Source organism: Virgibacillus sediminis (genome assembly GCF_042643265.1).
GTDB classification, from domain to species: domain Bacteria; phylum Bacillota; class Bacilli; order Bacillales; family Amphibacillaceae; genus Virgibacillus_O; species Virgibacillus_O sediminis.
The window spans coordinates 57672-156290 of sequence record NZ_JBHRRZ010000016.1; the positions used below are offsets into that span (position 1 = coordinate 57672).

Annotated in this window: 100 protein-coding genes, 3 tRNA genes, 1 other RNA gene and 1 other annotated feature (1 of these 105 cut by a window edge); of the genes, 81 read left to right on the top strand and 23 right to left on the bottom strand. The window is 44.7% G+C overall.

Annotated elements, in window-relative coordinates; translation table 11 throughout:
• The 13 genes from ACFODW_RS10450 to rpmH form a co-directional block, all read right to left on the bottom strand.
• Window positions 1-429, bottom strand: the 5' portion of a protein-coding gene (locus ACFODW_RS10450) for a DUF554 domain-containing protein (protein ID WP_390306100.1). The gene continues 282 nt to the left of window position 1, outside the view; 429 of the gene's 711 nt are visible here — the first part of the coding sequence; the start codon lies at window positions 427-429; the stop codon falls past the left edge of the window.
• A gap of 195 nt (window positions 430-624) precedes the next feature.
• Window positions 625-1461, bottom strand: a complete 837-nt coding sequence (locus ACFODW_RS10455; RefSeq protein WP_390306103.1) for a ParB/RepB/Spo0J family partition protein — start codon at window positions 1459-1461, stop codon at window positions 625-627.
• Window positions 1442-2215: a ParA family protein gene (locus ACFODW_RS10460; RefSeq protein ID WP_390306105.1), complete on the bottom strand. Its 774-nt coding sequence runs from the start codon at window positions 2213-2215 to the stop codon at window positions 1442-1444. Before ACFODW_RS10460 ends, ACFODW_RS10455 begins: the two co-directional genes overlap by 20 nt.
• Window positions 2216-2599: 384 nt before the next feature.
• Entirely contained in the window at window positions 2600-3457 is an 858-nt protein-coding gene (gene noc / locus ACFODW_RS10465; RefSeq protein ID WP_390306107.1) for a nucleoid occlusion protein, read from the bottom strand.
• A 240-nt stretch (window positions 3458-3697) separates the two neighbouring features.
• Window positions 3698-4414, bottom strand: coding sequence for a 16S rRNA (guanine(527)-N(7))-methyltransferase RsmG (gene rsmG / locus ACFODW_RS10470; protein WP_390306109.1), 717 nt, complete (start codon window positions 4412-4414; stop codon window positions 3698-3700).
• 95 nt (window positions 4415-4509) lie between these two features.
• A complete protein-coding gene (gene mnmG / locus ACFODW_RS10475; protein ID WP_390306111.1) occupies window positions 4510-6396 on the bottom strand; it encodes a tRNA uridine-5-carboxymethylaminomethyl(34) synthesis enzyme MnmG in 1887 nt (628 codons plus the stop codon).
• Between the two features lie 36 nt (window positions 6397-6432).
• The gene (gene mnmE, locus ACFODW_RS10480) at window positions 6433-7809 is read right to left on the bottom strand and encodes a tRNA uridine-5-carboxymethylaminomethyl(34) synthesis GTPase MnmE (protein ID WP_390306114.1); all 1377 of its coding nucleotides are present in this window, start codon (window positions 7807-7809) and stop codon (window positions 6433-6435) included.
• Between the two features lie 198 nt (window positions 7810-8007).
• Entirely contained in the window at window positions 8008-8244 is a 237-nt protein-coding gene (locus ACFODW_RS10485; RefSeq protein ID WP_390306116.1) for a YozQ family protein, read from the bottom strand.
• Window positions 8245-8302: 58 nt separating this feature from the next.
• Window positions 8303-8560, bottom strand: coding sequence for a hypothetical protein (locus tag ACFODW_RS10490; RefSeq protein WP_390306118.1), 258 nt, complete (start codon window positions 8558-8560; stop codon window positions 8303-8305).
• Between the two features lie 230 nt (window positions 8561-8790).
• Window positions 8791-9402, bottom strand: coding sequence for an RNA-binding cell elongation regulator Jag/EloR (jag, locus tag ACFODW_RS10495; RefSeq protein ID WP_390306120.1), 612 nt, complete (start codon window positions 9400-9402; stop codon window positions 8791-8793).
• Entirely contained in the window at window positions 9402-10163 is a 762-nt protein-coding gene (gene spoIIIJ / locus ACFODW_RS10500) for a YidC family membrane integrase SpoIIIJ (protein WP_390306304.1), read from the bottom strand. The genes jag and spoIIIJ overlap by 1 nt, the downstream gene beginning before the upstream one ends.
• 196 nt (window positions 10164-10359) lie before the next feature.
• On the bottom strand, window positions 10360-10716 hold the full coding sequence (rnpA, locus tag ACFODW_RS10505) for a ribonuclease P protein component (protein ID WP_390306122.1): 357 nt from the start codon (window positions 10714-10716) through the stop codon (window positions 10360-10362).
• 115 nt (window positions 10717-10831) lie between these two features.
• Complete coding sequence (gene rpmH, locus ACFODW_RS10510; RefSeq protein ID WP_205091424.1) at window positions 10832-10966, bottom strand: 50S ribosomal protein L34; 135 nt, start codon at window positions 10964-10966, stop codon at window positions 10832-10834.
• Between the two features lie 680 nt (window positions 10967-11646).
• Here rpmH and dnaA point away from each other — a divergent pair.
• From dnaA to ACFODW_RS10555, 9 genes are all read left to right on the top strand, one after another.
• The gene (gene dnaA, locus ACFODW_RS10515) at window positions 11647-12993 is read left to right on the top strand and encodes a chromosomal replication initiator protein DnaA (protein ID WP_390306124.1); all 1347 of its coding nucleotides are present in this window, start codon (window positions 11647-11649) and stop codon (window positions 12991-12993) included.
• A 198-nt stretch (window positions 12994-13191) separates the two neighbouring features.
• Window positions 13192-14328: a DNA polymerase III subunit beta gene (gene dnaN / locus ACFODW_RS10520; RefSeq protein WP_390306127.1), complete on the top strand. Its 1137-nt coding sequence runs from the start codon at window positions 13192-13194 to the stop codon at window positions 14326-14328.
• A gap of 249 nt (window positions 14329-14577) precedes the next feature.
• Complete coding sequence (gene yaaA, locus ACFODW_RS10525) at window positions 14578-14799, top strand: S4 domain-containing protein YaaA (RefSeq protein ID WP_390306129.1); 222 nt, start codon at window positions 14578-14580, stop codon at window positions 14797-14799.
• 3 nt (window positions 14800-14802) lie between these two features.
• Window positions 14803-15915 (top strand): DNA replication/repair protein RecF, encoded by a 1113-nt coding sequence (recF, locus tag ACFODW_RS10530; RefSeq protein WP_390306131.1) that lies wholly within the window; start codon window positions 14803-14805, stop codon window positions 15913-15915.
• Window positions 15916-15934: 19 nt separating this feature from the next.
• Window positions 15935-16234, top strand: a complete 300-nt coding sequence (gene remB / locus ACFODW_RS10535; RefSeq protein WP_390306133.1) for an extracellular matrix regulator RemB — start codon at window positions 15935-15937, stop codon at window positions 16232-16234.
• A 59-nt stretch (window positions 16235-16293) separates the two neighbouring features.
• Window positions 16294-18219 (top strand): DNA topoisomerase (ATP-hydrolyzing) subunit B, encoded by a 1926-nt coding sequence (gyrB, locus tag ACFODW_RS10540; protein ID WP_390306135.1) that lies wholly within the window; start codon window positions 16294-16296, stop codon window positions 18217-18219.
• 88 nt (window positions 18220-18307) lie between these two features.
• Window positions 18308-20815, top strand: a complete 2508-nt coding sequence (gene gyrA, locus ACFODW_RS10545; protein WP_390306138.1) for a DNA gyrase subunit A — start codon at window positions 18308-18310, stop codon at window positions 20813-20815.
• 151 nt (window positions 20816-20966) lie between these two features.
• Window positions 20967-22016 carry an HD-GYP domain-containing protein gene (locus ACFODW_RS10550; RefSeq protein ID WP_390306140.1) on the top strand — a complete coding sequence of 350 codons (1050 nt, stop codon included), beginning with the start codon at window positions 20967-20969 and terminating at the stop codon, window positions 22014-22016.
• An 83-nt stretch (window positions 22017-22099) separates the two neighbouring features.
• A complete protein-coding gene (locus ACFODW_RS10555) occupies window positions 22100-23314 on the top strand; it encodes a carboxylate--amine ligase (protein WP_390306142.1) in 1215 nt (404 codons plus the stop codon).
• A 110-nt stretch (window positions 23315-23424) separates the two neighbouring features.
• Here ACFODW_RS10555 and ACFODW_RS10560 read toward each other — a convergent pair whose 3' ends face one another.
• Window positions 23425-24408 (bottom strand): YaaC family protein, encoded by a 984-nt coding sequence (locus ACFODW_RS10560; RefSeq protein ID WP_390306144.1) that lies wholly within the window; start codon window positions 24406-24408, stop codon window positions 23425-23427.
• A gap of 160 nt (window positions 24409-24568) precedes the next feature.
• Between ACFODW_RS10560 and guaB the strand changes: the two genes are divergently transcribed.
• The 8 genes from guaB to ACFODW_RS10600 all read left to right on the top strand — a co-directional run bounded on the left by guaB (window position 24569) and on the right by ACFODW_RS10600 (window position 32579).
• A complete protein-coding gene (gene guaB / locus ACFODW_RS10565; protein WP_390306147.1) occupies window positions 24569-26041 on the top strand; it encodes an IMP dehydrogenase in 1473 nt (490 codons plus the stop codon).
• 211 nt (window positions 26042-26252) lie between these two features.
• Window positions 26253-27539: a serine hydrolase gene (locus ACFODW_RS10570; RefSeq protein WP_390306306.1), complete on the top strand. Its 1287-nt coding sequence runs from the start codon at window positions 26253-26255 to the stop codon at window positions 27537-27539.
• 60 nt (window positions 27540-27599) lie between these two features.
• Window positions 27600-28484: a pyridoxal 5'-phosphate synthase lyase subunit PdxS gene (gene pdxS / locus ACFODW_RS10575; RefSeq protein WP_390306149.1), complete on the top strand. Its 885-nt coding sequence runs from the start codon at window positions 27600-27602 to the stop codon at window positions 28482-28484.
• A gap of 15 nt (window positions 28485-28499) precedes the next feature.
• Complete coding sequence (pdxT, locus tag ACFODW_RS10580) at window positions 28500-29093, top strand: pyridoxal 5'-phosphate synthase glutaminase subunit PdxT (RefSeq protein WP_390306152.1); 594 nt, start codon at window positions 28500-28502, stop codon at window positions 29091-29093.
• Window positions 29094-29127: 34 nt separating this feature from the next.
• Window positions 29128-29356 (top strand) — a binding site (T-box leader).
• Between the two features lie 60 nt (window positions 29357-29416).
• A complete protein-coding gene (gene serS / locus ACFODW_RS10585; protein WP_390306154.1) occupies window positions 29417-30694 on the top strand; it encodes a serine--tRNA ligase in 1278 nt (425 codons plus the stop codon).
• Window positions 30695-30822: 128 nt separating this feature from the next.
• Window positions 30823-30915, top strand: a tRNA-Ser gene (locus ACFODW_RS10590).
• Window positions 30916-31454: 539 nt separating this feature from the next.
• Window positions 31455-32270, top strand: a complete 816-nt coding sequence (proC, locus tag ACFODW_RS10595) for a pyrroline-5-carboxylate reductase (protein ID WP_390306157.1) — start codon at window positions 31455-31457, stop codon at window positions 32268-32270.
• A 12-nt stretch (window positions 32271-32282) separates the two neighbouring features.
• Window positions 32283-32579, top strand: a complete 297-nt coding sequence (locus tag ACFODW_RS10600; protein WP_390306160.1) for a TIGR04104 family putative zinc finger protein — start codon at window positions 32283-32285, stop codon at window positions 32577-32579.
• A gap of 151 nt (window positions 32580-32730) precedes the next feature.
• Here ACFODW_RS10600 and ACFODW_RS10605 read toward each other — a convergent pair whose 3' ends face one another.
• Both ACFODW_RS10605 and ACFODW_RS10610 read right to left on the bottom strand, forming a co-directional pair.
• On the bottom strand, window positions 32731-33414 hold the full coding sequence (locus ACFODW_RS10605) for a deoxynucleoside kinase (RefSeq protein ID WP_390306162.1): 684 nt from the start codon (window positions 33412-33414) through the stop codon (window positions 32731-32733).
• Window positions 33411-34070 carry a deoxynucleoside kinase gene (locus tag ACFODW_RS10610; RefSeq protein ID WP_390306164.1) on the bottom strand — a complete coding sequence of 220 codons (660 nt, stop codon included), beginning with the start codon at window positions 34068-34070 and terminating at the stop codon, window positions 33411-33413. The genes ACFODW_RS10605 and ACFODW_RS10610 overlap by 4 nt, the downstream gene beginning before the upstream one ends.
• Window positions 34071-34200: 130 nt before the next feature.
• Here ACFODW_RS10610 and ACFODW_RS10615 point away from each other — a divergent pair.
• The 5 genes from ACFODW_RS10615 (at window position 34201) to ACFODW_RS10635 (ending at window position 37593) form a co-directional block, all read left to right on the top strand.
• Window positions 34201-34273: transfer RNA gene (locus ACFODW_RS10615), tRNA-Arg, on the top strand.
• Between the two features lie 290 nt (window positions 34274-34563).
• Window positions 34564-34827: a holin gene (locus tag ACFODW_RS10620; protein ID WP_390306167.1), complete on the top strand. Its 264-nt coding sequence runs from the start codon at window positions 34564-34566 to the stop codon at window positions 34825-34827.
• Window positions 34811-34966: a hypothetical protein gene (locus ACFODW_RS10625; RefSeq protein ID WP_390306169.1), complete on the top strand. Its 156-nt coding sequence runs from the start codon at window positions 34811-34813 to the stop codon at window positions 34964-34966. Before ACFODW_RS10620 ends, ACFODW_RS10625 begins: the two co-directional genes overlap by 17 nt.
• 292 nt (window positions 34967-35258) lie before the next feature.
• Window positions 35259-36974: an acetate--CoA ligase gene (acsA, locus tag ACFODW_RS10630; RefSeq protein WP_390306171.1), complete on the top strand. Its 1716-nt coding sequence runs from the start codon at window positions 35259-35261 to the stop codon at window positions 36972-36974.
• Window positions 36975-37071: 97 nt separating this feature from the next.
• The gene (locus ACFODW_RS10635) at window positions 37072-37593 is read left to right on the top strand and encodes a hypothetical protein (RefSeq protein WP_390306174.1); all 522 of its coding nucleotides are present in this window, start codon (window positions 37072-37074) and stop codon (window positions 37591-37593) included.
• Window positions 37594-37749: 156 nt separating this feature from the next.
• Here the strand turns inward: ACFODW_RS10635 and hmpA are convergent, their stop codons facing one another.
• A complete protein-coding gene (gene hmpA / locus ACFODW_RS10640; RefSeq protein ID WP_390306176.1) occupies window positions 37750-38979 on the bottom strand; it encodes an NO-inducible flavohemoprotein in 1230 nt (409 codons plus the stop codon).
• Window positions 38980-39114: 135 nt separating this feature from the next.
• Here hmpA and ACFODW_RS10645 point away from each other — a divergent pair, with 135 nt between their 5' ends.
• A complete protein-coding gene (locus ACFODW_RS10645; RefSeq protein WP_390306179.1) occupies window positions 39115-39552 on the top strand; it encodes an Rrf2 family transcriptional regulator in 438 nt (145 codons plus the stop codon).
• Between the two features lie 68 nt (window positions 39553-39620).
• Window positions 39621-40136 carry a type 1 glutamine amidotransferase domain-containing protein gene (locus tag ACFODW_RS10650; protein ID WP_390306181.1) on the top strand — a complete coding sequence of 172 codons (516 nt, stop codon included), beginning with the start codon at window positions 39621-39623 and terminating at the stop codon, window positions 40134-40136.
• 226 nt (window positions 40137-40362) lie between these two features.
• On the opposite strand, the gene ACFODW_RS10655 is transcribed toward ACFODW_RS10650, so the two are convergent.
• Together ACFODW_RS10655 and ACFODW_RS10660 are read right to left on the bottom strand one after the other, a co-directional pair.
• Window positions 40363-41652 (bottom strand): LysM peptidoglycan-binding domain-containing protein, encoded by a 1290-nt coding sequence (locus tag ACFODW_RS10655; RefSeq protein WP_390306184.1) that lies wholly within the window; start codon window positions 41650-41652, stop codon window positions 40363-40365.
• A gap of 61 nt (window positions 41653-41713) precedes the next feature.
• Window positions 41714-42247 (bottom strand): isochorismatase family cysteine hydrolase, encoded by a 534-nt coding sequence (locus ACFODW_RS10660; RefSeq protein ID WP_390306187.1) that lies wholly within the window; start codon window positions 42245-42247, stop codon window positions 41714-41716.
• A gap of 91 nt (window positions 42248-42338) precedes the next feature.
• On the opposite strand from ACFODW_RS10660, the gene tadA reads away from it, so the two are divergent.
• The 18 genes from tadA to rsmI all read left to right on the top strand — a co-directional run bounded on the left by tadA (window position 42339) and on the right by rsmI (window position 54448).
• Window positions 42339-42809, top strand: a complete 471-nt coding sequence (gene tadA / locus ACFODW_RS10665) for a tRNA adenosine(34) deaminase TadA (RefSeq protein WP_390306190.1) — start codon at window positions 42339-42341, stop codon at window positions 42807-42809.
• A 67-nt stretch (window positions 42810-42876) separates the two neighbouring features.
• An RNA gene (ffs, locus tag ACFODW_RS10670) (signal recognition particle sRNA large type) lies at window positions 42877-43142 on the top strand.
• 219 nt (window positions 43143-43361) lie between these two features.
• On the top strand, window positions 43362-45047 hold the full coding sequence (gene dnaX, locus ACFODW_RS10675; protein ID WP_390306192.1) for a DNA polymerase III subunit gamma/tau: 1686 nt from the start codon (window positions 43362-43364) through the stop codon (window positions 45045-45047).
• A 72-nt stretch (window positions 45048-45119) separates the two neighbouring features.
• Entirely contained in the window at window positions 45120-45434 is a 315-nt protein-coding gene (locus ACFODW_RS10680) for a YbaB/EbfC family nucleoid-associated protein (RefSeq protein WP_390306194.1), read from the top strand.
• Window positions 45435-45452: 18 nt separating this feature from the next.
• The gene (gene recR / locus ACFODW_RS10685; RefSeq protein ID WP_390306196.1) at window positions 45453-46049 is read left to right on the top strand and encodes a recombination mediator RecR; all 597 of its coding nucleotides are present in this window, start codon (window positions 45453-45455) and stop codon (window positions 46047-46049) included.
• A gap of 16 nt (window positions 46050-46065) precedes the next feature.
• Window positions 46066-46278, top strand: a complete 213-nt coding sequence (locus ACFODW_RS10690; RefSeq protein ID WP_390306198.1) for a YaaL family protein — start codon at window positions 46066-46068, stop codon at window positions 46276-46278.
• A 301-nt stretch (window positions 46279-46579) separates the two neighbouring features.
• Entirely contained in the window at window positions 46580-46846 is a 267-nt protein-coding gene (locus ACFODW_RS10695; RefSeq protein WP_390306200.1) for a pro-sigmaK processing inhibitor BofA family protein, read from the top strand.
• A 263-nt stretch (window positions 46847-47109) separates the two neighbouring features.
• Entirely contained in the window at window positions 47110-47301 is a 192-nt protein-coding gene (locus tag ACFODW_RS10700; protein ID WP_390306202.1) for a sigma factor G inhibitor Gin, read from the top strand.
• A 70-nt stretch (window positions 47302-47371) separates the two neighbouring features.
• Complete coding sequence (locus ACFODW_RS10705; RefSeq protein WP_390306204.1) at window positions 47372-48796, top strand: aminotransferase class I/II-fold pyridoxal phosphate-dependent enzyme; 1425 nt, start codon at window positions 47372-47374, stop codon at window positions 48794-48796.
• 14 nt (window positions 48797-48810) lie between these two features.
• Window positions 48811-49440, top strand: a complete 630-nt coding sequence (gene tmk, locus ACFODW_RS10710; RefSeq protein ID WP_390306308.1) for a dTMP kinase — start codon at window positions 48811-48813, stop codon at window positions 49438-49440.
• 17 nt (window positions 49441-49457) lie between these two features.
• A complete protein-coding gene (locus ACFODW_RS10715) occupies window positions 49458-49787 on the top strand; it encodes a cyclic-di-AMP receptor (protein ID WP_390306206.1) in 330 nt (109 codons plus the stop codon).
• A gap of 24 nt (window positions 49788-49811) precedes the next feature.
• A complete protein-coding gene (locus tag ACFODW_RS10720; RefSeq protein WP_390306208.1) occupies window positions 49812-50249 on the top strand; it encodes a YaaR family protein in 438 nt (145 codons plus the stop codon).
• Window positions 50250-50266: 17 nt separating this feature from the next.
• Window positions 50267-51256, top strand: a complete 990-nt coding sequence (holB, locus tag ACFODW_RS10725; protein WP_390306210.1) for a DNA polymerase III subunit delta' — start codon at window positions 50267-50269, stop codon at window positions 51254-51256.
• 5 nt (window positions 51257-51261) lie between these two features.
• Complete coding sequence (locus ACFODW_RS10730; RefSeq protein ID WP_390306212.1) at window positions 51262-52086, top strand: PSP1 domain-containing protein; 825 nt, start codon at window positions 51262-51264, stop codon at window positions 52084-52086.
• Between the two features lie 14 nt (window positions 52087-52100).
• Entirely contained in the window at window positions 52101-52451 is a 351-nt protein-coding gene (yabA, locus tag ACFODW_RS10735) for a DNA replication initiation control protein YabA (protein WP_390306214.1), read from the top strand.
• Window positions 52452-52565: 114 nt separating this feature from the next.
• Window positions 52566-53312, top strand: a complete 747-nt coding sequence (locus ACFODW_RS10740) for a tRNA1(Val) (adenine(37)-N6)-methyltransferase (RefSeq protein WP_390306216.1) — start codon at window positions 52566-52568, stop codon at window positions 53310-53312.
• Window positions 53299-53595: a GIY-YIG nuclease family protein gene (locus tag ACFODW_RS10745; protein ID WP_390306218.1), complete on the top strand. Its 297-nt coding sequence runs from the start codon at window positions 53299-53301 to the stop codon at window positions 53593-53595. The genes ACFODW_RS10740 and ACFODW_RS10745 overlap by 14 nt, the downstream gene beginning before the upstream one ends.
• A complete protein-coding gene (gene rsmI / locus ACFODW_RS10750; RefSeq protein WP_390306220.1) occupies window positions 53570-54448 on the top strand; it encodes a 16S rRNA (cytidine(1402)-2'-O)-methyltransferase in 879 nt (292 codons plus the stop codon). The genes ACFODW_RS10745 and rsmI overlap by 26 nt, the downstream gene beginning before the upstream one ends.
• Window positions 54449-54885: 437 nt before the next feature.
• Here rsmI and ACFODW_RS10755 read toward each other — a convergent pair whose 3' ends face one another.
• Entirely contained in the window at window positions 54886-55167 is a 282-nt protein-coding gene (locus ACFODW_RS10755) for an AbrB/MazE/SpoVT family DNA-binding domain-containing protein (protein WP_390306222.1), read from the bottom strand.
• A 292-nt stretch (window positions 55168-55459) separates the two neighbouring features.
• On the opposite strand from ACFODW_RS10755, the gene metG reads away from it, so the two are divergent.
• From metG to ACFODW_RS10880, 25 genes are all read left to right on the top strand, one after another.
• Window positions 55460-57421 carry a methionine--tRNA ligase gene (gene metG, locus ACFODW_RS10760; protein ID WP_390306224.1) on the top strand — a complete coding sequence of 654 codons (1962 nt, stop codon included), beginning with the start codon at window positions 55460-55462 and terminating at the stop codon, window positions 57419-57421.
• Window positions 57422-57708: 287 nt separating this feature from the next.
• Window positions 57709-58479: a TatD family hydrolase gene (locus ACFODW_RS10765; RefSeq protein ID WP_390306226.1), complete on the top strand. Its 771-nt coding sequence runs from the start codon at window positions 57709-57711 to the stop codon at window positions 58477-58479.
• Between the two features lie 248 nt (window positions 58480-58727).
• Window positions 58728-60023 carry a ubiquitin-like domain-containing protein gene (locus ACFODW_RS10770; protein ID WP_390306228.1) on the top strand — a complete coding sequence of 432 codons (1296 nt, stop codon included), beginning with the start codon at window positions 58728-58730 and terminating at the stop codon, window positions 60021-60023.
• Window positions 60024-60108: 85 nt separating this feature from the next.
• The gene (rnmV, locus tag ACFODW_RS10775) at window positions 60109-60678 is read left to right on the top strand and encodes a ribonuclease M5 (protein WP_390306310.1); all 570 of its coding nucleotides are present in this window, start codon (window positions 60109-60111) and stop codon (window positions 60676-60678) included.
• Entirely contained in the window at window positions 60668-61546 is an 879-nt protein-coding gene (rsmA, locus tag ACFODW_RS10780; RefSeq protein ID WP_390306230.1) for a 16S rRNA (adenine(1518)-N(6)/adenine(1519)-N(6))-dimethyltransferase RsmA, read from the top strand. Before rnmV ends, rsmA begins: the two co-directional genes overlap by 11 nt.
• 112 nt (window positions 61547-61658) lie before the next feature.
• The gene (gene yabG, locus ACFODW_RS10785; protein ID WP_390306232.1) at window positions 61659-62528 is read left to right on the top strand and encodes a sporulation peptidase YabG; all 870 of its coding nucleotides are present in this window, start codon (window positions 61659-61661) and stop codon (window positions 62526-62528) included.
• A gap of 343 nt (window positions 62529-62871) precedes the next feature.
• Complete coding sequence (gene veg, locus ACFODW_RS10790; RefSeq protein ID WP_390306234.1) at window positions 62872-63117, top strand: biofilm formation stimulator Veg; 246 nt, start codon at window positions 62872-62874, stop codon at window positions 63115-63117.
• Between the two features lie 321 nt (window positions 63118-63438).
• Complete coding sequence (locus ACFODW_RS10795) at window positions 63439-63621, top strand: small, acid-soluble spore protein, alpha/beta type (RefSeq protein WP_390306236.1); 183 nt, start codon at window positions 63439-63441, stop codon at window positions 63619-63621.
• A gap of 180 nt (window positions 63622-63801) precedes the next feature.
• Window positions 63802-64653, top strand: a complete 852-nt coding sequence (gene ispE / locus ACFODW_RS10800; RefSeq protein WP_390306312.1) for a 4-(cytidine 5'-diphospho)-2-C-methyl-D-erythritol kinase — start codon at window positions 63802-63804, stop codon at window positions 64651-64653.
• Between the two features lie 65 nt (window positions 64654-64718).
• The gene (gene purR / locus ACFODW_RS10805; protein WP_390306238.1) at window positions 64719-65537 is read left to right on the top strand and encodes a pur operon repressor; all 819 of its coding nucleotides are present in this window, start codon (window positions 64719-64721) and stop codon (window positions 65535-65537) included.
• Window positions 65538-65711: 174 nt separating this feature from the next.
• Window positions 65712-65999: a septation regulator SpoVG gene (gene spoVG / locus ACFODW_RS10810; RefSeq protein ID WP_390272851.1), complete on the top strand. Its 288-nt coding sequence runs from the start codon at window positions 65712-65714 to the stop codon at window positions 65997-65999.
• 207 nt (window positions 66000-66206) lie between these two features.
• Entirely contained in the window at window positions 66207-67586 is a 1380-nt protein-coding gene (gene glmU / locus ACFODW_RS10815; protein WP_390306240.1) for a bifunctional UDP-N-acetylglucosamine diphosphorylase/glucosamine-1-phosphate N-acetyltransferase GlmU, read from the top strand.
• Window positions 67587-67601: 15 nt separating this feature from the next.
• Complete coding sequence (locus ACFODW_RS10820; RefSeq protein WP_390306242.1) at window positions 67602-68555, top strand: ribose-phosphate diphosphokinase; 954 nt, start codon at window positions 67602-67604, stop codon at window positions 68553-68555.
• A gap of 126 nt (window positions 68556-68681) precedes the next feature.
• Complete coding sequence (locus tag ACFODW_RS10825) at window positions 68682-69341, top strand: 50S ribosomal protein L25/general stress protein Ctc (protein WP_390306244.1); 660 nt, start codon at window positions 68682-68684, stop codon at window positions 69339-69341.
• A 189-nt stretch (window positions 69342-69530) separates the two neighbouring features.
• Window positions 69531-70091, top strand: a complete 561-nt coding sequence (gene pth / locus ACFODW_RS10830; RefSeq protein ID WP_390306246.1) for an aminoacyl-tRNA hydrolase — start codon at window positions 69531-69533, stop codon at window positions 70089-70091.
• Between the two features lie 77 nt (window positions 70092-70168).
• Window positions 70169-70399 (top strand): anti-sigma-F factor Fin, encoded by a 231-nt coding sequence (locus ACFODW_RS10835; protein ID WP_390306248.1) that lies wholly within the window; start codon window positions 70169-70171, stop codon window positions 70397-70399.
• Window positions 70400-70474: 75 nt separating this feature from the next.
• The gene (mfd, locus tag ACFODW_RS10840) at window positions 70475-74005 is read left to right on the top strand and encodes a transcription-repair coupling factor (protein ID WP_390306250.1); all 3531 of its coding nucleotides are present in this window, start codon (window positions 70475-70477) and stop codon (window positions 74003-74005) included.
• A 130-nt stretch (window positions 74006-74135) separates the two neighbouring features.
• Complete coding sequence (gene spoVT / locus ACFODW_RS10845) at window positions 74136-74672, top strand: stage V sporulation protein T (RefSeq protein WP_390306252.1); 537 nt, start codon at window positions 74136-74138, stop codon at window positions 74670-74672.
• A 286-nt stretch (window positions 74673-74958) separates the two neighbouring features.
• Complete coding sequence (locus tag ACFODW_RS10850; RefSeq protein WP_390306254.1) at window positions 74959-76557, top strand: putative polysaccharide biosynthesis protein; 1599 nt, start codon at window positions 74959-74961, stop codon at window positions 76555-76557.
• On the top strand, window positions 76541-77989 hold the full coding sequence (locus ACFODW_RS10855; protein WP_390306256.1) for a bifunctional methyltransferase/pyrophosphohydrolase YabN: 1449 nt from the start codon (window positions 76541-76543) through the stop codon (window positions 77987-77989). The genes ACFODW_RS10850 and ACFODW_RS10855 overlap by 17 nt, the downstream gene beginning before the upstream one ends.
• Before the next feature lie 4 nt (window positions 77990-77993).
• Entirely contained in the window at window positions 77994-78251 is a 258-nt protein-coding gene (locus ACFODW_RS10860; RefSeq protein ID WP_390306258.1) for an RNA-binding S4 domain-containing protein, read from the top strand.
• Window positions 78252-78307: 56 nt separating this feature from the next.
• Window positions 78308-78610 (top strand): sporulation protein YabP, encoded by a 303-nt coding sequence (gene yabP / locus ACFODW_RS10865; RefSeq protein WP_390306260.1) that lies wholly within the window; start codon window positions 78308-78310, stop codon window positions 78608-78610.
• On the top strand, window positions 78607-79206 hold the full coding sequence (yabQ, locus tag ACFODW_RS10870) for a spore cortex biosynthesis protein YabQ (RefSeq protein WP_390306262.1): 600 nt from the start codon (window positions 78607-78609) through the stop codon (window positions 79204-79206). The genes yabP and yabQ overlap by 4 nt, the downstream gene beginning before the upstream one ends.
• Before the next feature lie 5 nt (window positions 79207-79211).
• Window positions 79212-79592, top strand: coding sequence for an FtsB family cell division protein (locus ACFODW_RS10875; protein WP_390306264.1), 381 nt, complete (start codon window positions 79212-79214; stop codon window positions 79590-79592).
• Between the two features lie 78 nt (window positions 79593-79670).
• Window positions 79671-80057 carry a S1 domain-containing RNA-binding protein gene (locus tag ACFODW_RS10880; RefSeq protein WP_390272816.1) on the top strand — a complete coding sequence of 129 codons (387 nt, stop codon included), beginning with the start codon at window positions 79671-79673 and terminating at the stop codon, window positions 80055-80057.
• A 143-nt stretch (window positions 80058-80200) separates the two neighbouring features.
• Here the strand turns inward: ACFODW_RS10880 and ACFODW_RS10885 are convergent.
• From ACFODW_RS10885 to ACFODW_RS10895, 3 genes are all read right to left on the bottom strand, one after another.
• A tRNA-Met gene (locus tag ACFODW_RS10885) sits at window positions 80201-80274 on the bottom strand.
• Between the two features lie 86 nt (window positions 80275-80360).
• Window positions 80361-81899, bottom strand: coding sequence for a DHA2 family efflux MFS transporter permease subunit (locus ACFODW_RS10890; protein ID WP_390306267.1), 1539 nt, complete (start codon window positions 81897-81899; stop codon window positions 80361-80363).
• Window positions 81896-82342: a MarR family winged helix-turn-helix transcriptional regulator gene (locus ACFODW_RS10895; RefSeq protein ID WP_390306269.1), complete on the bottom strand. Its 447-nt coding sequence runs from the start codon at window positions 82340-82342 to the stop codon at window positions 81896-81898. Before ACFODW_RS10895 ends, ACFODW_RS10890 begins: the two co-directional genes overlap by 4 nt.
• A gap of 343 nt (window positions 82343-82685) precedes the next feature.
• On the opposite strand from ACFODW_RS10895, the gene spoIIE reads away from it, so the two are divergent.
• The 14 genes from spoIIE to lysS all read left to right on the top strand — a co-directional run bounded on the left by spoIIE (window position 82686) and on the right by lysS (window position 97980).
• Window positions 82686-85139, top strand: a complete 2454-nt coding sequence (gene spoIIE / locus ACFODW_RS10900; protein WP_390306271.1) for a stage II sporulation protein E — start codon at window positions 82686-82688, stop codon at window positions 85137-85139.
• 236 nt (window positions 85140-85375) lie between these two features.
• Window positions 85376-86107 (top strand): VWA domain-containing protein, encoded by a 732-nt coding sequence (locus ACFODW_RS10905; protein WP_390306273.1) that lies wholly within the window; start codon window positions 85376-85378, stop codon window positions 86105-86107.
• Window positions 86076-86993, top strand: coding sequence for a protein kinase domain-containing protein (locus tag ACFODW_RS10910; RefSeq protein ID WP_390306275.1), 918 nt, complete (start codon window positions 86076-86078; stop codon window positions 86991-86993). Before ACFODW_RS10905 ends, ACFODW_RS10910 begins: the two co-directional genes overlap by 32 nt.
• Before the next feature lie 62 nt (window positions 86994-87055).
• A complete protein-coding gene (tilS, locus tag ACFODW_RS10915) occupies window positions 87056-88444 on the top strand; it encodes a tRNA lysidine(34) synthetase TilS (protein WP_390306277.1) in 1389 nt (462 codons plus the stop codon).
• 10 nt (window positions 88445-88454) lie between these two features.
• Window positions 88455-89003, top strand: a complete 549-nt coding sequence (gene hpt, locus ACFODW_RS10920) for a hypoxanthine phosphoribosyltransferase (RefSeq protein ID WP_390306279.1) — start codon at window positions 88455-88457, stop codon at window positions 89001-89003.
• A 154-nt stretch (window positions 89004-89157) separates the two neighbouring features.
• A complete protein-coding gene (ftsH, locus tag ACFODW_RS10925; RefSeq protein WP_390306281.1) occupies window positions 89158-91161 on the top strand; it encodes an ATP-dependent zinc metalloprotease FtsH in 2004 nt (667 codons plus the stop codon).
• 156 nt (window positions 91162-91317) lie between these two features.
• Window positions 91318-92085: a type III pantothenate kinase gene (locus ACFODW_RS10930; RefSeq protein WP_390306283.1), complete on the top strand. Its 768-nt coding sequence runs from the start codon at window positions 91318-91320 to the stop codon at window positions 92083-92085.
• A gap of 32 nt (window positions 92086-92117) precedes the next feature.
• Entirely contained in the window at window positions 92118-92987 is an 870-nt protein-coding gene (gene hslO, locus ACFODW_RS10935) for an Hsp33 family molecular chaperone HslO (protein ID WP_390306285.1), read from the top strand.
• A gap of 190 nt (window positions 92988-93177) precedes the next feature.
• Window positions 93178-94107, top strand: a complete 930-nt coding sequence (gene cysK / locus ACFODW_RS10940) for a cysteine synthase A (RefSeq protein ID WP_390306287.1) — start codon at window positions 93178-93180, stop codon at window positions 94105-94107.
• Window positions 94108-94295: 188 nt separating this feature from the next.
• A complete protein-coding gene (gene folP / locus ACFODW_RS10945; protein WP_390306289.1) occupies window positions 94296-95129 on the top strand; it encodes a dihydropteroate synthase in 834 nt (277 codons plus the stop codon).
• Window positions 95122-95484 carry a dihydroneopterin aldolase gene (gene folB, locus ACFODW_RS10950; protein WP_390306292.1) on the top strand — a complete coding sequence of 121 codons (363 nt, stop codon included), beginning with the start codon at window positions 95122-95124 and terminating at the stop codon, window positions 95482-95484. The genes folP and folB overlap by 8 nt, the downstream gene beginning before the upstream one ends.
• The gene (gene folK / locus ACFODW_RS10955) at window positions 95484-95996 is read left to right on the top strand and encodes a 2-amino-4-hydroxy-6-hydroxymethyldihydropteridine diphosphokinase (protein ID WP_390306294.1); all 513 of its coding nucleotides are present in this window, start codon (window positions 95484-95486) and stop codon (window positions 95994-95996) included. Before folB ends, folK begins: the two co-directional genes overlap by 1 nt.
• Window positions 95966-96190, top strand: coding sequence for a helix-turn-helix domain-containing protein (locus tag ACFODW_RS10960; RefSeq protein WP_390306296.1), 225 nt, complete (start codon window positions 95966-95968; stop codon window positions 96188-96190). The genes folK and ACFODW_RS10960 overlap by 31 nt, the downstream gene beginning before the upstream one ends.
• Window positions 96191-96492: 302 nt before the next feature.
• A complete protein-coding gene (lysS, locus tag ACFODW_RS10965) occupies window positions 96493-97980 on the top strand; it encodes a lysine--tRNA ligase (protein WP_390306298.1) in 1488 nt (495 codons plus the stop codon).
• Window positions 97981-98619 lie beyond the last annotated feature (639 nt).

The window sequence follows — 98619 nt, forward strand, 5'->3', positions numbered from 1 at the left end:
AAACCCATCAAGAATTCCCTTAGTAATCAACACTTCATGATCTCCGCGTATACCACTATCCAATGCTCCGATAATTGCCATGGCTCCAATAACAAAGATCAACGAAGCGGTGACGAAGCCTTGAGAAACACTGAACCCTTCCTTTTCTTTACTGACGGTGAATTTACTGCCAATCCAATCTCCCAAGCGGTTGAGCCCTTCTTCCAAATGAAGCAGTTCCCCAATCACCGCCCCCGTAAGCAGACTTAAGAGCACCACAATAATGACTTCTGTAGAGAGGGCCATCTGGAGTCCTATTAACAGAACAGCCAAACCAATTCCATGCATAACTGTCTCTTTGTATCGTTCAGGTATCTTCGTAAAAAACAATCCAAGTGTACTTCCTATAAGTATTAATAGTCCATTTATAATGGTTCCATATAAAGCCATTTTTTCAACCCCATATCCATGAATGATCTTCTTTCAAATAAATATGTATAAATTCATACCCTTTGTTCCACGTGGAACATTTTGGCGTTTCGTTTCAATCCATCTACGACCGGGCAGCCTTTCAATTATAGTTTTTTCCTCTACATGAAAAGAAAAACTGACGTCATTATCAACGTCAGTCTCATTCCCCTCGAACTACTTTTCCAATACCTCAATAATCCTTTCCAAATCATCGTCAGAGTGAAATTCGATTTCGATTTTTCCCTTTCGCTTACCTTTGCGTATGTTGACGGAAGTGCCGAGACGTTCTCTAAGGAGAGACTCCCGTTCCTGAATAAATATATCTTTTTTCGCTTTTTCTTTCTTGGGGGAAGGATGTTCATTCAACTGATTGATCAGTTTCTCTACTTGTCTGACATTAAGCTTTTCCTGTAGTATCTTATTAACAAGTGGGGTCATCTGGTTTTTATCTTTCAGCCCCAGCAGTGCACGCCCCTGTCCCATGGAGAGCTCCCCATTATTGATATGGTTTATCACCTGTTCGGGCAGTGAAAGCAAGCGTACAATGTTGGCAATATGGGATCTGCTTTTCCCTAACCGTTTAGATAACTCTTCTTGGGTGATTTTTAATTCATTCATCAGATTAGCATATGCATGAGCTTCTTCAATTGGAGTTAGATCCTCCCTTTGCAGGTTTTCCAAAAGGGCCAACTCCATCATATTGGCGTCTGATAAATCCTTCACTACTACTGGTACTGTCTGAAGCCCCGCCTCTTTAGCAGCACGGAAACGCCTTTCCCCCACCACAATCTCGAAACCCCGGATACTTTTACGGACAATAAGGGGCTGGATAATGCCATATTCCAGAATGGACTCCTTCAATTCCTCTATCGCATCAGCCTGAAAGGTTTTTCTAGGCTGATACGGGTTGGGACGGCATTGTTTAATGGAGACTTCTTGAATGGAATCCTCCTCCTTATAATCGATCCCGTGAAAGACAGCATCTAACCCCTTACCTAACCCTTTCGCCATTAGCCATCACTTCCTTCGCCAATTCAAGATATACTTCTGCACCCCTCGACTTAGGATCATATGTAATGATCGGCTGCCCATGACTTGGAGCCTCTCCCAGCCGTATGTTACGAGGAATAATTGATTGATAGACTTTATCCTGAAAATACTTCTTCACTTCTTCGATCACTTGGATCCCTAGATTAGTCCGCGCATCAAGCATGGTAAGTAGTACACCCTCGATCATTAGATCTTTGTTCAAATGCTTCTGTACTAGACGAATGGAATTAAGCAACTGGCTCAACCCCTCCAAGGCATAGTATTCGCACTGTACCGGTATCATTACCGTGTCAGAAGCAGTCAAAGCATTAATCGTGAGCAATCCAAGGGAAGGAGGGCAATCTATAATGATAAAATCATAATCATCTTTCAGACTTTCCAAAGCTTTCTTCAACCGGATTTCCCTGGAGATCGTCGGGACCAGCTCTATTTCCGCCCCAGCAAGCTGTATCGTAGCTGGTATAATATCCAAGTTATTAACGCTGGATGACACACAAACTTCTTCCGCCGGCAAGTCCTCTACCAGGACATTATAAATACATTGGTCCATATCGGCCTTGTTGACACCAACTCCGCTGGTAGCATTACCCTGAGGGTCCGTATCAACCAGGAGCACCTTTTTCCCCAATTGGGCTAGGCAAGCACTTAAGTTAACCGATGAAGTTGTTTTTCCAACGCCGCCTTTTTGATTCGCGATGGACAATATTTTTCCCATGTTGACACCTACCTATTTTAGTAAAAACTTGCAAACCGCCTAGAAATGCTATTATTTTCTTATTTCTCTATTCTATCATTATTCCAATAGAAACTACTAGGCTTTTCTCCGAATCCCACACCATTTCACAGTTTTTCTTATAAAGGAAATAAAGGACCCTTCCACCCTTACATTTAGCCAGCCCAACGGATTTACGCGGCCAGCTGGAGGCATACACGCTGTGACCTCTCTTCTCCACAGACAGGACTCCTGCAATAGCTGCTGAATTATCAGCATCCCTATTTATGAAATGATTTCTATAACCCCAGTGATTATGAGCGATCAACAGGAAATACCCATTCTTATAGCAAGAATGGGTATTTGCGGAATTATTTATAATTAAAATTATTTCTTCTTGGGTATCTTAATGGTGATCTGATAATAATCATCTAATTCTTTCTCATCAGATTCCACATCTACACCCGTATCAGAGACCATGCTTAAAGATTGGCGAATCGTATTCATCGCTATTCGTATATCTTTATTAAAACCTTTGAGCTTGGATTTTTTTTGCTTTTTCTCTTCTCTTGGCTGATTCATTTTTGTAATTCTATCTTCCGTCTGCTTTACGTTCAAATCCTGATCGACGATTTCCTGGAGAAGCAGCTGCTGCTCCTGATCCCCCAGTTTAATCAACGCACGGGCATGCCTTTCCGTAATTGCCTTATTCATCAAAGCCTGTTGGACCTCTTCAGGCAATTTTAACAACCTGAGCTTATTGGCAACAGTAGACTGATTTTTACCGAGCCTTTGTGCTAAGGCTTCCTGTGTCAGCGAATGAAGTTCCAGCAGTTTGGCATAAGCCATTGCTTCTTCAATAACGGTTAGTTCTTCCCGCTGCAAGTTCTCAATTAAAGCAACAGAGGCAGTCTCTGCGTCGGTCATATCACGGATAATGGCAGAGATATTCTCCCATTCCAAAGTCTGAACCGCACGCCAGCGGCGCTCCCCGGCAATTAATTCATACCTGTCTTCCTCGCCCTCCATTTTACGGACAACAATGGGCTGAATCATCCCATGTGTATTTATGGTCTGAGCAAGTTCCTTTATCTTTTCTTCACTAAAAATAGAGCGGGGCTGAAATCTATTAGGTTCTATTTTACTTATCGGAAGTTGAATCACTTCGTCTGGATTGTAGCTTTCCTGCGGTTCAGAATCTGATTTGTCTCCCAAACCAAAGATTCGATTAAAAGGACTGACCACACAGACACCACCTTTTGTCAAAACTACTAGTCATTTCTTTTCTGGATCTATATTAAACTGTTCCACGTGGAACAATTATATGTTGAAAGCTTTATCATAAGAAAAAACGCTGCAGTTGCGAACTGCTGCGTGCGATAGCGTATGCCGTCTCAGTTTCTGATTCTATTTTACCATAGGTATGGAGAAAAAGAATATATTAGCTTGTAATTATTATATAGCAAAGGAGCCGCTCACGCCAAACTATTCAATAGGATCCTTGTTTGGTGTACCAGCTTTTCTTGGATATTTTTTTGGTGTTTTTCTTTGCTTATCAATAAGGACGATAGACCGTTCACTTTCCTCCTCTGGCAAGGAAAATGTATACGTCTCATTCAGTTCGCCGCCAAGGATCTCAATGGCGGATCGGGCAGCATTTAATTCCTCGTCTGCACGGGCGCCCTTCATGGCAATAAAGACTCCATTTTTTCGAACTAGCGGCAAGCATAATTCACTGAGTACAGACATTCGGGCAACCGCCCTGGCAGTCACGACATCAAAGGATTCTCTGAATGCTCCATTTTTTCCGAAGTTTTCCGCACGGTCATGATAGAAAGCAACATCTTTGAGATCTAGGTCTGAAGCCAGCTGATTGAGAAAACCGATTCGTTTTTTTAAAGAGTCTACAATAGTAACTTTTAATTCCGGGAAACAGATTTTCAGCGGGATGCTTGGAAATCCTGCACCAGCCCCTACATCACAGATGGAAAGTTCCCGGTTAAAATCATAATGGAAGGCAGCGGTGATGGAATCATAAAAATGCTTCAGATATACATCTTCCCTTTCAGTCAAGCCTGTCAGATTGATCTTCTCATTCCATTCAATCAATACACGAAAATAAATGGAAAACTGTTTCTGCTGCCATTCACTCAATTCTATCCCTTTCTCTTCTAACACTTTCACAAACTGTTCTGGATTCATTGGTGGATTGCTCCTTATGTAAGACAGCCCTTCCCCCTCTGAACGGGAGGGGCTGTTCTTTATTAAATGTTTTCAGCCTTGTTCCTTATCCCTGATTAATTTGCAACTCGGGCTATGTTCCCCTGTTCAATATAAACCAGCAGAATGGAGACATCGGCAGGATTCACCCCGGAGATGCGGGAAGCTTGTCCTACAGAAAGCGGGCGGACTTTTTTCAGTTTTTCTATCGCTTCTGTAGCAAGCCCATTGATATCATCATAATCAATGTCTTCCGGTATTTTCTTATCTTCCATTTTAAGCATACGCGCTACCTGTTCATGTGCCTTCTGAATATAACCCTCATACTTGATTTGAATTCCCACCTGTTCTTTCACTTCCTCTGGAAGCTCAGGGCTAGAATCAATCATCCGGGTTACCAGATCATAAGAAAGTTCAGGGCGTTTGATCAGGTCATAGGCACGGACGGCCTCCTTCAGTGGAGTGCCACCGGCCTCTTTCATAATTGTTTGCACTTCATCGGTCGGCTTAATAATGATTTTATCCAATCTTTTCTTCTCCGCTTCCACCAACTCTTTCTTTTCCGTGAACCGGTTATAGCGCTCCTCTGAAATCAATCCAAGGTTGTATCCAAGTTCTGTCAACCTTAGGTCTGCATTGTCATGGCGAAGGAGCAGGCGGTATTCTGCACGGGAAGTAAGCAGACGGTACGGCTCATTAGTCCCTTTCGTTACCAGGTCATCAATCAATACACCGATATAAGCTTGGGAACGGTCCAGGATAACTGGTTCCTTGCCTAGCGTTTTTGCGGCTGCGTTGATTCCTGCCATGATACCTTGTGCTGCAGCTTCTTCATAACCGGATGTACCGTTGATTTGTCCGGCTGTATAAAGCCCGGAAATTTTCTTTGTCTCCAGCGTTGGCCACAGTTGTGTAGGAACAATGGCATCATACTCGATCGCATATCCTGCACGCATAATTTCTGCATTTTCAAGACCTTCTACACTGCGGACCATTTCATGTTGTACCGATTCCGGCAGGGAAGTGGACAATCCTTGTACATACACCTCTTCCGTATCTCTTCCTTCGGGTTCGAGGAAGATTTGATGACGAGGCTTATCATTGAAGCGGACAATCTTATCTTCAATAGAAGGACAGTAACGCGGCCCTGTTCCCCGCTTCATGCCGGAATACATAGCTGACAGGCTTAGGTTTTCATTGATCACTTCATGGGTGAATTCATTCGTATACGTCAGCCAGCATGGAATCTGGTCAGTAATGAATTCCGTTGTTTCATAGGAGAATCCCTGTGGTTTGTCGTCCCCCGGTTGGATTTCCGTCTTGGAGTAGTCGATAGTATGGCTGTTGACACGTGGCGGTGTTCCAGTTTTGAACCTTGTCAGTTCAAATCCAAGCTCTTCCAGATGCTCTGAAAGCTTGACAGATACACGTTGATTATTCGGACCGCTTTCGTATTCCAGGTCTCCCATCAAAACTTTGCCACGGTTGAATGTACCTGTAGTGATAATGACGGTTTCCGCTGAATAGGCTGCCTTTGTTTCCGTGATGACACCTTTGCAGACACCATCTTCCACAATCAGTTCATTTACCATACCTTGCCTCAAGGTGAGGTTCTTCTCATTTTCAATGAGGTTCTTCATCTCTTTGATATATTCCGGTTTATCTGCTTGGGCACGCAATGCCTGTACGGCCGGCCCTTTCCCGGTATTAAGCATTCTCATTTGGATATACGTTTTATCTATCACTTTTGCCATCAAGCCGCCGAGAGCATCCACTTCACGTACGACGATCCCTTTTGCAGGTCCGCCGACCGAAGGGTTGCACGGCATAAAGGCGACCATATCAAGATTCAAGGTCAACATCAATGTTTTTGCGCCCATCCGCGCCGCAGCATAACCAGCTTCAACTCCGGCATGCCCCGCGCCAATGACGATTACATCATAATGGCCTGCATTATATGTCATTGCTCTTCATCCTTTCTATTATCATAAAATTACTGTCTATTTTCCAAGGCAAAATTGCGAGAACAGTTGGTCAATCAGGCTATCACTAGCCGTATCGCCAATAATTTCACCTAAAAATTCCCACGTTCTTGTTACATCTATCTGAACGATATCCATCGGCATGCCGAGTTCGATGCCTTCCATCGCTTCCTCAAGTGCCGCTTTGGCTTGTTTCAACAATTGAATATGCCTTACATTGGAGACATACGTTAAGTCACCTGTATCTATTTCACCGGAGAAGAAAGTTTTAGCAATAGCTGTCTCCAGTTCATCCACCCCTTCTTCTTTCAGAAGGGAAGTCGTCACCAATGGATTCCCTTCCGTCAGCCTGTTTACTTCATCCAAATCAAGCTTCCGTTCCAAATCCGTTTTATTGATGATGACAATATATTCAAGGCCTTTAACTGCCTCAAAAAGCTTTTTATCTTCCTCTGTCAATTCCTCATTATTATTCAGCACAAAAAGAATCAAATCTGACTCCTTCAGAACCTGACGGGATCTTTCCACCCCGATCTTCTCTACAATATCCTCTGTTTCCCTGATACCAGCTGTGTCGACTAACCTCAAAGGAACTCCGCGTACATTGACATATTCCTCTATCACATCTCTCGTGGTTCCAGGAACTTCTGTAACGATTGCCTTATTTTCCTGTACGAGCGTGTTCATCAAGGATGACTTCCCGACATTCGGCCGTCCGATAATGGCCGTCGCCAGCCCTTCCCTGAGGATTTTCCCTTGTTTGGCCACTTGCAGCAGCTCTTCAATTTCTGCATGAACCTCTTTGGTCTTTTCACGCATCATTTCATGGGACATTTCTTCCACATCATCATACTCTGGATAGTCGATATTCACTTCGACATGGGCTACAGTTTCCAGCAATGTTTGCCGGTATTTCTGAATTAGCCCTGAAAGCCTTCCGTCCATCTGTTTCAATGCAACAGACATGGCTTTGTCTGTTTTCGCCCGGATCAAATCCATGACTGCTTCAGCCTGTGACAGGTCGATCCGCCCATTCAGAAAAGCTCTTTTGGTGAACTCACCCGGCTCGGCGAGTCTAGCCCCTTTGGAGAGGAGGATTTCCAATACACGATTGACAGCGACCATCCCACCGTGGCAATTAATCTCGACGACATCTTCCCGGGTGAATGTTTTCGGCGCATGCATGACGGAAACCATTACTTCCTCGGCAACTTCACCAGTCTCCGGTTCGATAATTTTCCCGTAATGGATCGTGTGGGAATCCACCTTTTTCAGCTCTTTGCCCTTAAACACTTCTGATGCAACAGAAATTGCCTCCGGACCACTTAATCTGACAATCGCAATCGCCCCTTCTCCAGTGGGCGTAGATATTGCAGTAATTGTATCTGTTTCCATCATTTCACCTCCAACATTCCTATTTATATATTTAAACGTTAATTATAAGTGTCTTTTTAGCAACAACCAATTTCAGTCGTCACTAACTTAATAGAATATCACAAATGAAAGCAAAAATAAAGTTATCCACAAATTATTTTTAACTGCCTAGAAAGGGCCGATTATCCACATGTGGATAATCGGCCCTTTGCATACTTTTTATTTATATCCTTTTCTCTCTATGTCCCTGCCATGCTTACTGGTAAGTTCACCTTGCTCATCAACCTGGTCTATCTTTCCGTCAATGGTGCCTTCCATATAATCGTCCGATACCTGCTCATGTGTGATAGCCATCCCTTTGGACAATTCTCCACCGCTTTGGTAATCTTCCGGATCATACATTTTCTCTGCGACTTTTTCAGCATCTTCCCTGCTGATTTTTCCCTTCTTATCCATATGATCTGCCTCCTTTTCCACTTTAGGTTCTGCAGAAATCCAGTCAATATGAAGAAAATCAATGTAAACTTTTTAAAATGCTGTCCAAATCATCCTGCAGTTGCTCCACTTCTTCCTTCTTAAGTAGCACGGGCAGCTGATCATTGACAGTAATAGTACATGAGTCGCTCTGTTTTTCCAGGTAACTCGACAGCTGGAGAAGCTGCTTTCCACTTAGGGTGGACTGGGTGGAAAGGGTTTTTACCTGGGTCAGATAAAAGACCTCTCCTGGTACATCGAACTCTCCACTAAAGACCGTTCCGCTAAAATGATTCATCTCAATACTCCTTTTACCCTAGTATCTCCCCAAACAGCACCGTTTATTAAAAAAATATCCCGAACAAAGGCATAAAGCTGCTCTCCCTCAACGGTGGGTATGCAATAAGAATAACGTGCAGAGCTACGTCGCCGCAGGAGCTGGATGGGTTGCGCCTGTTAACCATCCGTCATTTATGGGGTTTCCTGCAATAAAAAAAGCCTCGGAACATCCGAGACTTTTTTCTTGTATCAATCTGGTTTTATGACGATATGGCGATGTGGTTCCGCCCCATCTGAATAAGTGGAGACTCCCCTATTTTGTAGGGTATTATGGACAATTTTCCGTTCAAAAGAAGGCATAGGGTCAAGAGCGACTTTTTTATCAAGCCGCTTCGCCTTTTCCGCCATCTTGATCGCCAATGCCTCCAATGATTCTTTTCGCCTCTCCCGATAACCTTCTGCATCAATCATAACAGTGTAGTAACGGTCGTTTTCTCTATTAATGGCGAGCTGCGCCAAATACTGAAGTGCATTGAGCGTCTGGCCACGCCTGCCGATTAAGCTGGCTAAATGTTCACCGATTAACTCATAGGTGATGTGCTTTCCGCCAATCTTTGTATGGACCTGTACATCTACTCCCATGTTTTCAGTTACTTTTTTTAAGTAGTCCGCCGTTTCCTCTGCCGGGTTCCTATGAAGGGTTACTTTTACAACTGCACGCTTCGCACCGAAGCCAAATATCCCCTTTTTCCCCTGATCAATTACTTCAACGTCCACTTGGTCCTTCGTGGTGTTTAATTGCTCTAAAGCTGAATGAACCGCCTCATCAACCGTTTGACCGCTGGCAGTTAATTCCTTCACTATTTTTCTCCTCCATTATTGCTCATCATTGGCTTATTGATAAGTAGAACCTGTATTACCATGAAGATATTACCGGTCACCCAGTATAATGCCAATGCCGCCGGGAAAAATACCGCAAATATCCCAATCATCAATGGCATAACATAAAGCATGATCTGCATTTGGACAGCCATCTGCGGGTTCGTCTTCGCTGTAGCATTCGTTGACATCATCAACTTTTGCTGCAGATATGTGAAACCTGCTGTCAGTATCGGCAGGATGAAGTACGGATCCGGTGAGCCGAGTTCAAACCACAGGAACGAATGCGTACTGACTTCACCTGTCCGCATAATTGCATGATACATGGCAATCAGTATCGGCATCTGAACTAATATCGGAAGACATCCAGCAAGTGGGTTTACACCATGCTTCTGGAACAGAGCCATCGTCTCCTGCTGCAGTTTCTGCTGTGTCTGCTGATCCTTGGAACTATATTTTTTCTGCAATTCCTGCAGTTCCGGCTGTATCGCCTGCATTGCTTTTGTACTTTTGAGCTGCTTTACGTTCAGTGGAAGTAATACCAGCCTGATAATGACGGTAAGAATGATAATGGAAATACCATAACTTTCATTGAATACTTCAGCTATATTAATGATAGCCCAGGACAGCGGATAGACGAAGAAGCTGTTCCAGATCCCCTCGCTCTCCGAAGTGATCGGCTGGTCAACTTCCATACAGCCTGTCAATAGTGCCGTTGCCCCAATGAGCATTAGCAGCAGCATATATTTTTTCTGCACTTTCTTTTTCCTCCTAACTTCTTCAAAACCCGGCATGTCCCACACGACACCCCAGGCTGACAAGGGCAAATTTCTACTTGCTATTCTAACGTAATTCTGCGGGTGATTCTATGGAAATGTCATCCCCCAGACGCCCAGAAAAGCAGGAGATGTTCGCCCCCTTTTCATGCTGGATGTTCCTTCAGCCATTATTTCTGTCATTTTTGAGTAAGCGTTCCTTATATAATAAATGATTCAAACTTTTTTTAATTTGACCAAATTCCATGTCCTTTGTCGGCTTTCTAGCAATAATGACAATATCATATTCATCAGGAAGATGTTCCTCCATTTCCTGAAACGCCTGGCGGAGGTACCTTTTGATCCTGTTTCTGGTCACAGCGTTTCCAATTTTCTTCCCCACCGAAAGACCGATGCGGAAATGCTTCTGCCCAGGCTTCCTTACATAGTATATAACAAGCTGGCGATTGGCAAAAGACTTTCCACGCTTAAAAGCAAATTGAAACTCTTCATTCTTTTTGATTCTGAACTCTTTTTTCATCACTGATCACCTTTACTGCAGCAAACCACCCGAGCGGTTACGAGCTATTATGTAAAAGAACGATATTCCTTAATTGTATTCAAATGAAGAAAAAGACCACTGAAATTTCAGTGGCCTATGCAGATAATACTTTTCTTCCTTTACGGCGACGACGAGCGAGAACTTTACGTCCATTTTTAGAGCTCATACGTGTACGGAAGCCGTGAACTTTTTTACGCTTACGGTTATTTGGTTGGAATGTTCTTTTCATAATTTCTGCACCTCCCTAAAGGGGTTCTACTACCCTGTATATCAAATTTTCTTTTCATCCATCCATAGACAGTCTTTGTAATTATAAATTCTAATATGTTCCCTTGTCAACTCTCTTTTTAAATATTAGAAGGCTGCCTGATCTCCTGGATTCATTCTGTACTAATACACCTGTTCTAATACAGAATGCCGCCCCCTCTATTTATCCACACCCCTTGTCAGTTGTTTTACTATGCTAGTCTGACTATCCACATCACATATCGACAAGAAACTCACAAAATATAGGGTTGTGGAAGAAAAATATATACAGGTGTTGGGATTTGTGGATAAGTGTCGGAAATGCATTGCACTGCTTGTATTTATTTGGTATTATATTTGTGTTTAACTCTTGTGGATGGATTTCCTCCACCAAAACTTACCCACAATTTGTGGATAGCCTGTGGATAATTATACACACCCTCGTTGATATACTTATCAACAGAAATGTGGATAGCGTTCATAAACTTTTTAATTCCCCTTCTGTAAAACCTTTCTCTATCCACAAGGGGATGAGAAAAAATCTATGATTTCAATCTGCATTTGCATTAACTGAAGTTCGGTTTATCATATAGAGCCTTATCCTTTCCCCAGCGGAGAGATAGGCTTTTTCTGTCATTTATCCGTGAAAGGAGTGAAATCAGGTTGGAAAACATCGATGATCTGTGGGTTGCAACCCTGGAGAAAATTGAAGAAAAAATTAGTAAGCCTAGCTTCGATACCTGGCTAAAGAATACCAATGCCGAGAAAATCGAAGAAAATACCCTGGTTATATCTGCACCAAATGAGTTCGCTAGGGATTGGCTGGAAAATCAATATACCAATCTAATTTCTAACATTTTAGAAGAAATTACAGGGACCAGGCTGACAACGAAATTTATCATCCCTGAATCCGTTTCGCATGACGAAGAACCGGAAGCAGAGCCCAAACCAACGACTGATGCCGCAAATAATGGTGATGTGCCCAAATCGATGCTCAATTCCAAATATACGTTTGACACCTTTGTGATCGGAGCTGGAAACCGTTTTGCCCATGCTGCATCCTTGGCAGTGGCAGAGGCACCTGCTAAAGCATACAACCCCCTCTTCATCTATGGAGGGGTCGGCCTCGGCAAAACTCACCTGATGAATGCAATTGGACATTATGTTCGTGAGCATGACCCAAATGCCAAAGTCGTCTATTTATCGTCAGAAAAATTCACGAACGAATTCATCAACGCCATTATGGACAACAAAACCATCAATTTCCGGAATAAGTACCGGAATGTCGATGTGCTCTTGATTGATGATATACAATTCATCGCTGGCAAAGAATCGACACAGGAAGAATTTTTCCATACTTTCAATACGCTGCATGAAGAAAGCAAGCAAATCATCATTTCCAGTGACCGGCCACCTAAGGAGATTCCTACACTGGAGGATCGTTTGCGTTCCCGCTTCGAATGGGGGTTAATCACGGATATAACGCCGCCGGACCTTGAAACAAGGATTGCTATCTTGACCAAGAAGGCAAAGGCCGAGGGGTTGGATATACCTAACGAAGTGATGCTGTATATTGCCAATCAGATCGACACAAATATACGTGAACTGGAAGGGGCCCTTATTCGAGTTGTTGCATATTCCTCTTTAGTCAACCAGGATATTGATGCCTCACTTGCTGCTGATGCATTAAAGGACATCATTCCCAGCAGCAAACCGAAAGTCATCACCATTAACAGCATCATGGAAGCTGTCGGAGAAAAGTACAACGTGCGGTTGGAAGATTTCATCGCTAAGAAGCGTACTAAATCCATCGCATTCCCTAGGCAGATAGCTATGTACTTGTCCCGGGAAATGACCGATTACTCCCTGCCTAAAATCGGCGAAGAATTTGGCGGACGGGATCATACCACGGTTATCCATGCCCATGAAAAGATCGCAAAGATGCTGGAAAACGATACATCTTTGAATCGTGAACTGGAAGAGTTGAAAGAGCAGCTGAAGACATTTTAATATCTTGCTGTAGAATATCCCCATGTGGATACTGTGGAGGCGAGTGCAGAATTATAAACAAGTTGTCCACAGTGGATAACTCTGAAGAAATGACGAAAAAATTGACTTATCCACATAAACACAGCCCTTATTACTATTATTACGGTATTTTATAAATAAAAATATATATAAAGAACTTCCATTAGGAGGATTTATTTCATGAAATTCATTATTCAACGTGATCAATTGATAGCAAGTGTCCAGGATGTAATGAAAGCAATCTCGTCCAGAACAGTAATACCGATTTTGACGGGGATGAAGGTTGAAGCAAAACATCATGGAATAACGCTTACCGGAAGTGACTCTGATATTTCCATCGAATCGTACATTCCTGCTGAGGAAGACGGAAATGTCAATGTAGAGCAGATCGAAGAAGGAAGCATTGTCCTCCAGGCGAAATACTTCCCGGATATTGTCAAAAAGCTGCCAGAGAAAACGGTAGAGATCACCGCTGATGAAAATTTGAAAGTTACGATACGATCAGGCAATGCGGAATTCAATTTAAACGGCCAGGATGCAGAAGAATATCCACAACTTCCAAAACTGCAAACTGACGACAGTTTTGAAATCCCGACAGATCTATTGAAAAGCATGATCAAACAGACAGTATTCGCTGTTTCCACGATGGAAACCCGGCCGATTCTCACCGGCGTAAATATGAAGCTGGCGGACCATAAACTTTCCTTTACCGCCACAGACAGCCACCGACTGGCTTCCAGGGAAATTCCTGTCCCTAATGCAAACACGGAGTTCCCGAATATTGTCGTTCCCGGAAAAAGCCTGAACGAATTGAATAAAATTTTGGCCGACTCGGAAGAAAAGGTGGAAATCAGTGTGACCAATAACCAAATTCTCTTCCGTACCAGACATCTTAATTTCCTGTCGCGCCTTCTTGACGGGAACTATCCGGAAACCTCCAGGCTGATTCCTGACCAAAGCAAAACGGTCATCTATGCGAAAACAAAGGAACTGCTCGGATCCATTGACCGTGCTTCACTACTAGCCAAGGAAGAGCGGAACAATGTCGTACGTCTGTCGGCACAAGGGGAATCGCTTGTCGAAATCACCAGTAATTCTCCAGAAGTGGGAACGGTCGCAGAAGATCTCACTGTGTCCTCCATCGAAGGAGAAGAATTGAAGATTTCTTTCAGTTCAAAATACATGATGGAGGCGCTGCGGGCCATCGATTATGAAGAAGTGAAAATTGAATTCACCGGAGCCATGCGCCCGTTCATCATCCGCCCGGCAAATGAAGATCCAATCCTGCAACTGATCCTGCCAGTACGGACATATTGAGTGAAAACCAGATAAATACTCTGATTGCATAAAATGGCTGTTCAGAGGACATAATAGTAGAAAAATAAAGCTCTTATCGTTATTCGATGAGAGCTTTTCATTTCCCTGAAGCAAAATAAAGGCTATATAAGCGTTTTTTTTACAAATCGAGGGGCTGACCTTTCTTTATTGCAAAAACTTTAGTAAAATAGGTTATAGAACGTTTTAGAGTATAATCGTTAATTATCCAATGAAATTTGGTGAGTAAAATTGCAGGAACAGATTGAAATAAATACAGAGTATATCCAGCTAGGGCAATTCATTAAGCTTGCAAATATTCTGGAATCAGGCGGAATGGTCAAGGCTTTTCTGCAGGATGAAGGGGTATTGGTGAACGGGGAGCGCGAGCATCGCCGCGGAAGGAAATTATATCCTGACGATGTGATCGAAGTGGAAGGCTTTGGAACCTACCTCGTAACAAAAGAGGATTAATGCATGCACATTGAGCAGCTGCAGCTGAAAAATTACCGTAATTATGAGAAGCTGGATATCGCTTTTGATGACAAAGTGAATCTCATCATCGGTGAGAATGCACAAGGCAAAACGAATTTGATGGAAGCCATCTATGTATTGGCGCTAACCAAGTCGCACCGGACTTCCAAAGAGAAAGAACTGATCCAGTGGGAGAAGGATTTTGCCAGAATTGAAGGGCGGGTCACAAAACGCAGCCAATCCTTCCCGCTTGAAATCATCTTATCGACAAAAGGTAAAAAGGCTAAACTGAACAGGATAGAGCAACAGCGCCTGAGTGATTATATCGGAGCGATGAACATTGTCATGTTTGCACCTGAGGACCTGGCATTGGTAAAAGGCCCTCCCCATACACGCAGGCGTTTTATTGATATGGAGCTTGGGCAGATACAACCCCGTTATATCTATCACTTGGGGCAATATCAAAAAATACTAAAACAGCGAAACCATTTATTGAAGCAGCTGCAGCGGAGGGAAATGAACGATCCGACCATGCTGCGGGTAATGACAGATCAATTAGCAGATCATGCCGCGTCACTATTGGAGAGGCGGTTTGTTTTTTTGGAATTGCTGAGAAAGTGGGCCGGGCCGATCCATCACGGAATCAGCAGGAGCCTGGAACAGCTGGAAATTCAATATAATTCCACAATAGAAGTATCAGAAGAGGAAAATAAGGAAAAAATAGAAACTATCTATCTCCGAAGATTCCAGGAAATCGAAGAAAAAGAAATAGACCGCGGCACGACGCTTCTCGGTCCACACAGGGATGATCTGATATTCAAGGTTAACGGGAAGGACGTACAGGTCTATGGATCTCAGGGGCAGCAGCGTACTGCTGCTTTATCTGTGAAGTTAGCAGAAATAGAACTGATCTATAATGAGATAGGCGAATATCCAATCCTTCTCTTGGACGATGTACTTAGTGAACTGGATGACTATCGTCAATCCCATTTGCTGCACACCATCCAAGGCAGGGTTCAAACCTTTGTATCTACTACAAGCGTGGATGGGATTAATCACGAGACATTACGAAAAGCCGAACAGTTCCACGTAGACGGCGGAACTGTCGATACCTAATCCAAGGGGAGCCATGCTTATGTTTATTCATATAGGAAATGATCATGTCATCCAGTCTAAGGATGTAATCGCCATCCTTGATTACAACCTGATTTCCTCCTCTTCTATCATGGAAGAGATGATAACGGAATGGGCTGTAAAGAAAAAAGTGCTGGGGCCCATGGCGGAGGCCAAATCAGTGATGATCACCAAGGAAATCATCTACTACAGCCAACTGTCAGTCAGTACGCTGAAGAAAAGGGCTAGTATGATTTCCACCATCAGCAAACTGGATGACTATTCAGATGAAATTAAAGATGAAGAATTAGATGAAGAGTAAAGAAAACCTCTGGCAGCAGATGTACCTGCAGCCGACTATGAAGAAATGAAGGTGGAATGATGGCAATGGAAGATAAGAATATGAACGAACAGGCTTATGGAGCAGATCAAATACAGGTGCTGGAAGGCTTGGAAGCTGTCCGTAAAAGGCCTGGTATGTACATTGGCTCTACTAGTGGGAAAGGGCTCCACCATCTCGTCTGGGAAATTGTCGATAACAGTATTGACGAAGCACTGGCTGGCTATTGCGATCATATTCAAGTAATCATTGAAGAGGACAACAGTATAACTGTGAAGGACAATGGCCGGGGTATACCTGTCGATATCCAGAAAAAAACCGGCCGTCCTGCCTTGGAAGTAATTATGACCGTTCTTCATGCCGGTGGTAAATTCGGCGGGGGCGGATATAAGGTTTCCGGGGGACTTCATGGAGTGGGTGCTTCCGTGGTCAACGCACTTTCCAGCAGTCTGGAGGTATATGTGCACCGGGATAACAACATCTATTTCCTCGAATTTAAGAAAGGCGTCCCACAAGGCGAAATTGAAGTGATCGGTGAGACGGAAATCACCGGGACCGTCATCCATTTTACACCGGATAAGGAGATTTTCACGGAGACAACCGAATACGAGTATGAGGTACTGTCCCAACGGCTGCGTGAACTTGCTTTCCTAAATAAGGGACTGACCATCACGGTAGAGGATAAGCGGACAGGTGAAGAGCCGGTAAGCTATTTTTATGAAGGCGGCATTAATTCTTATGTAGAATATTTGAACAGAACAAGAGATACCCTGCATGAACCTTTTTATGCAGAAGGAGAAGAACAGGGCATTGCGGTGGAAATTTCCATCCAATACAATGATGGCTTTTCCAGCAATTTGTATTCCTATGCCAATAATATCCATACGTACGAGGGAGGCACCCACGAATCGGGTTTTCGTACCGGTCTGACACGAGTGGTCAATGATTATGCGCGCAAAAATAATTTATTTAAAGAGAATGACCCGAACCTTTCCGGTGATGATGTACGGGAAGGGATGACGGCTATCGTATCCGTTAAGCACCCTGATCCTCAATTTGAGGGGCAGACGAAGACAAAATTGGGCAACAGTGAAGTTCGAACTGTTGTGGATGGGATATTCAGTGAAGAATTTTCCAAATTTCTATTTGAAAATCCGTCCATAGGAAAAATTATTGTAGAAAAAGGGCTAATGGCTTCTCGTGCTCGGATGGCCGCCAAAAAGGCGAGAGAACTGACCAGGAGAAAGAGTGCCCTGGAAGTATCCAATCTGCCGGGAAAACTTGCCGACTGCTCGTCCAGAAATGCAGAAATCAGTGAGCTTTATATCGTAGAGGGTGATTCCGCCGGTGGTTCAGCAAAAGCCGGACGGGATAGACATTTTCAGGCCATCCTTCCATTGCGGGGAAAGATATTGAATGTCGAAAAGGCCCGTCTGGACAGAATTCTCTCTAACAATGAAGTACGCTCGATGATTACTGCACTTGGAACAGGCATCGGGGAAGAATTTGATATTTCAAAAGCACGTTATCATAAGATTGTCATCATGACAGATGCCGATGTCGATGGGGCTCACATCCGCACCTTATTATTAACGTTTTTCTACCGGTATATGCGCCCGTTGATTGAAAATGGTTATATATATATTGCCCAGCCTCCTCTCTTTAAGGTGCAGCAGGGGAAGAATGCCTATTATGCATATAATGATGCAGAATTGGACCAAATTCTGGCAAAGATTCCAAAGACACCGAAACCCGGTCTGCAGCGGTATAAGGGCCTAGGGGAAATGAATGCGACCCAGCTGTGGGAGACCACAATGGATCCAGAAAACCGTACGCTGCTGCAAGTGGATCTATCGGATGCTATGGATGCTGATCAGGTATTTGACATGCTGATGGGAGACAGGGTGGAGCCACGCAGGAACTTTATTGAAGAAAATGCACAATACGTACAAAATCTGGATGTTTAAGTTAATGGCAGTTAGTTAAACTGCTTCAAATAGATTGCAACTTTGGAAGAGATCACTATTGAAATAAATAGTGGTGGGAGGTAATGAAATGGCAGAGGAACAACGTCCGAACGTTCAGGAAATCAATATCAGCAAGGAAATGCGCACATCTTTTCTCGACTATGCAATGAGTGTCATTGTAGCACGGGCCCTCCCCGATGTACGGGATGGCATGAAGCCGGTTCACCGCCGTATTCTATATGCTATGAATGACCTTGGGATGCATTCAGACAAGGCTTATAAAAAATCGGCCCGGATTGTCGGGGAAGTTATTGGTAAGTATCACCCACATGGGGATTCTGCCGTTTATGAAACGATGGTGCGGATGGCGCAGGACTTCAGTTATCGGTACATGCTTGTCGATGGCCACGGGAATTTCGGGTCCGTCGACGGGGATTCCGCAGCTGCGATGCGTTATACCGAAGCCAGAATGTCTAAAATCTCCATGGAACTCATGCGTGACATCAACAAAGACACGATTGATTATCAGGATAACTATGATGGCACAGAAAGAGAGCCGATGGTGCTTCCAGCAAGGTTCCCTAACCTATTAGTGAATGGTGCTGCCGGAATTGCAGTCGGGATGGCTACCAACATACCTCCCCATAATCTTGGGGAAACGATCGATGCCGTTCTAGCAGTCAGCAAGGATCCGGATATCACTATTAATGAACTGATGGAAAACCACCTGCCTGGACCTGACTTTCCTACTTTCGGGCAGATACTTGGAAGAAGTGGTATTCGAAAGGCCTATGAGACAGGAAAAGGCTCCCTTACTCTAAGAGCCAAGGTGGAGATCGAGGAACAGCCAAATGGGAAGGAAAGAATCCTGGTAACGGAATTGCCTTATCAGGTCAATAAGGCGAGGCTTGTAGAAAAAATTGCCGAACATGTCCGTGAAAAAAGGATTGAAGGAATAACAGACCTGCGGGATGAATCCGACCGCAATGGCATGCGGGTGGTTATCGAACTGCGTAAGGACGCTAATGCTAACGTAGTATTGAATAATCTGTACAAGCATACCGCCCTGCAGACAACCTTCGGCATAAATATGCTGTCCTTAGTGAATGGCCAACCTAAGGTCTTGAATATTAAACAATGCCTGGAATATTATTTGGATCATCAAAAAGTGATTATCAAACGCCGTACTGCATTCGAACTGCGCAAAGCAGAAGCCAGAGCACATATCCTTGAAGGACTCCGTATAGCTCTGGACCACTTGGATGAGGTAATCGCTCTAATCCGCAATTCAAAAACCACTGATATTGCCAGAGAAGGTCTGGTGGACAGATTTAATCTCTCTGAAAAGCAAGCTCAAGCCATTCTCGATATGCGTCTGCAGCGTTTGACAGGTTTGGAAAGAGAAAAGATTGAAGATGAATATAAGGAACTTCAAAAATTGATTGCTGAACTGAAAGCCATCTTGGCGGATGAAGAAAAAGTACTCGAAATCATCCGGGAAGAGCTTTTGGAAATAAAAGAACGATTCAATGATGACCGCCGAACTGAAATTGTAGCTGGAGGGGCAGGTTTCCTGGAGGATGAAGATCTGATTCCTCAGGAAAACGTGGTAATCACCTTGACACATCAAGGGTATATCAAACGTCTCCCTGCATCTACCTATAGGACCCAAAAACGCGGCGGTAGAGGGATCCAAGGAATGGGAACCAATGAAGATGACTTTGTCGAACATCTGGTATCCACTTCCACCCATGATACTCTGTTGTTCTTTACCAATAAGGGTAAAGTGTATAAGACCAAAGGGTATGAAGTGCCGGAATTCAGTAGGACGGCAAAAGGGATACCAATCATCAACCTGCTGCAGGTAGAAAAAGGTGAATGGGTAAACGCCGTTATTACTGTCAGTGAATACGCGGAGGATAAATATTTATTCTTCACTACCAAACACGGAATTTCCAAGCGGACCTCTCTTGCCCAGTTTGCCAATATCCGCAAGGGCGGTTTGATTGCTGTAGGGCTCCGGGAGGAAGATGAACTTATTTCCGTACGATTGACGGATGGAACAAAGGATATAATGATCGCTACTAAACATGGCTATCTTATCCGCTTTGAAGAATCGCAAATTCGTACAATGGGCCGCACAGCTGCAGGTGTAAAAGGAATCTCCCTAAGGGAAGACGATGAAGTTGTTTCCATGGAAATACTCGAAGAAGGGTCTAATATCCTCCATGTCACCAATAAAGGCTTTGGAAAACAGACACCTGAAGAGGAGTATCGCCGGACAAACCGTGGCGGAAAAGGAATTTTCACCTGTAAACTGGCTGATAAGACTGGGGATGTAGCTGCTGTGAAAGCTGTATCTGGAAATGAAGACCTTATGCTTATCACCGTTGCTGGTGTATTGATCCGTATACCGGTTGCAGAAATTTCCCAAACAGGCAGAAACACCGTGGGAGTACGGCTGATCCGCCTGCAGGATGAGGAAGAGGTTGCAACCGTTACAAGGGTAGGCAGTGAGGAAGAGGAAGAAAAGATAGAAGAGGCTGCAGAACAGACTGAAGAGACTGCAGATCTCACAGAAACAGAGGAAGAATAATGATGGGACAGCTCCTTTTTTAAAGAGCTGTCCTTTTTTGCTTCAATAATCAAAGATTTAATACGATAGTAGAAGTAGAAGGAAAAAAGAATGGTGGAATAGACGGTTGACACAATAGAATTTCTGGACAGCTAGAACGGAGGAAGAGAAGATGAGAGTAGCGGTTGAACAGCTGGTTTCGGGATGTGTAGTGAAAGAAGATGTGGAGGGAAAGTCAGGCAAGCCAATTATACCAAGAAACACCGTTTTAAATGATGAACTCATTGAGGTCCTCAGATCGTTCTTGATAGATATGGTAGAGGTCGGCTCCCTGCTTGCCGATGGAGGGAATTTCCACCCTCAAACTCAAGTGGGAGAAATGGTAAGTGAGGAGAAACTCCCTGTTGGAGAGGATTCTCTTTCCTTTCAAGATCATTATCGCCTGGTAGCAGCAGGATGGCAAAAATTATTGGCAGAGTGGAAAAGCGGGGTGCCGATTGACATAGATTACATAGGGAAACTGGTATCTCCCCTGCTGCGAAGAACAGAAGGCATGAAGGGGCAAAGCGCCCTTTCTCACTTGGAATTGTGGGAAAATAAAAATCTTTCCTACTTCCATAGCGTATCACTCGCTGTATTGGCCTCCCTAGTTGCAAAGAATGCTGGCTTCCCTCAACAACATTGGATGCAGATCGGACTGGCTGGTTTCCTTGCAGAGTGTGGAAAGGCAAAGCTGCCAGCCGGCCATGACTTATCAAAAGCGCAGGAACTTCCGGTAATCTCCTATCGGATGCTGAGGGAAGATGATGCTATTGGCACAGACGTAAAACTGGCAGTCCTTCAATATCAGGAAAGAAATGATGGAACCGGTTATCCACTTGGTCTAACTGCGGAGAAAATCCATAAATATGCCAAAGTATTAGCTGTCTGTGATATGTTTATATCCATGGTGCAGGAGAGAACGCCCATCTATCATGCAATGGAGTATATCGATCAGCATAAATACAGCCTTTTTGACTATCAGGCGGCAGAAGCTTTTATAGAAACAGTGCTTCCCTACTCAATAGGTTCACAGGTCCAACTGTCCGACGGCCGGAAAGGGACTATTGTATTCATAGACACGAACTCTTCTCTTAGGCCGGTGGTGCAGCTTTCTCCGGATAATATAATTAATCTGCAGGTATATACCTCGCTGCATATCGCAAAGACGTTGGACCTATAACCTTCCGCTTCCAGTTAACAGGCCATAAATGATATAGTATATGGGTATACATTCATTTTTATAAGCAGTACAGGAGGAGCCAGATGGAGAATTCACCCTTTATACCAGTAATTGTAGGAACAGATATCAACGCATATAATATGGCTGTTTCTTTTCACGAGAAGTATAGCATTAAACCTGTTTTAGTCGGAAGGCAGCAGATGGCTTTCACAGATTTAAGTTCCATTATGGATAGAATAGAAATTCATCCGGACTTGGCGGAGGATGGAAGGTTTGCCGATGTGTTAAACCAGCTCGCCAGTAAGTTGGAAAAAGGAGAAAAAAAGCTCTTGCTGGTCGGCACAAATGATGTGTATGTACGCCTGATCATTGAAAATGAACAGGCATTGCGAGCAAATTATGAGTTCAGCTATATCTCTGAGCAGCTGTTGAACCAGCTGCAGAATAAATCGAATTTCTATAAGCTTTGTGACGAGCATGGTATTGATACACCTACCACTCATTTTTATGATTGTGCCCATGACGGAGAATTTGACAAGGATATGATGTATCCGGTAATCATCAAGCCCAGCAATGGTATTGAGTATTACAATAACAGCTTTGCAGGGCAGAAAAAGGTGTATAGGGTAGACAGCCGTGCTGAGGTACAGCAAGTGATCGATAAAATTAAGAATAGCGGCTATCGGGATGAATTGATTATCCAAGATTATATACCGGGGGATGACACCTATATGTGGGATTCGGTAGTATATCTCAATTCACAAGGAAAAACACAGCTGGTTTCCTTTGGACAGGTGGTACTTCAGGAGCATACACCAACCGCTATTGGGAATTACACAGCAGTCATTTCCCGATATAATAAAGAAATGATGGAGAAATTGCGCAAATTCCTCGAAGATGTAGGCTATGTCGGGTTTGCCAATTTCGATATGAAGTACGATGAAAGAGACGGCAAATTCAAAGTGTTCGAAGTGAACATCCGACAAGGGAGATCCAGCTACTATGTAAATGCGCTGGGTCATAATATGGCTGAGTATATCGTTGATGATGTACTCCACGACAAAGAAAAACCGCTGATTTTCCTCAATAAAGAGGTCTTGTTTACGGTCGTACCCAAAGCAGTGCTGCGGAAATTCGTCGATAACAAGGATGTCAAAGCCGATGTCAGCCGCCTGTTAAAGCAAGGGCAATGGGTGAATCCGCTGTTCTATAAAAATGATAAAAATATGAAGCGGAAATTGTATTTGCTTGTCCGGCAGTTCAATTATTATCGTAAATACAAGAATAATCAGTGGTAAGCAGCAGGAACTTTAAAAGTAAAAGCTGCACTTCTTAACTGGGGAGTGCAGCTTATATTAGGTTTTTGGACACTATAAATATAACAAAATCATGCTCAGCCCCACTTCTTCTAATGAGACTCCCTCCGTGCAATCAGTTTCTCTTCAGGCTTCAGCATTAAGTAATCTCCACAGAGATGGAGCACTTTTCTAGAGGCGAAAGAGAGATAATGGCTGATAATGGAATAGTCCTCCCCATACTTTGTAGTAAACAATTCCCCCCAGTATTCGGTTTCGTATCTGCTGACCATGCTAAGGTTATAGAGCAACAAGTAATGTATCAGTATTTCTGGCACTTTTATGAAATCATCCCTGTTGCATGGGAAGTATATTTTTTCCTTTTCCAAGTGAAAATAAAAAGGCCCAATCGAATGCAAAATAGGCATTTTCAATTTTACTGTCAAATGCTTCTTCGTCCTGCCGGTTGTGTGGAGAGGCAGGCCGGTTGCTTCCAGGCGGTGAACGAAGGACTTTTCTGTCAAGTGGTAGGCATCCAGCAGTTCTTGGGAGAAGTGCAGGGATTTAGAATAGAGATCACCGATTTCTACACATTTCCGAGATTCATCCCAGTCCAGGAAATCATTCATCTCCGGAATGAGTCCAAAAAGTGTTTTCATTTTCATCTTCTCAAAAGGAAGCCGGTTAAGCTGGAACAAGTGATCAAATGCATAACTGAATAAACCATTCTGTTGTATTTTCACCTCATCGTCATAAAAGGTGTACTGTTTCTTTTTCCGTTTCCTAGAAGTCACTCCATGGGCGAGGATGGAGGTCGATTCCGGATAGTCCGGACGAGTGGTCAGGAGACAGGCCTTCATCAAATGGGTCAGTCCGTAGAAGCAAAGAAGCGGCTTGATACGATCATCAACCCTTTCAGCTTCCTCCAGGAAGAGTTGGCCCTGGTCCAAGTAGTAGAGAAAACCTGCACTGTTCTCATAGCTTTTCCCCTCCCCTCTAGGATCGGGAAGGCTGCTGTAGCATTCCTTTAAATAAAGCTGGCTTGTCTGGAGGTTTTTCAGCCAGGTTAAATAGGATTTTATCCTTGTGGTATCCATGGTTGCCTCCCAATGAAACGTTGTAAAATTTAGAATCTATTTATTTTTACCATGTGGTTGAAAAAGAAAAATTGATGGCGTAAAGTATATAAAAATAAGTAGTATTCATGTAGCATTTCCACATTGGTGGAATCCATACATATTCTGAAGGAGGATGAACATGCGTGAGGATAAATTTGCAAAAGAAGGTTTGACGTTTGATGATGTATTGCTGATGCCGGCAGAATCGGACATATTGCCAAAGGATGTCGAGTTGAGTACGGATTTATCGGAGAACCTGAAGCTCAAGTCCCCATTCATCAGTGCAGGAATGGACACTGTCACCGAAGCAGAGTTGGCGATAGCGATAGCGCGCCAGGGCGGACTGGGGATTATTCACAAAAATATGTCGATTGAAGAACAGGCAGATCAGGTGGATAAGGTAAAGCGCTCAGAAAGCGGAGTTATTACTGATCCATTTTTCCTCACACCGGAACACCAGGTTTATGATGCAGAGCATCTAATGGGCAAATTCCGCATTTCCGGTGTTCCTATTGTCAACTCCATTGAAGAGCAGCAGCTTGTCGGCATATTAACCAACCGCGACCTCCGGTTTATTCAGGATTATTCTATCCGAATCTCAGAGGTCATGACAAGCACGAACCTTGTTACAGCACCGGTCGGAACTACATTGGAAGAAGCAGAAAAGCTGCTGCATCAACATAAGATTGAAAAGCTGCCACTGATTGACGAAGACGGCACCTTAAAGGGATTAATCACCATCAAGGATATTGAAAAAGTCATAGAATTCCCGAATGCTGCGAAAGATGCTCAAGGAAGGCTCGTTGCCGGAGCGGCTGTCGGTGTTACAGGAGATGCGATGACAAGGATTGACAAGCTGGTACAAGCTGGTGTTGATGTGATTGTCATTGACACAGCACATGGGCATTCCAAGGGAGTTATTGAACAGGTAAAGGAAGTCCGCAAGGCTTATCCCGACCTGGACATCATTGCTGGGAACGTAGCTACAGCAGAAGGGACGAGAGCATTGATCGAGGCAGGAGCAACCATTGTCAAAGTGGGCATTGGGCCTGGATCGATTTGTACGACACGTGTAGTCGCAGGTGTAGGTGTTCCCCAGATTACCGCCGTATATGATTGTGCTGCGGAAGCATCGAAGTATGATGTACCTGTCATAGCTGACGGGGGGATCAAGTACTCTGGGGATATTGTAAAGGCCCTTGCAGCTGGCGCACATGCCGTGATGCTTGGAAGCATGTTTGCCGGAGTTGCTGAGAGCCCTGGAGAAACAGAGATTTATCAAGGGCGGCAATTTAAAGTTTATCGTGGAATGGGATCTGTAGGGGCCATGAAGTCAGGGTCCAAGGACCGTTACTTCCAGGCAGATTCGGACAATAAAAAGTTGGTCCCAGAGGGGATTGAAGGAAGGGTCGCTTATAAAGGGCCGCTTGCTGACACCGTTCATCAGCTAATGGGCGGCTTGCGATCCGGAATGGGATATTGCGGAACAGCAACTATCACAGAGTTGCGCAGAGATGCACGGTTTATCCGCATCACCAATGCCGGCCTTCGTGAGAGCCATCCACATGATGTGCAGATCACTAAAGAAGCACCGAATTATTCTTTGAACTAGTCTAAGGTTAGAGCCGGGGAACAGAGGAATAGGATTCTTCTGTTCCCCGGATTTGTAATTCAGCACAACCTGCTGTTAACCACGTTTTCTAATCTTTTTTTCTATGATAGAATAAGAGAGGGCATACATATGCCTTTAAACTACAGTGGAGGTACAGAAGTTGAGGTATAAAGGTAAAAGAAGTCTTATGGTTTTAATGGCTGCACTAGTAATGGCCCTAGCTGCCGTTGGACAGCCACTTGCGGCTCAAGCGCAGGACGAGCTGGATCTTGACGCCGAGTCGGCAATACTGGTCGACGCTGACACGGGTAAAGTGCTATATGCGAAGGAGCCTGATCAGGCCCTGCCGCCTGCTAGCATGACCAAAATGATGACAGAATATTTGGTTTTGGAAGCTATTGAGGAAGGTCAAATCAGTTGGGATACCACCACACAGATCAGTGATTATCCATACAGCATATCTGCAAATACTCTATTCTCCGGAGTAGGGCTTACTCAGGGGAAGGATTACACGGTCCGTGAATTGTATGAAGCGATGGCTGTCAACTCGGACAATGCTACAACCATTGCCTTGGCTGAGCTCATTGCCGGCTCCGAAACAGAGTTTGTAGAAATGATGAACGCGAAAGCAGAGGAAATGGGCCTCTCGGAATATAAATTCGTCAATTCCACTGGATTGGATAATGAATCACTAGGGGAGAACCGGCCGGAAGGTACAGACCCCAATGGCACGAATCTTCTCTCCGCACGGTCTTCAGCCTACTTGGCTTATCATCTGATCAATGACTATCCGGTGGCTTTGGAGTTCTCCAGTATGCCTCAAATAGAATTTGAGGGCTACACCATTGATAACTGGAATTGGATGCTCGATCACGAGGGAGTCTCCCTTCAGCAATTCTATTATGAAGGAGTCGATGGACTAAAAACTGGCAATACAGAGCTTGCCGGCTACACATTTACCGGTACAGCTGAACAAAATGGCCAAAGGCTCATATCAGTTGTCATGAAGACGAACAGCAGAGAAGAAAGATTTGAAGAAACAGCAGTGCTGCTTGATTATGGGTTTAATCAATTTGAGCAGCAGGAATTGGCACCAGCTGGTTATCAAAAGGAAGGACAATCCACCCTTCCAGTCGATAAAGGAAAAGAAAATGAAGTAAATATCTCTACCGCTGAAGCGGTAAATATCCCTATGAAAGAGGGAGAAGAAGACCTTTATCAAATCACCTATCATCTGGATGAAGAGAAGTTGAATGAGAATGGTGAATTGGTTGCACCAGTGGAAGAAGGGGAAGTAATCGGGACAGCTGAAGTAGTTTATGAAGGGGAAGATGATTATGGCTATATTTTCCCTGATCATGCAGGCACTGTGAACCTCGTTACCAATGAAGCCGTCGAGAAAGACAACTGGTTTATGCTGACACTTGGAGCAGTCGGCGACTTCTTCGGCAGCCTCTTTGGATCTGCTGTTGATTGGATCAAAGGATTTTTCCAGTAGTTTTATATAGATAGATTATAAGTTTGTAAGTAATAACAAAAAAATACAGGGGGAACTATCATGACTAATACAGGTACAGATCGAGTAAAACGTGGAATGGCTGAAATGCAGAAAGGCGGCGTCATCATGGACGTGGTCAATGCCGAACAGGCAAAAATTGCTGAGGAAGCTGGGGCAGTTGCCGTAATGGCATTGGAAAGGGTACCTTCTGATATCCGTGCTGCTGGCGGGGTCGCAAGAATGGCAGACCCAACCGTAACGGAAGAAGTCTTAAATGCGGTGTCCATTCCGGTTATGGCAAAAGCCAGAATCGGTCATGTCGTAGAGGCGAGAGTCCTTGAAGCAATGGGCGTAGACTATATTGATGAAAGTGAAGTACTCACTCCTGCAGATGATGTCTATCATTTGGATAAATCCAATTACACCGTGCCATTTGTCTGTGGCTGCAGGAATTTAGGAGAAGCTACACGCCGAATTGGTGAAGGTGCTTCCATGCTCCGAACCAAAGGCGAGCCTGGAACAGGAAATATCGTAGAAGCTGTTCGCCATATGCGTCAAGTCCAGTCGGAAATCCGTAAACTGTCCTCCATGTCCAAGGATGAAGTGATGACTTATGCGAAGGAAATTGGGGCACCATTTGAACTGCTGTTGCAAATTCGGGAAGAAGGACGCCTTCCTGTTGTCAACTTTGCTGCCGGAGGTGTCGCCACCCCAGCAGATGCGGCCTTGATGATGGAATTAGGAGCAGACGGAGTGTTTGTAGGTTCAGGGATCTTCAAATCAGCCAACCCTGCAAAATTTGCAAAGGCTATTGTGGAAGCAACTACCCATTACCAGGATTATTCACTGATTGCCGAGCTGTCCAAGGACCTTGGCACAGCTATGAAAGGCCTGGAAATGAGTACGATTGCCGCTAGTGACCGCATGCAGGACCGCAGTGAATAGAAAGAAGGTGTCAAGATGACTGCTACAATTGGTGTACTGGCTCTCCAAGGAGCTGTCAGAGAACATATACGCGCGGTAGAAGAATCGGGAGCCCGGGCTGTCGAAGTGAAGCGGAAAGAACAATTGGCCGAAATTGACGGTTTGATTCTCCCGGGTGGTGAAAGTACCACAATGCGTCGTCTGATAGACAGTTATGGATTTTTTGAAGCCATCAAGGAATTTGGCCAACAGGGTAAACCTGTATTTGGTACATGTGCCGGGCTTATTCTTATGGCCTCTGGTATTGAAGGGCAGGAAAATGCCCATCTCGGCCTTATCGATATGAAAGTTGCCAGGAATGCATTCGGCCGTCAGGTTGCAAGCTTTGAAGCCGGGCTGGATATCGAGCATGTAGGAGAGAATTTTAACGCCGTCTTTATCCGTGCACCATATATTACGGAAGCAGGACCTCAAGTAGAGGTGCTGGCAACTTACAAGGATCGGATTGTAGCTGCAAAGCAGGGGCAATATATATGTACAGCCTTCCATCCGGAATTGACGGATGATAACAGGGTGATTGCCTATTTTGTTTCTATGGTGGAAGAGTCCCTGCAAACAGTTGCATCCTAAAAAAAAATCAGCTATGATATAAAATAATTGAATGCAAACAGTAATGATAGGAATCAGTAATAGCAGTTCCATCCATAAGAGAGTCGATGGCTGGTGGGAATCGACGGTTGGCTGCTGTGAATCCATCCTTGAACTGGTTTACTGAAAGGCACCTGAAAGTAGGTAAACCCGGTTACGCACCGTTAATAGCCGTAAGCCGGAAGAGTAGTTTAAACTCTCTTCAACAAGGGTGGCAACGCGGGAAACAGCCTCTCGTCCCTATTTCAGGGACGGGAGTTTTTTCTTGTCAAATTGGCATAGTAAATTAATAAGGAGGAATATGTATGCTGGATATGAAGTATCTGCGCAATAACTTTGAAGAAATCAAAGGAAAACTGGCCCATCGCGGGGAAGACTTATCCGATCTTGACAAATTTGAAGAGCTGGACGAAAAACGCAGGAACTTGATTAGTGAAACGGAGAAGCTAAAGGCGAAAAGGAATGAAGCATCCAAGCAGATTTCTGTACTTAAGAAAGAGAAAAAAGATGCTGAGCAGGCAATCAAGGAAATGCGGGAAGTAGGCCAAAAAATCTCTGCATTGGATAAAGAGCTCAAGGAAGCAGAAGAAACATTGGACCATATTATGCTTTCCATTCCGAATATTCCCCACGAAAGTGTACCTGTCGGAGAAGATGAAGAGGATAATATTGAAGCCCGGAAATGGGGGAAACTGCCGGAGTTTGGCTTTGAGGCACAGGCCCATTGGGACCTTGCCACCAACTTGGACATCTTGGATTTCGAAAGAGCAGCTAAAGTAACCGGCAGCCGTTTTGTCTTCTACAAAGGGATGGGCGCCCGCTTGGAACGCGCCTTATTGAACTTCATGATGGACCTTCATGCTGATGAACACGGTTATCAGGAGATGCTTCCACCGCAGATGGTGAACCGGACAAGCATGACTGGTACCGGGCAGCTTCCGAAATTCGAAGAGGATGCTTTTAAGGTGGAGGATTGGGATTACTTTATGATTCCAACGGCTGAAGTTCCGGTAACCAACTATCACCGGGATGAGATTCTTTCGGTAGATCAACTCCCTAAAAAATATGTTGCTTACAGTGCGAACTTCCGATCTGAGGCTGGATCGGCCGGACGGGATACAAGAGGGCTGATTCGACAGCACCAATTCAACAAAGTAGAACTGGTTCATTTAGCAAAGCCGGAGGATTCTTATGAAACATTAGAAACACTGACCGGCCATGCAGAAAGAGTTTTACAGCTTCTCAAGCTGCCTTACCGGGTGATGAGCATGTGTACAGGAGACTTGGGATTCACTGCCGCCAAAAAGTATGATATTGAAGTCTGGATTCCAAGCCAGGATACGTATCGGGAAATCTCCTCTTGTTCCAACTTCGAAGATTTCCAAGCTAGACGTGCTGGCATCCGTTTCCGCAGGGAGGCGAATGGCAAGCCGGAGTTCGTCCATACTCTGAACGGCTCAGGACTGGCGATCGGGCGTACCGTAGCAGCCATACTGGAGAATTATCAGTTGGAAGAAGGATTGGTGGAGATCCCTGAAGTCCTGCGACCTTATATGGGTGGAAAAGAAGTACTGGATAAGTAATGAAACAGAAGGGGGATCCCCTTCTGTTTCTGCCTATCTTTAGCTTTTCCAACAGAGATTGAAAAAAAATTACTGATACGGTTTGACAAGATTCTGCCAGCATGGTATAGTAATTCTTGTCTTATCACGGAGGTATACCCAAGTCTGGCTGAAGGGATCGGTCTTGAAAACCGACAGGCGGGTCAAACCGCGCGGGGGTTCGAATCCCTCTACCTCCTCCATTAATAAAATCAGCGCATAAAAATTGGAGATATGGAAACCGTTGCGAACAATTGCAGCGGTTTTTTTAATGATGAAGGAAACTGTAAAATCCTGACGGTGCATAACAGTAACCAGGGATAATCATGCAAGTTCCAAATCCTTATATCCTATGGAGATAGTCCATCGATTAGCCAACGCAGGCCAGTCAAATTAGTCTATTTCTGACTTTTTGTGATAAAAGGCGCAATCTTGACATATAATAACAAACCACATATAGTACAAACATAAATAAGTATAAGATACAGACAATGATCAGGTCATTAGTACATGGAACCATCCGAAAGAGATTGGAATTCGCCGGCTGAAAGATTCCATCGGAAAGGTATGTATGAACCTGCCTGTGAGTCGTTAGAACATACTAGCCACAGGCAACTGTGTTATCAATAGAGTTGGGCGTCTTGTATAAGGGGCGTCAATAAAAGGTGGTACCGCGGAAACCCATTCCGTCCTTTTACCAAGGACGTGATGGGCTTTTTTTCATTTAAAAGGAGGACAGTACATGAATAAGAAAATTGGATTCATCGGTGCAGGTTCTATGGCAGAATCAGTAATAGCGGGGATAGTGAACGCAGAAATACTCCCGACAACGAATATTATGGTGACCAACAAGAGCAATAAAAAGAGACTGGAGAAAATGGAGGAGGATTACAATATTCGGGCCATTTCTGATACGAAACGAATGGTGGATGCTTGTGATATCCTCATTCTTGCAACCAAGCCGCATGATGTTCAAGCTACTATTTCTTCCATAAAAGAACATATCAGAAGCGAACAATTGGTAATCTCTGTAAGTGCAGGGATATCCACGGATTATATCTCCTCTTTGATCGGACAGGATGTTTCTGTAATCAGAGCGATGCCCAATACTTCGGCCGCAGTCAGGCAGTCTGCTACTGCTATTGCAGCAGGAAAGTATGCAGATGAAACGCATATCAAAGAGGCTGAAGAACTGTTCAGCACCATTGGGCCTACCACGGTCGTAAAGGAAGAAGACATGCATACAGTGACCGGGATCTCCGGAAGCGGACCGGCATATATATATTACCTTGTCGAAGCCATGGAGAAGGCTGCCGTGGAAAGCGGGCTTGCAGAAGAGACAGCCCGGAAATTAATTACCCAGACAGTGATTGGAGCGGGTAATATGCTTAAAAATTCGGAGGAGTCGGCCGGAGAGCTGCGAAAAAAAATCATGAGCCCGAACGGAACCACTCAGGCTGGAATCGACACATTAAAAAGACATGATTTTGAAAAAATTATCATAGAATGTGTAAGAAGCGCCCGACAAAGATCAATGGAGCTGGGCGAACGGGAATGAGGTGGTAGTTGCATGCCGGAATGTGCGCACTGCGGCTCGGTATGGGAGTATTTGGAGGCTGTTAAACATTCCTTCCGCACCAAGATGGTCTGCCCCTCTTGTGGAGCGGATAATTATCATACCATCAGCGGATGCAAAAAAGCGGCTATTTTCCCAGTATTCATGATACCATTCAGTTATTTTATCTATATGAATATAGACGTTTCACTTCCAAAAGTGATGGTTAGTACAGCGGGGATTGGAGCGGCTTGTTTATTCCTGCTCCCCTTCACCGTGGAATTGAGTAAAGAAAAGAGCCATCTCTGGTAAAGGATTCTGGTTCATTTCCAAAATTACGAGTGCTTGCTAGCAGCAGAAAGTGGATGTGGCTGTTCCCACTGCCGATAGAAGAAAGATTGGTATTTTAAACTTTCTTATGCAGTAAAAAAGGGTGCTCCTTTTTATCGGAACACCCTGTACCTTACTTCGCTAATTCACCTGTTTTTCTTTTCCTTGCGTGCTGGATGAATTGCCCGACTTTCTCCAGAATCGGTTCAATGGAGGCGCCTTCTGTCATTAAATCATAATCAGCTATATTAATTCTCAAAATTGGACAGGCATTAAAGTTATTGATCCACTGTTCATAACGCTGGTACATTTCCTCCCAATAAGAAACTGGTGTGCTTTTTTCCATTTCCCTTCCGCGCTGTTGAATCCGGCCAACCACTTCATCAAATGATCCTTCCAGATAGATAAGCAGATCAGGGTGCGGGAAATAAGGAGTCATAACCATGGCATCAAATAAATTGGAATAGGTTTCATAATCCGTTTTAGACATTGTTCCATTATCATAGTGCATTTTGGCAAATATCCCGGTATCTTCATAAATGGAACGGTCCTGGACAAATCCGCCACCATATTCAAAAATCTTCTTCTGTTCTTTAAAGCGTTCAGCCAAAAAGTAAATCTGTAGATGAAAACTCCACCGCTCGAAATCGGCATAGAAATTCTCCAGGTAAGGATTGGCGTCAACTTTCTCCAGGGACGTCTTAAAATTAAGGGCATTTGCTAAGGCTTTCGTCATGGTGGATTTCCCGACACCTACTGTTCCTGCCACCGTAATGATACTGTCATGCGGGATATTGTATTTCTCTCTTGCATTCATGTTTTGCTCTCCTTTAAATTAATGCTCCTACTCTGTTCCAATTGCTGTTCCACTTCATTCATAATCCATTCGAGGTCATTCTGATGGCGGATGAAGTCTAATTTATCTCCGTTGATCCGGATAACCGGAATATCGGGATGAACGGATTCGAAATGGTCCATGTACCGTTCATAATCCTCTGCAAGCTGGGACAAGTAAGAAAGTTGGATATTCTGTTCGATATCTCTCCCCCGTTTGCGTATCCGATCGACTATGGTGTCTAGGCTTCCATATAGATAAATCAACATATTTGGTACAGGCATATCCTTTGTAAGTATATGATAAATTTGTTCATACTTCTCCAGTTTATCTTCCGGTAGTGTACGTCTAGCAAAAATCATGTTTTTGGATATATGGTAATCAGCAATGACTGATTTTTGTTCGCTCAAGTATTTCTTTTCAATATCTTCTAATTGCTTGAACCGATTGCATAAAAAAAACATTTCTGTCTGGAAACTCCACTCTTCGATATTCTCATAGAATTTGCCGAGAAAAGGGTTTTCTTCGACAATTTCCTTCAGCAAGTGAAAGTCGAAATGTGCAGCGAGTTTTTTCGCCAGGGATGTTTTCCCGATGCCAATTGGCCCCTCAATCGCAATGAACGGGGCGTCTGTCATAATTCCTCCTCCTATCTCTAAGACAGATGTACTATATTTTATCATAGAACAGGGTCTTATTCTATGTCGAAAAATATCACTTTTCAAGATGGCTTTTTTTTTGTATAATATGATTTGTAGCTAAAAAAATGGCCCCGTAGCTCAGGGGATAGAGCAATGGTTTCCTAAACCATGTGCCGCAGGTTCGAATCCTGCCGGGGCCGTATATACTATTCTCGAACCTCTTACTCTAAGTAAGGGGTTTTTTAATTGTCTTTAAATAGGATACGGTGTAAAAAACTTCCTTTGCTGCTGCCTCTGTACGCAGCAACGGGCACGTTCAACTTCCACACAGGCATCCCTTTCCGGCAGCCGAATACGTACGTTGCTGGAACGCCATCCTGCATAGTCTGTTCCATCAACCGGGCAGGAGTGTCTGTTTATTCTACGATGGGAGTTTACCCCTTCCCTTCCTCAACTTACATTCATACATTGTTTGTAAGGAGGTGTCAGCATGGAGGAAATACTCACAATCGCCACGGTAATCACACCTGTCACAAGTGGAGTGATACAAGCACTGAAAAAGGCAACTGGGTTGAATAAGCGTTATATTCCAGTAACGGCAATCATAGTGGGTGCTGCACTGGGAGCTGCTGCACTTTTTACCGATGTCGGGCTGGGAGAGAGGCTGTGGGCCGGAGGAATATCCGGTTTGGCATCAGTCGGATTATTTGAGTTGGGTAAAATAAGAAGACAGACAGATGATGAAGAGGATTGAAGCTTCCCCTCTAGATGAATATTTATCTGTCCTGCTCATTCCTCCAGCCTCCTATGAAGAACGGAGAAGAGAAATGATTTTATGTCTGGCAATCAGAAGCCAGCCATCCTCTCTGTTCTTCTTTAGTATGTACATGTAAACTCCCTTACATATTTAAGTGACGGAGACCATAGCATTACATCTAGATATGGAATTAGCTTGCTATGAAAACCGAATGGATAAGTGCTGACAATGCAGATATAACAACAATAGAAAGAAAAAATCGTAGGGCAAATCGCTATGTCGGATCAAGAAAATTTGGTTGGTTTTATCGAAATGCTTTAAAAAGTTCATAAAATGTTCTAAAATATAAGTAGTTAGCAAAATCTTTGGATAATTTTATGTAATTAAAATTGTAATCGGTTGCAAAAAATTAAAAATGAGGTGATGAAATGGCAGTAGAGAATATTCCGGTACGCGAAGGGAAACCAAATTTGAAGGACTATGAGAAAGCTAGAGAGTCCTTTACATGGGATGAGGTCAAGAAAAACTTCAGCTGGTCGGAAACAGGCAAAGTCAACATGGCTTATGAAGCTGTGGACCGCCATGCGGAAGACCCTAAGAAGAAGAATAAGACGGCTTTGCTTTATTCCTCTCCGGATCGTGAAGAGAAAGTTACTTTCTCCGATTTAAGCCAATCAAGTAACCAGTTTGCCAACGTACTTAAAAAGTATGGTGTGAGCAAAGGGGATCGTGTCTTTTTGTTTATGCCGAGAAGCCCTGAATTCTATACAAGCTTCTTTGGAATTCTGAAAGTAGGAGCCATAGCAGGCCCATTATTCGAGGCATTTATGGAGCAGGCGGTGCGTGATCGCCTTCAGGACAGTGGAGCAAGTGTACTGATTACAACGCCGGATCTGTTAGGGCGTGTGCCTCAAGATGACCTGCCCGATTTGAAAAAGATTGTTCTGGTAGGAGAGCATGATCAGTCAGGGGATAAATACATCGATTATGAGACAGAGATGAATGCAGCTTCAACTGATTTTGACATGGAGTGGGTGGACCTGGAGGATGGAATGCTCCTGCATTATACGTCTGGTTCTACGGGTAAACCGAAAGGGGTTTATCATGTGCATAATGCCATGATCCAGCATTATGCGACTGCTGAATGGGTGCTTGACCTGAAAGAGGATGATGTCTACTGGTGTACTGCTGACCCGGGCTGGGTGACCGGTACCAGCTACGGAATCTTTGCACCATGGTTGCATGGTGTCACCAATGTTGTACGCGGCGGCCGATTCACACCGGAAGACTGGTATGGCACGTTGGAAAAATATGAGGTAACTGTATGGTATACCGCTCCTACCGCTTTGAGGAAACTCATGAGTGCAGGGGAAGAGGCGGTAAAGAAACACGCTTTGTCACCTTTACGTCATATTTTAAGTGTGGGAGAGCCGCTGAATCCAGAAGTCATCTCCTGGGGGCTTGATGCATTCGATCTGCGCATCCATGATACATGGTGGATGACAGAGACAGGGGCACAGCTTATCGTTAATTTCCCTTCTATGGAGATCCGGCCAGGTTCCATGGGTAAGCCGATACCAGGAGTAGAGGCTTCGATCGTCGATAATGAAGGGAATGAACTTCCACCGAACCAGATGGGGAATCTGGCCATTAAAGAAGGATGGCCTTCTATGATGCGTGCCATTTGGAATAGGCCGGAAAAATATGAAAGCTATTTTATCAATGGATGGTATGTATCCGGCGACAGTGCCTATAAGGATGAAGATGGATATTTCTGGTTCCAGGGTCGTCTGGATGATGTCATCAATACTTCAGGAGAAAGAGTCGGTCCGTTTGAGGTGGAAAGCAAACTAATTGAGCATCCTGCCGTATCGGAAGCGGGTGTGATCGGAAAGCCTGATCCTGAACGTGGAGAAATCATCAAAGCTTTCATCACGTTAAATGACGGCTACGAAGATTCCGATGAACTAAGGGAAGATATACGCAAGTTTGTCAAGACAGGTTTAAGTGCCCATGCCGCTCCAAGGGAATTGGAAGTGAAAGACTCGATTCCAAAAACAAGAAGCGGAAAGATTATGAGAAGGCTGTTGAAGTCATGGGAGCTCGGCCTTCCTACGGGAGACACTTCTACCTTGGAAGAATAATCCAAAGAAGCTTCGGTATGCCAAGGCTGGCATTTGCCGAAGCTTTTTATTATCCTTGGGACAGAAGGATATATGGCAAAAGAAAGGATAGAATGAAATGAAAGGCCCCTCTCACCCTTCCGAAAACACGGCAAATCCAAGGTTTTACCCAGGGACATCCTATCCTATGCTGCCAGGAGATGTACTCTATTCCCACAAATCAGCATTCTCTTCCTTGCTAGTAGGGCATGAAGGGATTGTCGGGGAAGATTATCGAATCTACCATGTGAATGCAAGAGGTAAAAACGGCCATGCAGACTCCCTGCCTGCTTATTTAAGCAGACACCGCAAAGGAGAAAGGCTCTCTATTTTGAGGTTGAGGGATAAAGAAGCAGCATTAGCTGCAGCACAATGGGCAGCCGGGAATATTGAAAGGGTAAAGATGTACCGTTATACCCCTTCCCTGGCAGATATAAGCAAGAACTACTGCTCCAAGTTCATTTGGCAATCCTTTTACTATGGGACGGGTGAAAGACTCGACCTTACCGGGCGAGGGCTGGGGGAACAACGGAAAACGATCCTTACTCCTGCTCGCATCTACCGGTCTTTGGAGATAATCGGCCATTTTTTTAACAAGTGATGTAAAAGAGTTTGGGAGTAAATTGTTCACCAAAGAGAAAAGCTGAACATTTTGGTTAGTAGAAATGACCGCTGCGGAAATCTACTTCGCTGATATAGTGCTTCGTTCATCCCTTGAGCCAAACGAGAATTTAGTTAAGTCCCAACCTCTTGCTTTTTAAGCGGTAATATCTTCAGATGGACCGAAAACTTCGTAATGGATATCGCCTGCTGCTACGCCCAGACTTTTAAGATGTTGATAGCAAGCGCGCATGAACCCTTTCGGACCGCAGAAATAGAAGGCCGCATTGTTGGTCGGCAGTATTTCCTTCAGCCATTCCCGCTCAATATGGCCGACTTTATCACATGCTGACTCATCAGATGGCTGGTCATATACGGTATATGCAGTTACATTTGTGTACATTTCTGTAATATCTTCTACCCTTTCTTTCATCGCATGAACATGCTCGTTCCGGGCCGCATGGATAAAGGTGACGTCTCGTTGGTGCTGTCTTGCTATTACAGTTTCCAACATGCTCATCATTGGTGTCAGTCCTACTCCCCCGCTGATCAAAATAAGCGGGCGTGAATCCGCTTGGTCCAGCACAAAGTCTCCGGCTGGTGCGCTAATGGGCAGGATGCTCCCTTCCTCTACCTCTTCGTGCAGATAGGTCGAAACTTTACCGGCAGGATATCCATTTATCGGATCCTCTCTTTTTACGCTGATACGATACATTTCATTGCCTGGTGCCCACGATAAACTATACTGCCGCAGCTGATTGTAAGGCTCCCCTTCCATCTGTGCTTTCACCGTAATATATTGCCCAGGCTGATAGGATGCCAATGCTCCCCCATCTGCAGGGCGGAGATAGAAAGATGTGATTACATCGCTTTCTTTTTCCTTCTTCACTACTTCAAAATCGCGGAAATCCACCCATCCACCGGGTCTGTTCCCAATTTCTTCGTACATTTCCTCTTCGACAGAAATAAATACGTCAGCAATTACACCATATGCCCGTTCCCAGGCTTGGATAATCTCATCGGTTGCTGCATCTCCGAGAACTTCTTTCATCGCCAGGAGAAGGTTTTCCCCCACAATAGGATAGTGTTCTGCTTTGATATTCAGACTGCGATGTTTCTCCGCAACTTGTTTGACGACCGGCAGGATCTCCTCAAGCTGATCGATGTGCAGCGCTGCAGCATAGACCGTGTTTGCCAGTGCTTTCGGCTGGTCCCCTTTCCTTTGGTTAGTTTGGTTAAAGATATTTTTAAGTTCTGGATGAGTTTCAAAAAGCCGTTGATAGAATCGTGTGGTTATGGCATTTCCATGCTCTTTAAGGACTGGTACAGTTGCCTTAATGATATCCTTCGTTTCCTGATCAAGAACTGTTTTTGTTTCCGTTGCCAATTTGCAACACCCCTTAAAATTTTAAAGATGTATTTTGTGTACATCTTTAATTGTAATCCTTTTCACAGACATGCTTCAAGAGTTGTCAGAAAAATTATGTTACAATATTTTGAAGAAATGATAAGGAGAATTAGAATGCAGCTAAAGAAGTATACAGATTATGCGCTTCGTGTCCTGATTTTTACTGGTTTAAAATCAGAGCGTGAACTAGCCAATATAAAGGAAATAGGGACAGTATTCGACATTTCACAACACCACTTGGGAAAAGTGGTGCATGAATTAACCAAATTGGGGTTATTGGAGACGATAAGAGGGCGGAATGGCGGCATTCGTCTGGCCAAACCTCCTGAGGAGATAAACGTAGGATTGGTAGTCAGGCAGATGGAGAATGATTTTCATCTTCTGGAGTGTTTTGAAAATGGGACCGACCATTGTGTCATCTCTCCTGCTTGCACGCTGAAGTATACAGTGAACAAAGCATTACATGCATTTTTCAAGGTCTTGGAGGAGTATACAATCAAAGACTTAATTAAGAATGAGGAAGAGCTCCGTCAGCTGATGAACCAGAAATAGCCATGTTTTGAATTCGCATCCTTTGGGAACATCAATTACGTAATACTCTTTAAAGGAGTGGATGGAAAATGGGTAAAAAAATAGCAACTGTCATCACGGATATGTTTGAAGACGTAGAGTATACCGATCCAGCTAATGCATTCAAGGAAGCTGGCCATGAAATAGTTACCATTGAGAAGGAAAAAGGCAAGGAAGTTACCGGTAAAAATAAAGAAGAAACTGTTACCATCGATCAAGGCATTGATGACGCAGACCCAAGTGAGTTTGACGCATTATTCATCCCAGGAGGGTTTTCACCGGACCAGCTCCGCGCAGATGAACGTTTCGTCAAGTTTGCCAAGCATTTCATGGATGAAGACAAACCTGTATTAGCCATTTGCCATGGCCCGCAGCTGCTGATCACAGCTAAGGAACTCGAAGGACGTAAGGCAACTGGATTCAAGTCGATCCAAGTGGATATGGAATATGCAGGAGCCAACCTGGTGGATGAAGAGGTGGCCGTATGCAAGGACCAGCTGGTTACCAGCCGCCAGCCTGATGATATCCCGGCATTCAACCGTGAGTCACTGAAAGTCTTGAGTTAAGTGGCATTCAAGAAAAAAGAGCCTCTCTGCCGATCATCAACGGTGAGAGGCTCTTTTCTTATTGTCCAGGAAACGATAAGTGCGGAGGCTATTAGTACATGAACCAAGAAGGCATGGGGAGGTGTTGGAAACCTGGCTAAAAACAGGTTATACATCATCACCACTACCGTCCATGCGCTAAAAAACAAAGCCTCTACCGCCTTGTGCCATGGAGAGGCAGAGGAATCTATTCGAGTTTCGTAATAGTAAAATTGTCTTCAAGCAGCAGCCAGTTCTGTGGAAAAGCCAGCCCCAATTTCCAGTAGGCAATTCCAAGCAGGTTCAATTCTTTTATCAGGTCAAACTTAGCCTGTATCGACCTGGCATCCTCAAACCATACCTCATGCCTATTGCCTTCATCGTCCGTATAGAAAAAGAATGGTGCCTGTGCCGTGTCATCATATTGAATGGCGGCCTGGCGCTCCCTGGCCCGTGCAATCGCCTGCTGTGGACTGAGGGCTTCTGCGGCTTCTCCCCCTTCGACAAAGGGCAGAGTCCAGTCGTAGCCGTACAGGTTCTGGCCAAGCAGAATCTTTTCAGCCGGCATTTCTGTCAGGGCATATTCTACCACTCTTCTAACTTCGTTAATTGGCGAGACGGCCATAGCAGGTCCGTAGCTGTACCCCCATTCATACGTCATCAGCACTACAAAGTCGGCAATTTGCCCATGGGCGGCATAATCATGTGCTTCATATGGCGCACCTTCTTGCTCGGCACTGATTTTCGGAGCGAGGGCTGTAGACATTAGAAGGCCAGCTTGAGAAAAACGCTGTTTAGCAGTTCGAAGGAAACTGTTATATGCTTCTCTGTCCTCTGGAGGCAGAAATTCCAAGTCGAAATGGATATCAGCATATCCTTCCGCAACAGCTATATTTACAATTTCATCCAGTAAGGTATTCTGGACTGCCTGAACCGTCAGAATGATATGCCCGAGCTCCGGGCTGAAAGCACCTTCCTCCAGATTGGAAATGACCATAGTCAATGCCGTGTTATTCTCTGCAGCGATCTGTGGAAGGTTCCCTGCAGGGGGTGGAGAAAGGGTGCCGTCCCTGTTCACTTGGAAACTGAAATGAGCTAAGTAAGTCAGGTAAGGGGAATTCTTCCTCGCTGCATTCTCCAGTGTCTCGGAAACTTCTTCCCCCCTCGGTTCAATATACGCCATGGATGATATATCCCGTTGCGGCCTTGACGGGATATATAATCGGAAACCGACCGGCAGTATATTGTCCGGTGAAATATTGTTATACTGGGCAAGTTCTTGGTAGGAAATGCCGAACCGTTGGGAAATAGAATATAGGCTGTCCCCTGGTTGAACGGTATAAAAGCCTCCAGAAATAGGGACGACTAAAGCCTGGCCGACAACCAGCTGTTCAGGGGCTTCCAGTTCATTTGCATCAATAAGGGCTTGGGGAGATGTGTTGTATGTATTGGCGATCCGATATATTGAATCACCTGGCTGTACTACGTGAATTTGCAAAGAAACTCCCTCCTTTACGTATACTCTTACACGTTATGAAGGGAGTGTTTTAAATATGCCCTTAAAAAGGGGTGATATCGGTTTTCATTACTGTCCGCATCAGGTAGAGTGCGTAGTCGTTGCCCTCTTTCTTCTCGGAGGCCATACAATTCTGGGGCACCCTCATGTCGAATCCATACATATACGCATCCTTAGCGGTAAATAAAATACATATATCCCCGGCGAAACCGGAAACAATAAGGTGCTGGCATTCCAATTCATTGAGCAGTGACTGCAATGGTGTCTGAAAGAATGCCGAATGTTGCGGCTTGATCATAAAATAGTCATTATCATCGGGTTTGAGGGTGTCAATAATATGTTTATTCCCCTCATGTTTACAGTAATCAATGATTTTGTTGAAATCAGCTTGCCAGAGTCCATAATGGTCATTAACATAGATGGTAGGAAGATCATTCTTCTTGGCAAAATCACGCAGGTCTTTCATATGCTGCAGGATTTCATTGGTGTTAGCGAGCAGGTCCTCCCCACCGTCAAAATCAAAATTGTTGATGACGTCTACAAATAGTACTGCTGTATTGGAAAAGGATTGGTCCATTGGCTAAGGCTCCTTTATAATATAATAGACTATAGAAGAATTATATCCTGTTTGATATATTTAAAACCTTTTAGAAATGTAGGGATTCCGAATGTATGACGAGAAGTATATGGAATATGCGGTAGCTGAGGCTAAAAAAGCTGCCGCAATAGAGGAAGTGCCGATTGGTGCAGTAGTCATCTATCAGGGAGAAGTGGTCGGCCGGGGATATAATGTGAGAGAGACCTCGCAGCAGACCCTTTCACACGCTGAATTGATCGCAATTCAGGAGGCGAATAAGCAGATTGGCAGCTGGCGGCTGGAGGACTGCACCCTTTATGTTACATTGGAACCTTGTCCGATGTGCGCAGGGGCTATTGTCCAATCAAGAATCAAGCGGGTAGTCTATGGTGCCCCAGATCCAAAGGCTGGCTGTGCGGGGACTTTGATGAACCTTCTGCAGGAAGAAAGATTCAATCATCAAACAGAAGTAACATACGGAATAATGGAGGAAACTTGCGGGAACTTGCTGCGTGACTTCTTCCGGGAATTGAGAGTAAAAAAGAAAGGGTCACAGACGTGATTTTTACATATACTTTCCAGTTAGGAAGTATTGCATTTAATGACTTAAATATGTATAATAAGTAATACCGTGCTAAGCGGGGAGGTAGCGGTGCCCTGTACTCGCAATCCGCTATAGCGAGGCCGAATTCCCATCCGAGGTGCGCCGGCTTTATGGCCTGCCTTAAGGGATTGGTGCTGACGTTCAGGTCCTGCGCAACGGGAACCCATGAACCCTGTCAGGTCCGGAAGGAAGCAGCAGTAAGTGGTCATTCCCGTGTGCCGCGGGGAAGCCTGGGCCGAGCCATGAACTTAAGTAACGCATAGGGCCGGTGCATCAACGATGGGTGCACGGTGTACATATAAGGAACCCCCTGCCAATCTCTTGGCAGGGGGTTTTGTCTGTAATAGAAGCATTTGAAGGAAGGAAATCCCTGAAAGCTGACGGTGCTCCCTTTTAAGCAGGCTGGGTTTTGCCCCCTGAAACTTTCCTTAGTGTTTCACTCGCCAAGGTTCACATCAGGGCATTAAATCGGGTATAATTAGAAGGAGATCATAGAGGGGAAATCAAATTATGAGCTATCAGGCACTATACCGTGTATGGCGTCCGAGAAATTTCCAGGACGTCGTCGGCCAAACCCATATAACACGTACTCTCCAGAATGCTATTGTGCAAGAGAAGTTTTCGCATGCTTATCTATTCTCCGGCCCGCGGGGGACAGGGAAGACGAGTGCAGCGAAAATCTTTGCTAAAACCATCAACTGTGAGCGGGGGCCCGCAAAAGAGCCGTGTAATGAATGTTCTGCCTGCCGGGGCATTCAAGATGGTTCGATATCCGATGTCATTGAAATTGACGCGGCTTCCAATACTAGTGTGGATGATATTCGTGAAATCCGCGACAAAGTCAAGTATGCCTCCAGTTCCGTTCCTTATAAAGTGTATATCATCGATGAGGTGCACATGATCTCGGTGAATGCCTTCAATGCGCTTCTGAAGACGTTGGAGGAACCCCCGAAACATGTGGTGTTCATCCTGGCAACAACCGAGCCGCATAAGATTCCGCTTACTATCCTTTCCAGATGTCAGCGCTTTGATTTTAAACCAATTTCCAATCAGTCGATCGTCGAGAGAATGAAAACTATTCTGAGCGCGGAAGATATCAATGTATCCGATGAGGCACTCGAAACAGTTGCTCTAGCGGCAGAGGGCGGAATGCGGGATGCGCTGAGCATACTCGATCAGGCGATATCCTATAGTGAGGATGCAGTAGAGTTGGAGGATGTGCTGGCAGTCACCGGAGGCGTTTCCCAGGCAATCCTCACTGAAATAGTCCAGGCAATGCAAGCGAAGGATGTTCAGAAGGCCCTTACATTGCTGGACGACTTGATACAAGGCGGGAAGGATCCGGCCAGGTTTGTATATGATCTGATATATTTCATGAGGGATTTGCTGCTGTACAAAAGTGCTCCGGCCCTGGGAGATTTAATGGAACGTGCCAGGATTGACGAAAGCTTCCAATCCCTTTCGGCCGCTGTCGAAGCTCCGTGGGTTCAAGAGGCGATCATGCAGTTGAACCAATGCCAGCAGGAAATAAGATGGACCAGCAGTCCCAAGGTCTTCATCGAAATCGCCATCCTGACAATTACCAACCGGTATCAAGGAGAACAATCCACTGCGCCCGAAGAATCAGAGGCAGTCGACAGGCTGACGAATAAGATGGCACAACTCGAAAAAGAATTAAATATGCTGAAAGAGAATCCGGTAGTAAATGCACAGCCAGCTCCCCAACGAGAACAACGCAGACAACCGTCCAGGTCGATGAAAACCACTTATAAAATTCCGTATGAACGCATAAGGGATGTGTTGAAAGATGCGCAGAAACAGGAGCTGAAGAATGTGCAGGGCCAGTGGGCCAACTTCTTGAACAGGTTAAAGACAACCAATGCTCCCGCACATGCAACCATACAGGACAGCAAACCTGCCGCTGCTTCTGAAAAAGCAGTTGTGGTTGCTTTCAAATATGAAATCCATTGTTCCTTGTTCCTTGATAACAGGGAGACTATTGAATCCGTACTTGCCACAGTGATGAATAAGGAACTCACGATTATACCGATTCCTGAAAATGACTGGAAAGAAGTGCGTACGGAATATATCAATCAGCAGGAGAAAGCAGAACCGAAGCAGGAGGAACAACCTGATCCTATCGTAGAGGAGGCCAGGAAGCTGTTCGGTGATGACTTGCTGGAAATTCACGATTGAGAATAATTCTTCGGCGGACCGAGCCGGCGAAATTCATATAAACTTTTAACACAAATTGAAGGAGGTATTTCCATGAAGGGAAATATGAATAACATGATGAAACAGATGCAGAAAATGCAAAAGAAAATGATGAAAGCACAGGACGAGCTGCATGAAATGAGCTTTGAAGCAAGTGCCGGCGGCGGAATGGTTACAGTCGTCGCTAATGGGAAAAAGGAAATTACCGATGTTCAAATCAAAGAAGAAGTAGTAGATCCAGACGATATTGAAATGCTGCAGGATCTTATCCTTGCCGCTACGAATGATGTCATCCATCAAATTGATGAGAAGACGAATGAAACCATGGGGCAATTCACTAAAGGAATGAACATGCCTGGAATGTTCTAATATGCGGGAGGCATGCATATGTATTATCCAGAACCAATATCGAAATTGATTGACAGCTTTACAAAATTGCCGGGGATAGGGCCGAAAACCGCGGTCCGGCTGGCTTTTTTTGTTTTGAATATGAAAGAAGATGAAGTGATGGACTTTGCGAATGCTTTGGTGAATGCCAAGCGTGAGCTTACGCATTGCTCGATCTGCGGCCATATTACAGATCAGGATCCCTGTGCCATTTGTTCCGATACTTCCAGGGACAATTCCATCATCTGTGTAGTCCAGGATCCAAAAGATGTCATTGCTATGGAGAAAATGAAAGAGTTTCATGGCAAATACCATGTTCTTCATGGAGCGATTTCTCCGATGGATGGGATAGGACCAGAGGATATCAATGTGCCTGATTTAATTAACCGATTGAAAGAAGAAGAAGTAGAAGAAATCATCCTGGCTACCAATCCCAATATAGAAGGCGAGGCAACAGCCATGTATATTTCCCGGTTGGTTAAGCCATCAGGCATAAAGACTTCCAGAATTGCGCATGGTCTGCCTGTAGGCGGGGATTTGGAATATGCCGATGAAGTGACATTGTCAAAGGCCTTAGAAGGCAGAAGAGATTTATAGAAACCGGGTGAAGCATATGGGGAAGAAGATAAGGAAAAGGGATGTCGATAGTCAGTTGCTGGAGGCTATTTTCTCTGTAGAGAAGGAATGGAAAGACGTAGAGTCCATGGTGGAAAGAAGCATTGAACCTTCCTATAACAGCCGGCAGCTGACTGCTCTTGCCCGGGCAAGATATATGTTTCTGCTTCGTGAGGCAAGGCATCGAAAGCTGAGTGCCATGAAAGTCTAGTATGACCGGAATCATAAAAATATCTGATAGACAAGGGCCACCTGTGGATTCCTTGTCTTTTTCAATAGAGAAGAAAGTATATTCCCTCCAAACGTTGTTTTGAGGAATAACCCCGTCTATATCCAGCATCTGGGAGTGCTTAAGCCCGTCACTCCCTGCCAGCAACGCCGTTTTAGCTTGGGTGCTAAAGAGAATAGTGTGTACGTCGCTAACCCGACTTGTGATCTTCCAGTATATGAGTTCTATTTATTTCTTCCCTTTCATATGTAATACAAAGGGGTTGAAGAAGGGACTGATTGGTTTGAGTTCTACTATGGTGATTACCATTATGGTTGTGTTGATTGTTCTTCTTCTGGTTATAGGTGCACCGGCAAAGCCTATGCGGTTTATTGGACAAGCAACAGTAAAAATTGGCATTGGCATTTTGTTGCTATTTTTCTTTAATGTCTTCGGGGGAGCGATTGGGCTGCATATTCCTATAAACCTCTTCACCGTGGCAATCTCAGGTATCCTAGGGGTGTTCGGCGTAGCTTCCCTTGCTGCCATGCAGATCTTCTTATTCCCATAGGAGGAAGAAGAGGCTGTGGAAAGAGTGTTTCATGGACTTAGAAAATCAACGGTTTAACTTAAGAGTTACCGACTGCTTGGCTAGATAAGTTCGCTCGTTACAGTCCGTCATGCGCCTATATGTCAATCACTCTATTTCCGACCTCTGTATTTGTCTAGTTATTCTCCAATCTTGACACCGGATGGGCAAATAAAAAGTTTCAAAGATTCCTTGTATAAATATTGAGAGATTTGGAGAGGATAATGATACTGGAGGTGGGGGAAATGGAACAGCCTAAAAGTCATGAACGATGTGGAATTTGTGAGGAAGAAAAGGCACTAGGCATTCACTTATACACCATGTTTATCTGCAGCGAGTGTGAAAAGAACATGATTCACACAGAGCCAAGGGAAGAAAAATACAACTATTACCTAAGGAAACTGAAAAACATCAGTAAATCGAAACTATATTCCTAGAAGCCTTTGCTTGCAAAGGCTTTTTTTATTGGACTACTATAGTATTACTACGAAAGAACGGAGAAGATTTATGAATTTAGACCAGAAAAAAGTGCCATTATTTGAAAAGCTGGTGGAGTTTCACGAGAGTCGGCCAGTTTCCTTCCATGTACCAGGCCATAAAAACGGGCAGGTTCTTTCACCTTCTGTCCGACCCTATTTTCATTCTCTCATGCATTTGGATATGACGGAAATTCCCGGGTTGGATGATCTTCATGCACCGGAAGGAGTGATTGCGGAGGCAGAGAAGCTGGCTGCAGCCTTCTTTCAGTCTGAACATACATATTTTCTCGTCGGGGGAAGTACTGCCGGGAACCTTGCAATGATATTGGCAGCCTGCTCTCCAGGTGATGAAGTCCTTATACAACGTAACAGCCACAAATCCATTATGAATGGATTGGAACTGAGTGGGGCTCGTCCGGTGTTTCTTTCTCCGGAATATGATGGACAGGTGGAGCGCTATACAAGTCCGTACCCTGCCGTTTTAAAGGAAGCATTGGATGCCTATCCAAACGCAAAAGCTGTGGTTCTGACCTATCCGGATTATTTCGGAAGAGCCTACGATATAAAAGAAATGATAGACTTAGCCCATACCTATGATATTCCGGTGTTAGTAGATGAGGCGCATGGGGTTCATTTTCCCTTGGGCCGTCTTTTCCCCGGCTCCTCCCTTCATGCAGGAGCCGATGTAGTCGTACACTCCGCCCATAAAATGGCTCCCGCTATGACAATGGCATCCTACCTGCATGTCCAATCTTCACTCCTTCAGAAAGAAAGAATTGAACACTACCTGCAGATGATCCAGTCGAGCAGCCCTTCGTATCCATTATTGGCTTCCTTGGATGCTGCTCGAGCTTATCTAGCTGCCTTGCAAGAGCAGGATATCTCACATATTAAAGAGAGTGTAAGAAAAGTAAGGGAAATATTGACAGCATCCAATTGTTGGAACATCCTTCCCGAGACCCCCCTGGATGACCCTTTAAAGATAACGTTACACGTGAAACATGACATCCCTGCGCAAGATATAGCATCATTATTTGAAGCACAGGGGATATATCCTGAACTGGCCAGCCATAATCAGGTGCTGTTCATTCATGGACTCGCGCCTTTCAATGAGCTGGATCGATTGGAAAAAGCGGTGAAAAGCATTAATGAACGATTAAAAAATAAACCAGGACGTGCTACAATAGAAATACCAGAGCTTCTTTCTGAGCCTATTCAGGAATTGGCTTTGTCCTATCAGGAAATGACACAATTGACTAATATAGATGTTTCCTTCCAGCAGGCGGAGGGGAGAATTGCCGCAGAGGCAGTAATTCCCTACCCTCCTGGTATTCCGCTTATTTTAAAGGGGGAAAGAATAAAGGCACATCAAATGGATACGCTCCAGGAACTGATAAAGAGAGGAGTGCGGATCCAGCAGCGCACAAAAGGCATCAAGGTATTCAGGGAATGAAGGAGCAGGTTGCAGTGGACGGTTATTTTATTACATTTGAAGGCGGCGAGGGTGCCGGTAAATCCACCATACTTCAGGCTATATATGAGAAGCTTAGGAAAGAGGGGTATGAGGTTCTGGCTACACGGGAGCCGGGTGGTATTGAAATAGCGGAGCAGATCAGGAAAGTGATACTGGATCCGGAGAACAGGCAAATGGAAGAAAGAACAGAAGCCCTATTATATGCGGCGGCACGGCGCCAGCATCTGGTGGAAAAAGTCCTGCCAGCCCTGAAGGAAGGGAAAGTGGTGCTTTGCGACCGGTTTATAGACAGCAGTCTCGCCTATCAAGGACATGCCCGGGGACTGGGGATGGATGAGGTATTCTCAATCAATCAATTTGCTATCGGAGAATGTATGCCCGATCTCACTCTCTTCTTTGATATCAGCCCGGAAAAAGGGCTGGATCGGATACGAAGAAATAAGGACAGGGAGAGAAATCGCCTTGATCTGGAGGAAGCCCGGTTCCATGAACAGGTGTATGAAGCATATCATATACTGTTGAAGAAATTTCCAGAGCGTATATCCGCGGTTAATGCCGACCAGTCTCTGGAAGCGGTTGAAGCACAAGCCTTCACCCATATTATTTCCTATCTTAATGAATGAGGGAGGTACATGATTAGATGAAGTTGATTATCGCTGTAGTCCAGGATAAAGATACCAATCGTCTGATGGATGCCCTGGGCGAAGAGAATTTTAAAATAACCAAGCTTGCAACAACGGGAGGTTTTTTAAAAGAGGGCAACACCACACTTATGATCGGCTGTGAGGATGAATATGTCGACGAGGCCCTGGAAATTATCAAGAAAAACTGTTCCCACCGCGAACAAATGGTAGCTCCTATTTCCCCAATGGGAGGAAATGCCGATTCCTATATTCCAAAGCCTGTTAAGGTGGAAGTTGGCGGAGCAACGGTATTTATCCTGCCAATCGAGTCGTTTTACCAATTTTAGAATATGTCTAAGGGACTGAGTTAAATGAAAATAAGCCATGATTTCAAGGCTAACACTGAAACGGGCTACAGCCGGCCTGCAGCTGCTCCAGGAGCACAAGCTTTCCAAAGAACTCTTCAGTCCCAGGCGCAGCAACTGAAACAGCAGGAGATTGAAACGCTGATGAAGAATATTACTCTGCAGGGAGATAAACTCAGCCGTTATCGAACCTTCCGTGAATTGGCAGTGTTCAAGCGAATGGTAAGAGGGTTTCTGCAAGAGATGACCGCGGGTGGCTATACTCTTAAAAAGTCCCGTCATTTTGGCTGGAATAGCCGGGGACAGGAATTGACACTGCTCGAAGCAGTGGATGAGAAACTGATCGAGCTGACAGAAGAAGTCATGAATCAGGAGAGGAAGACAGTAAATATTCTCAGTCTCATCGGAGAGATTAAGGGTTTGCTGATTAACATATATACGTAAAGAAAGTTGGAGGCCGGATGAAAACATGGGCTGAAGTGGCGGATGTCCAACCGCTGGCGGGGAAGATCATCACAAACAGTATAAAAAAGCATCGTGTCTCCCATGCATATCTTCTTCAGGGCGCGCGTGGTACGGGAAAAGAAGACATCGCCCTGCTGATTGCAAAGGTGCTGTTCTGTGAAAGCCGAAACGATGTGGAGCCTTGCCATCGGTGCAATGCATGCAGACGGATAGCTTCCGGCAATCATCCGGATGTCCATTGGATCGAACCGGAAGGGCAGTCAATTAAAATCGAACAGATTAAAAATTTGCAGAAGGAATTCACCTATTCCGGGCTGGAATCCAATCAGAAAGTATACATTATTAAGGGCGCCGATACATTGACATTGAATGCGGCCAACCGCATCCTCAAATTTCTCGAGGAGCCAAGCCGGCAGACGACAGCCATTATGATGACGGAAAACAGCCAGTCCATCATTCCGACCATCCGGTCCCGCTGTCAGATCATTGATTTGCAGCCGCTGAACCCTTCGCAATTCCAACAGCATTTAATAGAAGAGGGAATGACCAGGGAAGATGCCGTACTAATGAGCGCTTTGACTAACAATGTCGAAGATGCATTCGCCTGGAACAGTGATGAGTGGTTTGCAGATGCAAGAAAACTAGTGGTACAATTGACTGAAATGTTTGTGTCTCAGCCGGAAGATGTATACTTGTTTATCCATAACCATTGGGTGCAGCATTTTAAAGAAAGAAACGGGCAAGAGCAAGGATTGGACCTATTGCTTCTTGCTTTTAAAGATATTCTTTATTATCATATTGGCAATGAAAAAGCATTGGTTTTTTTCACCCAGCATGATGCATTGCTTGAGAAAGCGGCGATGGCATTCAGTCAGGAAAAATTAATTAACGTGTTAAATGCCGTTCTGCAGGCGAAGAGAAAGCTGAAGCAGAACGTTCATCCCACATTGGTGATGGAGCAATTGACACTTCAAATACAGGGGTGAGAGAATTGATCGAAGTTATTGGTGTCCGCTTTAAAAGAGCGGGTAAAATATATTATTTCGATCCGGCGGATTATCCGATTTCTGTCGATGACTATGTCATTGTGGAAACTGTACGGGGGATCGAATTTGGCAAAGTAGTAATCACGGAGAAAAAAGTCGACGAGGAAGATGTCGTCCTTCCATTGAAAAAAGTGATCCGTGTTGCCGACGAGAAGGACAAACTGACGGTAGTAGAAAACCAGGAGCATGCTGAAAAGGCGTTCCAAGTATGTACTGAAAAAATCAAAAAACATAAACTGGATATGAATTTGGTAGATGTTGAATATACATTCGATCGAAATAAGATCATTTTTTATTTCACCGCAGATGGACGAGTTGACTTCCGCAATCTGGTGAAAGATTTGGCTTCCCAATTCCGGACGCGTATCGAGCTGCGCCAGATCGGTGTCCGAGACGAAGCGAAAATGCTCGGCGGAATTGGGCCATGTGGAAGAATGCTCTGCTGTTCAACCTTTTTGGGGGATTTTGAGCCTGTCTCCATCAAGATGGCCAAGGATCAGAACCTCTCCCTTAACCCGGCAAAAATCTCCGGCTTATGCGGGCGGCTGATGTGCTGCCTGAAGTATGAGAATGATGATTATGAAACTGCTAAGCGGGAACTACCGGATATCGGCCAGTCTATTAAGACTCCTCATGGCAAAGGGAAGGTTGGCGGATTGAATATCCTGGAACGGCTTGTCCAGATAGAATTACCGGAGAGCGGAAGAATTATTGAGTATACATTGGATGAATTGATTGAAGAAGGAATACTAGCGCAAGCCACAGAATAACGAGGTGAGTGGGCGTGAAAAACAGGGAAATTTTTGACCAGGTTTCTGATATGGAGCAGAGGATCGGGGAACTATATGAACAGCTTGGTGACTTAAAGAATCAACTAAGCCAAGTTTTAGAGGAAAATCATCGGCTTGCGATGGAAAATCACAATCTGCGTAAGCACCTGGATACCCATAAAGAGAAAGAAGAAGGAACCAGGGAGACGCCCGCTTCCAAACGTGTGAGCTTTCCCGGAGAAGGATATGACAACCTTGCCAGATTATATGAGGAAGGCTTCCATATCTGTAACCTGGAATTCGGCAGCCCTAGGCAAAATGAAGATTGCATCTTCTGCCTGGACTTTCTAAACAAAACGAAATAAACCTATAACAGCTGCCTCTATTTTGGGGCAGTTTTTATTTACAGTTGGAAAGAATAAAAAGACAATCTGCTGGTCAAAACGGCAGAAGATATTATTACTGGGAAGGATTCAGACATGATAAAACTGCATGATGATGAACGAATCGATTATTTATTGGCGGACGAAAGCATGAAGATCATTCAAAGTCCAACAGCATTCTCCTTTTCTTTAGATGCTGTTCTACTCGCTCATTTTGCTTATGTACCAGTAAAACGGGGAAATATTTTGGATCTTTGTACGGGAAATGGTGTAATCCCCTTATTGCTGTCCAAACGGACGGAAGCATCTATCACAGGGGTGGAAATTCAAGACCGTATTTTTGGAATGGCCGTAAGAAATGTGGAGCTGAATAATTTAGGAGGACAGGTATCCATCGTCCATGGGGACTTGAAGGAGATGCAGCCGGTCCTCGGCCAGAGCAACTTTGATGTGGTTACATGTAATCCGCCATATTTCCGTACACCCTCCGAAAATGAACATAATCATAATGAATATTTGACGATTGCCAGGCATGAAGTATGCTGTACACTTGAGGATGTGGTGAAGGCCTGCAAATTGCATGTAAGACCTGGCGGAAAGGTTTCTATGGTGCACCGGCCAGGAAGACTGGTGGACATTATTTCTCTGTTCCGCAAATATAAGCTGGAACCAAAGCGGCTCCAGTTCGTCTACCCAAAAATAGGACGAGAAGCAAATATGCTGCTGATCGAAGGGGCGCGGGATGGAAAAGCTGATTTGAAAATATTGCCGCCGCTCTATATATATAATGAGGATGGCACCTATACAGAAGAAGCAGAGGCTATTATTTATGGCAGAGATTGAACATACTGTATACATGCTTAAATGCAAGGACAACTCATTATATACCGGTTATACCAATAATCTTAAGAACCGATTAAGGATGCATGAAGAAGGGAAGGGTGCCAAGTATACAAAGGGTCGTGGACCTTTCCAAGTCGTATATACAGATACATTTACTGCAAAGGAGGCTGCTCTCCGGGAAGAGTACCGGATTAAGCAGTTAACCCGAAAAGAAAAACTTAAGTTGATCAGGAACAGGCGAGAAGAAGGGGTGGCATATGAAGATACAGAAGAGCTTTCATAATGAATCAGGCGGGGTGGTTTATGTAGTGCCTACCCCTATAGGAAACTTGGAGGATATTACATTTCGCGCATTGAAAGTATTGGAAAGTGTTTCGCTGATTGCCGCGGAGGATACCCGAAATACAAGAAAATTGTTGAATCATTTTGAGCTGGACACACCAATGGTCAGCTATCATGAACATAATAAGCTTTCCAGAGAAGATCAGTTGCTTTCCCGGGTCGAACAAGGAGAAGAGATTGCTGTTGTTAGCGATGCAGGAATGCCGGCGATATCTGACCCGGGTATGGAACTGGTACAGGCTGCAGTGGAAAGAGACCTAAGGGTGGTGGTGCTGCCTGGAGCAAATGCAGCACTTTGTGCATTGGTCGGATCCGGGCTGCCGTCTGATGAATTCTATTTCTATGGATTTCTGCCCCGCAAGAAAAAGGATAAAGAATCCGAACTTCAGCGCCTGAAAAGTTTTCAGGCGACCATCCTGCTTTATGAATCACCCTACCGGCTAAAGGACACATTGAAAGCTTTAAAGGATGTCCTCGGAAATCGCAGGATTACTCTGGCACGCGAATTGACTAAACGATTTGAAGAATATGTCCGTGGTTCTGTGGACGAGGTACTTTCCTGGAGCGAGGATCATACACCAAAAGGCGAGTTCTGCCTGGTGGTAGAAGGGGCAGATGATACGGATTCAACAGAAGAAGAGTTATGGTGGGGGCATTTATCTGTACCCGCTCATGTGAATTATTACATGGAAGAAGAGGGGCTGACCAGTAAAGAAGCAATAAAACGGGCGGCAAAAGATCGCAGTATGCCGAAAAGGGAAGTCTACCAAGCCTATCATATTGATGAAGTTTAGGTTTATATTTGAGTTGCCTCTACTAAAATAATTTTGGAAAGTTGGTAATGGAATGGAGACTGGGATAAACGTTTGTTTCCAAATCGGAAAGTCCTTAACTAACTAAAAATTTTGTTTGATCGGCATGACAGCTCAGGAAATATACCGCTTTCCGCAATGGCTGCCTGGGCTCATTGTCTTGTCCCAGCAGGAACAAAACTGGCAGGAGGGGAATTCTTTTAACAGCTGCAAGTTATTTCTCCTGCCATTCAAGCATTGCATCCAAACATGTTTTTGATTGGCCCCTCCTATATAACCTATTCATGGTTCTCCATCGCAAGCCGGAGACATGCAAACCAGCATACCTCGATGAAGACCATGTTCCCTAACCTCTCAAGGCCAGTCCGTACAAAAATCGCTGCTCGGATGCTTTAACCTGCCCAGTGGCATAGGCCTCTCTATTTCACTGTCAAATGTGTTTGGAGCTCCTCTAATAATTGTTTGGCTCCCTCTCTGCTGAGCACTAGTTTGCCATCAGCCAGCGACAGATTCTCTTCAGAAGTGTGTCCCGTCAAATAGCAGGTCAAGTTAGGCTGGTATTTCTTCAATACAATTTGGTTGTCATCCACAAAAATTTCCATGTCATCTTTTTCTTGGATATTCAAGTTTCGCCGTAATTCAATTGGTATAACAACCCGTCCCAGTTCATCAACTTTTCGTACAATTCCTGTAGACTTCATCTTATCCTCCCCTTTCGACCTGTGGAAACTAGAAATCCTGACGGCGGCCAGCTTGTTTCCCCAGTCTTTTAATAAAAGTCGGCATTCTTCGACATATACTTATACATAGGTTACCATAAACCGTTCCTCTGTCAATGAACTTTTTAGGAAAAATAAGAAAATTCTTTTTAATAAAAGGATATTGGGAATAATAGTCATATCTTGCTCATGCATTTGGCAAATTGACAGGACATCCTATACAATGGTACTATCTTTTAAATTTGAGGCAGTGGGCACTAGGAGGTAAAGAGAAATGCCAACGAATGATAAGACATTTTATATAACAACACCAATTTATTATCCAAGCGGGAATCTGCATATCGGCCATGCGTATTCAACTGTAGCCGGAGATGCGATTGCCAGGTATAAGCGCATGCGCGGTTACGATGTCATGTACCTTACTGGCACAGACGAACATGGACAGAAGATACAAAAAAAGGCGGAAGAAAAAGGTGTTTCCCCCCAGGAATATGTAGATGAAATTGTCGGAGGCATCCAGCAGCTTTGGAAAAAGCTGAAGATCTCAAATGATGATTTCATCCGCACCACACAAGATCGGCATAAGAAAGTTGCTGCACAGATATTCGACCGCCTGGTAAAACAGGGCGATATCTATCTCGACGAATATGAGGGGTGGTATTGTACCTCTTGTGAGTCCTTTTTCACGGAACGCCAGCTTGATGATGGACATTGTCCGGATTGCGGCGGTTCCGTAGATAAGGTGAAAGAGGAATCCTATTTCTTTAAAATGAGCAAGTATGTCGACCGCCTGGTTCAGTACTATGAGGAAAACCCGGAGTTCATTCAACCGGAAAGCCGAAAAAATGAAATGTTGAATAACTTCATTAAACCCGGCTTGGAAGATCTGGCCGTTTCCCGGACGACTTTTGATTGGGGAATCAGGGTTCCAGGGGATCCGAAGCATGTAATTTATGTATGGGTAGACGCTCTGACAAACTATATCACCGCTTTAGGCTATGGAACGGATGACGAGGCTAAGTTCCATAAGTACTGGCCAGCCGATGTCCACCTGATGAGTAAGGAAATTGTCAGGTTCCATACCATTTATTGGCCGATCATACTGATGGCGCTCGACCTTCCTCTCCCGAAGAAGGTTTTTGCTCATGGGTGGATCTTAATGAAAGACGGAAAGATGTCTAAATCCAAAGGAAACGTGGTGGACCCGATCAGCCTTACCGATCGTTATGGTCTGGATGCACTGCGTTACTACCTGCTTCGCGAAGTTCCTTTTGGGTCTGACGGTGTCTTCACTCCTGAAGGCTTTGTAGAACGCACAAACTATGATCTGGCGAACGACTTGGGGAATTTGTTGAACCGTACGATTGCTATGATCCAAAAATACTTCGACGGAGAGATGCCTGCATACCGGGCTTCTGAGACGGAAATTGAAGAATCCCTCGAAAAGTTTGCTGAGGAAACGGTCAGTAAAGTCGAAAATGCAATGGAAAACATGCAGTTCTCCGTTGCTCTTTCCTCCCTATGGCAATATATCAGCCGTACAAATAAGTATATCGATGAAACAGAGCCATGGGTATTGGCCAAGGATGAAACGAAACGGGAGAGGCTTGGTAACGTAATGGCCCACTTGGCTGAGTCATTAAGGAAGTCTGCGGTCATGCTCCAGCCATTCCTTACAGAAGCACCCGCCGAAATCTTCCGGCAGTTGAATGTGACGGATGATTCGTTGAAAGAATGGGATAGCGTTTATAAGGAAGGCCAGATTAAGGAAGGCACCTTGGTACAAAAAGGAGAGCCGATATTCCCACGCTTAGATGTCGAAGAAGAAGTGGCAGCCATTAAAGAAATGATGCAAAAACCTGCACAAGAAGAAAAGAAGCCGACAGCTGAAGAAGATGCAGAGCAAAAAGACCAGATAGCTTTTGATGACTTTATGAAAATAGATATGCGTGTGGCAGAGGTCATAAAGGCGGATAAAGTGAAAAAAGCCGATAAACTGCTGAAGCTGCAGCTGGACCTTGGAACAGAAAAGCGGCAGGTAGTCTCTGGTATTGCCAAGTATTATGAACCGGAAGAGATGGTTGGGAAGAAAGTTATTTGCGTAACCAACCTAAAGCCGGTGAAACTGCGCGGTGAAATGTCGGAAGGGATGATTCTATGCGGAGAAGATGAAAGTGGCAAACTGGTACTTGCTTCTGTTGAACAATCCCTGCCAAATGGATCGGTTGTAAAATAAAGGGATAAAGAGAAGAACGAGGCTGGACATAAATGAACTGTTTGATCGAAAAGAGTTGCTTTGTCAGCGGAGGAAATATACGTAGACTCCTACGGGAGGAAAGGCCTAGGTGAGACCCCGAAGTGTGATAGCACTCGGAGGCTCACCAGCCGCCCGTGGAAAGCGAAGTATATTTCCGAAGCGGTTATATCAGCTAACCAAAATGTTCGGTTTTTCCGTTTGGCAAACACTTCTTTTCCCCCCAACCTCTCTTTTCTTTCCCTGTAAAGGAGGAAAGCAAATTACCTATGTTATTTGATACACATGTCCATCTGAATGCAAGGCAGTTTCATGAGGACAGGGAGGAGACCATCCAACGGGCCTTTGATTCCGGTGTGAAATACATGACCGTGGTAGGATTTGACCGTGAAACTATTCCACTAGCCATTGAAATTGCTGAGCAGAATGACACCATTTATGCGGCGGTCGGTTGGCATCCGGTAGACGCTGTAGATATGACAGAAGAAGACCTGGATTGGATTGAAGAGTTGTCATCCCACCCGAAAGTGGTCGCTATTGGAGAAATGGGGCTGGATTACCATTGGGACAAGTCACCTAAAGAGGTGCAGAAGAAGGTTTTCCGGCAGCAAATCAACCTTGCAAAAAAAGTTGATTTGCCAATCATTATCCATAACCGGGAAGCGACCGAGGATATTATTGAAATTCTCCAGGAAGAGAATGCAAGGGAAGTTGGAGGCGTCATGCACTGTTATAATGACTCCGTTAAATATGTACAGGCCTGCCTGGATATGAACTTCTATATATCACTTGGCGGTCCGGTTACATTTAAGAATGCAACCCTGCCGAAGGAAGTCGCTGCCGAGGTGCCATTGGATCGCCTGTTGGTAGAAACTGATGCGCCTTTCCTTGCGCCCCATCCCAACCGGGGGAAGCGTAATGAACCTGCCTATGTAAAACTAGTGGCTGAGAAGATTGCAGAGCTCAGGGACATGCCATATGAGGAAATCAGCCGGATTACGACAGAAAATGCATTCGCATTTTTTGGGATAAAACCTTAAAAATTGTCAACCACCCAATTTGTTTTGTAATAAAAATGGAAAATAGTGTCGACTGGCTGTAAAAAGCCAGTCTTTTTTATGGGAAACACACCACCTCAGGATCGTTGATATGCCGGCGATCTATAGGGATCCATAAATTGGGAGGGAGATGACTGTAACTTTATTGTAATAGAAACGTAATGCGAATAACCTTGTTTCACTGGACCGGCCTTCTATATAATCGGGTACATTAAGAAGGAGGCAGAAGCATGAGACTAATTCATACGCTAATGCCGGCGTCTAAATGGAAGCTGGTGGTTTCGGGTATCGGTGTTATGGCCTTATTGGTATTTGCCGGCACGGTTGTCTATGAAGCGGCAAAGGCAGAGGTGGCCATCACGGAAAACGGCAGACAGCAGACAGTGAGTACACATAAAGATACTGTGGAAGAAGTTCTGAAAGAGATTGGAATTGAGGTCGGGGTACATGATGAAATCTCCCCTCAGTTAGATGCATCCATCAAAAATGGTATGGAGATTGACTACATAACAGCAAAGAGCGTTTACTTAGATGTAGATGGTGAAGTAAAGGAGTACTTTACCACGGCAAATACAGTGGAAGAGTTCCTTAAAGAGAATGAGCTAGAGTTCAGCAGGTGGGACGAGGTTTCCCATCATGGAGAGGAACAGATACAGGATGGGTTGAACATTAACGTGAAACAGGCTTACCCAGTCACCTTGAATGATGGGGGAAAAGAAAAAACAGTTTGGACGACTGGTGGCTCAGTTGAAGAACTGCTGAATGAAAATGAAATCAGAGTCCATGATCTGGATAGAGTAGAGCCGTCATTTGAAGAGAACGTGATGGAAGGTACATCTGTCTCCATTGTACGTGTAAAGCAGGAGACAGACGAAGTAAAGGAACCTCTCTCTATCCAAACGAAGACAGAGTACGATGACTCTCTGGAGAAGGGCAAGGAGAAGGTAATTTCGGAAGGGAAGAAAGGTGAAGTGCTTAAAAAGTACGAAGTCACCTATGAAAATGGAGAAGAAGTCAGCCGAGAGCTGGTTGATAAAGAAGTGAAAGTGGAAAGCATCGATCGTGTGGTAGCCGTAGGGACAAAAGAACCCCAACCCAAACGGAAGACAAGTCCTAATCTCGTTACATTGGCGGCTAACCAAAAAGAATCGCCTAAGGAGCAGTCGTCATCATATGCAGAAACTGAACCATTAAACAATAAATCGAGCAACAATGCGTCGAAACAAAAGGCATCAGGAAAGTCATATCAAATGACTGCCAGCGCATACACGGCAGCATGTGACGGATGTTCAGGGTATACCGCAACAGGGATCAACTTAAAAGAAAACCCAGATAGAAGAGTGGTTGCTGTCGATCCGAATGTTATCCCACTTGGAACAAAAGTATGGGTCGAGGGATACGGGGAAGCGATCGCTAGTGATACAGGCGGCCACATCGTCGGAAATCGTATTGATATCCATGTGCCAAGCAAGTCAGAGGCATATGCATGGGGGAAACGGACGGTAGAGGTCAAAGTTGTAAATTAGTGATTTGTTATGGAAATAATAGGATTCATGCTCCTGCCGTGGTATCATGGTGGGAGTATTATTTATGATGGAAAGAGGAAAGACGTTGAAAATAAAAGAAGTGATTGTTGTGGAAGGCCGTGATGATACAGCAAAAATACATCAGGCTGTTGAAGCAGATACCATTGAAACGAATGGTTCTGCAATAAATGAAGATATTTTGGTGCAAATTAAGCATGCAAAACAAAAACGCGGTGTAATCATATTTACGGATCCTGATTATCCAGGTGAACGGATCCGGCATATCATTGATCAGGCGGTTCCTGGATGTAAGCATGCCTTTTTGACGAAGGAAAAGGCAAGGGCCAAACATCCTGACAAGAAAAGCCTTGGGATAGAACATGCTTCAAAAGAGGCCATACGCCAGGCGCTTGAGGGCGTCTATGAACCAGCCCAAATGGCAGAAAGCGAAATTAAGAAAGAAGACCTTATTGCACATGGACTCCTAGGCGGAAGGAAAGCTGCTTTTCGCCGGGAAAGGCTTGGTGAACTGCTGCAAATCGGCCATACCAATGGAAAACAGCTGTTGAAACGATTAGCTGTTTTTCAGATAAGCAAGTCACAATTTGAGCATGCAGTCAGCCAACTCGAGCAGGAGGAAAATGATGATGCCTAAGTATATAGCAACTCCAAACCGAACCAAGGAAATACTGGCCAAGTATAAATTTGCCTTTAAGAAGAGTCTCGGGCAGAATTTCTTAGTGGATGCCAATGTTCTCGAAAATATCATCGGCCATGCCGGTATTGATAAACATTCAGGAACAATCGAAGTGGGACCGGGGATCGGTGCGCTTACTGAGCAATTAGCTATCCACTCTGATAAAGTGGTTGCGTTTGAAATAGATCAGAGGCTTTTGCCGATATTGAAGGACACTCTAGGAGAATACTCCAACATTACAATTGTGCATCAGGATATCCTAGAAGCCGATGTCCATTCCGTGATCAGTAAGAATTTCACACCAGGCCAGCCAATACACATTGTGGCAAACCTTCCGTATTACATTACCACTCCTATTTTGATGAAACTGCTGCGTGAAGATCTCCCAGTCGAAAGTCTGACCATTATGATCCAGAAGGAAGTGGCAGAAAGGATGGCTGCTGCTCCAAACAGTAAAAGCTATGGTTCGTTGTCAATCGCCGTACAATACTACACCCATGCAGATGTGGTGATGAATGTACCTAAAAGTGTGTTTATGCCTCAGCCAAATGTGGATTCAAGCATCCTCCGGCTAGTCAAGCGGGAACACCCTCCAGTTCAAGTAGAGGACGAGGACTATTTCTTTAGCATTGTACAGGCCTCTTTTGCTCAGCGCAGGAAAACCTTGAGAAATAATCTGACACGTCATTTTGAAGATATTTATGACAAAGGCACCGTAAGCGAAATTCTTGAAGAGATCAATATTGATGGTACAAGAAGGGGAGAATCCTTGAATATGGAGGAGTTTGCTCAACTGGCAAATGCGTTTTACCAAAGAGAACAATAAGCAGAAAGAACTGATGGGCCATTATCAGTTCTTTCTTTTTTTATAAAGGTGGCACGGTTTCCCCGCTGGAAACATAGTTTATTGAAGGGTGTAAGGCGCGGGAGGTGAAGGAATGGAATTAAAAACCGGTGAATTGGTGACGAGAAAATCACATGATCATGACTTGCTTTTCCGTGTGGCGGATGTCAAAAGCGATATGGCCATCCTTCATGGGGAAGATATTCGGCTTGAGGCAGATGCACCTGTAAATGATCTTTCAAAGGTCCAAACAAGGGAATTGGAAAAAAGGAGGAAGAGGGTCAGGGAACAGGAGGAGACCTCCTATCGCCTTTTCCGCCAGGATTACCAGCTGATGAGGGAGAAAAGGGAATACCAATCTACAGACGGTTATCACTATACTTCACGGTATTTTCAGCTGCCGGCAAAGGTTTTGCACCTTGATGGAGATTCAAGCTATTTAAAAAAATGTATTGACTTATATCAACGAATTGGCCTGCAAGTACATGGTGTTCACTTACATGAAAAGGAAATGCCATCAGAAGTTGCCGGGTTGGTCAGGAAGATACAACCCGATATCATTGTAATTACCGGCCATGACTCCTTTTCCAAGAATAAGGGTTCAAAAAATGATTTGCGGTCATACCGGCACTCTAAATATTTTGCGGAAACTGTCAGGGAAGCCAGGAGTATTGTTCCACAGTTAGATCAGCTTGTAATTTTTGCGGGTGCATGCCAATCACATTTTGAATCGCTTATTCGGGCGGGAGCCAACTTTGCAAGTTCTCCACTAAGAATTAACATACATGCACTGGATCCAGTATATATTGCAGCAAAGATTGCTTATACACCTTTCATGGAGAAGGTGAGCGTATGGGATGCCCTCAGGAACACGTTAACAGGTGATAAGGGGATGGGCGGAGTGGAAACAAGAGGACTTCTCCGTACGGGCCTTCCCTATCTGGAGGAAGATTCATACGATTGAATTCTGCTGCCGCTAATCGGAGCAGATTTTTTTTGTTCAAAAAAATAAATATTCTGGATAGATGCACATCAGTAAAAGCAAGTGTCTTTTCCAAAGGAAAGCCAGAGCGGGCTTATTTACGCTTCGCGGTAGTCGATATTTGGAACAGGTTTTTCGGAAGGCAGGTAATAAATCTTATAGAAAACCACTTAAATCATACATAAAATGTAAAAAATTACACACCATATGGAAAATACCTGTATTTTATTGTTGACATAAAAAATAGTGTACTGATATAATATACTGTTTTATTTGACTGTCAACGGAAATTATGGTATGATGAATAGCAGTGAGGTGGAGTATAGTGGCTAAAACATTAATCGAAATTAAGCAAGGTCTTGAAGGTCATGTTGGACAACGGTTAACACTGAAGGCCAATGGAGGCAGAAGGAAGACGATAGAGCGTACAGGTGTGTTGGCAGAAATGTATCCTTCTGTTTTTATTGTCGAGCTTGATCAGGAGGAGAATGCATTCGAACGTGTTTCTTACAGCTATGCAGACGTTTTAACGGAAACAGTGGAATTAAATTTCCCTAGGTTGGAAAGTTAATACTTAAAGAATGGCAGTGGACAAGCTAATTGTTTACTGCTTTTATTTTTGCCAAATAAATCTCTTCAAGTGCGGGCTAACAGTTTATTCATGCGCTTGTCTAGAAATCCCTGCGCATAGCCCTGTCAAGGAGGATATTCCCTTTCTAACTGGAGAACGGTTAAATACTTCTCCCTTTTCTTACATAAAGCCAATTCGAAAATGTGGTCCGTTTTAAATATTTCCTTTTCTGCCTAAATGTAACGGGTGTGTAAGCCTTGCAAGAGGAGTAAACTATGACTGTCGTAAGATAAGGCTCAGCAGGAAAGGGGATGTTCTTTCGTGGGTAGACGCCGGGGAATCATGTCCGACCATTTGAAAGAGGAAATTGCTAAAGAGTTGGGATTTTACGACACGGTACAGAAGGAAGGCTGGGGAGGCATTAAAGCCCGTGATGCCGGAAATATTGTCAAACGGGCGATTGAAATAGCCGAGCAGAACATGCAAGACCAAGGCAGATCCTAATACAGGATCTGCTTTTTTGGTTTACTGGTTGGCCGGCGGTTCACTCAGCACATCAGTTGCCGCCAACTGAGCGTTTGTGCCTATATGTATTTTCCTGCTGCGGGGAAGTCCCCTAAGCAGTCGCTATCACTATCGGGATATGTTACAATTTCTTTATCTATTTACAAGAGGATGACGGTGATGACACTTTTTGAGAAGGCGCCGGCCAAAATTAATCTGTCTTTGGATGTATTGGATAAACGGAACGATGGTTATCATAATGTGGAAATGATTATGACAACCATTGATTTGGCTGATCGGATAGAACTGAGGCCATTGGAGAAAGACCGAGTGAAAGTGGCTTTGGAAAGTAGATATGTTCCCAGTGATGAAAGAAACCTGGCATACAGAGCAGCAGCTCTTTTCAAAAAAGAATACAACATCAAGAAAGGTGTCCATATCCAAGTGGAAAAATGCATACCCGTTGCAGCCGGGCTGGGCGGCGGAAGTACAGATGCCGCTGCCGTACTAAGAGGCTTGAACAAGATGTGGAAAATGGACATTCCTATTGATGAGCTGTCTGATCTTGGGGCGGAGCTTGGATCAGATGTCCCATTCTGTGTCCACGGCCAGACTGCGATTGCCAGAGGGAAGGGAGAAGTCATTGAGAGATTGAATCCCCCGCCTCCCTGCTGGGTGGTTTTGGCAAAACCGAATATTGGCGTGTCGACCCGAACTATTTTTCAGAGGGTTAAGCCCGGAAAACTACCGCATCCGGACACGGCCGAACTGCTAACGGCATTGAAGAATGGAGACTTTAATCGAATGTGTTCCCACCTTGGAAACTCCTTGGAAGACATCACCTTTTCCGTGCATCCAGAAGTTGAGCGGATTAAGGAAAAAATGAGACAAGCAGGGGCTGAAGGTGTATTGATGAGCGGGAGCGGCCCCACTGTATACGGCCTGGTTCAGCATGAGAGTAAGGCGCAACGCATTTATAACAGTATGCAGGGTTTCTGCCATGAAGTATATTTAGTGAGATTATTGGGCTAGATGTTGCTTAAATACGTATAAAGATGGTATATTTATATGTAAATATTCGGTTTTGAGGTGTGTACATGAAAAGGAGCCATCGACTTGTTGCATTAACCAACTTCTTTTTGGAAAATCCGAGGGAACATCGACAACTGCCTTATTTTGCGGAGATTTATGGCTCATCCAAGTCTTCGCTAAGTGAAGATTTGGATATTATTGACAATGTCTTCCAGCAAGAAGGACTGGGTTATCTTGCCCGGACGTCGGGTGCTGCTGGCGGAGTTAGATATATTCCCGAATTTTCCATGGAGAAAAGTGTTCCATATATAAATGATTTATGCAGGAAGCTGGAAGACCCTGCCAGGATTCTTCCGGGAGGGTATCTATATATGAGTGATATTCTTGGTGATCCCCGGGAAACAAGGGAAATCGGCCGTGTCTTTGCTTCTCGGTTTTCAAACCTGGACATCGATGTGGTAGTAACAGTCGCCACAAAAGGGATACCATTGGCATATGCCGTTGCCTCCTTCCTCGGGGTGCCGGTCGTTATTGTGCGAAGGGATCCTAAGGTAACGGAAGGTTCATCTGTGAGCATCAATTACGTCTCCGGGTCTTCGAGGAAAATCCAGACAATGGTCCTGCCCAAACGCAGTCTGCCGGAAGGATCCAATGTCTGCATCATTGATGACTTCATGAAAGCAGGGGGTACAGTGACGGGGATGGTCAGTCTTCTCGAGGAATTCCAAGCAAATGTCAGAGCAATCGGGGTCTTGGCAGAGGCCGATGACGAGGAAGATGAAAGAATGGTCGAGGAATACACGTCCCTGGTCAAAATCAGCAATGTAGACATCAAACAAAACTACATAGAGGTCCATCCGGGCAATTTTACAGAGGAAAGGTGAGAGCCTCTTACCTTTTCCCGGCTTTGGAAAGAATAGCAGGGGATTAGCGCTTTTCGTAAGGGGATAAAAAATCTCTTGAAGAAATATTTAAATTTTTTCTGATTCAGGCAGGAATTCTTATCCAGGGCGTTGAACTATTTATGTAGTTCAAAAGGGAAAAGGTGGTGAAACATCATGGAAGTAACAGATGTAAGATTACGCCGCGTCAACACAGAGGGCAGAATGCGGGCAATTGCTTCAATTACGTTGGACGAAGAATTTGTAGTCCACGATATCCGTGTAATTGATGGGAATAACGGATTGTTTGTGGCCATGCCATCAAAGCGTACCCCTGATGGAGAGTTCAGGGACATTGCACATCCAATCAATTCCGGCACCCGTGGTAAAATTCAGGATGCAGTCTTGGAGGAGTATCATCGTGCCGGAGCGGATGTAGAATACGAGGAAGCCGGTGCTTCCTAAAATCATGATCAACAAAGGAGTCTAATCTTCAATAGGTTAGTCTTCTTTTTTTTGGGCATGGGCAGATGGAAAGCGCTGCCGCCGGGGTGTAGTTCAAGCCCTTGAATTACTGCCTGAAGTACGGCTCTGCAGGCTGCTTCCTGTTGAAATAAGGAAGGTTTTACGATATATTACTAATGGATAAATAGAAATATTGGAGGTTTCCTTATGGCTAAGCGATATGCTGTCATTTTGGCGGCAGGGCAAGGAACAAGAATGAAATCCAAATTATATAAAGTGCTTCATCCTGTGGCTGGCCGTCCAATGGTGCAGCATGTGCTTGATCAGGTGAAGGCTGTGGATCTTGATAAAGCTGTAACCATTGTGGGCTTCGGCGCAGAAAAAGTGATGGAGTATATAGGAGACGCCAGTGATACAGCTGTTCAGGAAGAGCAGCTTGGAACGGGCCATGCGGTGATGCAAGCTGCGCCTCTTTTGGAAGATAAAGAGGGAACTACAATCGTTGTATGCGGTGATACTCCGTTAATTACCAAAGAAACATATCAAGCACTTTTCGAACAGCATGAAAAGGAAAATGCCAGTGCCACCATTCTGACCGCAAAAGCGGAAGATCCATCAGGGTATGGCAGGGTGATCCGCAACAAAGCAAATGAAGTGGAGCGGATTGTGGAACATAAGGACGCTGATGAGAGTGAACTGTTGGTCAAGGAAATCAATACAGGTACATATTGCTTTGATAATAAGGCACTATTCCAAGCCTTGAAAGAAGTATCCAATGATAATGCACAAGGTGAGTATTATCTGCCGGATGTAATTGAAATCCTTCGCAGTAATGGAGGGAAGGTCTCGGCCTCCATCACCCCTGATTTTGAAGAAACGTTGGGTGTCAATGACCGTGTGGCGCTTGCGCAGGCGGAAAAGCTAATGAAAAAGCGAATCAATGAAAAGCACTTGCGTAATGGTGTGGCTATTATTGACCCCGATCACACGTACATTGAACCGGACGTCATTATTGAGGCGGATGCCATCGTTGAACCGGGAAGCATTATCAAGGGAAATACGACAATAAAGGCCAATGCAGTTATCGGTCCGAACAGTGAAATCTCAAACTGCTATATCGGCGAAGACACCGTCGTCAAACAAAGCGTGGCTACCGACAGCAAGCTTGGAGATCGTGTCAAGGTAGGCCCATTTGCCCATATACGCCCTGAGTCTACTGTCGGAAATGATGCAAAGCTGGGCAATTTTGTGGAAATAAAGAAGACAGAGCTTGGTGATCATAGTAAGGTTTCCCATCTAAGCTACATTGGAGATGCAGATGTTGGAAATAATGTAAACATCGGCTGCGGAACCATTACCGTCAATTACGACGGGGCCAATAAATTCCTTACTACCATTGAGGATGATGCATTCATTGGATGCAACTCCAATCTAATAGCTCCTGTTACTGTTGGAAAAGGTTCTTATGTCGCCGCCGGGTCTACCATTACCGAGGATGTACCTGCAGATGCCTTATCAGTAGCAAGAGCAAGGCAATCCAACAAAGAGGGCTATGCTTCGAAACTAAAAAACAGACAAAATAATTAACGGAGGGTTTATTCCATGGCGTCCAGCTATAAAGATCAGTCTCTAAAAGTATTTACATTGAATTCAAATCCCAAGCTTGCGGAAGAAATTGCTGAGCATATCGGGACCACGCTTGGTAAATGTACTGTTTCACGCTTCAGTGATGGAGAGATCCAAATCAATATTGAAGAAAGCATCCGTGGGTGTGATGTGTATGTTGTTCAGTCTACCAGCTCTCCGGTCAACGAGCACCTCATGGAGCTGCTAATTATGATTGATGCTTTAAAACGGGCATCCGCCAAATCCATTAATATCGTGATGCCTTACTATGGATATGCCAGACAGGACAGAAAAGCACGTTCACGTGAGCCTATTGCCGCCAAGCTTGTGGCAGATCTTCTGGAGACAGCTGGTGCAGGCCGGGTGATTACCTTGGATCTCCATGCTCCGCAGATTCAAGGATTCTTCGGGATTCCGATCGATCATCTGCAAGGTGTACCAATCCTATCCGATTATTTTGAAGAGAAGAATCTGGACGACATTGTCATTGTTTCCCCTGACCACGGCGGTGTAACAAGGGCCCGTAAGATGGCAGACCGCCTGAAGGCCCCAATCGGGATCATTGATAAAAGAAGGCCGCGCCCGAATGTATCGGAAGTAATGAATATTATCGGAAGCATTGAAGGTAAGACAGCCATCCTGGTAGATGATATCATAGATACTGCGGGGACTATCACCTTGGCTGCAGATGCATTGATCGAACAGGGAGCAACGGAAGTCTATGCTGCCTGCACGCACCCGGTTCTTTCCGGTCCGGCTGTCGAACGTATTAATAATTCGCAGATCAAAGAACTGATTGTCACTAATTCCATCCCATTGACGGACGAGAAGCGAATTGAAAAAGTAAGGGAATTGTCCGTCGCATCCCTTATTGGCGAGGCAATCATCCGAGTACATGAATTGCAATCGGTAAGTATACTGTTTGATTAATTAGTGTTTAATGCTGGCAGAAAAAGGGTATTCTCTATAAGTAACAATTAATTAATATGACACCATGGACACATGACAAAATGTAAAAGCAGATATGTTTTATAAATATTTTGGAGGATGATAGACATGGCAGCAACATTAAAAGCTACGAAAAGAGAAAACTTAACCAAATCGGCAACAAAACAAATCAGGGAAAATGGCGGTGTACCCGCTGTGCTTTACGGCAAGGACAAGGAATCCACTTCCATTTCAGTAGACAGCATCGACCTGGTCAAGACAGTGCGTGAAGAAGGGAGAAATGCGGTTATTTCCCTGGACGTACAGGGTGGAGACTCTGTAGATGTCATGCTTCACGATTATCAAATGGATCCTCTTAAGGATGAATTGGTCCATGTTGATTTTTACGCGGTGAATATGTCTCAGGAAATGGATGTATCTGTGCCGCTTCGGCTCGAAGGCGAGGCCATCGGATCCAAAGATGGAGGAGTACTGCAGCAGCCGCTGTATGAACTTCAAGTTCGAGCGAAGCCGGGAAGTATTCCAGAAGAAATTGTCGTTGATGTAACTTCCCTTGAGGTTGGTGACAGCTTGGCCGTTTCTGATCTGCCGGCAGCAAACAGTTACGAAATTACCGAGGATCCAGATACGACCATTGTGACTATAACAGCACCTGACTCCGTAGAGGATGTAGAGGAAGCTCCTGATGAGGATGCCGAGCCTGAATTGGTAGACGCAGAGTCAGAGGATGACAATCAGGACAATGGCGATGAAGAGCAATCCAACTAGGATTTTAGTTAATAGACCCTCCTCCAAGGGTGGCTGGTTCAGCTTCCCTAGGGGAGGGATTATTGTATTATATGCAGTGTTGGTTATGATAGGGTAGAAATATGAGGCCATCTATAGAGGTTTCTGTTTTATCGTATGCGGCCCGCTGCCTGTTTAACCTACCAAAAAAGTAATAAAGGAAGAAGCAGAATGAAGTGTATTGTCGGATTAGGTAATCCTGGAAAGAAATATGAGAAAACCCGCCATAATGCAGGATTCATGGTGATTGATGAACTGCTTAACAGGCACGGGTGGGAACTGAATAAGAAAAAGTTTAATGGTAAATATGCCATAGAACAGCTTGAAGGAGAAAAGGTGGCTTTGCTGAAGCCGCAAACATATATGAATCTTTCTGGACAATCCATCAGGCCTTTAATTGACTATTATGGAATGGACCCGGAAGATGTATTGGTCATTTATGATGATTTGGATTTACCGGCAGGCAAAATACGTCTGCGCCAAAAAGGCGGACATGGAGGCCATAATGGAATCCGTTCCACTATAGACCATTTGGGCACCAAGGAGTTCAAACGCATCCGCATCGGGGTGGGAAGGCCAACAAATGCAATGTCCATTATCGATTATGTGCTAGGCTCCTTTTCAAAAGAGGAACAGGAAAGAGTGGATGGCAGCATTCAACAGGCGGCGGATGCCTGTGAAGCTTGGATAGGCGAATCATTTCCGGTGGTAATGAATAAATTCAATGCATGAATGATAGAGTTTCGCTATGTATAAAAATACCCTTTTCGGAGAACCATTAAGGATAGATATACCGAGGAGGTTGTGACATGGCGATCATCTATAATTGCAGACACTGCGGTAACGTCATCGGCAAGCTGGACCAACCAGTGGTGGAAACATCGATGCTGGGACTGGATCGTTTGACGAGCAAGGAAAAGCAAGAAATGATATATTATAAAGAGAATGGGGATGTAGATATCCAGGCGATCTGTGAAGATTGTGAAGATGCACTTGGCAGTCATCCTCATTACCATGAACTTGATTTTTTCATACAATAAAATAGGCAACAAAGGCTTTGGCTGGCAAGCCAAGGCATTTTTGCGCTTATGCAGGGTTTATGTGGGGGTTTAACTATGAAAGCGATTAATAAGTACTTAGAATCAAAGGAAGATATACAGTCCATTTTAGACGGGATTAGAGATGGAATGAACGAGCAGCTGGTTGCTGGATTGTCCGGATCGGCCAGGAGCCTGCTGGTGTCTTTGATCAACGAAACATTGCGGAAGCCGATATTGCTGGTGACACATCAATTGGCACAGGCACAGCAGTTATATGATGACTTAACGGAACTAGCCAATGGCAGCGGTGTTCATTTGTATCCTGTCAATGAACTGATTGCATCGGAAATAGCTATAGCCAGTCCGGAGCTGAGAAGCCAGAGAATTGATTCACTCACTGCTTGGTCCAGGGAAAGCTCTGGAATACTTATAGCACCCGTTGCAGCATTAAAGAGAATTTTGCCTCCAGGAGAATATTGGTCCAAGTATCAGCTTACTTTCACTCTTGGCGAGGAAATAAATATAGACGATTATCTTTCCTCCCTAGTGGATATGGGATATGAAAGAAGCTCGATGGCAGCTTCTCCCGGTGAATTCTCTAAAAGAGGCGGAATCATTGATATCTATCCGATAACAGAGAGCAATCCGATACGTATAGAATTATTTGATGAAGAAATCGATTCTATACGTTATTTTGATGCAGAGACACAGCGTTCTCTCGATAAATTGGAGAAGATATCAGTCGGACCGGCAACGGAATTGCTGTTGAGTGACTCCGACCTCTATGCCGCGGCAGAAAGAGTAGAAGATGCCTTGTCTTTCTCATTGAAGAAATTAAAGGATAAGGAAGCAAAAGAGACTCTAATTGAAACAATAGAGCATGACATCAGCCGAATGAAGGACGGCGAGCACTTTCAGGAAATGTATAAATATATCGGCTACCTCTATAAGGAGCCGGCTAGTTTGCTAGATTACCTTCCGTCAGATGGACTGGTTGTGTTCGATGAAATGAGCAGGATCCAAGAAACAGCTGTCAACCTGGATACCGAAGAGGCAGAGTGGTATAGCAGTCTTCTAGAAGGTAATAAGATGGTGCGAGACAGCAGATTCTCTTTTGACTGGCAGAAAATCTGGAGCTCAACCACACAGCAGAAGCTGTACATGTCGATTTTTCTCAGGCATATCTCCAATACGCAGCCGCAGAACATCATCGACCTCTCCTCGCGGGCGATGCAGGAATTTCATGGCCAAATGAACTTGCTGAAAAGTGAATTGCAGCGGTGGGAAAAAGGAGATGTATCGGTTGTCGTATTAGCTCCTAATGAGAGACGTGCGGAGAAAATCCACTCTATCTTTACAGACTATGACATAGAAGCAGCCGTAGCCAAACAGGTAGAACTGCCGGTGAATAAGCCTGTTATCATAACTGGAAACATTACGAGCGGAATTGAGATGCCGCTCCATAAGCTGGTTCTCATTACGGAAAACGAGCTGTTCAAAAAACGTACAAAGCGCAAGCGAAGACAGCAGAAAGTCTCTAATGCTGAACGGATTAAAAGCTATCAGGAGCTTAAAGTCGGAGATTATGTCGTGCATACAAACCATGGTGTCGGCCGGTATTTAGGAATCGAAACCCTGGAATTGAAGGATAAGCATAAGGACTATATGCTCATTAAATACTCTGGGGATGACAAATTGTTTGTTCCCATTGAGCAAATTGATCTCGTTCAGAAATTCGTCGGCTCTGAAGGCAAAGAACCGAAACTTTATAAGCTGGGCGGAAGTGAATGGAATAAGGTCAAGCGCAAGGTGCAATCTTCTGTGGAGGATATTGCAGATGATTTGATCAAACTCTATGCTGAGAGAGAAGCAAAGAAAGGGTATGCTTTCAGTGAAGATACAGAGATGCAACGGGAATTTGAGGCAGCGTTTCCCTATCAGGAAACTGATGATCAACTTCGCTGTATCAGTGAAATAAAAGAAGATATGGAAAGAGAACGGCCAATGGACCGCCTTCTATGCGGTGACGTCGGTTATGGGAAGACGGAAGTGGCAATTCGAGCCGCTTTTAAAGCAATCGCAGATGGAAAGCAGGTTGCATTTCTGGTTCCGACTACCATTTTGGCACAGCAGCATTATGATACCATCAGGGAACGTTTTCAGGACTACCCTATCAACATCGGCCTTTTGAGCAGATTTCGAACAGCAAAGCAGCAGAAGGAGACGATCGAAGGAGTGAAAAAGGGGACGGTTGATATAGTGGTTGGTACCCATCGATTACTGTCCAAGGACGTAGTGTATAAAGATTTGGGCTTGTTGATCGTCGATGAAGAACAGCGATTCGGAGTAAAGCATAAGGAAAAGATCAAACAGCTGAAAACCAATGTAGATGTACTGACTCTGACAGCAACCCCAATACCGAGAACCCTTCATATGTCCATGCTGGGTGTCAGGGATCTTTCCGTTATCGAAACACCACCAGAGAACCGTTTCCCGATTCAAACATATGTAATGGAGTACAACCCTGTGTTTATTAGAGAAGCGATCGAAAGGGAAATGGCCCGGGGAGGACAGGTGTTTTTCCTTTATAACAGAGTGGAGAATATCGATAAGGTTGCCAGAGACCTTGGCATGCTGGTGGATAATGCCCGTATAGCTATTGCCCACGGAAAGATGAATGAAACAGAATTGGAAAATGTCATCTTTGGATTTCTAGCAGGGGAATATGATGTACTGGTAAGTACCACGATTATTGAAACAGGAGTGGATATTCCGAATGTAAACACACTGATTGTCAACGATGCTGATTATATGGGGCTCAGTCAGCTGTACCAGCTGCGCGGCCGGGTAGGGAGGTCCAATAGGGTAGCCTATGCATATTTCACCTATAAAAAAGACAAGGTGCTTACGGAAGTAGCGGAAAAGCGACTGCAGGCGATTAAAGAATTTACCGAGCTTGGGTCCGGGTTTAAAATCGCCATGCGGGATTTATCCATCCGGGGCACTGGGAACCTGCTTGGATCCCAGCAGCATGGCTTTATCGATACAGTCGGGTTCGACATGTATTCCCAGATGCTCAAGGATGCCATCGAGGCGCGGAAAGCAGGGAAGGACATCGAAGAAATTGCCCCATTTGAACCAGAGCTATCTCTATCTATAGATGCCTACATCCCTGATACTTATATAAAAGATGAGAAGCAGAAAATTGACGTATACAAACGGTTCCAAACCTTCGAATCCACAGAAGACATGGAAGACTTGAAGGACGAACTGATGGACCGTTTTGGTGATTATCCGGAGGAAGTGGATAATCTATTCACTGTCTCTTCTCTAAAAATGTATGCGAAAAGAGAACGGGTGGAATCCATTACGGAGCGCCCTAAGAAACTTGAAATGCTTGTAGAAGAAGAGCGGAGCCGGAAGATTGATGGTGCCAAGGTTTTCGAACTGGCAAACAGTTTCGGGCGGGGGATCCAGCTTGGTACGGAAAAAAACAAACTGAAAGTTGCACTCAAGTGGTCCCGCGAAACGGAGCATGAACGTTACGGAGTCATGGAAAGGTTCATTGATAAGCTTTCAGAAGTTGACCGGGATGATGAAATATAAGGGCGAATGTATAGTTTTTTTGGGATGATTCATACTAACACCAAAGCTGGCGATTATTACACATGGAGACAGTTGTTAGCAAGGCGGCATGCACGAAAAATCTCAGCATTAGAAAGTGAGGATTTTACTCATGAAAGCAACAGGAATTGTACGTCGCATTGATGATTTAGGCAGGGTGGTCATCCCAAAAGAAATACGAAGGACCCTGCGTATCCGTGAAGGAGATCCTTTGGAGATCTTTGTAGATCGTGAAGGTGAAGTCATTTTAAAAAAATATTCGCCCATCAGTGAACTTGGGCACTTTGCAAAGGAATATGCAGAGGCATTATTTGATTCTCTCCAGTTTCCAGTACTGATATGTGATCGAGATGAAATAATAGCGGTCGCTGGCGATTCCAAGAAGGACTATCTCAATAAAAACATCGGCTCGCAAATAGCCAAGATGATTGAAAACCGCTCGCAAACATTTGAAACTGAAAAAAGTTCAGTAGAAGTCATTGATGGCAAGGAGCAAGAATGGGATTCCTATTGCCTGAGTCCCATCATTGCAAATGGTGATCCTATTGGATGTGTGGTTGTATTTTCCAAGGAGGATGGAAAACTCAGCAAGGTGGAGCAGAAGGCAGCTGAGACGGCTGCAGGTTTTCTGGCCAGACAGATGGAATAATACTTACCGAAAAAGGCGGGAACCAGTTTTATTGGTTTCACGCCTTTTTTAAGTTTTACCATTTAGACTGGTGAAAGCCGACTGTCCAACGGTTAGCGGGTTCCCTACTGCCATACGGTCAGAAACAGTGGCGGTGAGGGAGGCTTTTATGGGCTATGTCCGTAAATTGCCTGGTGAACCTCTATGAAGAGGTATATCGCTCTTCTATACCCTGCGGTTTTCCCTGAAAATTAGACAGTATGTTATAATAGGGGGAAGATTGTCGGAAGGTAAAAGGGCGTAAATAATGAGTGGTATAGAGTCAAAGCGGCTGATGAAGGGGGCGTTCCTCTTGGCATTGGCCGGTTTATTGAGCAAAATTTTAAGTGCAGCCTACCGAGTTCCGTTGCAGAATCTTACTGGAGATATCGGCTTTTATGTGTATCAGCAGGTATACCCGATTCTGGGAATAGCGGCTGTTCTTGGTTTGTACGGTTTCCCGGCAGCTGTATCCAAGCTCGCCGTAGACCTCAAGGCCGGTGGATATCCACTATCTTTCCGGAGTTTTTATGTGCCTGTACTCCTACTTCTAGGGGGATTTAACAGCATTATATCCATTCTGCTTTATATAAATGCCGGGAAACTAGCTGTCGCTGTAGGGGATCCTATGCTGTCAGGGATCTATCAATTCAGTGCATTGATTTTCCTGCTGCTTCCTTTTGTCGCAGTGCTCCGCGGGGTATTTCAAGGAAATTATCAAATGGAGCCGACAGCTTATTCACAAGTCGGAGAACAATTGGTGCGTGTGTGCCTTATTATTGGTGCGGCGGTGACGGTCGCCCTTAGAGATGAGGTCTATCATATCGGGTGGGCAGCCGTTTTTGCCTCTTTGCTTGGCACTGGAGCCGCCATCCTTATTTTGTCGATTTTTTTCGTCAAGCGGAAGCCATACACTAGCGGAACCGCCCAGGTGCCATGGAGGTTTTTGACACGGAATCTCCTGCTTGTGGGGGTGGTGGCTGCGCTTAACCATATGGTGCTCTTGGTCATACAATTTGCAGACACATTCACCCTGGTTCCCAGTCTGAGGCAATATGGCCTTTCCCCAGAAGAGGCAATGGAAGCTAAAGGGGTTTTTGACCGAGGACAGCCGCTTATCCAACTTGGTACTGTACTTGGTTCATCTTTTGCGATTGCTTTGGTTCCAGGTCTCTCCCGCCATAGACTTAAAGAACAGCCGGATTCTCTCCGCCAGCCGGTGAGAGGTGCTCTATTATTCAGTTTTTATCTGGCATCGGGGGCAGTGGCAGGGTTGATTACCATCTTCCCGGAGGCCAACACCCTTCTATATCAAAATGACCGAGGAAGCGGGGCCCTTCAAGTATTAACTGTATCGATCCTTCTTTGCTCTTTGGCAGTGACAGGTGCCTCCCTTCTACAGGGAGTGGGAGGGGTGAAAAGAACGGCTGCATTCATTGCGGCGGCCTTTCTGGTTAAGTGGGCGGGAAATGTATTACTTGTTCCGTGGTGGGGAATTATGGGTGGTGCATTAGCTACAATTACTAGCCTGGTATTGTTATGTTTGCTGGTGTATGCTCAGTTAATGCGGGCCTTCCCCAGGCTTCATTTTTTGAAAAATGTGTGTTGGAAGCCTCTATTTACGGCATTAATTTCCATGGTTATCTATTTGCTCTTCGTTGAGGCAATTTTCTCAGGTTATGGGATGGAATCGCGTTTGTCACTTTTATTCTATATTTTAGCTATCTCAACGACCGGAGGAGCACTTTATTTATATATCTTGGTAAGGGGGCATGCTTTTACAAAAAGCCAACTGGAGATGCTGCCATTTTCCGCGTTTTTCATTCGCATACATAAAGGGAGGAAAAGTAATGAGCAATCGTATTGATGTCATTGGCCTTGGAGCTGGTGACTTAGACCAGCTGCCCCTAGGTCTTTATAAAAAGTTGACCGGCTATAAAGGAGTAGTTTATACCAGAACAGAAGATCATCCAGTAATCGAAGACTTGAAGGAGGAGGGAGTATCCTTTCATTCCTTTGACGAGTTATACGTAAACCACAACGAGTTTGGAGATGTATATGAGCATATAACCGCATCCTTGTTGGAGGCTGCCAAGCAAAACCCTGTACTTTTTACTGTGCCGGGGCATCCGATGCTGGCAGAAAAAACGGTTCAACTGCTTTTGGAACAAGAAGAAGTGGAAGTAGCAATCCGTGGCGGCCAAAGCTATTTGGATGACCTGTTCTCTTCCCTGAAAATCGACCCAATAGAAGGCTTTCAATTTCTGGATGCCACTTCTTTTGAAAGAAGCCAGCTGGAATATCGCCACCATATTGTCTTCTGTCAGGTGTATGACCATTTTGTCGCCTCGGAAGTTAAGCTGGCACTTTTGGAGGATCTTCCGTATGATTACCCGGTAACTATAGTAGAAGCAGCCGGGACTGGCAAAGAGAAAATTAGGACGATCCCATTGGAGGAATTGGATCATTCCTTGGAAATCAGCAACTTGACCAGTGTATATGTCCCTCCCGTATCACCTGAACTGTTGAATCATACATTTACCCGGCTGAGGGAAGTCATTGCTGCCTTGCGCGCTCCCGATGGATGCCCATGGGATCGGGAACAGACACATGAGTCCCTTCGTGAGTATGCGATAGAAGAGGTTTACGAACTGATTGACGCTATTGATGAAGAGGATGATGAGAATCTAGTTGAAGAACTGGGAGATGTGCTATTGCAAGTCATGCTGCATAGTCAGATAGGTGAAGACAATGGCTATTTTATGGTTGATGATGTGATCCGTACGGTAACTGACAAAATGATTCACCGGCACCCACATGTTTTTGGCAACAAGACAGCAGAATCGGTGGAAGAAGTATATAAAAATTGGGATCAATTGAAAAAGGAAGAGAAGGGAGATGTCCGCAAATCGGTGTTGGATGGTGTTCCGGGACAGCTGCCATCTCTGGCAAAGGCATTTAAACTGCAGAAAAAGGCTGCCAAAGTCGGGTTCGGCTGGGAAGACGCCGAGGATATATGGCTCAAGCTGGAAGAGGAGTTGCAGGAGACCCGGGATGCCATTGATTCAGGCACCCATGAAGAAGTGGAGAATGAGCTAGGGGATGTCTTATTTGTACTTGCCAATATTGCAAGGTATTATAAAGTAAACCCTGAAGTCGCCCTGAACCGGACGAACCGGAAATTTATCAGCCGCTTCGGTTATGTGGAAGAGCAAATCAATCAGAGGGGGAAGAATCTAAAAGAATCTTCCTTGGAAGAGATGGATGCATTATGGAATGAGGCAAAGGAGAGAGAATGATTGTATGAGATTGGATAAGTTTTTGAAAATTTCCCGGTTAATCAAACGCAGGACATTGGCGAAGGAAGTCGCAGATCAAGGGCGGATTACTGTGAACGGCAATAAGGCGAAAGCTTCTACAGATGTGGCTGTAGGAGACGAACTGGTCATTAAATTTGGCCAGAAGCTGGTAACGATCGAAGTGACAGATCTGCGTGAAAATGTAAAGAAAGATGAAGCGGAAACATTGTATAAGGTGATTAAAGAAGAAAAGCCTGAATAAGTTCTAGACTTGTCCCTCCTTTCATAAAGTAAGAATGATAAGGAGGGGCTATTTATATGAATAATTATTATGAACCAAAGGAAAACTTGAATCGTACCCACACTGACCACTCTGTTAAACTCAACAACCGCAAGAACCTCGAAATAACTGGCGTCAAAGAAGTGGACAGCTTTGATAACGAAGAATTCCTGCTGGAAACCGTTATGGGCTATCTTATTGTGCGCGGTCAGAACCTTCAGCTTAAGAATTTGGATGTGGGGGATGGCGTTGTTTCCATAAAGGGTAGAATATATGAGCTTTCTTATGTCGACGAACAACAGGAGAAAGCTAAAGGAATCTTTAGCAAGCTGTTCCGATGACCCTTAGCGTCCAGTTCATCACAATGATTGCCATGGTTTTAAGTGGCTTCTATCTGGGTATAATACATGATACCTTCCGGCGGCTTGCCATTTATTGGAGAAACCGTGTATTATTGTCCTATTTTTTGGAAATCTGCTTTTGGCTGGCACAGACCGGTATTATCTTTTATATATTATTCCGTGCTAATGGAGGAGAGTTGCGGCTTTATATATTCCTTGCCTGCTTCCTGGGCTTTGCCGCTTATCAAGCATTGGCAGCAGATGTGTATAAGCGGGTGCTGGAATACCTGATCCAATGGTTTGCAGCTGTGTGGCGCTTTTTCAAGCGCACAGTCCAAGTTCTCCTCTTCACCCCTGTCAAATGGATGGTTCTTTTCCTGGCGGCCGTGCTGCTATGGCTGGCGAAGCTGCTGGGTATTATCTTGCTCTCTTTGTGGAAAGTAGCCATCACTCCAATTTATTGGCTACTGCGGCTTTTTTTATTCCTGTTACCGTCCAGCTGGCAAAAAAACTTGCACAAATTGGCAGGAGTTTATAGTACAATAAAGAATATATATAAAAAGTGCAGGGAGTATATCATGTCAAAGAGGAGGTAGAAGCTTTGGCTTCGGAGGAAAAAACAGTTACAAGATTAGATTCGAGCTATATGCAGAAATACGATGCGCATCAGGAAAGGCAGAAAAGGAAAAAGCAGCGTTTATTCCGGCGTCTTGTGCTTTTTTCCCTCATAGCACTGCTCGCTCTTGGAAGCATGGGAGTCTACCATATACAACAGAGAGCGCTTCATGCTGAGAAACTGGAAGAGTACCAGCATCTTGAAGAGGAACTGGTACAATTGGAACAGCAGGAAGCCGACTTGAAAGAGGAGATTGAACTGCTCAATAATGAAGAGTATGTATTGGATATTGCCCGCACGAATTATTTCTTTTCTAAAGAGGGCGAAATGATATTTAATATACCCGCGGAAGCCCCCTCATATTGACACCTTTTCATAAGGTTGGCTATAATATAAAAGAACTATATATTTTATTTTAATCTTTTAAGGAGGAGCATTTTTTTTATGTCAATCGAAGTAGGCAGCAAGCTGCAGGGAAAGGTAACTGGTATCACTAATTTTGGAGCTTTTGTGGAGCTCGAGGAAGGCAAAACCGGCCTTGTTCATATTAGTGAAGTTGCCGACAACTATGTCAAGGACATTAATGACCACTTGACTGTTGGTGATACAGTGACAGTAAAAGTTATTAATGTTGAAAAGGACGGCAAGATCGGCCTTTCCATCAAGAAAGCGAAGGATCGGCCCAAACGCCCACAACGAGATAATCGGGAACGCACGGAAACTTTCGAATCCAAGATGAACCGTTTCCTCAAGGACTCTGAAGACCGGTTGGCCTCTTTGAAGAAGCACACCGAATCCAAGCGTGGGGGAAGAGGTGCTAAAAGAGGATAGCAGTTGCTGTCTATAATAATGCTCTGTCATAGATGAAAAGCAGGTGTCTGCATAATATTTGCAGACACCTGCTTTTTTGGCAAAAAAACCTGTTAACCGTAAAGGCTAACAGGTTTTTTTCCGGAGATACCGGAATATTATGATGGCGGTGGAGGGGATCGAACCCCCGACCTCACGGGTATGAACCGTACGCTCTCGCCAGCTGAGCTACACCGCCGAATCAGTCAACAAAAAATATGATACAACAGAGTTCATCGTATGTCAACAAAAAATTCAAAGATGACCCACAAAGGGCCATCTTTATTACCTGTTTTCTAAACTTATTTTACCAGCACCTGCAGCCGTGAGTTGCCCGTCCTCCTGCTGTTCGGAGGATGATACTTCCTCTTCATCCGCCGGTCTGACCCTTTTAATGAAGAACGAGAGGAAAAAGCCTAAAATGGCACAGATTGTTGCTACCATGAAAGAGTCATTAATTCCCTCTATGGTTGCCAAATTCTCTAACTGTATAAGCTGCTGATCTGTCATTCCCTCCGCAGCCGGCATATAATCTGCAAGGTGTCTGGCCGTCTGGGCAGTCATCACGGTCACAAGAAAGGCTGTCCCGATAGACCCCGACATCTGCCTTAGCGTATTGGACATGGCCGTTCCATGTGCATAAAGCCTTTTAGGCAGCTGATTGAGCCCAGCGGTCATAATCGGCATCATAATCAAGGAGATGCCAATCATCCTTGTGCTGTAGGCAGCCATCATGAAATAATAGCCGGTCTCATCGGTGAGGCTGGAAAACATATAGGTGGTGACAGCTATGATTCCAAGGCCTGCCAAGGCTAATGGACGAGCGCCGATTCGGTCAAACAGTTTTCCGGTCAGTGGTGACATGACAGCAGATATAAGTGCGCCCGGCAGCAGAAGCAGGCCAGATTCGAGCGGAGAAAACCCCCGTATATTCTGTAAATAGATAGGGATCAGTATCATCGCTGCAAACATGGACATGGTGACAACGACATTGATGATTGTTGTCAGTGTAAACATGTTGTATTTAAAGACACGGAACTCAAGCATGGGGGTTTTCATTTTCAATTGCCTGGAAATAAAAAAGACCATGATCAGGGTTCCTGCACATAACGGAAATAATACTTCCATGCTTGTCCATCCTTTTTCTCCCGCACTGGAAAATCCGTAGAGCAATCCCCCGAATGCAAAAGTAGATAGAATGATAGAAGGTACATCCACTTTTGGATTGGTCAGCTTTGTGACATTCCTTAAGAGAAAGAAGGCTAAAATGACATCAATCACTGCTATAGGCAATACGATATAGAACAACACTCTCCATGAGTACGATTGTACGACAATACCTGATAGAGTAGGCCCAATTGCAGGCGCAAACATCATTGCCAATCCGATCATTCCCATCGCAGATCCCCGTCTATCCACAGGAAATAAACTGAGGATGACATTCATTAAGAGCGGCATCATGATACCGGCTCCGGCTGCCTGGACAATACGCCCGATGAGCAGGGAGGGATAGGAAAAGGATAAGGCACATATCAATGTTCCAACAGCAAACAATGACATCGCTGTAAGGAATAGCTGTCTGGTTGAAAATTTCTCCATTAAAAATGCAGTAATAGGAATTAATATACCGTTCACCAGCATGAAGATAGTTGTAAGAGACTGTGCTGCATTAGCGGACATTTCCAGGTCGACAATCATCACTGGGAGGGCCACATTCAACAATGTCTGGTTTAAAATAGCCACAAAAGCACCAAGCACCATGACAGAAATGATCGGGCCTTTTGCTACTTCTGTTGCATCTATAAAAGCTGATCTATCTTTCAATTCTCTTCATCTCCATTTAGTTTAATCTTTTCCTGCACCATTTGATGAAGGCGGAGCAATGTTTCTGCATCTTCATCTGTGATGTCCCCTAGCTTGTGCAAGCGTTTATGATACCTTTCTATACCTTCTTTTTGCTTGGCCCTGCCCTCTTCCGTAAGGTTCAAGATAATGGCCCGTCTGTCTTTTTTGGATTGCTCTCTTTGAAGGTGGCCAGCTTTTACCAACCGGTCCACCGTACTGCTGACTGTACTCTTTCCAAGATTCATTTTTCGGGTGAGTTCACCTAGACTCATATTGGGCTCCTCGGATACAAGTTTCATTATCTGAAGCTGTACCAGTGTTACCCCCATCTCATCAGCATGGTGCCACATCTGCCTATAAAAATATTTATTTACCTCACGAAAGGAATAAAGAATCTTCGTGACTTTTTCTTCTTTCTCCATGATCAATCTCCTTCGTATATAGAAATGTTCCAACGCGAACTATTTGTATAAGAACAATTATATGGAATTTAGCTGCTACTTTCAAGGATCTGGTTAAATGAACTTATTTTCTGTTTTTCGCCATAACTATGTAGTGTTCTACATGTGAAACCAGGAGACCAATGGCCGGAATATCCGCCATCCGCAACAGAAGGGTGAGCGAGGAGGTGAAAATTAGGCATGTAGAAATGCGCCTAATATTCAGAATATAGTCGAACGATTCTTTGGATAGGCTCTGACCGTTTGACAAAATCAGAAGGCATAATATGGTTCAATAACTAGAAAGAAGGGGAGGGGCTTTATTATGATGGATTCGCTTCCAAGGGCAGAAACGAAAACATTTGGAATGGGAAAAATTAATAGGTTAGGGAAACTGCGGGGGAGGGCAGTCCAAAAAATGAAGGCTGTCTTGCTCAATAAGGGATGGCTTTATGTTTTGGTCGGATTTCTATTAGGCCGTGCCGTCATATTGTCAGTGGTATCGCCATTTGCTGTGGCATTTATCGCAACATTGTGGGTCGTACATAAGGAGAAAGCAGCAAAGTCCATGTTGGCAGTATTGGCGGGCGCCTTCAGCTATTCGGCGATGCACAGTGTGTTCCTTGGGATGGCTATGCTTGTTTTTCTGCTTTTAGCCGGGATTTTCAAGAATGCCCACAGGCAGCAGATCATCATCCCATTATTTGTGTTCCTATCAACGGTGGCACCCCGGTTGTTTTTATATTCGATTAATGGACAACTGTCTTCCTATGAATGGCTGCTTCTTTTAGTCGAGGGGATATTAGGTACCGTACTTGTATTAATCTTTATGCAGAGTGTTCCACTAATATCACCAAAAAGGTTTAAACCGGCACTGAAAAATGAAGAAATTGTCTGCATGATTATTCTTCTTGCTTCTATATTGACGGGGACAATCGGCTGGGAGGTGTATGGCGCTTCACTGGAACAGGTTTTCTCCCGATACTTTGTACTGTTGCTAGCATTTGTCGGTGGGGCATCTATTGGTTCTACAGTGGGGGTAGTGGCGGGCTTGATACTATCTCTGGCCAACGTAGCGAACCTGTATCAAATGAGTCTGTTGGCTTTTTCTGGCCTGTTGGGCGGTCTGCTGAAGGAAGGGAGGAAACCAGGGGTTGCAGCAGGACTCCTTGTGGGCACCTTTTTAATAGGGATCTATGGAAACGCTACAGCCGTAGTACCGTCCTTGATAGAGTCCTCTTTTGCAATTGGGTTGTTCTTCCTCACACCGGCTAGCTGGATAAAGACATTGTCCCGCTATATTCCTGGAACAGAGGAATATACGAATGAGCAGGATCAATATCTGCAAAAGATACGAAACGTAACTGCTAGGAGGGTGGAGCAGTTTTCGGATGTGTTTCAGGCTTTGGCCAAAAGTTTCTCGAATACGGAACACGATCTAGAGGATGATATGGAGACAAAGCGCGAGACAGATTATTATTTGAGTCAGGTGACGGAAAAAACTTGTCAGACCTGCTTTATGAAGGAGCGCTGCTGGCAGAAACAATTTGATTATACCTATTCGCTGATGGAAGAGATAAAAGAGGATGCAGTGGGTGGAAATACCCTGAACAGAAAGGCAGCAAGAGAGTTTGAAAGCTACTGTGTCAAGCCTCAGAAGGTACTGGAAGCGATGAAGCAGGAGGCTTCTTTTTTCGAAGCGAATCGAAAGCTGAAGCAACAGGTATTGGAAAGCAAAAGGCTCGTTGCAGACCAGCTGCAGGGAGTGTCGGAAGTGATGGAGGACTTTGCCAAAGAGATAGTTAAAGAGCGCCAGCACCATGAACAGCAGGAGGCTCAGATTCTACATGCTCTAAAATATATGGGGATTGAACTGGAAAAGCTTGATATTTATTCCCTGGATAAAGGGAATATCGACATCGAGATGACAGCGGCCTTTTACGAATATCATGGAGAGGGGGCCAAGCTGATTGCACCGCTCTTATCAGACATTTTAAATGAAGTGGTTATTGTAAAACAGGAGGAGATTTCCCCATTTGCCCATGGTTACAGTTTTCTGGCCTTTGGATCGGCAAAGGAATTTGTTGTACAAACTGGGGCGGCAAGCGCTGCAAAAGGAGGAGGTTTGATCTCAGGGGACAGCTATACAACGATTGAGCTGGGGGCAGGAAAATATGCTATGGCAATTAGTGATGGCATGGGAAACGGTGAAAGGGCAAGAGAAGAAAGTGTAGAGACTCTGCGCTTGCTGCAGCAAATTCTCCAGACGGGAATTCCTGAAAAAGTGGCGATTAAGTCCATAAATTCTATTCTGTCATTACGGACAACAGATGAAATGTTTGCAACGCTGGATCTGGCCGTAATTGACCTGCATGATGCCTTTGTTCAGTTCCTAAAGATTGGGTCGACACCAAGCTTTATTAAACGAGGAGATAAAATGCTGAAGGTGGAGGCCAGCAATCTTCCGATGGGAATCGTACAGGATTTCGAGGTAGATATAGTAAGTGATCAGCTGATGGACGGTGATATACTGATTATGATGAGTGACGGAATATTTGATGGCCCGAAACATGTAGAGAATACAGATTTATGGATCAAACGCAAGGTGCGGGAGATGCGGACGGAGGAGCCTCAGGAAATTGCCGACCTTCTTTTAGAAGAAGTAATACGCACTAGGGAGGGGGCCATTGTTGATGATATGACTGTGCTGGTGGTCAAAATAGAAAAGAATAAACCAAAATGGGCAACAATACCAGCATTCAGTACAGAGGCCCAGTAGATGGAAGAATTGCATCTGCTTGAGAAACTTCAGAATTGGGAGCCGCATCCTATTGTGCGAACCTACCTCTCTTGGAGGCTGTCCGCATATGTGAGGGACTAAAGATGAGCACAAAAAATTTGTGTTCCTGGGTTCCTTGCCTATGCACACCTCTGGCCGGCCGGGTTCGCTTTTTTATGTTTAATTTCTCCTTTTCTTGCCTATCCTTTTAGGGAAATAGATGGGAGGTATAGGCTTTGAGAAAAGGGACGCTAAAACAGATATTGTTGATTACAGACGGTTGTTCCAATAAAGGGGAAAGCCCGGCGGCTGCAGCTGCTTTAGCCAATAAACAGGGCATTACCGTTAATGTGATTGGAATCTTGGAAGAAGGTATGGAACAGCCGGAAGGGTTGGAAGAGGTAGAGGAAATCGCTCATTCCGGCGGAGGTGTCAGCCAACTTGTTTATCAGCAGGCATTGTCACAAACGGTGCAGATGGTTACAAAACAGGCAATGACACAGACCCTGCAAGGGTTTGTGAACAAGGAACTCCAACAGATTCTGGGGCCGGATAATTCTATGGAGGACTTGGAACCGGAGAAACGCGGGGAAATTATGGAAGTAGTGGAGGACATGGGGGAGACCTGTGATCTGGAAGTGCTCGTCCTTGTTGATACGAGTGCCAGTATGTCTGATAAACTCCCTACCGTAAAGGAAGCACTTGCTGACCTTTCCATTAGCCTGAATGCCCGCATTGGGAGGAATCGTTTCAGTATATTCCAATTTCCCGGCAAACGCGGGGACATTGAACGTGTTATGGGATGGTCCTCTGAGTTATCGTCCGTTGAGCGTCTTTTTCCTAAGCTGTCAAGCGGTGGAGTCACCCCGACGGGACCTGCCATACGAGAAGCCATGTACCAGTTTGGTAAGAAGAATCTCAGAAGGAGCTTAAGGGATGAACGAGGCATGGAAGAGACAGGCTATTGATTTAAGGCCGGGGATGAAGGTCCATGGGAAGTGGCATGGACACACCTATACTATCCGCCGAAAGCTTGGCTCTGGAGCGGTTGGGTCTGTATACTTATGTGAATCAAGGGGAAAAACAGCTGCATTGAAGATCAGTGAAAAAGGCCCCTCATTAGCTATGGAAGTCAACGTCTTGAAGTCTCTCAACAAGGTCCAAGGAAGCCCGCTTGGACCTTATTTAATGGAAGTAGATGATTGGCGGTCTCCAGCTGGAAGAACCTATCCATTTTATGTCATGGAATATCTGCAAGGAAAGTCATTATCAGAGTTCGTTGCCCGGAATGGCAGCGGCTGGGTCGGCGTTTTGATGCTGCAGCTGCTTGATGACCTGCACCGATTGCACCAAGCCGGTTGGATATATGGTGATTTGAAGCCGGAAAACCTTCTTGTACTTGAAAAGCCTGGACGTATACGCTGGGTCGATGTTGGGGGAACAACACAAACCGGGAGGGCGATCAAGGAATATACGGAGTTTTTCGACCGCGGTTATTGGGGGTTGGGGTCAAGGAAAGCGGAAGCAGGATATGACCTTTTTGCATTAGTAATGGTATTTTTGAATATCTATTACCCCAAGCGGTTTGAAAAAGGGTCTGACCCGGCAAAGACCCTGATAAAAAGAATTAATGGGATAAGAGCTTTGTATCCATACCGCCAGCCCTTAACTAAGGCGGTGCTCGGCCATTATGTCTCCAGTGCGGAAATGAAGAGGGATATAGCTCAAGTTGTAAAGGGCATCCAGCCCAAACGGAGTGCTTCCAGAAAGAAACAGAAGCCCCCGCTCTTGGCGGAAAGCGGATTAATTGGAATAATGGCCGTGTTTTATTATTTCCTTTCACTTATCTTGTAGTGGAAAAAGATATATTGGTATAGTTAGGTTACTACTTATTCACTATGGGAGATGGCTTTACTTTGAAACAGGAAGTTATGGCATTTATAAAAAAACACCAGCTGCTCAAAGAAGGCAGTACCGTACTGGCAGGTGTCTCAGGAGGACCGGATTCCATGGCCCTCCTCCATTATCTCTCTACATTAAGACAAGAGTGGGGGCTGAAGGTCGTAGCTGTATGTGTGGATCATCAGCTGAGGGGGGAAGAGTCAAAGGATGATCTGGAATACGTGAGAGATATCTGCCGGGAGTGGGGCATCCCTTTTAAAGGGGCTTCACTGGATGTGCCTTCATATAAACGCAGAAAACAGATCGGTACGCAGGTTGCCGCCCGTACATTGCGTTACCGCTATTTTGCTGAACAAATGGAGGCTTATAGGGCCGATTATCTGGCACTCGGCCATCACTCTGATGATCAAGTGGAAACATTGCTGATGAGCCTGGTCCGGGCAGGAAGCTCCAGTTCGTTCACGGGCATCCCAGTAAAAAGAGAATTTGCCGGGGGGAGCATCATTCGGCCTCTTTTAACAGTAACTAAGGAAGATATTGAAGCTTATTGTAAAGAACACTCCATATACCCAAGGCGGGATCCTTCCAACGAGGAGATAAACTACACCAGGAATTTCTACCGGAAACAGGTAATCCCTCTTCTAAAGCAAAAAAACAGGAATATACATACGACTGTCCAGCATCTAAGTGAAACTATTCAGGAAGATGACCATTACCTATGGGCGGAAGCGGAAAAAGCAGTAAAAAATACCGTCGAATGGGGAGAAGATTGGAAGCAAGCAACACTTGAAATCCCTCTGTTTCGCAAGTATGCTCCTGCTTTACAAAGAAGAGCCTTTCATCTAATATTAAACTATCTATATGATAAATTGCCTAAGGACTTATCCTATATTCACGAAGAGCATTTTTTTGTATTATTAAAGAAGGATAAGGGTAATATTCAAATAGATTTCCCTGGAAAGCTTAAGGTTGAAAAGTCTTATGGAAAGATTGTCTTTTATTTTCCGCGGGGCACACAGGACCCATCCTACCATTATACACTCCCTACACCAGGCAGCATTGTACTGCCGGATGGTTCGGTGATCCGAAGTTATTTCGGGGAGTGGGAGGAAAGCGGAGACAGCTTCCACTATTGCTGTTCCAGTCAAGTTGCCCTGCCCATACATATCCGCACTCGCCAGCCTGGTGACCGTTTATCCCTCCGAGGGATGACAGGTACAAAAAAGCTGAAAGATATTTTTATCGACGAAAAGGTTCCTAGAAAGGAAAGGGAACATTGGCCTGTTGTTACGGATAATGATGGCAATATCCTCTGGCTGGCAGGGTTGAGGAAAGGACAGGCGCCTTGTCGGACGGCAGACACTTCAGCTATCCATATAAAGTATGAAAAAAGAGACGTGTAGGAGGACAATCATGCATAATGATATTAAAGAAGTATTGATATCCGAGGAAGAAATAGCACAGAAGTGCAAAGAACTAGGGAAGCAGCTGGCAGAAGAGTACGATGGCAAATTTCCGCTTGCCATTGGCGTACTCAAAGGAGCTATGCCATTCATGTCCGATATTCTGCGCCGAATCGAGGTCCCGTTGGAAATGGACTTTATGGATGTGTCCAGTTATGGCAGTGGAACCACATCAAGCGGCGAGGTTAAAATCGTTAAAGACTTGGACACCAAGGTGGAAGGCCGTGACCTGCTGATCATCGAAGATATTATCGACAGCGGATTGACATTAAGCTATTTGATTGATTTATTTAAATACCGCAAGGCCAATTCCATCAAAATTGTCACCCTGCTGGATAAACCTGCCGGCAGAACGGCCGCTATCAAAGCGGATGTAGTGGGCTTCGAGGTACCGAACGAATTTGTAGTCGGCTATGGGCTGGATTATGATGAAAAGTATCGTAACCTTCCTTATATAGGCATATTAAAGCCAGAGGTTTATAGCGAGAAATTAAAGTAAATAGAGAAGTATATACATACGGGAAAGACTAGCAGGATAATCCAGGCTTCCCGCATTGGAAATAGCGGGTTTTACGAGGATATATTAGTTGTATATAAACTTTTCTGTATGGTACGATGTTATATAGTTTTTCCCGTTTGGGAGGAGGTTGGCAATGAACCGGATATTTCGGAATGTATTCTTTTGGATACTCATATTCTTAGTCGTAGTAGGGATCATTGGAGTATTCCAAGGACAAAATGAAGAAACACAGCAATTGAATGTACAAGAATTTTATGATGCGCTGAACAATGGTGAAGTCGAAGAAATGCAGATGAAGCCAGTAAACGGCGTTTATCGTATAACAGGGACATTGACAGGAGACAGTGATCAATTCGTTACACAGGTTCCTGATAATACCGATATTATAGCTTCTATTACGAACCAGGCGCTAGAGCAGAGCATTCTGCATGTCGAGCAGGAGGACCAGCCAAGCCCATTCATGAGCTTCTTGACCATGATGCTGCCCTTCCTCATCATTGGTTTGCTTTTCTTCTTTATACTCAGTCGTGCCCAAGGTGGCGGCGGTGGCGGCGGCCGTGTCATGAACTTTGGTAAAAGCAAGGCGAAAATGTATACAGAAGATAAGAAGAAAGTCCGCTTCAAAGATGTTGCAGGAGCTGACGAGGAGAAACAGGAACTCGTCGAGGTTGTGGAATTCCTGAAAGACCCTCGCAAGTTCTCTGCTGTGGGTGCAAGGATACCGAAAGGGGTGCTTCTCGTAGGGCCTCCGGGGACAGGTAAAACCTTACTTGCACGTGCAGTTGCAGGGGAAGCAGGAACCCCGTTCTTCTCCATCAGTGGTTCCGACTTTGTAGAGATGTTCGTGGGTGTCGGTGCTTCCCGTGTGCGAGATTTATTTGAAAATGCGAAGAAAAACGCACCGTGCATCATTTTCATTGATGAAATAGATGCAGTAGGAAGACAGCGCGGTGCCGGTCTCGGAGGAGGCCATGATGAACGTGAGCAGACCTTGAACCAACTTCTTGTGGAAATGGATGGTTTCGGGGCTAACGAAGGAATTATTATGATCGCCGCGACCAACCGTGCAGATATCCTAGATCCGGCTCTCCTCCGCCCGGGCCGTTTTGACCGCCAGATTATGGTGGACCGCCCGGATGTGAAAGGCCGTCAGGATGTATTGAAGGTTCATGCGAGAAACAAGCCGTTGGATGAAACTGTGGATCTGAAGACAATTGCCATGAGGACTCCAGGCTTTTCCGGGGCAGATCTAGAAAATCTGCTAAATGAAGCAGCACTTGTTGCAGCTAGGGATGACAGAAAGAGTATCAACCAGTTAGATGTCGATGAGGCGATCGACCGTGTTATTGCCGGACCTGCCAAGAAGAGCAGGGTGATATCCGAGAAGGAACGGAATATTGTGGCATATCACGAGAGCGGTCATACCATCATTGGAATGGTGCTGGATGACGCAGATTTCGTCCACAAAGTCACCATCGTTCCACGGGGACAGGCAGGCGGTTACGCCGTTATGCTTCCGAGGGAAGACAGGTACTTCATGACGAAACCGGAACTGTTCGATAAAATCACCGGACTGCTTGGCGGCCGGGTTGCGGAAGAGATTATATTCGGAGAAGTTAGTACCGGCGCTTCCAATGACTTTCAGCGTGCGACTAACATTGCCCGCAAGATGATTACCGAATATGGTATGAGTGATAAAATAGGTCCTCTGCAGTTCACAAGCGGTGGAGGCGGAGACGTCTTCCTTGGCAGGGACATTAACAATGATCAGAATTATAGTGATACGATTGCACACGAGATTGATCAAGAGATGCAAAACTTTATCAATCATTGTTACGACCGGGCAAAATCCATTCTTACTGAGCATAAGGATAAGCTTGAAATTGTGGCAAAAACGCTGCTCGACGTGGAGACGCTGGATGCCAAGCAAATACGCTCATTATTTGATCACGGGGTACTTCCTGATCCGGAAGATGACACGGATATGAAGGTGAACATCCAATCCAAGGATGAAGCTGATGCCGAGGATGCAGGGTCTGAGGAAAGTGAACCCCCTCTAACAGAGGAAGATAAGAAAGACCAGATAACGACAGATAATAAGCCTTCGTCGGATGATGAAGAGAGAAGAAATGATTAAGGGAATGTAATGGACGGCAGCCGACCAAAAGGGAGGCTGCCGTTTTATGTTTGGAGACCGCAGTATTCCTGGATATTATGCCAACTTGAATTATGGTATATTAATAAAAAAAAGAAACCATTCTGCTACGGATGTATAGGAAGGTCTGATAAGGAAATGTTATTCGTACTTGATGTGGGGAATACAAATACTGTTCTGGGGGTTTTTGACCAGGGTGACCTAAGGTATCAATGGAGGATTAAGACAGACCGATATAAGACGGAAGATGAATTCGGCATATTGATCGAGTCCTTGTTTGATCACAAGGGAGTTGCATTTTCGGATATTCATGGGGTGGTCATTTCGTCTGTGGTACCGCCAATCATGTTTGCGATGGTAAAGATGTCCAAAGATTATTTTGGATTGGAACCTTTGGTGATAGGCAAGGATAATGTGGAATCGTCTCTAAAAATGGCATATCCCAATCCGGCGGAGATCGGGGCTGACAGAGTGGTGAACGCAGTGGCCGGAATCCATGAGTATGGCTCACCGCTCATTATCATCGATTTCGGGACCGCTACTACCTTTTGCTATATCGACCAGTACGAAGCTTATCATGGAGGGATAATAGCTCCTGGGATAAATATCTCAATGGAGGCCCTTTATACGAAAGCGTCCAAACTGCCAAAAATTGAGATAGAGGCACCGGAGAGAGTAGTGGGAACCTCTACCGTGGGAGCGATGCAGTCCGGTGTTTTCTATGGATATGTCGGACAAGTGGATAGCATTGTGGAAAGGATAGAAGCCGAAGTGGGGACACGGCCTACCGTAGTTGCTACAGGAGGCCTTGCTCCCCTGATCTCAGATGAATCGAAGACGATAGATATTGTTGATCCATATTTAACGCTGAAAGGCTTATATTTAATTTATCAATATAATCAATAATAACAATAAACTGCTTGAAAAGGAGTATCAACATGAAGGACTATTTGATAAAAGCAACAGCCCATAAGGGAATGGTACGTGCTTACGCGGCAACTACGACAAATACTGTGGAAGAGGCCCGCCGCCGTCAGGATACATGGGCGACTGCTTCAGCTGCTTTAGGAAGAACTTTGACGATCACAGCCTTGATGGGTGCAATGCATAAGGGTGACGACTCTATCACGGTGAAAGTGGAAGGTGATGGCCCGCTGAAGGCAATTGTTACAGACGGTGATGCCCAAGGCCATGTTCGTGGATATGTCGGAAACGGCCATGTCGATTTTGATTTGAATGCCAAAGGGAAACTGGATGTAGCGCGCGCAGTCGGAACGCAGGGAAGTATAAGTGTAACAAAAGATTTAGGGTTGAAAGATTACTTTACAGGAGAAGTTCCTATTGTCTCCGGTGAGATAAGTGAAGATTTCACCTATTATTTTGCCAATTCCGAGCAAATACCTTCAGCGGTAGGTGCAGGTGTACTGGTTAACCCCGATCATACTATACTTGCGGCAGGCGGTTTTATTGTGCAAGTAATGCCGGGAGTAGACGAAGATGTGATTACACGGCTGGAAGAGCAGATAAAATTCCTTCCGCCGATTTCTACGCTGATTCGTGAAGGAAAGTCCCCGGAGGAAATCCTTCAGCAGCTCTTCGGGGAAAGCGATCTGAAGATCCATGAAACCATGCCGGTGGAGTTCCGCTGCCGCTGCTCCAAAGAAAGAGTGGAACAAGCAATCGTTGGGCTAGGAAATGAAGAAATCCAAGCAATGATCGATGAAGATCATGGAGCAGAAGCGAATTGCCATTTTTGCAATGAGACCTACCACTTTTCAGAAGAAGAATTAAAAGGGTTGCTAAAATAAAAAGGACTCTAAGAGCTGGACAGAAGTAGTCATTCCTTGATGCCCCTTTAAAGGGAAGGATGGCCGCTGTGATTCAATTTAAATCTATCGTTTTTCTAATTTATTTGCTACTTCATTGTTGACATTACTTGGATAAAGCAGTAAATTTGAATTAAACATATAACTTAACTAGGGATTAGGAGGAGACGTAATGAGAGTAGCGGATAATATAGCAGGCTTGATCGGACAGACCCCTATTGTAAAATTGAATGGTGTAACCGATGAAAATAGTGCAGATATCTATTTGAAATTAGAGTTTTATAACCCAGGAAGCTCCGTCAAAGACCGTATTGCTTTGGCCATGATAGAGGCCGCTGAAAAGGAAGGAAAATTGAAAGAAGGCGACACTATCATTGAGCCGACCAGCGGAAATACCGGGATCGGACTGGCTATGGTAGCGGCAGCCAAGGGCTATAAAGCTGTCTTGGTTATGCCTGACACCATGAGTCAAGAGCGCCGTAATCTTCTGCGTGCCTATGGGGCCGAGCTCGTACTGACTCCTGGAGCGGAGGCCATGAAAGGCGCTATTAAAAAGGCGGAGGAATTAAAAGAAGAGCATGGCTATTTCATGCCTCAGCAGTTCAATAACGAAGCTAACCCTGAGATTCATGCCCAAACAACAGGGAAAGAGATTGTTGAACAGATGAAAGACGGCTTGGACGCATTTGTTTCAGGTATCGGTACCGGGGGTACGATTACAGGGGCCGGTAAAGTGCTGAAGGAGAAATTTGATGGAGTTAAGCTATATGCAGTAGAGCCGAAAGACTCCCCTGTATTGTCCGGTGGTTCACCAGGGCCGCATAAAATTCAGGGCATCGGCGCAGGTTTCGTGCCAAAAGTACTGGACACAAACGTATATGATGAAATACTGCAGGTGACGAATGAAGAGGCTTATGCTGCGTCCCGCGAAGTGGCTACTACAAATGGTATCCTGGGAGGTGTCTCTTCCGGTGCTGCTGTTCATGCGGCGAAACAAGTAGCGAAGGAGTTAGGCGCTGGCAAGAAGGTGCTCGCCATTCTTCCAGATAATGGAGAGCGCTATCTATCCACACCTCTCTACCAATTCGAAGAAGATAAGTAAAATGAACGGTGAAACTGATCTCCGAAATCCAAGGGGGTCAGTTTTTTATATTAGCAAGAAAGTCCATATAAAGTATATGAATTGGCATACCGTCATTGGCAAGCAAGGACAGCTGCGTCCATAGCCATATCTGACCGAACTATGATAAGCTATTGGATAAATATAAACGGAAGCGAGTTGTCATAGAGATGAAGTTGAAGGTTAAAGAGAAAGAGCTGAACCTGTCAGATCGGACCCATATCATGGGCATTCTGAATGTAACTCCCGATTCTTTTTCAGACGGGGGCAGGTACAACACAGTGGAAAGGGCGGTTGAACAGGCCAAAGAGCTGGCAGATCAAGGTGCTGACATTATTGATATTGGAGGCGAGTCCACAAGGCCAGGCCACGAACCGGTCTCTGCTGCTCAGGAGATTGACAGAGTTGTGCCGGTAATCAAAGCGGTCAAAGAGACGTTGGATATACCTATTTCCATTGATACATACAAGGCGGAAACTGCAAGAGAAGCTGTAGAAGCTGGAGCAGATATTATCAATGATGTATGGGGAGCTAAAAAGGAGCCGGCGATTGCTGGGGTTGCTGCCGAATACGGAGTTCCGATCATCCTCATGCATAACAGGGATAATATAGACTATACATCACTGATTGATGATATGAAAAGTGACTTGCAGGAAAGTATCGATATTGCCCGCAGAGCCGGTGTAAAAGAAGAAAACATCATTCTCGACCCCGGAGTAGGATTCGCAAAAACAGCCGAGGGCAACCTTGCTGTTATGAACCATTTGGAAGAATTCACCCAAATGGGATATCCGCTGCTACTGGCAACTTCACGCAAAAGGTTCATTGGAAGTGTGTTGGATGTACCGGCAGAGGAAAGAGACATTGGGACAGGCGCTACCACATGCTTAGGGATTGTTAAAGGTGCTCATATGGTGCGTGTTCATAATGTCAAAGTAAATGCAGAACTGGTAAAAATGATGGATGCAATGCTCCATGCAAATGGGGGGATGCCAAATGGATAAAATTATACTGAATAAGATGCGGTTTTATGGATTCCATGGACTGTTTCCTGAGGAGAATAAGCTTGGCCAGCGCTTTGATGTGGATGCAGAACTTTTCCTGGACTTGAAGAGGGCTGGAAAGACCGATAACATGGAGAATTCCATAAACTATGGGGAAGTTTATGAGAGGATCGGGGCCTTAGTCGAAGGGGAGGCTGTGAATCTAATTGAAACCCTTGCTGAAAGAATTGCTGATGAGTTGCTGGGCGATTTCCCCCTCTTGGCAGCGTGCAGAGTGAAAGTGATTAAGCCGGATCCGCCGATTCCAGGCCATTATGAATCAGTGGCTGTGGAAATATACAGGGAGAGAGATTGATGAATACTGCTTTTATAGCACTTGGGACAAATATTGAACCACGTGAGGAACACTTAACTAGTGCGTTATCTTTATTAGATGGCAACCCCTATGTGTCCATAAGGAAAAGGTCTTCGATTTATCAAACAGCACCGGTCGGTTATACGGATCAGGATGATTTTCTTAATATGGTCGTAGAGATAATTACAACCAAGTCATCATTGGAGCTATTGGAAATTTGCCAGAGTGTCGAGAAAGAATTAGGAAGGAAAAGGGATATCCGCTGGGGTCCGCGCACAATAGACCTTGACATTTTGCTCTATAATCAAGAAAATAGTAAAATGGAAAGGTTGATCATACCCCACCCGAGAATGCATGAACGTGCATTCGTGCTTATTCCTCTGCATGAAATTGCCCCCAATTTGGTAATCCCGGGGATGGATGGGCATGTGGGTGATTTTATAGATAGACTTCCAGAATCAGACATAAGGGATGTTAAAAAATGGACAGAAGGCGACTCGGCAGAAGGGTAAAGGGCTTCCGCAAACTAAAAGGTTACACACAGCATGAATTTGCGGAAGAATTGAATGTCTCTATTGCGGTGTTGGGTGCACTGGAGCGCGGTACGAGAAAACCGACAAAAGAGCTGGTTGAGCGGATTGCTCAGATTTTGGCCATTACTACCGAAGAACTTACACTCGAAGGAGTTCAGGATAGTAATAATTAGGAAGGGCGCCCGCTGGCTGATTTATCAGATAGTAGAAGGAAGGCCAGGAAAAGCCGGTTACTGTTAAAGTGGAACAGGCTGGGGCTTTAAAATCATCTACGTTGTGTTCCATAATGCTTGCACTTTTTTTACGTATGCCAATGATATGGGAGCCAAAAATGTACGTTAATGATTCAGATAATCTGCCGGCATATTGCCGGCAGGTTTTTATTCATTTATACTCTTCCTATAGAAACGTGAAACGGGCGCTTATGTTCTATATACTAATAGGTACATAATAAAAAGGACTGGAGTGGTTACAGATGTCAGAAGAATTGAATGAACAAATGCGGGTGCGGCGTGACAAATTGAATGATTACCGCGAACAGGGACTGGACCCTTTCGGCGGGAAGTTCACTCGTACACATACAGCTTCCGAGCTGGTCGGTATATATGAAGAGTTTTCTAAAGAGGAACTTCAGGAAAAAGAAACAGAAACGCAGGTAACTATTGCAGGCCGGGTTATGACTAAACGAGGCAAAGGGAAAGCAGGCTTTGCTCACGTGCAGGACCTAAGCGGGCAAATCCAGATCTACGTTCGTAAAGATTCAGTAGGGGAACAGGCTTATGAAATATTCCAATCTGTCGATATGGGAGATATTATTGGTGTTACCGGGGTAATGTTCAAAACCAAGGTAGGGGAACTATCCGTGAAGGCCAAGGAACTCCACCTTCTTACAAAGTCCCTACGCCCATTGCCGGAGAAATATCATGGGTTGAAGGATGTTGAACAGCGTTATCGCCAGCGTTATCTGGATTTGATGACAAACATGGATAGTAAAGAAACGTTTGTACTCAGGAGCAAGATTATCCAGTCCATGAGACGTTACCTGGATGGTCAGGGGTTTCTTGAAGTAGAGACTCCAATGATGCATGGTATTCCGGGTGGAGCATCTGCACGTCCTTTTGTAACTCATCATAATGCCCTGGACGTACCGTTGTATATGCGTATCGCAATCGAGCTTCATTTGAAACGGTTGATCGTAGGAGGAATGGAAAAGGTCTATGAAATTGGCCGTGTCTTCCGAAATGAGGGAGTTTCCACTAGACACAATCCTGAATTTACGATGATCGAACTATATGAAGCGTATGCCGACTATCATGATATTATGGAGTTGACGGAAAACCTAGTGGCCCATATTGCTAAAGAAGTGCTCGGACGGACAACGGTGACTTACGGGGATAGTGAAGTAAACTTGGAACCTAAGTGGACAAGGCTTCATATGGTAGATGCTGTCAAGGAAGCGACCGGCGTGGATTTCTGGGAACAAATGAGTGATGAAAAAGCCCGGGAGCTAGCCAAGGAACATCATGTGGAGGTTTCAGAAACCATGACGTTTGGCCATGTCATAAATGAATTCTTTGAGCAAAAGGTAGAGCATACGCTTATCCAGCCGACCTTTATCTACGGCCATCCAGTGGAGATTTCTCCACTTGCTAAGAAAAACGAGGAGGACGGGCGTTTTACGGATCGGTTTGAGTTGTTTATTGTAGGCCGGGAACATGCGAATGCATTTAGTGAATTGAATGATCCGATAGATCAGAGAGAAAGATTTGAGGAACAAGTGAAGGAAAGAGAAGCCGGGAATGACGAAGCACATCTAATGGATGATGACTTCCTGGAAGCCCTCGAATATGGAATGCCCCCGACAGGCGGTTTGGGAATTGGAATCGACAGGCTTGTGATGCTTCTTACTAATTCCCCGTCTATACGGGATGTCCTGCTTTTCCCTCAAATGAGAAATAAATAAATGGTTAATGTTCGGCCCCGGCATTTTTATGCCGGGTTTTTTATTGGAATCTTAAACAGAATTCAATGGGTGAGCAGAAATAGCCAGGTCCAGTGCTATTGCTCAACGACTGCAAGTCCCTCTTGTTAGCACTTGTGGAAGGACGGGGTTGAAGCGCCTGTACAACTACTAGAGCATGAGGTAGTCTGTGCACCACAAAACACGTGACCGTTCCTTTTGTTTATAGAAGTTGAAATTTGATTTAAAGAGAGGGAACTAAATGAAATTCTCTTTTAAAAGGGGTTGATTTCTTAATTGAAACATGGTAAATTAAATATCGTTGCTCAGACAGAAAGCGACAAAACATTTTCCGCAAAAAAATGTGTTGACTTTCAACTGGGAAACGTGATATATTATTAAAGTCGCTAAATTGAGAGGCGGCAAACCACTTTTCGACAAAAAATAACTTAAAAAAGTTATTGACATCGAACGGTGAAGATGATACACTAATTGAGTCGCTGAAAAAACAGCGGAAACAATTTGCTCTTTGAAAACTGAACAAAACAACCAGTATGTCAAGAAGAAACAACTCGTTTTTTCTTATAAACAAGCAGAAGCATTGCTTCTGCAAAAGCTAAGACATTCGGTAGGATTGATTGG

What these genes read in the sequence shown, in the direction of transcription:
- spoIIIJ (WP_390306304.1), bottom strand. Translation starts at nt 10,163, where the DNA reads ATGCTGCTGCTAATGCTCATTGGGGCAACGGCACTATTGACAGGCTGT.
- mnmG (WP_390306111.1), bottom strand. Translation starts at nt 6,396, where the DNA reads ATGACATATAATGCAGGCCATTATGATGTAATCGTCATTGGCGCGGGG.
- metG (WP_390306224.1), top strand. Translation starts at nt 55,460, where the DNA reads ATGCCAACGAATGATAAGACATTTTATATAACAACACCAATTTATTAT.
- ACFODW_RS10560 (WP_390306144.1), bottom strand. Translation starts at nt 24,408, where the DNA reads ATGGATACCACAAGGATAAAATCCTATTTAACCTGGCTGAAAAACCTC.
- ACFODW_RS10700 (WP_390306202.1), top strand. Translation starts at nt 47,110, where the DNA reads ATGGAACAGCCTAAAAGTCATGAACGATGTGGAATTTGTGAGGAAGAA.
- ACFODW_RS10755 (WP_390306222.1), bottom strand. Translation starts at nt 55,167, where the DNA reads ATGAAGTCTACAGGAATTGTACGAAAAGTTGATGAACTGGGACGGGTT.
- yabG (WP_390306232.1), top strand. Translation starts at nt 61,659, where the DNA reads ATGGAATTAAAAACCGGTGAATTGGTGACGAGAAAATCACATGATCAT.
- ACFODW_RS10660 (WP_390306187.1), bottom strand. Translation starts at nt 42,247, where the DNA reads ATGGACCAATCCTTTTCCAATACAGCAGTACTATTTGTAGACGTCATC.
- guaB (WP_390306147.1), top strand. Translation starts at nt 24,569, where the DNA reads ATGCGTGAGGATAAATTTGCAAAAGAAGGTTTGACGTTTGATGATGTA.
- pth (WP_390306246.1), top strand. Translation starts at nt 69,531, where the DNA reads ATGAAGTGTATTGTCGGATTAGGTAATCCTGGAAAGAAATATGAGAAA.
- ACFODW_RS10555 (WP_390306142.1), top strand. Translation starts at nt 22,100, where the DNA reads ATGGAGAATTCACCCTTTATACCAGTAATTGTAGGAACAGATATCAAC.
- folB (WP_390306292.1), top strand. Translation starts at nt 95,122, where the DNA reads ATGGATAAAATTATACTGAATAAGATGCGGTTTTATGGATTCCATGGA.
- hslO (WP_390306285.1), top strand. Translation starts at nt 92,118, where the DNA reads ATGAAGGACTATTTGATAAAAGCAACAGCCCATAAGGGAATGGTACGT.
- ACFODW_RS10690 (WP_390306198.1), top strand. Translation starts at nt 46,066, where the DNA reads ATGGGGAAGAAGATAAGGAAAAGGGATGTCGATAGTCAGTTGCTGGAG.
- gyrB (WP_390306135.1), top strand. Translation starts at nt 16,294, where the DNA reads ATGGCAATGGAAGATAAGAATATGAACGAACAGGCTTATGGAGCAGAT.
- ACFODW_RS10455 (WP_390306103.1), bottom strand. Translation starts at nt 1,461, where the DNA reads ATGGCGAAAGGGTTAGGTAAGGGGTTAGATGCTGTCTTTCACGGGATC.
- ACFODW_RS10550 (WP_390306140.1), top strand. Translation starts at nt 20,967, where the DNA reads ATGAGAGTAGCGGTTGAACAGCTGGTTTCGGGATGTGTAGTGAAAGAA.
- dnaN (WP_390306127.1), top strand. Translation starts at nt 13,192, where the DNA reads ATGAAATTCATTATTCAACGTGATCAATTGATAGCAAGTGTCCAGGAT.
- ftsH (WP_390306281.1), top strand. Translation starts at nt 89,158, where the DNA reads ATGAACCGGATATTTCGGAATGTATTCTTTTGGATACTCATATTCTTA.
- ACFODW_RS10610 (WP_390306164.1), bottom strand. Translation starts at nt 34,070, where the DNA reads ATGACAGACGCCCCGTTCATTGCGATTGAGGGGCCAATTGGCATCGGG.
- ACFODW_RS10860 (WP_390306258.1), top strand. Translation starts at nt 77,994, where the DNA reads ATGAGATTGGATAAGTTTTTGAAAATTTCCCGGTTAATCAAACGCAGG.
- ACFODW_RS10715 (WP_390306206.1), top strand. Translation starts at nt 49,458, where the DNA reads ATGAAGTTGATTATCGCTGTAGTCCAGGATAAAGATACCAATCGTCTG.
- rnpA (WP_390306122.1), bottom strand. Translation starts at nt 10,716, where the DNA reads ATGAAAAAAGAGTTCAGAATCAAAAAGAATGAAGAGTTTCAATTTGCT.
- yabQ (WP_390306262.1), top strand. Translation starts at nt 78,607, where the DNA reads ATGACCCTTAGCGTCCAGTTCATCACAATGATTGCCATGGTTTTAAGT.
- ACFODW_RS10680 (WP_390306194.1), top strand. Translation starts at nt 45,120, where the DNA reads ATGAAGGGAAATATGAATAACATGATGAAACAGATGCAGAAAATGCAA.
- proC (WP_390306157.1), top strand. Translation starts at nt 31,455, where the DNA reads ATGAATAAGAAAATTGGATTCATCGGTGCAGGTTCTATGGCAGAATCA.
- glmU (WP_390306240.1), top strand. Translation starts at nt 66,207, where the DNA reads ATGGCTAAGCGATATGCTGTCATTTTGGCGGCAGGGCAAGGAACAAGA.
- ACFODW_RS10770 (WP_390306228.1), top strand. Translation starts at nt 58,728, where the DNA reads ATGAGACTAATTCATACGCTAATGCCGGCGTCTAAATGGAAGCTGGTG.
- ispE (WP_390306312.1), top strand. Translation starts at nt 63,802, where the DNA reads ATGACACTTTTTGAGAAGGCGCCGGCCAAAATTAATCTGTCTTTGGAT.
- mnmE (WP_390306114.1), bottom strand. Translation starts at nt 7,809, where the DNA reads ATGGAAACAGATACAATTACTGCAATATCTACGCCCACTGGAGAAGGG.
- ACFODW_RS10930 (WP_390306283.1), top strand. Translation starts at nt 91,318, where the DNA reads ATGTTATTCGTACTTGATGTGGGGAATACAAATACTGTTCTGGGGGTT.
- spoVG (WP_390272851.1), top strand. Translation starts at nt 65,712, where the DNA reads ATGGAAGTAACAGATGTAAGATTACGCCGCGTCAACACAGAGGGCAGA.
- mfd (WP_390306250.1), top strand. Translation starts at nt 70,475, where the DNA reads ATGAAAGCGATTAATAAGTACTTAGAATCAAAGGAAGATATACAGTCC.
- pdxS (WP_390306149.1), top strand. Translation starts at nt 27,600, where the DNA reads ATGACTAATACAGGTACAGATCGAGTAAAACGTGGAATGGCTGAAATG.
- ACFODW_RS10850 (WP_390306254.1), top strand. Translation starts at nt 74,959, where the DNA reads ATGAGTGGTATAGAGTCAAAGCGGCTGATGAAGGGGGCGTTCCTCTTG.
- ACFODW_RS10570 (WP_390306306.1), top strand. Translation starts at nt 26,253, where the DNA reads ATGGCCCTAGCTGCCGTTGGACAGCCACTTGCGGCTCAAGCGCAGGAC.
- ACFODW_RS10645 (WP_390306179.1), top strand. Translation starts at nt 39,115, where the DNA reads ATGCAGCTAAAGAAGTATACAGATTATGCGCTTCGTGTCCTGATTTTT.
- ACFODW_RS10880 (WP_390272816.1), top strand. Translation starts at nt 79,671, where the DNA reads ATGTCAATCGAAGTAGGCAGCAAGCTGCAGGGAAAGGTAACTGGTATC.
- ACFODW_RS10625 (WP_390306169.1), top strand. Translation starts at nt 34,811, where the DNA reads ATGATGAAGAGGATTGAAGCTTCCCCTCTAGATGAATATTTATCTGTC.
- spoIIE (WP_390306271.1), top strand. Translation starts at nt 82,686, where the DNA reads ATGATGGATTCGCTTCCAAGGGCAGAAACGAAAACATTTGGAATGGGA.
- ACFODW_RS10490 (WP_390306118.1), bottom strand. Translation starts at nt 8,560, where the DNA reads ATGAATCATTTTAGCGGAACGGTCTTTAGTGGAGAGTTCGATGTACCA.
- ACFODW_RS10650 (WP_390306181.1), top strand. Translation starts at nt 39,621, where the DNA reads ATGGGTAAAAAAATAGCAACTGTCATCACGGATATGTTTGAAGACGTA.
- ACFODW_RS10600 (WP_390306160.1), top strand. Translation starts at nt 32,283, where the DNA reads ATGCCGGAATGTGCGCACTGCGGCTCGGTATGGGAGTATTTGGAGGCT.
- recR (WP_390306196.1), top strand. Translation starts at nt 45,453, where the DNA reads ATGTATTATCCAGAACCAATATCGAAATTGATTGACAGCTTTACAAAA.
- rsmA (WP_390306230.1), top strand. Translation starts at nt 60,668, where the DNA reads ATGATGCCTAAGTATATAGCAACTCCAAACCGAACCAAGGAAATACTG.
- ACFODW_RS10460 (WP_390306105.1), bottom strand. Translation starts at nt 2,215, where the DNA reads ATGGGAAAAATATTGTCCATCGCGAATCAAAAAGGCGGCGTTGGAAAA.
- ACFODW_RS10960 (WP_390306296.1), top strand. Translation starts at nt 95,966, where the DNA reads ATGGACAGAAGGCGACTCGGCAGAAGGGTAAAGGGCTTCCGCAAACTA.
- ACFODW_RS10825 (WP_390306244.1), top strand. Translation starts at nt 68,682, where the DNA reads ATGGCAGCAACATTAAAAGCTACGAAAAGAGAAAACTTAACCAAATCG.
- rsmG (WP_390306109.1), bottom strand. Translation starts at nt 4,414, where the DNA reads ATGAATCCAGAACAGTTTGTGAAAGTGTTAGAAGAGAAAGGGATAGAA.
- ACFODW_RS10605 (WP_390306162.1), bottom strand. Translation starts at nt 33,414, where the DNA reads ATGAATGCAAGAGAGAAATACAATATCCCGCATGACAGTATCATTACG.
- ACFODW_RS10820 (WP_390306242.1), top strand. Translation starts at nt 67,602, where the DNA reads ATGGCGTCCAGCTATAAAGATCAGTCTCTAAAAGTATTTACATTGAAT.
- folK (WP_390306294.1), top strand. Translation starts at nt 95,484, where the DNA reads ATGAATACTGCTTTTATAGCACTTGGGACAAATATTGAACCACGTGAG.
- ACFODW_RS10485 (WP_390306116.1), bottom strand. Translation starts at nt 8,244, where the DNA reads ATGGATAAGAAGGGAAAAATCAGCAGGGAAGATGCTGAAAAAGTCGCA.
- acsA (WP_390306171.1), top strand. Translation starts at nt 35,259, where the DNA reads ATGGCAGTAGAGAATATTCCGGTACGCGAAGGGAAACCAAATTTGAAG.
- lysS (WP_390306298.1), top strand. Translation starts at nt 96,493, where the DNA reads ATGTCAGAAGAATTGAATGAACAAATGCGGGTGCGGCGTGACAAATTG.
- ACFODW_RS10720 (WP_390306208.1), top strand. Translation starts at nt 49,812, where the DNA reads ATGAAAATAAGCCATGATTTCAAGGCTAACACTGAAACGGGCTACAGC.
- ACFODW_RS10835 (WP_390306248.1), top strand. Translation starts at nt 70,169, where the DNA reads ATGGCGATCATCTATAATTGCAGACACTGCGGTAACGTCATCGGCAAG.
- tadA (WP_390306190.1), top strand. Translation starts at nt 42,339, where the DNA reads ATGTATGACGAGAAGTATATGGAATATGCGGTAGCTGAGGCTAAAAAA.
- spoVT (WP_390306252.1), top strand. Translation starts at nt 74,136, where the DNA reads ATGAAAGCAACAGGAATTGTACGTCGCATTGATGATTTAGGCAGGGTG.
- ACFODW_RS10895 (WP_390306269.1), bottom strand. Translation starts at nt 82,342, where the DNA reads ATGGAGAAAGAAGAAAAAGTCACGAAGATTCTTTATTCCTTTCGTGAG.
- ACFODW_RS10740 (WP_390306216.1), top strand. Translation starts at nt 52,566, where the DNA reads ATGATAAAACTGCATGATGATGAACGAATCGATTATTTATTGGCGGAC.
- recF (WP_390306131.1), top strand. Translation starts at nt 14,803, where the DNA reads ATGCACATTGAGCAGCTGCAGCTGAAAAATTACCGTAATTATGAGAAG.
- ACFODW_RS10745 (WP_390306218.1), top strand. Translation starts at nt 53,299, where the DNA reads ATGGCAGAGATTGAACATACTGTATACATGCTTAAATGCAAGGACAAC.
- holB (WP_390306210.1), top strand. Translation starts at nt 50,267, where the DNA reads ATGAAAACATGGGCTGAAGTGGCGGATGTCCAACCGCTGGCGGGGAAG.
- ACFODW_RS10705 (WP_390306204.1), top strand. Translation starts at nt 47,372, where the DNA reads ATGAATTTAGACCAGAAAAAAGTGCCATTATTTGAAAAGCTGGTGGAG.
- cysK (WP_390306287.1), top strand. Translation starts at nt 93,178, where the DNA reads ATGAGAGTAGCGGATAATATAGCAGGCTTGATCGGACAGACCCCTATT.
- serS (WP_390306154.1), top strand. Translation starts at nt 29,417, where the DNA reads ATGCTGGATATGAAGTATCTGCGCAATAACTTTGAAGAAATCAAAGGA.
- ACFODW_RS10620 (WP_390306167.1), top strand. Translation starts at nt 34,564, where the DNA reads ATGGAGGAAATACTCACAATCGCCACGGTAATCACACCTGTCACAAGT.
- purR (WP_390306238.1), top strand. Translation starts at nt 64,719, where the DNA reads ATGAAAAGGAGCCATCGACTTGTTGCATTAACCAACTTCTTTTTGGAA.
- remB (WP_390306133.1), top strand. Translation starts at nt 15,935, where the DNA reads ATGTTTATTCATATAGGAAATGATCATGTCATCCAGTCTAAGGATGTA.
- dnaX (WP_390306192.1), top strand. Translation starts at nt 43,362, where the DNA reads ATGAGCTATCAGGCACTATACCGTGTATGGCGTCCGAGAAATTTCCAG.
- gyrA (WP_390306138.1), top strand. Translation starts at nt 18,308, where the DNA reads ATGGCAGAGGAACAACGTCCGAACGTTCAGGAAATCAATATCAGCAAG.
- pdxT (WP_390306152.1), top strand. Translation starts at nt 28,500, where the DNA reads ATGACTGCTACAATTGGTGTACTGGCTCTCCAAGGAGCTGTCAGAGAA.
- rsmI (WP_390306220.1), top strand. Translation starts at nt 53,570, where the DNA reads ATGAAGATACAGAAGAGCTTTCATAATGAATCAGGCGGGGTGGTTTAT.
- ACFODW_RS10765 (WP_390306226.1), top strand. Translation starts at nt 57,709, where the DNA reads ATGTTATTTGATACACATGTCCATCTGAATGCAAGGCAGTTTCATGAG.
- ACFODW_RS10635 (WP_390306174.1), top strand. Translation starts at nt 37,072, where the DNA reads ATGAAAGGCCCCTCTCACCCTTCCGAAAACACGGCAAATCCAAGGTTT.
- yabP (WP_390306260.1), top strand. Translation starts at nt 78,308, where the DNA reads ATGAATAATTATTATGAACCAAAGGAAAACTTGAATCGTACCCACACT.
- hpt (WP_390306279.1), top strand. Translation starts at nt 88,455, where the DNA reads ATGCATAATGATATTAAAGAAGTATTGATATCCGAGGAAGAAATAGCA.
- ACFODW_RS10855 (WP_390306256.1), top strand. Translation starts at nt 76,541, where the DNA reads ATGAGCAATCGTATTGATGTCATTGGCCTTGGAGCTGGTGACTTAGAC.
- ACFODW_RS10910 (WP_390306275.1), top strand. Translation starts at nt 86,076, where the DNA reads ATGAACGAGGCATGGAAGAGACAGGCTATTGATTTAAGGCCGGGGATG.
- folP (WP_390306289.1), top strand. Translation starts at nt 94,296, where the DNA reads ATGAAGTTGAAGGTTAAAGAGAAAGAGCTGAACCTGTCAGATCGGACC.
- rpmH (WP_205091424.1), bottom strand. Translation starts at nt 10,966, where the DNA reads ATGAAAAGAACATTCCAACCAAATAACCGTAAGCGTAAAAAAGTTCAC.